We start from the raw sequence: 87,500 nt of genomic DNA on the forward strand, positions 1-87,500 counted from the left end.
TAGCGCGGTGGTCCCACCTGACCCCATGCCGAACTCAGAAGTGAAACGCCGTAGCGCCGATGGTAGTGTGGGGTCTCCCCATGTGAGAGTAGGGAACTGCCAGGCATCAAATTGCAGTAAGCCGGGGTGACAACCGGTGGTAATAAAGCGAAGAAATTCGGTGGAGCGGTAGTTCAGTCGGTTAGAATACCTGCCTGTCACGCAGGGGGTCGCGGGTTCGAGTCCCGTCCGTTCCGCCACTTATTAAAATTAAGCCTGCTATATTAGCGGGCTTAATAGCGAGAAAGATTTAGGGGCGTAGCTCAGTTGGTAGAGCACCGGTCTCCAAAACCGGGTGTCGCGAGTTCGAGTCTCTCCGCCCCTGCCATATATAATCCTTTGCTTAGGCAAAGGATTTTTTTTGCTTGTAATTTTTCCATTCCTCTCTCTTCCTTGCTTTCTGAGCACTCCATCCATGGAGTCAGATCTTTATTCCAGTATGCTGCTTTTCAGGATCTCGCGAATATGCGCTTGTTTATCACTATTTTGTAGCCAAATGGCATACAGAGGACGTGAGAGCGTTACGCTATCGGTCACCGTATGCAGACCACTTTTCTGCTGCGCCCAACTGACGGGTAACCAGGTACAGCCATTCAAGGTACTGAGTTGCTGATAAGCCAGTTCTGCGGAGCTCGTCGTTAACAGTGGCACATCATCGCTACCAATCAGCCCCACTTCGTTTTGCTGGAAATCCGGCCCCCATTCCAGACGCAGGTAGTTCAAATCATTCTTATTTTTCCCTGGGGCGGCACAATAGAGCGCCAGGGTGAAATTACCCAGCAACTGGCAGCTTAATTCATCCATCTTCGGTGATTCAGTTGTGATCAGGAGATCGAGCTGGCGTTCATGCAACTGTTTAACTAATGACTGACGTTGGGCGATCCGCGCCTCGAATTGCAGGTTATAGGGATCTTTGTAGAGAGTCCCCAGCCAGCCGTTCAGTAGACATTCCCACAGCGACGCGCTGGCCCCGATGGAGAATTCGTTATGTCGCGAAGAGTGAGCGACCTCCTTGCGCGCGGCCTGCCAGGTGTTCATCAACGTTTCGGCGTAGGGCAGTAGCTTTTCTCCGGCGGTCGTCAGACGAATGTTATTACGATGGCGGGTGAACAGGTTCACGCCAAGTTGATTCTCCAGCTGACGAATACGAAAGCTGACCGCTGACTGCGTCAGGTAAAGTGCCTCTGCTGCCCGCCCAAAGTGACGAGTTCTGCTCACTTCCAGGAAAGTCTTGAGCAATTCCGTATCCACACCGTTCTCCACAAAATTATTTGTCGTCATGATTTAAATGTTTTGTTTGACGCTCTGTCAAGCGTAACTAATACTCCGCGCCATAAATAGCTCGGCCAAAGAATCAGGAGCGTGTAGGATGGCGGAAAGCTTTACGACGACTAATCGTTTTTTCGACAATAAAAATTATCCACGCGGGTTCTCCCGTCATGGTGATTTCACCATCAAAGAGGCGCAACTGCTGGAACGTCATGGTTATGCCTTTAACGAACTGGAACTGGGTAAACGCGAACCTGTTACCGATGATGAAAAACAATTTGTCTCGGTGTGCCGTGGTGAACGTGAGCCGGTAACGGAAGCAGAACGCGTATGGATTAAGTATATGGCACGCATTAAGCGGCCGAAGCGTTTCCATACTCTTTCCGGCGGCAAACCGCAGATGGAAGGCGCTGACGATTACACCGAAAGCGATGACTAAGAAAAAAGGGCGTAAGCCCTTTTTTTACGCCATCATTTTCTGCAGATGGTTTAGCATCCGGTCTATTGCCCGATAGCTGAGCGCCTCCTGCAAATGGCGGCGTTCAATCTCTTCAGCTTCTGCCAGATCGGCAATGGTTCTTGCCACCTTTAACAGACGCTGCCAGGCCCGTATAGAAAGCCCCAGCTGCGTTAACGTCTGTTCCAGCCAAAGCGCATCCTCCTGGCGCAAGTGACAGCAGCTCTTCATTTCACGATTCTCAAGATGCGCATTCAGCTTATTTTGCCTGAGCATTTGACGTTCACGTGCCGCCAGCACACGCTGACGGACCATCGCACTCGATTCTTCGCCCTGCGTGCCCTGGCTCAGTATCCCCGGCGGCGGGAGCGGGATCTCTAAAGAAAGATCGAAGCGGTCGAGAAAAGGGCCGGACAGGCGCCCAAGGTAGCGCAATGTCTGCTCAGGCGACGCGCGATTATGTTTGCCCTGATAATGCCCGGTAGGGCTTGGGTTCATTGCCGCGATAAGCTGAAAACGCGCCGGATAGTCAATCTTGGCGCGCGATCGTGATATGTGGATCTTGCCTGACTCAATGGGTTCACGCAGCGCGTCCAGCACCCGTCGTTCAAACTCTGGCAGTTCATCAAGAAACAGCACGCCATTATGGGCCAGTGAAATCTCGCCGGGGACAGGTATTGAGCCTCCGCCTACCATCGCTGCCAGCGAGGCGCTATGGTGAGGGGCGCGAAACGGCCTCTGACGCCACCGGGTCTTCGCAGTCTGGAGGTTGACCAGACTTTGAATGGCCGTGCTCTCCAGCGCTTCCTGGTTGCTTAATGGCGGCAAAAGGCCGGGGAGCCGGCAGGCAAGCATTGTTTTGCCGGTACCGGGCGGGCCAATCAGCAGCAGGTTGTGGCCACCGGCCGCCACAATCTCCAGCGCTCGCTTGCCTTGTTGTTGGCCGATAACATCACGTAGATCTTCACAGCGTTCATCAACGGCGGGCACGTCGGCGAGAGGCGGCGAGAGCGATGCTTGCCCTGCGAGAAACGCGCACACCTGTTGCAGATGGTCGGCGACCAGGCAATCGCTGCCGCCGATCAGACCCACCTCAGCCGCATTGTCAGAGGAGACGACAATGCGCCGGCCGGCTTTGATGGCTTCCATTGCGCTGGGGATCGCCCCTGGAACGCCACGTAAGCCGCCTGTAAGGGCGAGTTCGCCCACAAACTCATATTGATTCAATCGGGTAGTGTTGAGCTGCTCTGAGGCGACGAGAAGCGCGAGAGCGATGGGAAGGTCATATCGCCCGCCCTCTTTGGGCAGATCCGCGGGTGCCAGGTTAATGGTTATTTTCTTCGCAGGGAAAGCGTAGCCGCTGTTGATCAAGGCGCTGCGTACCCGGTCGCGGGCCTCTTTCACGGTGGTCTCCGGTAGCCCGACCATGGTCAAGCCAGGCAGACCGCTGCTGAGATGAACCTCGATAGTAATCAATGGCGCTTCGATACCGAGCGCCGCGCGTGTGTAAACGATGGCGAGCGACATAAAACCTCCTGGACAGAGAAGGATTATGACGAGCCTGCCGTGAAACGGCAGCGGCAATAACACGAAGTTAGAAGCATAAATCCATTATTTTCACGCCATCTCGTTACATTTAGCCGAAAATGGAAGCGTGATCGAAAAACGTGGTGCATCCGAAACAGAGATGGGCGCTGAGCGTACAGCGTGAAAGAAAACTGAATTTTTTTCATTTCTGATTTTCTTCATATAAAACAATTATTTTTCCTGAAACTGTTAGGCTGCTCAGAAACCAGGATATAAAAAAATCTTGTGTTTTATGTGATGTCTGTGGTACCTCTTTAGGTATTCCTTCGAACAAGAAGCCAGAAAGTACAGAAAATGACAGCCCTTCTACGAGTGATTAGCCTGGTCGTGATTAGCGTGGTGGTGATTATTATCCCACCGTGCGGGGCTGCACTTGGACGAGGAAAGGCTTAAGAATCAAGCCTTAACGAACTAAGACCCCCGCACCGAACGGTCCGGGGGTTTTTTTATAACTGAAATAACCTAAGCGAGGAGCAGATGATGACTTTTAGCATAAAATTCTGTTTCTCCCGATTTATGACGGGGAACTAACTATGAATGGCGCGCAGTGGGTGGTACATGCTTTGCGGACACAGGGAGTCGACACAGTTTTTGGCTATCCGGGTGGCGCAATTATGCCGGTTTACGATGCACTGTATGACGGCGGCGTGGAGCACCTGCTGTGTCGGCATGAGCAAGGGGCAGCCATGGCGGCTATTGGCTATGCGCGAGCAACCGGGAAAACCGGGGTGTGCATAGCGACGTCCGGCCCGGGCGCGACCAACCTGATCACTGGCCTGGCGGACGCCCTGCTTGATTCCATTCCCATTGTCGCTATCACCGGCCAGGTGGCCGCTCCCTTCATCGGCACGGATGCGTTCCAGGAAGTAGACGTTCTTGGTTTGTCACTGGCCTGTACTAAGCACAGTTTCCTCGTGCAGTCTCTGGATGAGCTGCCGCGGGTTATCGCTGAAGCTTTCCAGGTGGCAAACTCAGGCCGTCCGGGCCCGGTGCTGGTTGATATCCCTAAGGATATTCAGATGGCCCAGGGCGAGCTTGATCCTCATTTCTCTACCGTCGACGATGAGATGGCGTTCCCGCAGGCGGAGGTTGCTCAGGCTCTGCAGATGCTGGCTCAGTCACAGAAGCCGATGCTGTATGTTGGCGGCGGGGTGGGTATGGCGCAGGCGGTACCAGCTTTGCGTGAATTCCTGGCGGTAACCCGAATACCGGCAACCTGCACGCTGAAAGGGCTGGGCGTGGTGGCCGCAGATTATCCGTATTATCTCGGTATGCTGGGCATGCACGGCACTAAGGCGGCCAACCTGGCGGTACAGGAGTGCGATCTGCTGATCGCTGTCGGCGCGCGCTTTGACGATCGTGTGACCGGTAAGCTCAATACCTTCGCTCCGCATGCCAAAGTGATCCACATGGACATCGATCCGGCGGAGCTGAACAAGCTGCGTCAGGCGCACATCGGTCTGACCGGCGATCTGAACCGCTTGCTGCCGGCGCTGCAGCAGCCGTTAGCTATCGATGCCTGGCGCGAGCATAATGCCGCACTGCGCACCGAGCACGCCTGGCGTTACGATCATCCCGGCGAGGCGATCTACGCGCCGCTGCTGCTGAAGCAGCTTTCCGACCGTAAGCCGGCGGATAGCGTCGTGACAACCGACGTTGGCCAGCACCAGATGTGGTCGGCTCAACATATGACCTATACCCGCCCGGAAAACTTTATCACCTCCAGCGGCTTAGGCACGATGGGCTTTGGCCTGCCAGCCGCCGTTGGTGCCCAGGTGGCGCGCCCGGACGATACGGTGATCTGTATCTCCGGTGACGGTTCCTTCATGATGAACGTGCAGGAGCTGGGCACCGTCAAGCGCAAACAATTACCGTTAAAGATCGTGTTACTCGACAACCAGCGGTTAGGGATGGTTCGACAATGGCAGCAGCTGTTTTTCCAGGAACGTTATAGCGAAACCACTCTGACTGATAACCCTGATTTCCTCACGCTGGCCAGCGCCTTCGGTATTCCTGGCCAACACATCACCCGTAAAGACCAGGTTGAAGCGGCACTCGACACCATGCTTTCGAGCCAGGGGCCATACCTGCTTCATGTCTCAATCGACGAACTTGAGAATGTCTGGCCGTTGGTGCCGCCCGGCGCCAGTAATGCAGAAATGCTGGAGAAATTATCATGAAGCAACATCAGGTCGCTTTGCAGGCGCGTTTCAATCCGGAAACCTTAGAGCGCGTGCTGCGCGTGGTCCGCCACCGTGGTTTTCAAATCTGCGCAATGAATATGGAAACCGCGTCGGATGCGCAAAATATAAATATCGAATTGACCGTTGCCAGCCCGCGGCCCGTCGAATTACTGTTTAGTCAATTAAGTAAACTGGTCGACGTCGCCTGCGTCGAGATCCAGCAACCCACATCACAACAAATCCGCGCCTGAGCGCAGAGGAATAAAAAAAATGACGACGAAGAAAGCTGATTACATTTGGTTCAATGGCGAGATGACCCCATGGGGCGAGGCGAAAGTGCACGTCATGTCCCATGCGTTGCACTACGGGACTTCGGTATTCGAAGGCATCCGCTGCTACGACTCGCACAAGGGCCCGGTGGTGTTCCGTCATCGCGAACATATGCAGCGTCTGCATGACTCAGCCAAAATTTATCGTTTCCCGGTCTCGCAGAGCGTTGATGAGCTGATGGAAGCCTGCCGCGAAGTTATCCGTACCAATAAACTGACCAGCGCTTATATTCGTCCGCTGGTGTTTGTTGGCGATGTTGGCATGGGCGTTAACCCGCCGGACGGTTACAAAACCGACGTTATCATCGCGGCGTTCCCGTGGGGCGCCTACCTCGGCGCAGAAGCGCTGGAGCAGGGGATCGATGCGATGGTTTCTTCCTGGAACCGCGCGGCGCCTAACACCATCCCAACCGCGGCGAAAGCGGGCGGCAACTATCTCTCCTCTCTGCTGGTCGGCAGCGAAGCGCGTCGTCACGGTTATCAGGAAGGTATCGCGCTGGATGTTAACGGTTATATCTCCGAAGGTGCAGGCGAAAACCTGTTTGAGGTAAAAGATGGCGTGCTGTTTACTCCGCCGTTCACCTCTTCCGCGCTGCCGGGCATTACCCGCGACGCGATCATCAAACTGGCGAAAGATCTTGGCATCGAAGTGCGCGAGCAGGTGCTGTCCCGTGAATCGCTGTACCTCGCGGATGAAGTGTTCATGTCCGGCACCGCGGCAGAAATCACCCCGGTACGCAGCGTTGACGGCATCCAGGTCGGCGCAGGTCGCCGCGGGCCGGTGACCAAACGCATTCAGGAAGCCTTCTTTGGCCTCTTCACCGGTGAAACAGAAGATAAATGGGGCTGGTTGGATCCGGTAAGTAAGTAATTAAAAATGGGACGGCACGCACCGTCCCATTTAATAAACAGAGATGGGAGTAAAAAGAGCATGCCTAAGTACCGTTCCGCCACCACCACACATGGCCGCAACATGGCGGGCGCCCGCGCGTTGTGGCGCGCAACCGGAATGACCGATGCCGATTTCGGCAAACCGATTATCGCCGTCGTCAACTCCTTTACCCAGTTTGTCCCCGGGCACGTGCACCTGCGCGATCTCGGTAAACTGGTTGCTGAGCAGATTGAAGCGGCAGGCGGTGTCGCCAAAGAATTTAACACCATCGCGGTGGATGATGGGATCGCCATGGGCCACGGGGGTATGCTCTATTCACTGCCATCCCGCGAGCTGATCGCTGACTCGGTCGAGTACATGGTTAACGCCCACTGTGCTGATGCCATGGTCTGTATCTCCAACTGCGACAAAATCACTCCGGGGATGCTGATGGCCTCTCTGCGCCTGAACATTCCGGTGATCTTTGTTTCCGGTGGCCCAATGGAAGCCGGGAAGACCAAGCTGTCAGATAAAATCATCAAGCTCGACCTGGTGGATGCGATGATCCAGGGGGCGGATCCGAAAGTGTCCGACGAACAGAGTAACCAGGTGGAACGTTCCGCTTGTCCGACCTGTGGTTCCTGTTCCGGGATGTTCACCGCGAACTCCATGAACTGCCTGACCGAAGCGCTGGGCCTGTCACAGCCGGGTAACGGCTCGCTGCTGGCGACCCACGCCGATCGTAAGGAGCTGTTCCTGAACGCCGGTAAACGTATCGTGGAGCTGACCAAACGCTACTACGAGCAGGATGACGCTTCCGCCCTGCCGCGCAATATCGCCAGCAAGGCGGCATTTGAAAACGCCATGACCCTCGATATCGCGATGGGCGGTTCAACCAATACCGTACTGCACCTGCTGGCGGCGGCGCAGGAAGCCGAAATCGACTTCACCATGAGCGATATCGACAAACTGTCCCGCAAGGTCCCGCAGCTGTGTAAAGTGGCGCCGAGTACGCAGAAATACCATATGGAAGACGTGCACCGGGCCGGTGGCGTTCTGGGCATTCTGGGCGAGCTGGACCGCGCTGGTTTACTCAACCGCGATGTGAAAAACGTCCTTGGCCTGACGCTGCCGCAGACCCTGGAACAGTACGATGTAATGGTGACCCAGGACGACGCGGTGAAAAAAATGTTCCGCGCCGGCCCGGCCGGGATCCGTACCACCCAGGCGTTCTCGCAGGATTGCCGCTGGGATACGCTGGATGACGATCGCGCCGAGGGATGTATCCGTTCTCTGGAACATGCCTACAGTAAAGACGGTGGCCTGGCGGTCCTGTACGGTAACTTTGCCGAAAACGGCTGTATCGTCAAAACCGCTGGTGTGGACGATAGCATCCTGAAATTTACCGGCCCGGCGAAAGTTTATGAAAGCCAGGACGAAGCGGTTGATGCCATCCTCGGCGGCAAAGTCGTGGAAGGCGACGTCGTGGTTATTCGCTATGAAGGGCCGAAAGGCGGGCCGGGGATGCAGGAGATGCTCTATCCGACCACCTTCCTGAAGTCCATGGGTCTTGGCAAAGCGTGCGCGCTGATCACCGATGGCCGTTTCTCCGGCGGCACCTCCGGGCTTTCCATCGGCCACGTATCGCCGGAAGCGGCGAGCGGCGGCAACATCGCGATCATCGAAGATGGCGACATGATTGCTATCGATATTCCGAACCGCGGTATTCAGCTGCAGCTCAGCGATGCCGAAATCGCCGCCCGTCGCGAAGTACAGGAAGCGCGTGGCGATAAGGCGTGGACGCCGAAAGACCGCGAGCGCCAGGTCTCCTTTGCACTGCGCGCTTATGCCAGCCTCGCGACCAGCGCCGACAAGGGCGCGGTGCGCGATAAATCAAAACTGGGTGGCTAATTATGGCGGACTCACAACCCCTGTCCGGTGCCCCTGAGGGCGCCGAATACCTGAGAGCAGTGCTGCGCGCGCCAGTTTATGAAGCGGTGCAGAAAACGCCGCTGCAAAAAATGGAGAAGCTCTCTTCGCGGCTGGATAACGTTATTCTGGTCAAACGCGAAGATCGCCAGCCGGTACACAGCTTTAAGCTGCGCGGCGCCTACGCGATGATGTCCAGCCTGACGGCGGAACAGAAATCGAATGGGGTGATCACGGCGTCGGCAGGCAACCATGCGCAGGGAGTGGCTTTCTCAGCCTCCCGGCTTGGGGTTAAGGCGCTGATCGTGATGCCGGTGGCGACCGCGGATATCAAAGTCGATGCCGTTCGCGGTTTTGGCGGCGAAGTGCTGCTGCATGGCGCCAACTTTGACGAAGCGAAGGCGAGAGCGATTGAGCTGGCGCAGCAGCAGGGCTTTACCTGGGTGCCGCCGTTTGATCACCCGATGGTGATCGCGGGTCAGGGAACGCTGGCGCTGGAGCTGCTGCAGCAGGATGCCCACATCGACCGTGTATTCGTCCCGGTGGGCGGTGGCGGTCTGGCGGCGGGCGTGGCGGTGCTGATCAAGCAGCTGATGCCGCAGATTAAAGTGATAGCGGTAGAAGCGGAAGACTCGGCATGTCTGAAAGCGGCGCTGGATGCCGGCCATCCGGTGGATCTGCCGCGCGTCGGTTTGTTTGCTGAAGGCGTGGCGGTCAAACGCATCGGCGATGAAACCTTCCGTTTGTGCCAGGAGTATCTGGACGACATCATCACTGTCGACAGCGACGCTATTTGCGCGGCGATGAAAGATCTGTTCGAAGATGTGCGGGCGGTGGCGGAGCCTTCCGGCGCGCTGGCGTTGGCGGGGATGAAGAAATATGTCGCCCAGCACAATATTCGCGGCGAGCGACTGGCTCATATTCTGTCCGGGGCCAACGTTAACTTCCACGGCCTGCGCTACGTGTCTGAGCGCTGCGAGCTCGGGGAACAGCGCGAAGCGCTGCTGGCGGTGACGATCCCGGAAGAGAAGGGCAGCTTTCTGAAGTTTTGCCAACTGCTGGGCGGGCGCTCGGTGACGGAGTTCAACTACCGCTTTGCTGATGCTAAAGATGCCTGCATTTTTGTCGGGGTACGCCTGAGTCGCGGGCTGGAGGAGCGGAAAGAGATCCTCCAGTTACTGAACGATGGCGGCTACAGCGTCGTTGACCTTTCCGATGACGAAATGGCCAAGCTCCATGTGCGCTATATGGTCGGCGGCCGGCCGTCCAAAGCGCTGCAGGAGCGGCTGTTCAGCTTCGAGTTCCCTGAATCGCCGGGGGCGCTGCTGAAGTTCCTGCACACCCTTGGCACCCACTGGAATATTTCGCTGTTCCACTACCGTAGCCACGGCACCGACTATGGTCGGGTGTTAGCGGCCTTTGAGCTGGGCGAGCACGAGCCGGACTTTGAAACCCGCCTTAATGAACTGGGCTATGAGTGCCACGACGAAACCCATAACCCGGCGTTCCGCTTTTTCCTCGCGGGCTAGTGGTTAGGCAGGATTTTCCAGAAAGCATCAATAAGCGGCTCATGCAGCCGCTTTTTTTGTGCGCAAACGCCCAGCTCAAACGGGGTTTGCTCATCACTGCGCTCCAGAATCATCACCCGGTTGCGTACTGGTTCCGGGCTGTTTTCCAGTACCACCTCCGGTAGCAGCGCCACGCCGCAGCCGAGGGCGACCATCGACACCATCGCTTCGTGTCCCCCGACGGTGGCATAGATCGACGGGTTGCTGATTTTATGGCGTCGAAACCACAGCTCGATGCGCCGACGTACCGGCCCCTGGTCAGCCATGATAAACGGCACTGTCGACCAGTCCGGACGCTCGACGGTCACCTGGTTACGCACCGGGCAGGGAAGCGCCGGGGCAATTAACACCACGGCGAGGTTCTCCAGCATCGAAAACGCCACCGATCCCGGCAGGGTCTCTGGTTTACCGGCAATCGCCAGGTCGGCTTCGCCGGTGACGACCTTCTCCATGGCGTCAGCGGCATCGCCGGTCGATAATTTTATCTCAACCGAAGGATGCGCGGCGCGAAAGCGGTCGAGGATCGGCGGCAGATGGCTATAAGCGGCGGTGACAGAGCAGAAGATATGCAGCTCGCCGGAGAGCGACGGTCCCTGCTGATCGATGGCGTGGCGAAGCTGCTGATACTGCAGTAAGGTCTGCTGGGCAAAGGTGCGTAACTCTTCCCCGGCTTCGGTGAGCGTCACCGTGCGATTATCACGCACGAACAGCGGCTGGCCGAGGTCCTCTTCCAGGCGTTGGATCTGCCGCGAAAGGGTCGAAGGACTGACGTGCATGGCCCGCGCGCTGCGGCCAAAATGGCGGCTTTCCGCCAGATGCAGAAAGGTTTTCAGATCGCGTAAATCCACGGCGCGTACTCCCCGATTTTGTATTTCATAAATTGCAACGTGACGTTGTGAATATATCAATTTCCGCAATAAAATTCCTGTCATATAGTAAGTTCATTCTCGCAAAAGCGAACCGAACAATAAGCACGACAACACAACATCACGAGGTATCACCATGGCTAACTACTTCAACACACTGAATCTGCGCCAGCAGCTGGCACAGCTGGGCAAATGCCGCTTTATGGGGCGCGATGAATTTGCCGATGGCGCAAGCTATCTTCAGGGTAAAAAAGTAGTCATCGTCGGCTGTGGCGCGCAGGGCCTGAACCAGGGTCTGAACATGCGTGATTCCGGCCTGGATATCTCCTATGCGTTGCGTAAAGAAGCGATTGCCGAGAAGCGCGCTTCCTGGCGTAAAGCGACCGAAAACGGCTTCAAAGTCGGTACCTATGAAGAGCTGATCCCGCAGGCCGACCTGGTGGTTAACCTGACGCCGGACAAACAGCACTCTGACGTTGTGCGTTCCGTACAGCCGCTGATGAAAGACGGCGCGGCGCTGGGTTACTCCCACGGCTTCAACATCGTTGAAGTGGGCGAGCAGATCCGCAAAGACATCACCGTGGTGATGGTGGCGCCGAAGTGCCCGGGTACCGAAGTTCGTGAAGAGTACAAACGCGGTTTCGGCGTGCCGACGCTTATCGCCGTCCACCCGGAAAACGATCCGAAAGGCGAAGGCATGGCTATTGCCAAAGCCTGGGCAGCGGCGACCGGCGGCCATCGTGCGGGCGTTCTGGAATCCTCCTTCGTGGCGGAAGTGAAATCTGACCTGATGGGCGAGCAGACCATCCTCTGCGGCATGCTGCAGGCGGGTTCTCTGCTGTGCTTCGACAAGCTGGTGGCGGAAGGTACCGATCCGGCGTATGCGGAAAAACTGATTCAGTTCGGCTGGGAAACCATCACCGAAGCGCTGAAGCAGGGCGGTATTACCCTGATGATGGATCGCCTCTCTAACCCGGCGAAACTGCGCGCTTATGCGCTGTCCGAACAGCTGAAAGAGATCATGGCGCCGCTGTTCCAGAAACACATGGACGACATCATCTCCGGCGAATTCTCCTCCGGTATGATGGCAGACTGGGCGAACGATGATAAGAAACTGCTGACCTGGCGCGAAGAGACCGGCAAAACCGCGTTCGAAACCGCCCCGCAGTATGAAGGCAAAATCGGCGAGCAGGAGTACTTCGATAAAGGCGTGCTGATGATCGCGATGGTGAAAGCGGGCGTTGAGCTGGCGTTCGAAACCATGGTTGATTCCGGCATCATCGAAGAGTCCGCTTACTATGAATCACTGCACGAGCTGCCGCTGATCGCGAACACTATCGCCCGTAAGCGTCTGTATGAAATGAACGTGGTTATCTCTGATACCGCAGAGTACGGTAACTACCTGTTCTCTTACGCTTGCGTACCGCTGCTGAAAGAGTTTATGACTACCCTGCAGACCGGCGACCTGGGCAAAGCGATTGCTGAAGGCGCGGTAGATAACGCTCAGCTGCGCGATGTGAACGAAGCAATTCGCAGCCACGCTATCGAGCAGGTAGGTAAGAAACTGCGCGGTTATATGACTGATATGAAACGTATCGCGGTAGCCGGCTAATTCCTCGTCGTCTTTCGACTTGCCGATGCGTTGGCTACGGTACGTACACCCCAGTCACATAGTAATCTATGTTCCTGGGGATGTACTTCCTTGCCGCCTTCCGGCAAGCCGAAATCCATAGAGGAATGGATTTGTTTAGTCGGTCTGATAAGCGAAGCGCCATCAGGCAGAAACCCGGAGATTAAGATCCCCGGGTTTTTTATTATTTCCGGTATAGCACTTTGATGATGTGGTAGCCGAACTGGGTATGCAGCGGGCCGGTTGGCTCCAGTTCCGGGCAGGAGAAGACCACTTTATCGAAGGCCGGTACCATCTGGCCCTGGCGGAACTCACCCAGATCGCCGCCGCGTTTGCCTGACGGACAAATGGAGTGTTTCTTTGCCAGCTTGCCGAAATCGGCGCCGTTTTTGAGCTGCTCGAGCAGATCGAGCGCCAGTTTCTCTTCTTTTACCAGGATGTGCAGTGCTGCCGCGGTTTTAGCCATGATTGCGCCTTGATTGAGTTGGGATAAATCAGGGCGCCATAGTAGCACGCGTTACCGGCGATACAGCACCTTGATGATATGGTAGCCAAATTTGGTTTTCACCGGGCCATAGGGTTTGAGCAGCGGACAGCTGAAGACAGCTTGATCAAACGGGCCGACCATCGTCCCCTGCGGGAATTCGCCTAAATCACCGCCATGACGTCCGGACGGACACTTTGAGTAACGCTTCGCCAGATGATCGAAGCTGATGCCCCGTTCCAGTTTGGCGAGGATCTCGTGCGCCAGTTTCTCTTCTTTAACCAGAATATGCAGGGCCGCTGCGCTTTTTGCCATTACCAGATCCTCAGGATGAATTGCGTGGCTGACACTTTACCATCAGCCGGTAAATCTCGGCCTCGCTTTCTGCTACAATCCACACCCCGTTCGAAGATTGAGCAATATTCCCATGCGTTTAAACCCTGGCCAACAACAAGCCGTCGAATTCGTTACCGGACCGTGCCTGGTGCTGGCGGGCGCCGGTTCCGGTAAGACCCGCGTTATTACGAATAAAATCGCCCACCTGATCCGCGGCTGCGGCTATCAGGCGCGCCATATCGCGGCCGTCACCTTCACCAACAAGGCCGCGCGCGAAATGAAAGAGCGCGTCGGGCAAACGCTGGGGCGCAAAGAGGCGCGCGGGCTGATGATCTCCACCTTCCACACCCTGGGGCTGGATATCATCAAACGTGAATACGCCGCGCTGGGAATGAAGTCTAACTTTTCCTTGTTCGATGATACTGACCAGGTCGCGCTGCTGAAAGAGCTCACCGAAGGGTTGATCGAAGATGACAAAGTGGTGTTGCAGCAGCTGATCTCGACGATCTCCAACTGGAAAAACGATCTGAAAACCCCGGCGCAGGCGGCGGCTGGCGCGAAAGGCGAACGGGACCGCATTTTCGCCCACTGCTATGGGCTGTACGATGCGCACATGAAGGCCTGCAACGTCCTCGATTTTGACGATCTGATCCTGTTGCCGACGCTGCTGCTGCAGCGTAATGAAGAGGTGCGCGAACGCTGGCAGAACAAAATCCGTTACCTGCTGGTGGATGAGTATCAGGATACCAACACCAGCCAGTATGAACTGGTGAAATTACTGGTGGGGCAGCGCGCGCGTTTTACCGTGGTGGGGGACGATGACCAGTCGATCTACTCGTGGCGTGGCGCGCGGCCGCAGAACCTGGTGCTGCTCAGCCAGGACTTCCCGGCGCTGCAGGTGATCAAGCTTGAACAGAACTACCGCTCCTCCGGGCGTATTCTGAAAGCTGCTAACATTTTGATCGCTAATAACCCGCACGTCTTTGAAAAGCGGCTGTTCTCAGAACTTGGCTACGGTACCGAGCTGAAAGTACTCTCCGCCAACAATGAAGATCATGAAGCGGAGCGCGTGGCCGGGGAACTGATCGCCCACCACTTTATTAATAAAACCAACTACAAAGACTACGCGATCCTTTACCGCGGCAACCACCAGTCGCGGGTCTTTGAAAAGATGCTGATGCAGAACCGCATCCCGTACAAAATCTCCGGCGGCACGTCGTTCTTCTCGCGTCCGGAAATTAAAGACCTGCTGGCCTATCTGCGCGTGCTGACCAACCCGGATGACGATAGCGCCTTCCTGCGTATCGTCAACACGCCGAAACGCGAGATCGGCCCGGCGACGCTGCAAAAGCTGGGTGAGTGGGCGATGAGCCGCAATAAAGGCTTATTCACCGCCAGCTTTGACATGGGGTTAAGCCAGACGCTGACCGGGCGCGGCTACGAATCCCTCACGCGCTTTACCCACTGGCTACGGGAAATTCAGCAGCTGACCGAACGCGAGCCCGTTGCCGCCGTGCGCGATTTGATTCGCGGGATCGACTACGAATCCTGGCTGTATGAAACCTCGCCCAGCCCGAAAGCCGCGGAAATGCGAATGAAAAACGTCAACCAGCTGTTTACCTGGATGACCGAGATGCTGGAAGGCAGCGAAATCGATGAGCCGATGACCCTAACGCAGGTGGTCACCCGCTTTACCCTGCGGGACATGATGGAGCGCGGCGAATCGGATGAAGAGCTCGATCAGGTGCAGCTGATGACCCTCCATGCCTCAAAAGGGCTGGAGTTCCCGTATGTTTACCTGGTGGGAATGGAAGAGGGATTGCTGCCGCACCAGAGCAGCATCGATGAAGATAACGTCGATGAAGAGCGCCGGTTAGCCTACGTCGGCATCACCCGTGCGCAAAAAGAGCTGACCTTTACGCTCTGTAAGGAACGCCGACAGTATGGTGAGCTGGTGCGCCCGGAGCCAAGCCGTTTCCTGCTCGAGCTCCCGCAGGACGATCTGATATGGGAGCAGGAGCGAAAAGTTATCTCTGCGGAAGAACGTATGCATAAAGGCCAGGCCAACGTCGCGAATATTAAAGCGATGCTGGCGAAGGCGAAAAAAGGCTAACGCCCTCAGGCGACAAACTGCTGCCAGGCGGCGGAGAAGGGCATTACCAGCAGCAGTGAGGGCAGCATATTGGCGGTGGGGAAGGCGCGGATCCCGCACAGACGAAAACCTGTCGCCAGCATAATGATGCCGCCGCAGGCAGTGAAATCAGCAATCATCGATGGGTTTATCAACGTCATAATAAACGTGGCGGCGAAGAACAGAATCACGAAGATGATCAGCTGAGGAATAAAAATCGTAGTGATGATGTAGCCCAGCGTGGACGCGAAAATCGCGGCAGTGAAAAAGTCGAGTATCGACTTGGTCAGCAGAATGGTTGGGTCGCCGGTCATCCCTTCGGTTAAAGCACCGAAGATGCCGGTGCCGCTGGCGCAGAAGAGGATCAGCACGGCGATAAACTGATTCATAAAATCTTCCGCACTCACGCTGGCGCTGGCCTGCGCCGGGAAAATGCGCTCAATGGGCGTGCGTAGCGTTGTCCCGGCCCGCTCAATCCATTTTTCAATATTCAGCAGACCGCCGATAATCGTGCCGACAATAATGGCCAGGGCAATGGGTGGCAGATTATGCAATTTATTGACAAAGTGGATGCCCATGCTGATGGAGATCAGACCGGCAATTAGCGGCAAGGTTTTCTTGAAGTGTTCCGGAATAAAGCGATTCAGCGAGGCGCCGGCCAGCGCACCGACGAGAAGCGAGCCGCTACAGACAAATATACCTATTGCCATCATTTATTCTCCCTAATAAAAACAGGGCCTGAATATTCAGGCCCTGAAGTCTGTCTTTAATATTATTGAATGTTAAAGACGCGGCTGGCATTGCCCCAGGCAATTTTATCTTTCAGGCCCGCTTCAAGTTCTAACGGATCAAACCAGTCACAAGCCTGATGAATATCTTCATACGGATAATCGACAGAGAACATCACACGATCGGCGCCCATGACTTCAATGGCATTATTCAGCGAATGGGTATTAAAATGGCCGCTGGTGGTAACAATGAAGTTATTCTGCAGGTAGTGCATTAACGGTTTTTCCGCTTTACCCAGACCGCAGCCGAAACGCTGACGATAGAGGCGGTGCTGAGTGCGCGGCAGCATATGAACCAGCCCTTCGCCGAGGTGGCCCAGTACCAGATTGAGGTTAGGATAACGATCGAACAAACCACTCATCATCAGACGGATAGCATGCACTGCCGTTTCCTGCGCAAAGCCCCACGCGGAGCCGATCAGGCTTTCGTAACCGGTGTAGATGCCGCGCGCAGGACCTTCCAGCGGTTCGCGAGGATGCAGGTACACCGGTACGTTCAGCTCGTTGACCTTATCCCAGAAAACCAGCATCGATTCGTCATCAAGATACAGGCCATGCTCGCTATCTTTAACGTTGGTATAGCCGTTGATCAGCGCGCCTTTCATGCCTAGTTTCTTCACGGCGCGCTCCAGCTCTTCCGCCGCGGCTTCCGGGTTTTGCAAGGCCAGGGTGGCGAAAGCGCTAAATTTATCCGGATTTGGCTTCACATAATTCTCGACGATAAAATCGTTAGTATCATGAGCAAAAGAGACCGCTTTGGCTTTATCTAAAATAGATTGCGCGCCAGGTGAAGTTAGAGAAAGAATGACGTGGTCAATATGACGCTGCGCCATTTCTTCCAGCTGAATACTGCGATCCAGCAGGCGACGTTCAACGTCTTTCATATATTCTGTACCGTTACGGCCGGCTTCACCGGTTGAATCCCACAGACGGTTATTTTCAGGAGTGGAGACGTGTTCTTCTAAAGCGATTTTTCCGCGCATGATATATTCCTTGCGATATTTGTCAGTATGGCTCGATGCAATGAGAATAAAAGCTTTCTCGTATTGCCAGCAATAAACCAAACGTAATAGGGATTATCAGTAAAACTAATACAGCGGTATATTTCGCGGTTTAGATCGTAATAGATCCGCTCTGCTGAGCGGGATCGGCAAGTGCGGCGATCAGCGAACGTAGCCAGATATGCCCGGGATCGCGGTGCAGCCGCTGATGCCAGACCTGACGGATGGCGATCCTGGCGAGAGGAAAAGGTAGCGGCCAGCTGCGGCAGGGATAGCGGCGGGTGATATGCCGCGCCACCTGTTCCGGGACGACGGCAATCATATCGCTTTCGGCCACCAGCTCGCCGGTACCTAAAAAGCTCGGTAATGTCAGCGCGATCCGCCGGGGCATACTGTGCTCATCAAGCCGCTTATCCATATCGCCGTGGGCAGTCCCCTCCACGCGGATCGCCAGATGCTTTTCCTGCCGCCAGTCTTCGGCACGAAGCTGGGTTCGAATACGTGGGTGATTTTCCGCCGCCAGGCAGACATACGATTGATCGAAGAGATGCTGCTGGTAGACGCTATCCGGAAGCTGCGTCAGGTAGCCGATCGCGAGATCACATTTCCCGGATTCGAGGGCGTTGAGGGTCTGCTCATCCAGATTCTGTATCGTAAAGGTGATCCCGTCCGCCGCCTGCTGCTGGAGCGCAATTTGCAGCAAAGGCAACAGCGTCATTTGACTGATATCGGTCATTCCGATCGTGAAGTTACGCTGGCTCTGCTGGGGAAGAAATTCAGGTTTGACGGCTAAATCGTTATCGGCAAGCTGGAGAAGGGTAAATACAGTCGGGGCGATCGCGTCCGCTCGCGGCGTCGGCATCATCCGCTGTCCCACCCGGACAAACAACGGGTCAGCAAAATGATCCCGTAGTTTTTTCAGCAAAAGGCTGCCGGTGGGTTGGCTGATATTCAGCGCGTCAGCCGCCGGGGAGACATTGCCTAGCCGGTAGAGCGCGGAGAAAAAGCGTAGCGATTTGAAATCCAGTTCTTCCCGCATCCGCCCTCCTGGCTGGATATTATCTTGGCGTATCGCCGCTGGTGACCCGTAGCGTCCAGTGGACGTAGCTTTGCCATTGACACTCCTGATCGACCATTTCCCGGCCAAGCGGATGTTCAGCCAGCCAGTTCTCCGGCAGCGTCAGCGTTAACTGGTCGTCGTGAGCGGCCAACTGAATGGCCGGCAACAAATCGTCGCGCCGCCGGCTGGCAAACAGGATCGCCAGTCGCAGCAGGCGACACAGATGTTCGGCCACTCGCGGCGGGACCGCATTCTGCTGATGAAGCGAAGACAGGTCGATGGCGTTGGTCTGATTCAGGAGCAGCGTGGCAATCAACTTCTTCTGCGCCGGGGTAAAGCCGGGCAGGTCGAGGTTATTGACCAGATAAGCCGCGTGCTGCGGCGCGCGCTTGAAATCCACACTCAGCCCAATTTCATGCAGCGAGCAGGCGCTGAGGAGTAAATCGCGGCTCAGCGGGTCCAGCTCCCAGCTGCCATCCAGCTGACTGAGCAGATGGCTGGCCAGACTGGCGACGCGCTGGGCCTGCTCGGTGTCGATCATAAAACGGCGCTGAATATTGCGCAGGGTGCGGCTGCGGATGTCCTGTTCGACAGAGAGATGCAGCATGCCGTACACCAGACCTTCGCGTAACGCGCCGCCTGCCAGGGTCATACACTGAATATTCAGTTCGCTGAAGATAGCGATCAGGATCGCCAGCCCGCTCGGGAACACCAGCGCCCGCTCAAGGGTTAAGCCTTCGATCTCCAGCTCTTCCAGACGTCCGCACTGGATGGCGCGCTGTTTAAGCTGCTGGAGTTTGGCGAGGGTGATGCGTTCATCCATCCCCTGCGCCATCATAATTTCCTGCAGCGCCTGAACGGTGCCGGAAGCGCCGACGCACACTTTCCATCCGTGATAGCGCAGCACATCGGCGATGGGTAATAACACCTCGCGCGCGGCCGCTTCGGCGAGATCGAAATTCTCTTTCGTCAGGCTACGGTCGGCAAAATAGCGTTCAAGCCAGGTCACACAGCCCATCGACAGACTGAACAGCGAGGTCGTTTGCGCGCCGGTGCCGGTCACCAGCTCGGTGCTGGCGCCGCCGATATCGACCACCAGACGCTGATCGGCGCCGCCGGTGGTGTGGGCGACACCCTGGTAAATCAGGCGCGCTTCTTCTTCGCCGCTGATCACCTGCACTGGCGTGCCGAGGATCTCTTGCGCTTTCGCCAGAAACTCCTCTGCATTGACGGCAAGACGTAGCGTGGCGGTGGCCACGACGCGAATTTGCGTCGGCGGAATATCCTGCAGGCGTTCGGCAAACAGGCGTAAGCACTGCCAGCCGCGCTCCATCGCTTCCGCGGAGAGCGTGTTGTCGCTATTCAGACCGGCGGCCAGACGAACCTTACGCTTAATACGGCTCAGCGTCTGGATGCTGCCCGCCACCTCGCGCACTACCAACATATGGAAACTGTTGGAACCCAAATCAATGGCGGCATACAGCGAGGTGGAGCTCATACTCTTCATCGTTCAGAAGGCTCCCTGGTTGGCGGAGCATTTAGGCCCGGTCCACATCACTGAGCGGGTTGCCAGAGGAAGGTCGCCCTGGCTGATTCTGAATGATTGAGCGTATGGCATAGATTTCTTAACCTGAACGACGACGATTGCGCGGTGGACCGTTGCGGCGCGGGCCGTTGCCTGGGCGCGCACGGGTCAGACGCAGCGGCTTAGGCAGGTCGGTCATCAGCGCGTCCGGGTTGTACTTACTGACCGGGATCGAGTGACCAATATAGGTTTCGATTGCCGGCAGGTTCAGCGCGTACTCTTCGCAGGCGAGGCTGATAGAGTTGCCGCTGGCGCCAGCGCGGCCGGTGCGGCCGATGCGGTGAACGTAATCTTCGCAGTCGTCCGGCAGATCGTAGTTAAAGACGTGGGTCACGGCCGGAATATGTAAGCCGCGCGCAGCAACGTCAGTTGCGACCAGAATATCGAGATCGCCACGAGTAAATTCGTCGAGAATACGCAGACGCTTTTTCTGCGCCACGTCGCCGGTCAGCAGACCTACACGATGGCCGTCAGCGGCGAGATGACCCCAGATATCTTCACAACGGTGCTTGGTGTTGGCGAAGATGATGGCGCGATCGGGCCACTCTTCTTCCAGCAGCGTCTGCAGCAGGCGCATTTTTTCTTCGTTGGAAGGGTAGAACAGCTCTTCTTTAATACGGTGGCCCGTTTTCTGTTCCGGTTCCACTTCGACATATTCGGCGTTGTTCATCTGCTCGAACGCCAGTTCGCGAACGCGATAAGAAAGAGTCGCGGAGAACAGCATGTTCAGGCGCTGCGTCGCCGGCGGCATGCGGCGGAACAGCCAGCGGATATCTTTAATAAAGCCGAGATCGTACATGCGATCGGCTTCGTCCAGTACGACGACCTGAATGGCGCCGAGGTTAATGTGGTTCTGTTTCGCGTAATCGATCAGACGACCAGTGGTACCGATCAGAATATCGACACCGCTTTCCAGCACTTTCAGCTGCTTGTCGTAGCCGTCGCCGCCGTAAGCCAGACCCAGCTTCAGACCGGTGGCCTGCGCCAGCGGTTCAGCATCCGCGTGGATCTGTACCGCCAGTTCACGCGTTGGTGCCATAATTAGCGCGCGCGGTTGGTTAACCTGGCGATCGGCGATAGCCGGGTGAGAGAGAAGATAATGAAACGTTGACGTCAGGAACGCCATCGTTTTACCGGTACCGGTTTGCGCCTGCCCGGCGACATCGCGGCCTTCCAGCGTCAGCGGAAGGGCGAGGGCCTGAATGGGTGTGCAATTATGAAACCCTTTCTTTTCAAGGGCTTCAATGACTGCCGGGTGCAGGGCGAAGTCGGAAAACTTCTGTTCTGTTAAATGTGTTTTGCTCATAGTGTGGTAGAATATCAGCTAACTATTGCATTAAGAAAGCGTATCCGGTGAAATAACGTCAACCTTTCGTTGGCGGTGTACGAAATTATTCAAGGTACGTCTACGGTAACTGAACGAATCCAGGATAGCTTAGACTACTAAGCGAGTCGGGAGCGATAAATCTGCAGCATGCAGTTCGCGTTCGGGCACCCTGGCGTCAACAGGCGAGTCCATGATGGATTGCGCCAGTTGGCAGCCCAGAGAATTGAGGTATCCTGAAGAATAGCGTGCATAACGTAGCCGCAGCACGTCGTTGATGGCTACGACACCAACACACCAGGCTTATTCCTGTGGAGTTAAATATGAGCGATAAAATTATTCACCTGACTGACGACAGTTTTGACACGGACGTACTCAAGGCTGACGGGCTGACCCTCGTCGATTTCTGGGCAGAGTGGTGTGGTCCGTGCAAAATGATCGCCCCGATTCTGGATGAGATCGCTGAAGAGTATCAGGGCAAACTGACCGTAGCTAAGCTGAACATCGACCAGAACCCGGGCACCGCGCCGAAATACGGCATTCGCGGTATCCCAACCCTGCTGCTGTTCAAAAACGGCGAAGTGGCGGCCACTAAAGTTGGCGCACTGTCCAAGGGTCAGCTGAAAGAGTTCCTCGACGCCAACCTGGCGTAAGCGAATTGCTGGTCCGGCGTCCAGATTCCTATTTTTTGCGGAACTCTGGACGCCCGGCAGGAGTCGTGCTAAGTTAATCCACAGACTTCGTTTTAAACATACCTATTGTTTGAATCTTGTTTTACCCAAAGCGTCCCGCAGACGATGCGCGTGAGGCTAATAATTCCGGGCTTATCACTCATTCCGTCTTGTCGTTTCAGTTCTGCGTTCTTTCCTGTGACCAGGCAACGTACAGACACGAGATGAAGCCGCTAACAGGCATGGATGTTCCTGCCATACCATTCACAACATTAAGTTCGAGATTTACCCCGAGTTTAAGAACCCACACCACTATGAATCTTACCGAATTAAAGAATACGCCGGTTTCTGAGCTGATTACTCTCGGCGAAAATATGGGGCTGGAAAACCTGGCTCGTATGCGTAAGCAGGATATTATTTTTGCCATCCTCAAGCAGCATTCGAAGAGTGGCGAAGATATCTTTGGCGACGGCGTACTGGAGATACTGCAGGATGGATTTGGATTCCTCCGCTCCGCAGACAGCTCCTACCTCGCCGGCCCTGACGACATCTACGTATCCCCCAGCCAAATCCGCCGTTTCAACCTTCGCACTGGTGACACCATTTCCGGTAAGATTCGTCCTCCGAAAGAGGGTGAGCGTTACTTTGCACTGTTGAAAGTTAACGAAGTTAACTACGACAAGCCGGAAAACGCGCGTAACAAGATCCTCTTCGAGAACTTAACGCCGCTGCACGCGAATTCTCGCCTGCGTATGGAACGTGGTAACGGTTCTACCGAAGACTTAACCGCTCGCGTACTGGATCTGGCCTCCCCGATTGGCCGCGGCCAGCGTGGTCTGATTGTCGCGCCGCCGAAAGCCGGTAAAACGATGCTGCTGCAGAACATCGCGCAGAGCATCGCTTACAACCACCCGGACTGCGTGCTGATGGTGCTGCTGATCGACGAACGTCCGGAAGAAGTGACCGAGATGCAGCGTCTGGTGAAAGGTGAAGTGGTTGCTTCCACCTTTGACGAGCCGGCATCCCGCCACGTGCAGGTTGCCGAGATGGTTATCGAGAAAGCAAAACGTCTGGTTGAACACAAGAAAGACGTTATCATCCTGCTCGACTCCATTACTCGTCTGGCGCGAGCCTACAACACCGTGGTACCGGCTTCTGGTAAAGTCCTGACCGGTGGTGTGGACGCCAACGCCCTGCACCGTCCGAAGCGTTTCTTCGGTGCGGCACGTAACGTCGAAGAGGGCGGCAGCCTGACCATCATCGCCACGGCGCTGATTGACACCGGCTCCAAAATGGACGAAGTGATCTACGAAGAGTTTAAAGGCACCGGTAACATGGAGCTGCACCTCTCTCGTAAGATTGCCGAAAAACGCGTCTTCCCGGCTATCGATTACAACCGTTCCGGTACCCGTAAAGAAGAACTGCTCACCACTCAGGAAGAGCTGCAGAAAATGTGGATCCTGCGCAAAATTATTCATCCGATGGGTGAGATCGATGCAATGGAATTCCTCATTAACAAGCTGGCGATGACCAAGACGAATGATGACTTCTTCGATATGATGAAGCGCTCGTAAGGTAAAAAAAGCCAAAAACGCCACGCCTTTGCGTGGCGTTTTCATTTTTGGGTTTGTATGATCCAGAGACAGAGAAAGCGGGACGAAAGTTGTCGTATAATGGCGCCGGATAGCAGGCGGAGACAGCTTTAACAGACTAAAATCTATACAATAAATTTGTAATGTTCTGCTTTTCCCCTTCTGGAGTTGGGGCATCATCGCTATACTTCCCGGATTAACTATGCTGAGAGCACATGCGTTGTGAATTTACTCACTGCTATTACTGAATTAATCAGTATTTTCTTATTCACGACCCTCTTTATTTTTGTCGCGCGGAAAGTGGCAAAAAAGATCGGGTTGGTGGATAAACCAAACTATCGCAAACGGCATCAGGGGTTGATTCCGTTGGTCGGTGGTATCTCAGTTTATGCAGGCATCTGTTTTACTTTCGCCATCGCCGATTATTATATTCCTCACGCCTCGCTGTATCTGGCCTGCGCGGGGGTATTGGTGCTGGTTGGCGCGCTTGACGATCGCTTCGATATCAGCGTGAAAATTCGCGCAGTCATACAGGCTGCGATCGCCGTGATTATGATGATGGCAGGGAATCTGCATCTGAGTAGTCTCGGCTTTATTTTTGGCTCGTGGGAGCTGGTGCTGGGGCCTTTCGGCTTCTTCCTGACGCTGTTTGCCGTGTGGGCTGCCATCAATGCGTTTAACATGGTCGACGGGATCGACGGCCTGCTCGGCGGTCTGTCATCGGTCTCCTTTGCGGCGACTGGGATCATCCTCTGGTTTGATGGTCAGTACAGCCTGGCGATGTGGTGTTTCGCGATGATCGCCGCCATTCTGCCCTATATTCTTCTCAATCTTGGCGCCCTCGGCCGCCGCTATAAAGTCTTTATGGGTGACGCCGGCAGCACGATGATTGGCTTCACCATTATCTGGATCCTGCTGGAAACCACGCAAGGTAAAACACATCCCATTAGCCCGGTGACCGCGCTGTGGATTATCGCTATCCCGTTGATGGACATGGTGGCGATTATGTATCGCCGCCTGCGCAAAGGCATGAGTCCTTTCTCTCCGGACCGTCAGCATATTCATCATTTGATCATGCGCGCCGGCTTTACTTCCCGTCAGGCGTTCGTCCTGATTACCCTGGCCGCCGCCCTGCTGGCGCTGGTTGGCGTCGCGGCGGAATACACCCGCATTGTGCCGGAATGGGTGATGTTAATTCTCTTTTTGGTAGCCTTCTTCCTTTATGGCTACTGTATTAAGCGCGCCTGGAAAGTGGCGCGCCTGGTTAAGCGCATCAGACGCAGAATTCGGCGACACAGCGGCAATAATCCGAAACTAACCAAGTAAAGCTGGGGATGTGATGACTCAACCATTACCGGGAGCACAAGCAGTGAACGTTGAGAACGAGCTGGATATTCGCGGGCTGTTTCGCGCTTTATGGGCAGGAAAAGGCTGGATAGTCGGCGGCGCCGTACTCTTCGCCGCCATCGTGCTGGTATATACCTTTTTTGCTCGCCAGGAGTGGAGCGCCACGGCGATCACCGATCGGCCTACTGTCAATATGTTGGGGGGGTACTATTCCCAGCAGCAGTTCTTACGCAATCTGGACATTAAAGCCGACCTTGCCTCGGTCGATCAGCCTTCCGCCATGGATGAAGCGTATAAAGAGTTCATCATGCAGCTGGCCTCCTGGGATACCCGGCGCGATTTCTGGCTACAAACGGACTACTACAAGCAGCGTCAGTCGGGTAATGCCCGCGCGGATGCGGCGATGCTGGATGACCTGATTAACAATATCCAGTTTATGCCAGGCGATGCGGCCAAGAGCATTAACGACAGCGTCAAACTGACCGCCGAGACCGGGCAGGATGCCAATAATCTGTTGCGCCAGTATGTGGCTTTCGCCAGCCAGCGGGCGGCAGGCCATCTTAATGACGAACTCAAAGGCGCCTGGGCGGCGCGGACCGTGCAAATGAAAGCGCAGGTGAAGCGCCAGGAAGAGGTGGCCGAGGCCATCTTCAACCGTCGGACGCACAGCGTGGAGCAGGCGCTGAAGGTGGCCCAGCAGCACAATATTTCACGCAGCGAAACGGATGTTCCTGCCGATCAGTTGCCGGATTCAGAGCTATTTTTATTGGGCAGGCCGATGCTGCAGGCCAGGCTGGAAAACCTGCAGGCCGTCGGGCCGGAATATGACCTCGATTACGACCAGAACCGCGCCATGCTGAGCACGTTGAACGTCGGTCCAACGTTAGATCCGCGTTTTCAGACTTACCGGTATTTGCGGACGCCGGAAGAACCTGTAAAACGCGATAGCCCGCGCCGTGTATTTCTGATGGTGATGTGGGGGATTGTGGGTGCGCTCATCGGCGCAGGCGTGGCGTTATCACGTCGTCGTGTCCTGTGATTGCGGCCTGTGGTGAAGGGCAGATGACCTTCATCGCCTAATCGAAGAGAATCGATGTGAAAGTACTAACTGTATTTGGCACGAGGCCGGAAGCCATCAAGATGGCGCCTCTGGTCCATGCGCTGGCAAAGGATCCTCATTTTGAGGCGAAAGTATGCGTGACCGCGCAGCATCGGGAGATGCTCGATCAGGTGTTGAAACTTTTCTCTATTGTCCCGGACTACGATCTCAACATCATGAAGCCGGGGCAGGGGCTGACCGAGATCACCTGTCGCATCCTTGAGGGGCTGAAGCCGGTTCTGGAGTCGTTTAAACCCGACGTGGTGCTGGTGCATGGCGATACCACGACCACCATGGCGGCGAGCCTGGCGGCGTTTTATCAGCGGATACCGGTGGGCCACGTAGAGGCCGGCCTGCGCACTGGCGATTTAAGTTCGCCGTGGCCGGAAGAAGGCAACCGTACGTTGACCGGCCATCTGGCGACATACCATTTCGCCCCCACGGAAACCTCGCGGCAGAACCTGCTACGGGAAAATATTGCCGACAGTCGCATCACGGTCACCGGGAATACGGTCATTGACGCCCTGTTCTGGGTGCGGGATCGGGTTCTGGGTGATGAAGCGCTACGGGAGACCCTGCTGCAGCGCTATCCTTTCATTAGCCACGGTAAAAAGATGATTCTGGTTACCGGCCACCGGCGGGAAAGCTTTGGGCTCGGCTTTGAACAGATCTGCCAGGCGCTGGCGGAGATAGCCCATACCCACCCTGAGGTGCAGATTGTCTATCCGGTTCACCTGAATCCTAACGTCAGCGAGCCGGTGAATCGTATTCTCGGTCATATTGACAATGTGATGTTGATTGAACCGCAGGACTACCTGCCGTTCGTCTGGCTGATGGATCGGGCCTGGCTGATCCTGACCGATTCCGGCGGCATTCAGGAAGAGGCCCCTTCTCTCGGGAAACCGGTACTGGTCATGCGCGATATGACCGAACGTCCGGAAGCGGTGGCCGCTGGCACCGTGTGCCTGGTCGGCACCGACAGCCAGCGCATCGTGGCGGAAGTCACGCGACTGCTGCAGGATGATGCCGCATACCAGGCGATGAGCCGCGCGCATAATCCCTATGGCGATGGTGAAGCATGTCGTCGAATTTTGTCTGCACTTAAAAATAATCAGGTAACGTTATGAGTTTTTCTACCATTTCAGTGATTGGCCTTGGCTATATCGGGCTGCCAACCGCTGCCGCGTTCGCCTCCCGGCAGAAGCGGGTGGTCGGCGTTGATGTTAATCAACATGCCGTGGAGACCATTAACCGTGGAGAGATTCATATCGTGGAGCCGGATCTGGCGAGCGTGGTGAAGACCGCGGTCGAACAGGGTTATTTAAGCGCCACCACCACCCCGGTGGAGGCGGATGCCTACCTGATTGCCGTGCCGACGCCGTTTAAAGATCGCCACGAGCCGGATATGGTGTTTGTCGAGTCGGCCGCTAAATCCATTGCGCCGACGTTAAAGAAAGGGTCACTGGTGATCCTGGAGTCCACCTCGCCGGTGGGTTCGACTGAGCAGATGGCCGGCTGGTTGGCGGAGATGCGCCCGGATCTCAGCTTCCCTCAGCAGGCGGGCGACGCCGCTGACGTGAATATCGCCTACTGCCCGGAGCGGGTATTGCCCGGTCAGGTGATGGTCGAGCTGATTAAAAACGATCGCGTTATCGGCGGCATGTCGCCGGTCTGCTCGGCGCGCGCCAGCGAGCTGTATAAAATCTTCCTCGAAGGCGAATGCGTGGTGACCAACTCGCGCACCGCCGAGATGTGTAAGCTGACGGAAAACAGCTTCCGCGACGTCAACATCGCCTTTGCCAACGAACTGTCGCTGATTTGCGCCGACCAGGGCATTAACGTCTGGGAGCTGATCCGCCTGGCAAACCGCCATCCGCGCGTCAATATCCTGCAGCCGGGCCCGGGCGTCGGCGGCCACTGCATCGCCGTCGACCCGTGGTTTATCGTGGCGCAAAACCCGCAGCAGGCGCGTCTGATCCGCACCGCTCGCGAGGTCAACGACCATAAGCCGGAATGGGTTATCGAACAGGTGAAAGCGCAGGTCGCGGACTGCCTGAATGCCACCAACAAACGGGCCAGCGAACTGACGATCGCCTGTTTTGGCCTCGCTTTTAAACCGAATATTGACGACCTGCGCGAAAGCCCGGCGATGGAAATTGCCGCGCAGATTGCCCGCTGGCACAGCGGCACGACGCAGGTGGTTGAGCCCAACATTCACGCGCTGCCGAAGAAACTCGATGGACTGTGTACGCTGGCGACCCTCGATGCGGCGCTGGCCAGCGCCGATGTGCTGGTGATGCTGGTCGATCATAATGAATTCAAAGCCGTTAGCGGCGATAGCGTCACCCAGGCGTATATCATCGACACCAAAGGAGTGTGGCGGTGAGAACCATTCTGGTCACCGGCGGCGCGGGCTTTATTGGTTCGGCGGTGGTGCGGGAGATTATCCAGCACACCGCCGATCGCGTAGTGGTGGTGGATAAACTGACCTATGCCGGCAATTTAATGTCGCTGGCGCCAGTGGCGCAGGATGCGCGTTTCGCCTTTGAACAGGTGGATATCTGCGACCGCGGCGAGCTGGACCGTATTTTCCGTCAGCATCAACCCGATACGGTGATGCACCTGGCGGCGGAAAGCCACGTCGATCGTTCGATTGACGGCCCGGCGGCGTTTATCGAAACCAATATCGTAGGCACCTATACGCTACTGGAGGCGGCCCGCAGCTGGTGGAATACCCTGGCCACGGAGAAAAAATCGGCGTTCCGTTTTCACCATATCTCGACCGACGAAGTGTATGGCGATCTGCACGGCAGCGAGGATTTCTTTACCGAGACCACGCCCTATGCGCCAAGCAGCCCCTATTCGGCCTCGAAAGCCAGCAGCGACCACCTGGTGCGCGCCTGGCTGCGGACCTATGGCCTGCCGACGCTTATCACCAATTGCTCCAATAACTACGGCCCGTATCACTTCCCCGAGAAGCTGATCCCGCTGACGATCCTCAATGCGCTGGCGGGCAAGCCGCTGCCGGTGTATGGCAATGGGCAGCAGATCCGCGACTGGCTGTACGTGGAAGATCACGCCAGAGCGCTGTATCTGGTGGCGACCCGCGGCGAACCGGGCGAAACTTACAATATCGGCGGTCATAACGAACGTAAAAATATCGAGGTGGTGGAAACCATTTGTCAGCTGCTGGAAGAGCTGGCGCCGCATAAACCGCAAAGCGTGGCGCACTATCACGATCTGATCACCTTCGTAGCCGATCGTCCGGGCCACGATCTGCGCTATGCCATTGATGCCTCGAAGATTGCCCGCGAGCTGGGCTGGACGCCGGCAGAGACCTTTACTTCCGGTATGCGTAAGACCGTGGCGTGGTATCTGGCGAACGAGAGCTGGTGGCGCCAGGTTCAGGATGGAAGCTATCAGGGCGAGCGTCTTGGGCTGCAAGGCTAATCATCTCTGGGGGGAATGATGAAAGGTATTATTCTGGCGGGCGGTTCCGGAACGCGACTGCATCCCATCACCCGCGGCGTATCGAAGCAGTTGTTGCCGATCTACGACAAGCCGATGATCTACTACCCGCTGTCGGTATTAATGCTGGCCGGGATACGTGAGATCCTGATCATCACCACGCCGGACGACCTACGTGATTTCCAGCGCCTGCTCGGCGATGGCTCAGAGTTTGGCATTGCGCTGCACTATGCCGTACAGCCGACGCCGGATGGTTTAGCCCAGGCGTTTATCATCGGCGAAGCCTTTCTTAACGGCGAACCGGCATGTCTGGTGCTAGGCGACAATATTTTCTTCGGCCAGAGCTTTAGCCCGAAGCTGCGCAGCGTGGCTGCTCGCACGGAAGGGGCGACGATTTTTGGCTATCAGGTGATGGATCCTGAGCGCTTTGGCGTGGTGGAGTTTGATGACAACTTCCGCGCGCTGTCACTGGAAGAGAAGCCGAAGCAGCCGAAGTCGAACTGGGCGGTCACCGGTCTCTATTTCTACGATGGCAAGGTGACGGAGTATGCCAAACGGGTCAAGCCGTCCGAGCGCGGCGAGCTGGAAATCACCTCCATCAACCAGATGTACCTTGAGGATGGCGCATTGACCGTCGAGCTCCTCGGGCGCGGTTTTGCCTGGCTGGACACCGGCACGCACGATAGCCTGATCGAGGCCAGCATGTTCGTGCAGACCGTCGAGAAGCGCCAGGGCTTTAAAATCGCCTGTCTGGAAGAGATCGGCTGGCGTAACGGCTGGCTGGACGATGATGGCGTCAAACGCGCCGCGAAGCGGCTGGAAAAAACCGGCTACGGCCAATACCTGCTGGATCTGCTCCGTGCCCGTCCGCGCCAGTATTGATCCCCTGGAGTGGGAGAACCGCTTCTTTGCCGTTAACAGCGCCATCGTTCACTTTGATGAACGTGCGCCGCGGCTGACGCCTGAGGCGCTGGCGGGGTGGTCGCGGGTGCAGGCGAAGGTGGCCGCCAGCGACACCGTCCGGCTGGACGCGCTACAGCAGCTGGGTTTTCAGCTGGTGGAAGGCGAAGTTGATCTGGCGCTACCGGTGGGCAACCCTGCTGATGCGGGCGCCGACGTCGCCGTGGAAGCGGATATTGCGCCGCTGCGCGAGCTGGCGGCACAGGCCTTTGCCATGAGCCGCTTTCGCGCGCCCTGGTACGCCGCCGATGCCAGCGGCCGCTTCTATGCCCAGTGGATTGAAAATGCGGTGCGCGGCACCTTCGATCATCAGTGCCTGATTTACCGCCATCCTGAGGGCGATATTCGCGCCTTTGTCTCTCTGCGCCAGCTCAACGCGACCGAGGCGCGTATCGGCCTGCTGGCCGGGCGCGGCGCCGGGGCGCAACTGATGCAGGCGGCGCAGCACTGGGCTGCCTCGCGCGGACTTTCTACACTGCGGGTGGCGACCCAGATGGGCAACACCGCCGCGCTTAAACGTTATATTCTCAGCGGTGCTAACGTGGAAAGCACCGCCTACTGGCTATACAGGTGACCCCATGATCCCATTTAACGCGCCGCCGGTGGTTGGAACCGAGCTTGATTACATGCAGTCTGCGATGAACAGCGGCAAGCTGTGCGGCGACGGCGGTTTTACGCGCCGCTGCCAGCAGTGGATGGAGCAGCGATTTGGCACGGCAAAAGCGCTGCTGACGCCTTCCTGCACGGCTTCGCTGGAGATGGCCGCGCTGCTGCTGGATATCCAGCCGGGCGACGAAGTGATTATGCCCAGCTATACCTTTGTCTCTACCGCCAACGCCTTTGTGCTGCGTGGGGCGAAAATCGTCTTCGTTGATATCCGCCGCGATACGATGAATATCGATGAAACGCTTATCGAAGCCGCCATCACCGATAAAACCCGGGCGATTGTCCCGGTGCACTATGCCGGCGTAGCCTGCGAGATGGACACCATCATGGCCATTGCCGACAAATACAACCTGTTTGTGGTGGAAGACGCCGCGCAGGGGGTGATGTCTACCTATAAGGGGCGTGCGCTGGGCACCATCGGCCATATCGGCTGCTTCAGCTTCCATGAAACCAAAAACTACACCGCCGGCGGTGAGGGCGGGGCGACGCTTATCAACGATCGCACACTGGTGGAACGCGCGGAGATCATTCGTGAAAAAGGTACCAACCGCAGCCAGTTCTTTCGCGGTCTGGTGGATAAATATACCTGGCGCGATATTGGCTCCAGCTATCTGATGTCCGACCTGCAGGCCGCCTATCTGTGGGCGCAGCTGGAAGCGGCGGAGCGGATCAACCAGCAGCGCCTGGCGCTGTGGCAGAACTATCACGATGCGCTGCTGCCGCTGGCGCGTGCGGGGCGTATCGAACTGCCGACGGTTCCGGCCGACTGTGGGCAAAATGCGCACATGTTCTACATTAAGCTGCGTGATATCGAGGATCGCAGCAGGCTGATCGCCTGGCTGAAAGAGGCGGAGATCCTCGCGGTATTCCATTATATTCCGTTGCACAGCTGCCCGGCCGGAGAACACTTCGGCGAGTTCCACGGTGAAGACCGCTACACCACCCAGGAGAGCGAGCGCCTGGTGCGCCTGCCGCTGTTTTACAATCTCTCTCTGGTGAACCAGCGGACGGTGATTAACTCGCTGCTGAGCTATTTCTCCTGATATGTCGTTAGCAAAAGCCTCACTGTGGACGGCGGCATCGACGCTGGTCAAAATCGGCGCCGGTCTGCTGGTCGTCAAGCTGCTGGCCGTCTCGTTTGGGCCGGCGGGCGTTGGCCAGGCCGGTAACTTCCGGCAGCTGGTCACCGTGCTCGGCGTGCTGGCGGGTGCCGGGATATTTAACGGCGTCACGAAGCTGGTGGCTCAGCATCACGACGATCCCCCACGTCTGAAACAGGTGGTGGGTACCTCGTCGGCTATGGTGCTAGGCTTTTCCACGCTGCTGGCGCTGGTGTTTTTACTGGCGGCGGCGCCGATAAGCCAGGGGCTGTTCGGCCATACGCACTATCAGGGGCTGGTACGCCTGGTGGCGCTGGTGCAGATGGGGATCGCCTGGGCGAACTTCCTGCTGGCGCTGATGAAAGGCTTTCGCGATGCGGCGGGTAACGCTTTCTCGCTGATTGCCGGGAGCCTGATTGGCGTCGCGGCCTATTATGCCTGTTACTACTTCGGGGGTTACCAGGGGGCGCTGTTGGGGTTGGCGTTAGTGCCGGCGCTGGTGGTGATCCCGGCGGGCATCATGCTCTGGCGGCGGGGTAATATACCGCTGAGCGCCCTGCGCCCGCGCTGGGATAACAGTCTGGCGGGACAGCTATCGAAATTTACCCTGATGGCGCTCATAACCTCGGTGACGCTGCCGGTGGCCTATGTGATGATGCGTAATCTGCTGGCGGCGCATTACGGCTGGGAGGCGGTCGGGATTTGGCAGGGGGTGAGCAGCATTTCCGATGCTTACCTGCAGTTTATTACCGCCTCGTTTAGCGTCTATCTGCTGCCGACGCTGTCGCGGCTGAGCGCCAAAACGGATATCACCCGCGAGATTGCCAAATCGCTGAAATTCGTTCTGCCGGCGGTGGCGGCGGCAAGCCTGACGGTCTGGCTACTGCGCGATTTTGCCATCTGGCTGCTGTTTTCCGATCGCTTTACCGCGATGCGTGACCTGTTCGCCTGGCAGCTGGTGGGCGACGTCTTAAAAGTCGGCGCCTATGTCTACGGCTATCTGGTGATCGCCAAAGCGTCGCTACGTTTTTATATTCTGACGGAAATCAGCCAGTTCACGCTGCTGACCGCATTCTCACACTGGCTTATTCCGGCGCACGGCGCAATTGGCGCGGCGCAGGCGTATATGGCCACGTATATTGTTTATTTCGCCCTCTGTAGTGGCGTGTTTTTACTCTGGCGTAAACGGGCATGACAGCACTGATACATGTACTGGGATCGGATATCCCGCACCATAACCAGACCGTACTGCGGTTCTTTAACGACGAACTGGCCGCCGACCCGAAGGCCCGGAAGTTTTTGGTCGTCGATGATGAGGCCAGCGTGCGTGATGGATATCCGGCACTGGACATCACCTGCTATCCAGGAAAGAAAGCGCTGGCGCAGGCAGTGATTGCCACCGCGAAAGCCAACCGCCAGCAGCGCTTTTTCTTCCACGGCCAGTTTAATACCGGGCTGTGGCTGGCGCTGTTGAGCGGCGGCATCCGCCCGTCACAGTTTAACTGGCATATCTGGGGGGCAGATCTGTATGAAAACTCTGCCAGCCTGAAGTTTCGCCTGTTCTATCCGCTACGCCGCATGGCGCAGGGGCGAGTAGGGCGCGTTTTCGCCACCCGCGGCGATCTCAGCTGGTTCGCTAACCGCCATCCGCGTGTGCCGGGCGAGCTGCTCTACTTCCCGACCCGAATGGATCCGGCGCTGAATACCCTGGCCGATAACGCCCCGCGCGGTGATACCCTGACTATTCTGGTCGGCAACTCCGGGGATCGCAGCAATGAACATATTGCCGCGCTGAAGGCTATCCATCAGCAGTTTGGCGATACGGTGAATGTCATCGTGCCGATGGGTTATCCGGCGAATAACGACGCCTATATCAACGAGGTGCGCGAGGCGGGGGCGGCGCTGTTTAGCCATGCGCATCTGCAGATCCTCAGCGAGAAGCTTGAATTTAATGATTATCTGGCGCTGCTGCGCCGCTGCGATCTGGGCTATTTTCTGTTTGCCCGCCAGCAGGGGATCGGCACCCTGTGCCTGCTGATTCAGGCGGGTATTCCCTGCGTGCTCAATCGGGAAAACCCGTTCTGGCAGGATATGACCGAGCAGCATGTGCCGGTGCTGTTCACCAGCGACGCGCTGGACGTCAGCGTGGTGCGTGAAGCGCAGCGTCAGCTGGCGAGCGTGGATAAATCTACTATCGCCTTCTTCCGGCCGAACTATCTGACGGGCTGGCAGCGGGCGCTACGGTTAGCGGCGGAGGGGCAGGCATGACGTTAATGCAATTTAGCGGGCTGCTGGTGGTCTGGCTGCTGTCGACCCTGTTTATCGCCACCGCCACCTGGTTTGAGTTCCGCCGGGTACGCTTCAACTTCAACGTCTTTTTCTCGTTGTTGTTTCTGCTGACCTTTTTCTTCGGCTTCCCGCTGACCAGTATTCTGGTGTTCCGCTTTGACGTCAGCGTAGCGCCGCCGGAGATTTTGCTGCAGACGCTGCTGATCGCGGTATGCTTCTACGCGATCTACTACGTGACCTATAAAACGCGGTTGCGCCCGGCCTCGCGCGAGGTTGCGCATCGCCCGCTGTTTACCATGAACCGGGTGGAAACCCATCTGGCGTGGGGCATACTGATGGGGCTGGCGCTGCTGTGCGTCGGCATCTTCTTCGCTCACAACGGCTTTCTGCTGTTTAAGCTCAACTCCTACAGCCAGATTTTTTCTGCTGAAGTGTCCGGCGTGGCGTTGAAGCGCTTCTTTTACTTCTTTATTCCGGCGATGCTGGTGGTCTATTTTCTGCGCCAGGATTATAAGGCGTGGATCTTCTTCCTCGTCAGCACCGTGGCCTTTGGTTTGCTGACCTACGCCATCGTCGGCGGGACCCGCGCCAATATCATCATCGCCTTCGCCATCTTTCTGTTCATCGGTATTATTCGCGGCTGGATCAGCCTGTGGATGCTGGCGGCGGCGGGCGTGCTGGGTATTGTCGGCATGTTCTGGCTGGCGCTGAAGCGCTACGGGATGAACGTCAGCGGCGATGAAGCGTTTTATACCTTCCTGTATCTCACGCGCGACACCTTCTCACCGTGGGAAAACCTGGCGCTGCTGCTGCAGAACTACGACAAGATCGATTTCCAGGGGCTGGCGCCGATGATCCGCGATTTCTACGTCTTCATCCCCAGCTGGATGTGGCACGGTCGTCCGACGATGGTGCTCAATACCGCCAACTACTTCACCTGGGAGGTGTTAAACAACCATTCGGGGCTGGCGATTTCGCCGACGCTGATTGGCTCGCTGGTGGTGATGGGCGGCGTCTGGTTTGTGCCGCTGGGCGCTGTGGCGGTAGGGTTGATTATTAAATGGTTCGACTGGCTGTATGAGCTGGGCAACCGGGAGAGCAATCGTTACAAAGCGGCTATCCTGCACAGTTTCTGTTTCGGCGCTATCTTCAACATGATAGTGCTGGCGCGCGAGGGTCTGGATTCGTTCGGCTCCCGCGTGGTGTTTTTCCTCGTGATCTTTGGTATCTGCTTGCTGGCGGCGAAATTGCTGTACTGGTTCCTGGATAGCGTGGGACTGATTCATAAGCGCGTAAAACCGCTTTCGCAACCGCAAGTCTGAGAAGGATAGACATGACTGGGACCATTTCCGCGCCGTTGTACCTGTTAAGAGGGCTGCAGCTCATAGGCTGGCGCGATATGCAGCACGCTCTGGATTATTTGTATGCCGACGGCGCGCTCCGGGAGGGGACGCTGGTGGCCATTAATGCTGAGAAAATGCTGGCCGTAGAAGATAACCCGGAGGTACGGGCGCTGATTGAGGCGGCAGAGTTTAAATATGCGGATGGCATCAGCGTGGTGCGTTCGCTGCGCAAAAAATACCCGCAGGCCCAGGTATCCCGCGTCGCCGGGGCCGATCTCTGGGAAGCGTTAATGCAGCGCGCTGGCGCTGAAGGGACACCGGTGTTTTTGGTTGGTGGTAAACCTGAGGTCCTGACGCAAACGGAGTCCAGGCTGCGTCAGCGCTGGCAGGTGAACATCGTCGGCAGCCAGGACGGTTATTTTACCCCTGAGCAGCGCCAGGCATTGTTCGAACGCATTCGCGACAGCGGGGCGAAAATCGTCACCGTCGCGATGGGGTCGCCGCGCCAGGAGATCTTCATGCGCGACTGCCGGCGCCTGTATCCGCACGCGCTGTATATGGGCGTCGGCGGCACTTACGATGTCTTCACTGGGCACGTCCATCGGGCGCCGAAGTTCTGGCAGGATCTGGGGCTGGAGTGGTTCTATCGCCTGCTTTTGCAGCCGAGCCGCATCAAGAGACAGTTCCGTCTGCTGCGCTATTTACGTTGGCATTATACCGGCAAGCTCTGATATTCCACTGCAACCAGGCGAGTTTGCATACATATTCTGTGTAATCTCTTCACTCGCCTGATACTTTATTTGCCATTTCCGCAAAATTAATTAACCATTCGCAGGCTTCATACGCGCGGGGGAGACCTGCGCGTCGGCAAGGCTATGGTTTCAGTTAATAACAATAACCGGGAGTACCCGGAATACGGCAAACACAAGAGGATATATGACTGAGAAAAAAGCGGAACTCCAGCGTGGACTGGAGGCCCGGCATATTGAACTGATCGCCCTTGGCGGGACGATTGGCGTGGGGTTGTTTATGGGGGCGGCCAGTACGTTGAAATGGGCCGGGCCTTCCGTGCTGCTGGCGTACATTATCGCTGGCCTGTTCGTCTTTTTCATTATGCGCTCAATGGGCGAAATGCTGTTCCTTGAGCCTGTCACTGGCTCCTTCGCGGTGTATGCGCATCGCTATATGAGCCCCTTCTTCGGCTACCTGACCGCGTGGTCCTACTGGTTTATGTGGATGGCGGTGGGGATCTCGGAGATTACCGCCATCGGGGTCTATGTGCAGTTCTGGTTCCCGGAGGTGGCGCAGTGGATCCCGGCGTTAATTGCCGTGGGGCTGGTGGCGCTGGCGAACCTGGCGGCGGTCCGGCTTTACGGTGAAATCGAGTTCTGGTTCGCCATGATTAAAGTGACCACCATTATCGTGATGATCGTCGTCGGGCTGGGCGTCATTTTCTTCGGCTTTGGCAACGGCGGGCACTCCATTGGTTTTGGTAATCTCACCGAACATGGCGGTTTCTTCGCCGGCGGCTGGAAGGGCTTCCTGACGGCGCTGTGTATCGTGGTCGCATCCTATCAGGGCGTAGAGCTTATCGGTATTACCGCGGGTGAAGCGAAAAATCCGCAGGTGACGCTGCGCAGCGCGGTGGGCAAAGTGCTGTGGCGGATCCTGATTTTCTACGTGGGCGCGATTTTCGTTATTGTCACTATCTTCCCGTGGGATCAAATTGGCTCCAACGGCAGCCCGTTCGTACTGACGTTTGCCAAAATCGGGATTACCGCGGCGGCGGGAATTATCAACTTCGTGGTGCTGACGGCGGCGCTTTCCGGCTGCAACAGCGGAATGTACAGCTGTGGACGTATGCTGTACGCCCTGGCGAAGAACCGCCAACTGCCGGCGGCGATCGGTAAGGTATCGCGCAACGGCGTTCCGGCCGTCGGCGTGGCGATGTCGATTCTGATCCTGCTGGTGGGCTCCTGCCTGAATTACATCATTCCTAATCCGCAGCGGGTGTTTGTCTATGTCTACAGCGCCAGCGTGTTGCCAGGGATGGTGCCATGGTTTGTGATCCTGATCAGCCAGCTGCGTTTCCGTCGCGTGCATCGGGCGGCAATCGCCAGCCATCCGTTCCGTTCGCTGCTGTTTCCGTGGGCCAACTATTTCACCATGGCCTTCCTGATCTGTGTGCTGGTAGGGATGGGTCTGAATGATGAAACCCGGATGTCGCTGTTTGTCGGCATTATTTTCCTGGCCGCCGTCACCCTGATTTATAAGGTGTTTGGCCTCGGAAGACAGGGGCAAGTCAATAATACGGCTGAATAACCGTCAAAACGAACAAAGCATGAGCAAACGATAATTTTCTTTTAAAAGGCACTAGACAGCGGGGTAGGAAGTCCGTATTATCCGACCCCGCAACGGCGCTAAGCGCCCGTAGCTCAGCTGGATAGAGCGCTGCCCTCCGGAGGCAGAGGTCTCAGGTTCGAATCCTGTCGGGCGCACCATTAACCCGGTGCTGGAGCTGCGGTGGTTTTAATACCGCGTAAAAGGTTTGCAGTGGTGGCTATAGCTCAGTTGGTAGAGCCCTGGATTGTGATTCCAGTTGTCGTGGGTTCGAATCCCATTAGCCACCCCATTATTTGATAGAGTTGTGAATTTGCGAAGGTGGCGGAATTGGTAGACGCGCTAGCTTCAGGTGTTAGTGTTCTTACGGACGTGGGGGTTCAAGTCCCCCCCCTCGCACCATAATCCACAAAGATATTGCTCGCACTGGGCGAAGGTGGCGGAATTGGTAGACGCGCTAGCTTCAGGTGTTAGTGTTCTTACGGACGTGGGGGTTCAAGTCCCCCCCCTCGCACCACGACTTTAACGAATTGAACTAAAAATTCAAAAAGCAGTATTTCGGCGAGTAGCGCAGCTTGGTAGCGCAACTGGTTTGGGACCAGTGGGTCGGAGGTTCGAATCCTCTCTCGCCGACCAATTTTGAACCCCGCTTCGGCGGGGTTTTTTGTTTTCTGCTGCCGTCCGCCATCTCTTATTTCTCTGATCTTGCTGATAAAAAATCTTCTCTTTGCTTAAGAATACGCGTCAGGAAAACTCTCAATTCATCACTGTGGTAGATGCAATTTCCCCGGATCCTGTGCGATAATAACCGGGTAGATGCTCATTCCATCTCTTATGTTCGCCTTCGTGCCTCATAAACTCCGGAATGATGCAGAGCCGTTCTTACGGTGCTTATCGTCCACTGACAGATGTCGCATTTATGCCTCATCAAACACCATGGACATTACGTTGAGTGAAGCACCCAATTTGTTGTCAAACAGACCTGTTTTAACGCCTGCCCTGATTTCAGCGCAGGCGTTTTTTTCTTTCAGGGATCCGTCAACGCGAAGGCGGGGGAGAAGGGCTATCGCCCCGCAGGAGGCGATAGCCATGGCAGGTTACGGCTGAGGATTATTCTGCAGCGTCAGCAGCAGCCCATCGCGGCGCATAGCGGCGGCTTCTTCCGGCTGATGCAGGCGATCCAGGGCATCCGCCAGCCAGGCGTAATCAAAGGCATCCGGACGCTGCTTAAGCGCGGCGCGGAAGGCGATGCTGGCCTCCTGCCATTCGCCGTGCCGCATCAGCGACTGGCCCAGGGTACTCCACAGCAGCGGACGGTCGCCAACGACTTTGATCTGCTGGCGCAGCACTTTCTCCAGCTGTTCCGGGTTATTGGTCTTCAGACGCGGGATCGGCATCACCAGACGGTCATCATACTGTTTCTTCAGACCATCAATGATAATTTGCTGCGCGGTATCGTGATCGTCGCTCTCGATGAGGCGCTCGGCCATTGCCACCTGCAGCGGCACCAGCGCCCGTGTTTTACGGCTCTGGTTGCGCCACCATTCGCGCAACCCTTCGCTGCCGCCGTCGGCCAGCGCTTTATCCATCAGGCCAACCCAGGCCAGCTGTTCCAGCGCAGCGCGGTGCTCTTCATCGCCGACGTTAGCTTTCGCCATCGACGGAATGATGTCCAGCAGCGACTGCCAGGCGCCGGTACGGGTGTATGCCTGTTCGGCGAGGCGCAGCACTTCAGGATGACGTGGAGTAATTTCCAGCAGCTTATCGATGCCATGGCGCGCGGCGTGATTTTCATTACGCGCCAGCTGCAGGCGAACGCGGGTGATTTCCACCGGGATCAGGTCATCGCCCGCCAGCTCGGTGGCGCGCTCCAGATGCTGGTTGGCCCGCGCTTCATCGCCGCGCTGCTGGGCCGCTTCCGCCGCCAGCAGATAGTTCACCACCGGTTGTTCGGCGTGATCGGCATTTTTCGCCATCAGCTTCTCAACCTGCTGGTAATCACCTTCCGCCAGCTTGAGTAGCGCCTGCTCGGTTTGCTTACGCGCGCGACGGCGTTTACGGCCGACAAACCAGCCGCGCGTATGCGCTCCGGTGCGGAAAATGCGGCGCAGCAGCCATTCGATGGCGAACAGCACCACCATGGCGAGGATCAGAATGATCACCAGCCCGGTGACGCTGGTCTCGATATTGTAATTATCGGTCTGGATCAGGACGTAGCCCTGATGCCCGGCGATCATCGGGCCAAGCACGATCCCGGCGATCAACAGCGCGAAGAGTAGAAGAATTTTCAGCATGCGTTACTCTCCTTGCGGCGCAGCAGGGGCGGCCGGTGCAGCAGGGGCTGGTGAGGGCGCGCCGCCCGCGGTAACGGCAGGCTGCGCCATCAGGTTGCGCACCCGGGTCTGCATCAGTTTTTCCAGCAACGCCTGGCTCTGCAGCGTTTCCGGCACCGTCATGGTAATGCTTTGCTGACTGAGCTTATCCACCTCGTCGAGGAAGGCTTTGGTGGTGGCGTCATCAGTATCGTAATAGGCGCGTACCCAGGTCGAGACGTTATCCAGCGACTGTTTCCAGGTCTCTTCCTGATGGCGCGGCACTGCCTGCGCGGCGACCAGCAGGCGAGAGCGAATATTTTCCCGCAGATAGATATCCTGATTCGGCTCCAGCAGCGGGACCGCGGTTTCATCGCGGCGGCGCACGGTGATAAAGCTGTCCATAAAGTTCTGCCAGCTTTTCTGCAGATTGACGCGCCATTCGCTGATAGAGCTGGAAAGCTCGTCGCTATCAGAGTCCATCGGCGAATCGTCATCGTTATTATCGGCCAGCCGCAGGTTGTCGATTTGGTTCGCCAGCTGATTCACCTTGAGGATCATGCCGTCGTAGTCCACCTGGCTTACCGCGGAGAGGGTGGCGATGTCGTCGGTGATCGCCCGGCGGGCGCCGATCAGGCTGGGGTCATTCATGTCGGCGAGGCTGGCGTCGGCGCTTTTTAGCAGCGCGGCGGCGGTAGTGACATCCTGATCGCTCCACAGCTTACGTCCCGCCAGCTTGACGAGGAAATCGGCCTGGGCCAGCAGCCAGGTTTTGGCATCGCTGCCCGAAATCACGGCGACTTTCTGCTGCAACTCATCAAGCTGTTTGGTCAGGGTTTCCTGCTCGTGTTTGGCCTGACTCAACTGGTCGGCCTGCTGTTTGATAATGCCTTCCAGTTCGCTCTTTTGGCTCTCCTGCGCTTTTTGCAGTGCCGCAAGCTGGCCTGATAATTCAGCGGTGGTTGCGTTTTGCCGCGTGGCCTGCTGTTTGTTCAGGCCATACAGGCCGATGCCAGCGGCTATCGCAATGGCGATAGCGATCGCGCTGAGCGCCAGGCTGGTTTTGTTACCCGCCTTCTTCTTATCGTTGTTCTCTGGCTGTGGTGTGGTTTCCACGGCCTCCCTGGTCTCTTCAACCACGGCGGATTGATTTTGTTGTTCCGTCATTATGGCTTCCAATGTTGAGAGTTATTGTAATGCGCGTAGCAGCGCATCGTTGTCAGCGTTATCGGCAACCTGAATCTCCTGCCAGCCCAGTTCCCGGGCCTGAAGGGCCAGACGTTCGCTGACAACGACAAGGCGGCAGTGCAGGAGCCACTGTTCGCGATACCATTGCGGTATGAGCGACCACAGCTGCTGCAGCATCTCACCGCTGGTGACCACCAGCGTGGTGACCCCGCGAGACTGCCAGCGCATCGCTTCTTCTGCGCCATCGTAATGTTTTGCACTACGTTGATAACATTCACAAAATGTGACCCTGGCGCCGCGTTCAGCCAGCGTGGCGCCTAAGAGTTCCCGCCCACCATTGCCGCGTAGGATTAGCGCATTTTTCCCGGCAATGTTTTGTAATTCAGGTAATTGTAGCAAGACTTCGCTAATTTCCCGATCTAACGGGTAACGGATGTGCTGCCCGCTGACCGTATGCAGGGCCAGCGCCGTCGTTCGACCAATGGCAAAATAGTGCGGAGAAGTGGGCCAGGGCAGGCCTTGCTGCTGCAGACGGGCATGGGCGAATTCCACCGCATGCTGGGATAGCGCAAACAGCAGGTCGTCGGACCCCAGATGGGCAAGATGGTCGCCCAGCACGGGAAGCTCCCGGCCAGGCATAAATTCTATCAGCGGAAAGCTCCAGGCCACGCGTCCCATGGCCCGCAGACGGCTGACCAGCGCTTCCCCTTGCGGGAGTGGACGAGTGACCAGGATGCTCATCGTGGGGCTTCTCCATCATAAACTGCCGCGAGAATGTCGCGGGCGCCGTTATCCAGGAGCTCTTCCGCCAGCGAGATGCCGAGCGCTTCGGCCTGCTCTGCTGGCCCGCGCCGTTCGCCGCGTACCATCTGCGAACCATCCGGGGCGCCAACCAGCGCCCGCAACCACAGTTCGCCGTTGACGAGTTCCGCATAGCTGCCAATTGGCACCTGACAACCGCCTTCGAGGCGGGTGTTCATCGCCCGTTCGGCGCGCACGCGTACTGCGGTTTCCGCATGGTTGAGGGGCGCTAACAGCGCCTGGGTCCATGCATCGTCAAGACGGCATTCGATACCCACCGCGCCCTGGCCGACGGCCGGCAGGGATTGCTCCGGCGACAGCGGCTGGCGAATACGCGCTTCCAGTTTCAGGCGCTTCAACCCGGCGGCGGCAAGGATAATGGCGTCATACTCACCGTTATCCAGTTTACTCAGCCGGGTACCGACGTTACCGCGCAGAGAGCGGATCACCAGGTCTGGACGGGTGGCGGCCAGCTGGCACTGACGGCGTAAACTTGACGTGCCAACGACGCTGCCGGCCGGCAGTTCGTCAATTGAGGCATAGTGATTGGAAACAAACGCGTCGCGCGGATCGTCGCGCTCGCAGATGGTGACCAACCCCAGGCCCTCCGGGAATTCCACCGGGACATCTTTCATCGAATGGACGGCGATATCGGCCCGCCCTTCGAGCATGGCGAGCTCTAACTCTTTCACAAATAAGCCCTTGCCGCCCACCTTTGCCAGGGGCGTATCAAGGATGACATCACCGCGCGTAACCATCGGCACCAGCTCGACGTTCAGTCCTGGATGCGCTTGTTCCAGGCGCGCTTTAACATACTGCGCCTGCCATAGCGCAAGCGGGCTTTGCCGTGTGGCAATTTTCAAAACTTTGTCTAACATGCTTGTTACCGTCATTGTCGACCACTATCCATCCTAACATTGTTGTCTTACGGATGTTAGTTTTCACGGTTTATGTGGGAGATGGCTCCGGCCTTCTCTTTTTTAACCTTTCATGCGCGTGGCGGTTGCCGGAGGCGTAGTGAGGAATTTACAGGTAATAAACGGTGCTACACTTGTATGTAGCGCATCTTTCTTTACGGTCAATGAGCAAGGTGTTAAATTGATCACGTTTTAAACCATTTGTCCGTCCGCTGCTCATCACAACCACACCGACGACGAATGGTGACGGTTTTTGTTGAAATACTGAAATCCTCCGTACTATTGTACTTCGGGTTTTTGAACATCAGGCGATATGTCTTGTACCTCTATATTGAGACACTGAAACAGAGACTGGATGCCATCAACCAATTGCGCGTGGATCGCGCGCTTGCTGCCATGGGACCCGCTTTCCAGCAGGTTTACAGTCTACTGCCAACGTTACTACATTATCATCACCCGCTGATGCCGGGTTACCTTGACGGTAACGTTCCCCGTGGCATTTGCCTCTACACGCCTGATGAAACCCAACGCCACTATCTTGAAGAACTGGAGCTGCATCGCGGCATGCAGACCCAGGAGCCGCCGAAAGGCGAGCTGCCGATCACCGGCGTCTACTCGATGGGCAGTACTTCCTCCGTTGGTCAAAGCTGTTCTTCCGATCTGGATATCTGGGTATGTCACCAGGCCTGGCTGGATAGCGAAGAGCGCCAGCTGCTGCAGCGAAAATGCAGCCTGCTTGAGAGCTGGGCGGCCTCGCTCGGCGTGGAAGTCAGCTTCTTCCTGATCGACGAAAACCGCTTCCGTCATAATGAAAGCGGCAGTCTCGGCGGCGAAGACTGCGGTTCGACTCAGCATATCCTGTTGCTCGATGAGTTCTATCGCACCGCGGTGCGCCTCGCCGGCAAGCGTATTCTGTGGAATATGGTGCCGTGCGATGAAGAAGAGCATTACGATGATTACGTCATGGGGCTGTATGCCCAGGGTGTGCTGACGCCTAACGAATGGCTCGATCTCGGCGGCCTCAGTTCGCTGTCGGCGGAAGAGTACTTCGGCGCCAGCCTGTGGCAGTTGTATAAAAGTATCGACTCCCCCTATAAAGCGGTGCTGAAAACGCTGTTGCTGGAAGCCTACTCCTGGGAATACCCCAATAACCGCCTGCTGGCGAAAGATATCAAACAGCGTCTGCACGACGGCGAGATTGTCTCCTTCGGCCTCGACCCGTACTGCATGATGCTGGAGCGCGTGACCACCTATCTGCAGGCCATCGAAGATGAAACCCGCCTCGACCTGGTGCGCCGCTGCTTCTACCTGAAAGTTTGTGAAAAACTCAGCCGCGAACGCGCCTGCGTCGGCTGGCGTCGCGAAGTCGTCAGCCAGTTGGTGAATGCCTGGGGCTGGGACGAAAAGCGTCTGATGATGCTCGACAACCGCGCCAACTGGAAAATTGATGAAGTGCGCAAGGCGCACAACGAACTGCTCGACGCCATGATGCAGAGCTATCGTAATCTGATCCGCTTCGCGCGGCGCAATAACCTTAGCGTCTCCGCCAGCCCTCAGGATATTGGCGTGCTGACCCGTAAGCTGTATGCGGCCTTTGAAGCGCTGCCGGGGAAAGTGACGCTGGTGAACCCGCAAATTTCGCCGGATCTGTCGGAACCGAACCTGACCTTTATCCACGTGCCGCCGGGCCGTGCCAACCGTACCGGTTGGTATCTGTATAACCGCGCGCCGGATATGGAATCGATCATCAGCCATCAGCCGCTGGAATATAACCGTTATCTTAATAAGCTGGTGGCCTGGGCCTGGTTTAACGGCCTGCTGACCTCACGCACCCGCCTGTTTATTAAGGGCAACGGCATCGTCGATCTGGCGAAGCTGCAGGAGATGGTGGCCGACGTGTCGCACCACTTCCCGCTGCGCCTGCCGGCGCCGACGCCAAAAGCGCTGTACAGCCCGTGCGAAATCCGCCATCTGGCGATTATCGTCAACCTCGAATATGACCCGACCGCGGCCTTCCGCAATCAGGTGGTGCACTTCGACTTCCGTAAACTGGATGTTTTCAGCTTCGGCGAAGAGCAAAAATGCCTGATCGGCAGCGTCGACCTGCTGTATCGCAACTCGTGGAACGAAGTACGTACGCTGCACTTTAACGGCGAGCAGGCGATGATCGAAGCGCTGAAAACGATCCTCGGCAAAATGCATCAGGACGCCGCGCCGCCGGACAGCGTGGAGGTGTTCTGCTATAGCCAGCACCTGCGCGGCCTGATCCGCACCCGCGTGCAGCAGATGATCTCCGAATGCATCGAACTGCGTCTCTCCAGTACCCGCCAGGATACCGGGCGCTTCAAAGCGCTGCGCGTCTCCGGCCAGACGTGGGGGCTGTTCTTCGAGCGTCTTAACGTTTCGGTGCAGAAGCTGGAAAACGCCATTGAGTTCTACGGCGCTATCTCGCACAACAAGCTTCACGGGTTGTCGGTGCAGGTGGAAACCAATCACGTTAAGCTGCCGGCGGTGGTGGATGGTTTCGCCAGCGAAGGGATTATTCAGTTCTTCTTTGAAGATGCGGATAACAACGACAGCGGCTTTAACATCTATATTCTTGATGAGAGCAACCGCGCCGAGGTCTATCATCACTGCGAGGGCAGTAAAGAGGAACTGGTGCGCGACGTCAGCCGCTTCTATTCGTCATCGCACGATCGTTTCACCTACGGCTCCAGCTTTATCAACTTCAACCTGCCGCAGTTCTATCAGATTGTCGAGGTAGACGGGCGCACCCAGGTGATCCCCTTCCGCACCCAGGCGATTGCCGCCGCGATACCCACCAGCCAGGACGTTACCGCTTCGCCGGTGCTGCAGCAGCGCTACTCGTAGATTTGGCCCGGATAAGGCGTGAGCCGCTATCCGGAGATCTTCCCTGCTGGCGCTGCGCTTAGCAGGGCTACGGTTCTAAGTCGTCGGGTAGCCCGGATAAGGCGCGATGCGCCGCCATCCGGGAAACACGTCATTAACGGAATTTCACCGTCTCACCGGCCTGCTGGCTCGCCGCCTGCTCCAGCAAATCCCAGAAGGTCTCGCCGCTGCGATCGCAGATCCACTCGTCGCCTTTGAGATCAAAATGGTAGCCGCCCTGTTTGGTGGCCAGCCACACCTGGTGCAGCGGCTCCTGACGGTTAATAATGATTTTGCTGCCGTTTTCAAAGCTGATGGTCAGCACGCCGCCGTTGATTTCACAGTCGATGTCGCTATCGCCGTCCCAGTCGTCCAGGCGTTCTTCGATGGTCATCCACAGGCTATCCGCCAGGCGATGGAATTCACTGTCGTTCATGGTTCTATCCTGCTTTTTTGAAGATGGCGGCAGTATAGCGCGAAACAAAAGCGCGCGCAGTCGGATGCTAAACGCTTGCTTTTACGTCTTCTCCTGCGATGATAGAAAGCAGAAAGAATGAATCACGGGCAACTATCAATGAAAAACGTTTTTCCTACGCTTGCCGTTTTGTTTGCGATCTTCAGCCTGACCGGCTGCGGTCTGAAAGGGCCTCTTTATTTCCCGCCGGCGGACAAAACCGCGCCGCCGCCGACCAAACCGGTTAACCCGGGCATTCAGAGCTCAACGCCGGATCGTAACGATCGTGGCGATACCGGTGGTCCGAGCCAGGTCAATTACTAACGATAACGTTCTGTTCCGCGCAACTGGAGTAGATGATGCAGTTCTCTAAAATGCATGGCCTTGGCAACGATTTTATGGTCGTTGACGCGGTAACGCAGAATGTTTTTTTCTCGCCGGAGTTGATTCGCCGCCTGGCAGATCGCCATCTTGGCGTCGGGTTCGATCAGCTGTTGGTCGTCGAGCCGCCCTACGATCCCGATCTGGATTTTCATTACCGGATCTTTAACGCCGACGGCAGCGAAGTGTCGCAGTGCGGCAACGGCGCGCGCTGTTTTGCCCGCTTTGTCCGGCTGAAAGGCCTGACCAATAAACGTGATATTCGCGTGAGTACGGCCAACGGGCGTATGGTATTAAGCGTAACGGAAGACGATCTGGTGCGGGTGAATATGGGCGAGCCTAACTTTGAGCCGTCCCAGGTGCCGTTCCGCGCCAACAAAGCGGAAAAGACCTATATCATGCGTGCCGCCGAGCAGACAATATTGTGCGGCGTGGTGTCCATGGGGAATCCGCACTGCGTCATCCAGGTGGATGACGTGGATACAGCGGCCGTAGAAACCCTCGGCCCGGTGATGGAAAGCCACGAGCGTTTTCCGGAGCGCGCCAATATCGGCTTTATGCAGGTGGTCGGCCGGTCCCACATCCGTCTGCGCGTCTACGAACGCGGCGCGGGGGAAACCCAGGCCTGCGGCAGCGGCGCCTGCGCCGCGGTGGCGGTGGGGATCCAACAGGGGCTGCTCGCTGAAACGGTACGCGTGGAATTGCCCGGCGGTCGTCTTGATATCGCCTGGAAAGGCCCGGGCCAGCCGCTGTTTATGACCGGCCCGGCGGCCCATGTCTATGATGGATTTATTCATTTATGAAACCAATCGGGGAAGAACAGCAGGAGGTTACCAGCGCGTTGAACGATCGGGCGGTGGTGGACTATCTGTTGCAACATCCTGAATTTTTTATTCGTAATGCCGCCCAGGTTGAACATATCCGTGTCCCGCATCCGGTCCGCGGTTCGATTTCGCTGGTGGAGTGGCACATGATGCGGGCGCGTAACCATATTCATGTGCTGGAAGAGAATATGTCGCTGCTGATGGAGCAGGCGGTCGCTAATGAAAGCCTGTTCCAGCGCCTGCTACAGCTGCAAACGCGGCTGGCGGCCGCGGAGAGCCTCGACGATATGCTCAACCGCCTTCATCGCTGGGCTCGCGAGCTGGGGTTAGCTGGCGCCACGGTGCGCCTGTTCCCTGACTGCTGGCGCCTCGGCGCGCCCTCGAAGTTTACCCATTTGGCGTTAAGCCGGCAGGCGTTTGAGCCGATCCGTATTCAACGTCTGGGCCAGGCGCGCCACTATCTTGGGCCGCTGAACGGTCCGGAGCTGCTGGTGGTGCTACCGGAAGCGAAGGCCATTGGATCCGTGGCGATGTCGATGCTGGGCGGCGATAACGCTCCGGGCGTGATGCTCTTTAGCAGCCGCGATGCGCAGCATTATCAGTCAGGGCAAGGGACGCAGTTGCTGCAGGAAATTGCGCAGATGCTCCCTGGCCTGCTGGAGCGCTGGATTGAACGCGCATGACCGACTCTCCGCTTTTCGCCTGCGTCGACCGCTTCCTGCGCTATCTCGGCGTTGAGCGTCAGCTTAGCCCGATTACGCTGACTAACTACCAGCGTCAGCTGGACGCGTTGATCGCCCTGGCGGATGAGGCTGGGCTGAAAAGCTGGCAGCAGTGCGATGCCGCTCAGGTGCGTAGCTTTGCGGTACGCAGCCGCCGTGCGGGTTTAGGCCCGGCGAGCCTGGCGCTGCGGCTTTCCGCGCTACGCAGCTTCTTTGACTGGATGGTCAGTCAGGGCGAACTGGCCGCTAACCCGGCGAAGGGGATTGCGGCTCCGAAAATTCCCCGCCACTTGCCGAAAAATATCGATGTCGATGATGTAAATCGGCTGCTGGATATCGACCTCAACGATCCGCTCGCGGTGCGCGACCGGGCGATGCTGGAAGTGATGTACGGCGCGGGATTGCGTCTGTCTGAGCTGGTCAACCTTGATATTAAGCACCTCGACCTCGAAAGCGGTGAGGTTTGGGTGATGGGCAAAGGCAGCAAAGAACGCCGTTTGCCGATCGGTCGTAACGCGGTGGCGTGGATTGAGCACTGGCTGGATTTGCGCGGCCTGTTCGGTACTGACGACGACGCGCTGTTTTTGTCGAAGCTGGGTAAACGCATTTCGGCGCGCAACGTGCAGAAGCGATTTGCCGAGTGGGGGATTAAGCAGGGGCTGAACAGCCATGTGCACCCGCACAAGCTGCGCCACTCCTTTGCCACCCATATGCTGGAGTCCAGCGGCGATCTGCGCGGCGTGCAGGAGCTGTTGGGCCATGCTAACCTCTCCACCACTCAAATCTATACCCATCTTGACTTTCAACACCTTGCCTCGGTGTACGATGCCGCGCATCCGCGCGCTAAACGGGGGAAATAATGCGTTTTTACCGACCTCTGGGCCAGATTTCCGCACTGACGTTTGACCTGGACGACACCCTATATGATAACCGCCCGGTGATTGACCGGACGATGCACGAATCGCTGGCCTTTGTGCGCAATTACCATCCGTCGCTCAGCCAGTTCGATGCCCATGAGCTTAATCAACTGCGTCAGACGCTGCTGGCATCTGAGGCGGAGATCTACCACGACGTGACCGTCTGGCGCCATCGTGCGCTGGAGCTCGGCATGCGTAACGCTGGACTCTCCGCCGAAGCGGCAAAAGCCGGCGCCGATGCGGCGATGGAAAACTTCGCCCACTGGCGCAGCCGGGTCGATGTTCCGCAGGAGACCCACGATACGCTGGCGAAGCTGGCACAGAAGTGGCCGCTGGTGGCCATTACCAATGGCAACGCCCGCCCCGAGCTGTTCGGCCTGAGCGACTATTTCCGCTTCGTGCTGCGCGCGGGTCCGGATGGTCGTTCCAAGCCGTTTGCCGATATGTATCACCTGGCGGCGGCGCGTCTGAATTTACCGCTCGGGCACATTCTGCACGTCGGCGATGATCTGACGACCGACGTCGCCGGTTCGCTGCGCTGTGGGATGCAGGCCTGCTGGATCAAACCGCAAGGCGCGGACCTGATGCACACCGCGGACAGCCGCCTGCTGCCGCATATTGAAATTTCACGGTTGGCATCTCTGACCTCGCTGATATAATCACCAGTCACTCTGTATATATTAACAGGGGTTCATGGAACCCCTTCTCTTCCGGCGGTGCCAATGGACGTTTCTTACCTGCTCGACAGCCTTAATGACAAACAGCGTGAAGCCGTAGCGGCCTCGCGCACCAATATGCTGGTTCTGGCAGGGGCGGGCAGTGGTAAGACGCGCGTTCTGGTGCACCGTATCGCCTGGCTGCTGAGCGTGGAGAACTGCTCGCCGTACTCGATTATGGCGGTGACCTTTACCAACAAAGCGGCGGCGGAGATGCGCCACCGTATCGGCCAGCTGATGGGCACTACCCAGGGCGGCATGTGGGTAGGCACCTTCCACGGCCTCGCGCACCGCCTGCTGCGTGCGCATCATCTGGACGCCAACCTGCCGCAGGATTTCCAAATCCTCGACAGCGAAGACCAGCTCCGTCTGCTGAAGCGTCTGATTAAGGCGATGAACCTCGATGAGAAGCAATGGCCGCCGCGTCAGGCGATGTGGTACATCAACAGCCAGAAAGATGAAGGGCTGCGCCCGCATCACATTCAGAGCTACGGCAACCCGGTCGAGCAGACCTGGCAGAAGGTCTATCAGGCCTACCAGGAGGCCTGCGACCGCGCCGGGCTGGTGGATTTCGCCGAGCTGCTGCTGCGCGCGCACGAGCTGTGGCTGAACAAGCCGTATATCCTGCAGCACTATCGTGAGCGTTTCACCAATATCCTCGTCGATGAATTCCAGGACACCAACAACATCCAGTACGCCTGGATCCGCCTGCTGGCGGGTGATACCGGCAAAGTGATGATCGTTGGCGATGATGACCAGTCGATTTATGGCTGGCGCGGCGCGCAGGTCGAGAACATTCAGCGCTTCCTCAACGACTTCCCCGGCGCGGAAACTATTCGCCTGGAGCAGAACTATCGTTCAACCAGCAATATTCTTAGCGCTGCCAACGCCCTGATTGAAAACAACAACGGGCGCCTGGGCAAAAAGCTGTGGACCGACGGTGCCGACGGCGAGCCGATTTCGCTGTACTGCGCCTTCAACGATCTCGACGAAGCGCGCTTCGTGGTGAACCGCATTAAAACCTGGCAGGAGAACGGCGGCGCGCTGGAGCAATGTGCCATTCTCTATCGCAGTAACGCCCAGTCGCGCGTGCTGGAAGAGGCGCTCCTGCAGGCCAGCATGCCGTACCGTATCTACGGCGGTATGCGCTTCTTCGAACGTCAGGAAATCAAAGATGCGCTCTCTTACCTGCGCCTGATTGCCAACCGTAACGACGATGCCGCCTTTGAGCGGGTGGTCAATACGCCGACTCGCGGCATCGGCGATCGTACGCTGGACGTGGTACGCCAGACCTCGCGCGATCGTCAGCTGACGCTGTGGCAGGCCTGCCGCGAGCTACTGAAAGAGAAAGTGCTGGCTGGCCGTGCCGCCAGCGCTCTGCAGCGCTTTATGGAGTTGATTGACGCGCTGGCGCAGGAAACCGCCGATATGCCGCTACATGTTCAGACCGATCGGGTGATTAAAGACTCCGGGCTGCGCGCGATGTACGAGCAGGAGAAAGGCGAGAAGGGCCAGACCCGTATTGAAAACTTAGAGGAACTGGTGACGGCGACGCGCCAGTTCAGCTACAACGAAGAAGATGAAGACCTGATGCCGCTGCAGGCGTTCCTCTCCCACGCCGCGCTGGAAGCGGGCGAGGGGCAGGCGGACACCTGGCAGGACGCGGTTCAACTGATGACCCTGCACTCGGCGAAAGGGCTGGAATTCCCGCAGGTGTTTATCGTCGGCGTCGAAGAAGGGATGTTCCCGAGCCAGATGGCGCTTGATGAAGGCGGCCGCCTGGAAGAAGAGCGTCGCCTGGCCTACGTTGGCGTGACGCGCGCCATGCAGAAGCTGACGCTGACCTACGCCGAAACCCGCCGTCTGTACGGCAAAGAGGTTTACCATCGCCCGTCGCGCTTTATTGGAGAACTGCCGCAGGAGTGCGTAGAAGAAGTGCGTCTGCGGGCCACGGTGAGCCGTCCGGTAAACCACCAGCGACTGGGGGCGCCGATTGCCGAGAGCGATACCGGCTACAAGTTAGGTCAGCGGGTGCGTCATCCGAAGTTTGGCGAAGGCACTATCGTCAACCTCGAAGGCAGCGGCGAGCACAGCCGGCTGCAGGTAGCTTTTCAGGGCCAGGGAATCAAATGGCTGGTGGCGGCTTACGCGCGGCTTGAGACGGTGTAACTTTAAGAAAAATATCATTATTTTGTAATATTCTGCTACCTTTATACGTTAAGGCGCCTGATTTGCGCTTTCGCGTTCCGTTGCGTGTTGACGCCGATTTTGCGCTGGCGTAACATGCGCGCACGATTACGCTAAGAGGACATTCGCCTTGGACACACCCAGTAGATGCTGGCTCAACTTCCTGTCATTCAGGAACAACTCCTAAGGCTATCCTCTTATGCTGATAGCCTTAGCGGTTGTCAGCGACCTGCCCTATTCCCGTCGCGCTGAGTCAGGCTTAATGGTCTGAAACCCAATTTGTTTCTGTGTGCCCACCGAACTGTCCGATAATTTTTTTGCATTGGGAGTCCCGGTCATGCTGAGCGCATTTCAACTGGAAAACAATCGTTTAACGCGCCTGGAAGCCGATGAGATCAAGCACCTCGCCAGCTCGGTGTGGGTCGATCTGGTCGAGCCTGACGACGATGAGCGAAGCCGCGTGCAGACGGAACTGGGTCAGAACCTGGCGACGCGCCCGGAACTGGAAGATATCGAAGCCTCCGCGCGTTTCTTTGAAGATGAAGACGGGTTACACATCCACTCGTTCTTCTTTTTTGAAGATGCGGAAGATCACGCCGGCAACTCTACCGTGGCGTTTACCATCCGCGAAGGTCGCCTGTTCACGCTGCGCGAGCGCGAACTGCCCGCTTTCCGCTTGTACCGTATGCGCGTGCGCAACCAGACGCTGGTCGACGGTAACGCCTATGAACTGCTGCTCGACCTGTTCGAAACCAAAATCGAGCAGCTGGCGGATGAAATTGAAAATATCTACAGCGACCTGGAAAAGCTGAGCCGCGTGATTATGGAAGGCCATCAGGGCGACGAGTACGATGAAGCGCTGTCGACGCTGGCGGAACTGGAAGATATCGGCTGGAAGGTCCGCCTCTGTCTGATGGATACCCAGCGCGCGCTGAACTTCCTGGTGCGTAAGGCGCGCCTGCCGGCGGGCCAGCTGGAACAGGCGCGGGAGATCCTGCGCGATATCGAATCCCTGCTGCCGCACAACGAATCGCTGTTCCAGAAGGTGAACTTCCTGATGCAGGCGGCGATGGGCTTCATCAACATCGAGCAGAACCGCATCATCAAGATCTTCTCGGTGGTGTCGGTGGTATTCCTGCCGCCAACCCTGGTGGCGTCCAGCTACGGGATGAACTTTGAATTTATGCCGGAGCTGCACTGGAGCTTCGGCTACCCGGGGGCGATCGTCTTTATGATGCTGGCCGGCCTGGCGCCATATCTCTACTTCAAGCGTAAAAACTGGCTGTAAAAAAAGGGAGCGGCGGCTCCCTTTTTTACTGGCTGAGGCCGGCTTAGCCTCTGCGCAGCCGGCGCTGGGTATACAGCGCATCGACGATAAATACCGCCAGCGCGACCCAGATAAAGCCGAAGGTCACCATTTTATCCTTGCCCGGCACTTCGCCGTAGAACGTCACCGCCAGCAGGAACATCAGCGTTGGGCCGATGTACTGGAAAAAGCCCAGCGTGGAGAGCCGCAGGCGCGTTGCCGCGCCAGTGAAGCACAGCAGGGGAATGGTCGTGACCACGCCCGCGGCCATCAGCAGCAGATTGAGCGACCAGGGGTTCTCCCCCATATGGCTGGTCGGGCTATCAGTGATGCCAAACAGCCAGATTGCCGCCACCGGCAGTAGCCACAGCGTTTCCACCAGCATGCCGGTCTGCGCGTCGACAGCGATTTTCTTCCGCACCAGGCCGTAAAAGGCAAAACTGAAGGCCAGCCCAAGGCCGATTATCGGCAGCGAACCAAAGGTCCACAGCTGGACCAACACGCCGCAAAAGGCGAGGATCACCGCCAGCCACTGCAGGCGACGGAAGCGTTCGCCGAGGAAAATCATCCCCAACAGAATATTTACCAGCGGGTTGATAAAGTAGCCGAGGCTGGCTTCCAGCATATGGTGGTTATTCACCGCCCAGATGAACAACAGCCAGTTACCGCCGACCAGCACTGCCGAGAGCGCCAGCAGGAAGATCTTGCGCGGCGTCTTCAGCAGCTTTTTCACCTGCGGCCACTGGCGGCTGACGCTGATGAGCGCCACCATGAAGAAGAAGGACCAGATCACGCGATGGGTCAGAATTTCATCGGCGGGAACATAGTAGATAAGTTTGAAGTACGCTGGCGCGATACCCCAGATAAAGTAGGCGGCGAGGGCCAGAATGATCCCCAACCGCGTCTGTTTCGCATCCATCGGTAAAATCCATTGCCAAAGAGAGTGATGTTACTCGATTTTGGCCAATCAACCCACCATATAGGTGGCCGTTGCGCTGGCAATATAGACCTGAGCTTCGTTATGCAGTTCCACGCGGGCTACCGCCACTTTATTGCCGGCGCGCAGCAGGCTGCTGGTGGCGGTAAACCGTTCACCGCGGCCCGGACGCAGGTAGTCTACGCGCAGGTCGATGGTTCCCATGCGGGAGAGGCGTTGGCGCAGCTCTTCTTCGTTGATGGTGTCATGGCGGGTGAGGGTGCTGCCGACGCAGACCAGGCCAGCGGCGACGTCCAGCGCGGAGGCGATCACTCCGCCATGCAAAATACTCTGCGCCCAGTTGCCGACCATCATCGGCTGATTATTAAAGCTGAGCTGGGCAAACGCCTTTTCATAGCGCTCCAGTTCGAGACCGAGGGCGCGGTTAAACGGCATGTGATAGACGAAAATCTCCCCCACCAGTTTCAGCGCTGCTTCGGCAGTAAGTTCAGACATAACACCGGTTCCATTCGTTAACAAAATGTTGATTTTATGCTTCTAAAATATTGATTTCCACTTTCGGAGCGGATTAGGGGGCAGGTGATTAATAAACAGGTAGAATGGCTTCAGGTTAAACAAAAATAAAAACTATTTATCAGGAGACCAGCATGCGTATCTCTTTGGCCTGCCTGGTGGCGCTGTGCGCGCTACCGGCCGGTGTTATGGCGCAGGATGCGTCGGTTCACGACAAACCGGCAGTGCGCGGCAGCATTATCGCCAACCTGCTCCAGGACCATGATAATCCTTTCCTGCTCTACCCTTATGAGAGCAACTATTTGCTCTACACATGGACCAGCGACCTCAATAAAGAGGCGATCCGCAGCTATGACTGGGCCGAAAATGCCCGTAAAGATGAAGTGAAATTTCAGCTGAGTCTGGCGTTTCCGCTGTGGCGCGGCATCCTGGGTGATAATTCGCTGCTCGGCGCATCGTACACCCAGAAATCCTGGTGGCAGCTCTCCAACAGCAAAGAGTCGGCGCCGTTTCGCGAAACCAATTACGAACCCCAGCTGTTTTTGGGCTTTGCGACCGACTACCAGTTTGCCGGCTGGACGCTGCGCGACATCGAGATGGGGTATAACCACGACTCGAATGGTCGTTCCGACCCCACCTCGCGCAGCTGGAACCGGCTTTACGCCCGCCTGATGGCGCAAAACGGCAACTGGCTGGTGGAAGTGAAGCCCTGGTATGTGGTGGGCAACACCGATGATAACCCGGATATCACCAAATATATGGGCTATTACCGGCTGAAGGTGGGCTACCAGCTGGGAGAGGCGATCCTCAGCGCGCAGGGGCAATATAACTGGAACACCGGCTATGGCGGGGCGGAGCTCGGCGTGAGCTATCCCATTACCAAACATGTTCGCGCCTATACGCAGATCTACAGCGGTTACGGCGAATCGCTTATCGACTACAACTTCAATCAAACGCGCGTCGGCGTCGGGCTAATGCTCAACGATCTGTTTTAATCGTTGCACTCTGGCTCACAGGCGCTGAAAATAGCGCCTGTTTTCTTTTCAGGCAAATGGGGTCAACGTGGCACAGGCGGAAGTATTAAATCAGGAATCGCTGGCGAAGCAGGTTTTACAAGAGACCTTCGGCTACCAGCAGTTCCGTCCTGGCCAGGAAACGATTATCGAGACGGTGCTTGAGGGCCGGGACTGCCTGGTGGTCATGCCGACCGGTGGCGGTAAATCGCTGTGCTATCAAGTGCCGGCGCTGGTCATGGGCGGTTTGACGGTGGTGGTCTCGCCGCTGATCTCGCTGATGAAAGACCAGGTCGATCAACTGCTGGCCAACGGCGTGGCGGCGGCTTGTCTGAACTCGACGCAAAGCCGCGAGCAGCAGCAGGAGGTGATGGCCGGCTGTCGCAGCGGGCAGGTTCGTCTGCTGTATATCGCGCCGGAACGGTTGATGCTGGATAACTTTCTTGAGCATCTGGCGAACTGGAACCTGGCGATGCTGGCGGTAGACGAAGCGCACTGTATCTCCCAGTGGGGCCATGACTTCCGTCCGGAATATGCCGCGCTGGGCCAGCTGCGCCAGCGGATGCCGCAGATCCCGTTTATGGCGTTGACCGCCACCGCCGATGACACCACCCGCCGTGATATCGTCCGTCTGCTCGGGCTTAACGATCCGCTGATTCAGGTCAGCAGCTTCGATCGGCCGAACATCCGCTATATGCTGATGGAGAAATTCAAACCGCTCGACCAGCTGATGCGCTACGTTCAGGATCAGCGCGGCAAATCGGGCATCATCTACTGCAACAGCCGCTCGAAAGTGGAAGATACCGCCGCGCGTCTGCAGAGCCGCGGCATCAGCGCGGCGGCTTACCATGCTGGTCTGGAAAACGCCGTTCGCGCCGACGTGCAGGAGAAATTCCAGCGCGACGATCTGCAGATCGTGGTGGCGACGGTGGCCTTCGGGATGGGTATCAACAAGCCGAACGTCCGCTTTGTGGTGCACTTCGATATCCCGCGCAATATTGAATCCTACTACCAGGAAACCGGCCGCGCCGGGCGTGATGGCCTGCCGGCGGAAGCGATGCTGTTTTACGATCCGGCGGATATGGCGTGGCTGCGCCGCTGTCTGGAGGAAAAACCCGCCGGACCGCTACAGGATATCGAGCGGCATAAGCTGAATGCGATGGGGGCGTTTGCCGAAGCGCAAACCTGTCGTCGTCTGGTGCTGCTGAACTACTTTGGCGAAGGGCGCCAGGAGCCGTGCGGCAACTGCGATATCTGTCTTGACCCACCAAAGCAGTACGATGGCTTAATGGATGCGCGCAAGGCGCTGTCAACGATTTACCGGGTGAATCAACGTTTCGGGATGGGTTACGTGGTGGAGGTCCTGCGCGGGGCCAACAACCAGCGCATCCGTGACATGGGCCACGATAAGCTGCCGGTTTACGGTATCGGCCGGGAGCAGAGTCACGAGCACTGGGTGAGCGTGATCCGCCAACTGATTCACCTTGGGCTGGTGACGCAGAATATCGCCCAGCACTCCGCACTGCAGCTGACCGAAGCCGCACGACCGGTGCTGCGCGGCGAGGTGCCGCTGCAGCTTGCCGTACCGCGTATCGTGGCGCTGAAGCCGAAGGCGATGCAGAAATCCTTTGGCGGCAATTATGACCGCAAGCTGTTTGCCAAGCTGCGCAAATTGCGTAAAGCGATCGCCGACGAAGAGAATATCCCGCCATACGTGGTCTTCAACGACGCGACGCTGATCGAGATGGCGGAACAGTCGCCACTCACCGCCGGCGAGATGCTCAGCGTCAACGGCGTGGGGACGCGTAAACTTGAGCGCTTCGGTAAAGAATTCATGGCATTGATACGCGCTCATGTCGATGGTGATGATGAGTAGTCAGCCGCGGGAAAAGGTGCCAGAATAGTTTCCCTCTTCACTATTTTCCTGCGAGTTAACTATGCTGATGCTTTTCCTCACCGTGGCGCTGGTGCATATCATTGCGCTGATGAGCCCGGGGCCGGACTTTTTCTTTGTCTCACAAACGGCCATCAGCCGCTCGCGCAGAGAGGCGATGATGGGTGTGCTGGGGATCACCTGCGGCGTCATGATCTGGGCGGGGGTTGCCCTGCTCGGCCTGAACCTGATCCTCGCGCAGATGGCGTGGCTGCATAACATCATCATGGTCGGTGGCGGCCTGTATCTGTGCTGGATGGGCTACCAGATGCTGCGCGGCGCGCTGAAAAAAGAGGCGGTGGCCTCGGCGGAGCCGCAGGTGGAGCTGGCCCGCAGCGGACGCAGCTTCGTGAAGGGACTGCTGACCAATCTGGCGAATCCGAAAGCGATCATCTACTTCGGCTCGGTGTTCTCGCTGTTCGTGGGTGACAGCGTCGGCGCTGGTGCGCGCTGGGGTATTTTCCTGCTGATTATCGTCGAGACGCTGGCCTGGTTTATGGTGGTTGCCAGCCTGTTCGCCCTGCCGGGGATGCGCCGCGGCTATCAGCGGATGGCGAAGTGGATCGATGGTATCGCCGGTACGCTGTTTGCGGGATTCGGCATCCACCTGATTATCTCGCGTTAACCGGTATGCTGTTTCCCACCCGGCTGTTTCCGGGTGGGAAAGTGTCAGTGGCGAAGCCGCTGCAGCTCATCCTCAGCCAGACCGGTCATTTCCATAATAGCTGCGTCATCAATACCGCGTTTGCGCATTGCTTCGGCAACCTGCAGCAAGGCCTGGTGTTTACCTTCTTTTATGCCCTGCTGTACGCCTTTCTCCATACCTTCTGCAAGCCATGTTTCCGCCAGCGTCATCAGTAATCCTCCATGCTGCGGCACGCGCTGTGCCAGTCCGTACAAGAGTGTCCGTGTATCCTCGGCATCTCCTGCCTGAGCCATATAGTTTACCAATACGGTGATTTGTTGTCCGCTCATCTGCTCCAGCAGTAAGAGATGGGTCAACTTATCCAGCAATTGCGCCATATCGCGCTGGCGGATGTGCTTTTGCACCAGCGTCAGGGCTGCCATGCTGCGGTGCTGCATGATGTCGTCGTCGGGGATCACCGTGATATCGACCAGCGGAAACGCCCCGCTATAGAGCTGGCGGGCGGTCTCAGGATCGGCAAAATTATCCAGCCAGCGCATCGACCAGGGATAGGGGCTGCGTCGTCCCTGATAAAAGAGAATAGGGATAACCAGAGGCAGCGTTTTATGGCCGCTCTCCAGGTGCCGCTGCATGGCGGCGACAGCATAGCGCATTAAGCGAAAGGCCATCAGCTTATCAGGTGCGCTCTGGTGCTCGATCAGAACATGGACATAGCCCGCACCGCGGGTGGTTTCCAGCGAATAAAGGATATCACTGTAGTAAGGCCTGAGATCGTCTTCGAGAAAGCTGCCGGATTCCAGACGCAGGGTATCCAGTTTGCAGATCTGTGTTAACGACGAAGGCAGGTGGAGCTCGATAAAATCGCGCGCCGTCTCTACCCGCGAGAGAAAGGTTTTAAATACCGCATCATGAGGAGTCGCCGTTTCCGCCATCGCCGTTCATCCGTGAATCACGTATCTGGCGGCATCCTGACACGGTGGGTTCAACGCCGACAGCGGGTAAAAAAATTAATTACCCGCTTTGCGTGTCGGCTCGTGCAGAGAGTGCGCGTTTTTCGCCCGGCAAACCTCTCTTTGCGAGCGAGATTCCATGATTCAGGCGTGACGGGCGGAGGCGAGCAGCGCCCCGACCAGCATAAACAGCGAACCAAAGACTTTGTTCAGCGCCTTCATCTGCTTTGGCCCTTTGATCCATGCGGAAATGCGCTGCGCCAGGGTCGCATAGCCAATCATCACAATGATATCGACGACAATGGTGGTGACGCCCAGAACAAGATACTGCATCACCTGTGGCTGGTGCGGCAGGATAAACTGCGGAAACAGGGCGGCCAGAAACACAATGCTTTTGGGGTTGGTGAGATTCACGAACACCGCGCGCTGGAACAGTTTGCCGCGCGTCTGCGCCTTCGCCAGCGTATTCAGGTCGATCGCCCCCGCCGCCCGCCATTGCTGGATCCCCAGCCAGATAAGATAAGCCGCGCCGGCCCATTTCAGCACTTCAAAGGCCAGCACCGAGCGGGAGAAAAGGGTGCCGAGACCAACACCAACCAGCACGATATGAATAACCAGCCCGGTCTGCAAACCGGCAATCGACGCCGCCGCGCCGCGGTAACCGTGGTTAATGGAGGTGGTCATGGTATTAATCGCTCCGGAACCTGGTGACAGGCTGAGAATGATTGATGTCAGCAGGTAGGCGAACCACCACTCAATGGTCATGAGAAACTCCCTGATTGTCTGTTTTTATGCCACAATACGCTATTGTGTCAGCATTGTGTGATACAGGGCAAAAAAACGATTTTCAGCGGTTAACAGGGGTGTAAACCCGATGTTTGGGCAGAAAAAGGACTGGGAAACACGAGAAAACGCGTTTGCGGCCTTTAGTATGGGGCCGCTGACGGATTTCTGGCGACAGCGCGAAGAGGCTGAATTTAAAGGCGTCGATGATGTACCGGTACGCTTTGTTCGCTTCTGCGCGCAAAATAACGATCGTCTGGTGCTGATTTGCCCCGGGCGCATTGAAAGCTACGTGAAGTATGCCGAAGTCGCCTACGATCTCTTTCACAGCGGCTTTGACGTGATGATCATCGATCATCGTGGCCAGGGACGCTCGGGCCGCCTGCTCTCTGATACCCACCGCGGACACGTCGTCAACTTCAGCGACTATGTCGATGACCTGGCGGCGCTCTGGCAGCAGCAGGTGGTCCCCGGACACTGGCGAAAACGGTTTATCCTCGCTCACTCTATGGGCGGGGCGATTGCCACGCTTTTTCTGCAACGTTACCAGGCGCATTGCGATGCGATTGCGCTCTGCGCGCCGATGTTCGGGATTATCATTCGATTGCCGGACTGGATGGTGCGCCATATTCTCGACTGGGCTGAGGGCCATCAGCGCATTCGCGAAGAGTATGCCATCGGCACCGGGCGCTGGCGGGCGCTGCCTTTTGCCGTTAACGTGCTGACGCACAGTCGACAACGCTATCGTCGCAACTTGCGCTTCTATGCCGATGAACCGCGACTGCAGGTTGGCGGCCCGACCTGGCACTGGGTGCGGGAGGGCATGCTGGCCGGCGACGAAGTGCTGGCGAATGTGGAAAAAGATACCGCCCCGACGCTGCTTTTACAGGCGCAAGAGGAGCGGGTGGTCGATAATCTGATGCACGACCGCTATTGTGAATTACGGGCCGCTGCCGGCCATCCCTGTGAGGGCGGTAAACCGCTCGTCATTGAAGGGGCATATCATGAGATCCTTTTTGAAAAGGACGCTATGCGCTCAGTCGCGCTCAATGCCATCGTCGAGTTTTTCAATCGACATACTTAATCCGACGATAACGCTCGTCGCCCTGCTTAGAGGTTAACTTTTTTATGTACCAGGTTGTTGCGTCTGATTTAGACGGCACGCTGCTTTCCCCCGATCATTTCCTGACCCCGTATGCCAAAGAGACGCTGAAATTGCTCACCGCCCGTGGGATCAATTTCGTCTTCGCCACCGGCCGTCACTACATCGACGTCGGGCAGATCCGCGATAATCTCGGCATCCGGTCGTACATGATCACCTCTAACGGCGCCCGGGTTCACGATAGCGATGGCCAGCAGATCTTCGCCCATAACCTCGACCGCGATATTGCCGCCGACCTGTTTGAGATCGTGCGTAACGACCCGAAAATCGTCACTAACGTCTATCGGGAAGACGAGTGGTATATGAACCGCCATCGTCCGGAAGAGATGCGCTTCTTCAAGGAGGCGGTGTTTAACTACAAGCTGTATGAGCCGGGCGAACTGGATCCGCAGGGGATCAGCAAAGTATTCTTTACCTGCGAGGATCACGAGCATCTGCTGCCGCTGGAGCAGGCGATGAACGCCCGCTGGGGCGATCGCGTGAACGTCAGCTTCTCCACCTTAACCTGCCTGGAAGTCATGGCGGGTGGGGTATCGAAGGGGCATGCGCTGGAGGCGGTAGCGAAAATGCTCGGTTACACTCTTGCCGATTGCATCGCCTTCGGCGACGGTATGAATGATGCTGAGATGCTGTCGATGGCCGGCAAGGGCTGCATCATGGCCAACGCCCATCAACGGCTGAAGGATCTGCATCCGGAACTGGAAGTGATCGGCAGCAACGCCGACGATGCGGTCCCGCACTACCTGCGTAAGCTATACCTCGACTGAAAAAGATTGACGACTGGCGAATAACTGTCCAGTCGTCAACCTGACTCTTCGCTACAATGCCTGTTCTTTATCCAACGAGACGACCATTGTGGCGCTGTTAATTATCACCACTATCCTGTGGGCCTTTTCTTTTAGCCTGATTGGCGAATACCTGGCCGGTAGCGTCGACAGCTATTTTTCGGTGCTGATGCGTGTGGGCCTGGCGGCGCTGGTGTTCCTGCCTTTCCTGCGCACGCGCGGCCAGTCTCCGCGCACGATCGTGCTCTATATGCTGGTGGGCGCGATGCAGCTTGGCATCATGTATCTGCTGGCTTTCCGCGCCTATCTCTATCTGACGGTTTCGGAATTTCTGCTGTTTACCGTATTTACCCCGCTGTATATCACGCTGATCTACGACCTGCTCAGCGGACGTAAGCTGCGCTGGGGCTATCTGCTGAGTGCTGCGCTGGCGGTGCTGGGGGCGGCGATTATCCGCTATGACAAAGTCAGCGATCATTTCTGGACCGGGCTGTTACTGGTGCAGTTGTCAAACCTCTGCTTCGCTATCGGCATGGTGGGTTACAAGCGCCTGATGGAGGTACGTCCGATGCCGCAGCACAATGCCTTTGCCTGGTTTTATGTCGGGGCCTTTATCGTGGCGGTGGCAGCGTGGTTTATGCTGGGCAACCCCCAGAAGCTGCCGACCACCACGCTGCAGTGGAGCGTGCTGGTGTGGCTTGGCGTGGTGGCTTCCGGGCTGGGTTACTTTATGTGGAACTATGGCGCCACGCAGGTGGATGCCGGCACGCTGGGGATCATGAACAACGTCCATGTCCCCGCTGGTCTACTGGTTAACCTTGCCATCTGGCAGGAGCAGCCGCACTGGCCGAGCTTTATTAGCGGAGCGTTGGTGATCCTGGCCTCGCTGTGGGTCCATCGCCGCTGGGTCGCTCCGCACTCCGGACAAACGGCAGCTGATCGCAGGCGTGGTTCCGCGCAGAGCGAATAAACGCTTCGGTGACCGGTTGACGCTGTTCGCCATCGCGGACGGCCGCGTACAACCGGCTCCATAATCCCTCACCCAGGGTTTTGGTGACCACCAGGCCCTGGCGCTCAAAGCTTTCCACCACCCAGTGCGGCAGCGCGGCGATGCCCATCCTTGCGGCCACCATCTGGATCAGCAACAGCGTGTTATCGACGCTTTTCAGCTGGGGACTGATGCCGGCCGGCTGCAGGAAATGGCGCCAGATATCGAGGCGCCCGCGCTGCACGGGATAAATCAGCAGCGTTTCCGCGGCCAGGTCCTCTGGCGTAATCAGGGTCTTCATGGCTAACGGGTGCTCGGGCGCCAGCACCAGACGCACCTCATAATCAAACATCGGCGAGTAGTGCAGACCGCTGCGCGGCAGGATATCGGAGGTCATCACCAGATCCAGTTCGCCCTGCTGCAGCGCAGGCTGCGGGTCGAAGGTCACTCCGGAATGGAAGTCGACCTCCACGTGCGGCCAGCGGGCGCGGAAATTCTCCAGCGCCGGCGTCAGCCACTGAATACAGCTGTGACATTCGATAGCCAGGCGCAGCCGGGTCTGCTGCGGTTCGTTACAGTCCTGCAGGGCGCGAGCGATCTGCGGCAGCACCTGATTGGCCAGCTGTAAGAGGATTTCCCCCTGAGGAGTAAAACGCAGCGGCTGGCTCTTACGCACAAAGAGACGAAAGCCAAGGCGCTGTTCCAGATCGCTGAACTGGTGAGACAAGGCGGACTGGGTCTGGTGCAGGGCCGCTGCCGCACCCGCCAGTGAACCGCTGTTCCGCAACGCTTGCAGCGTTTTCAGATGTTTAATTTCGATCATGAAAGTCCTTCACTTCGCCATGAGCAATTTGCGCTTGAGGAATATACAGTAACTGTCAATTATGGATGTGTAAACATCTGGACGTCTAAAACTCGTCATATTTCGACTTGCAGATGCGTTGGCTGCCTCGCTTACCCCAGTCACTTACTTCAGTAAGCTCCTGGGGATGCGCATCGTTGCCGCCTTCCTGCAAGCCGAACTATTTAGAGTTTTTCTTCAGATTCAATGAAATAAGAGAGGAACAAAAATGACAATTATTAACCACACCCTCGGTTTTCCTCGCGTTGGCCTGCGCCGCGAGCTGAAAAAAGCGCAAGAGAGCTACTGGGCGGGCAACGCCACTCGCGAGGAACTGCTGACAGTAGGCCGTGAGCTGCGTGCCCGCCACTGGGAGCAGCAGAAACAGGCGGGCGTTGATCTGCTGCCGGTGGGGGATTTCGCCTGGTACGACCATGTTCTGACTACCAGCCTGCTGCTGGGCAACGTGCCGGCTCGTCATCAGAACAAAGACGGATCCATCGATATCGATACCCTGTTCCGCATTGGCCGCGGCCGTGCGCCGACTGGCGAACCGGCCGCCGCTGCGGAAATGACCAAATGGTTTAACACCAACTATCACTACATGGTGCCGGAGTTCGTGAAGGGCCAGCAGTTCAAACTGACCTGGACCCAACTGCTGGATGAAGTAGACGAAGCGCTGGCGCTGGGCCACAAGATCAAGCCCGTGCTGCTGGGGCCGGTAACGTACCTGTGGCTGGGTAAAGTGAAAGGTGAACCGTTTGACCGTCTGAGCCTGCTGAATGACATCCTGCCGGTTTACCAGCAGGTGCTGGCCGAACTGGCGAAGCGCGGCATCGAGTGGGTGCAGATTGATGAACCGGCGCTGGTGCTGGAGCTGCCGCCAGCGTGGCTGGAGGCCTTTAAACCGGCTTATGACGCCCTGCAGGGCCAGGTGAAACTGCTGCTGACCACCTATTTTGAAGGCATTAGTGACAATCTCGCGACCATTGCTGCGCTACCGGTCCAGGGGCTGCACGTCGATCTGGTGCACGGCAAAGATGATGTTGCCGAGCTGCACAACCGCCTGCCGGCCGACTGGCTGCTGTCTGCGGGTCTGATCAATGGGCGCAACGTCTGGCGCGCCGATCTCACCGAAAAGTATGCGCAAATTAAAGACCTCGTCGGTAAACGCGACCTCTGGGTCGCGTCATCCTGTTCTCTGCTGCATAGCCCGATCGATCTGAGCGTGGAGACGCGCCTTGATGCGGAAGTGAAGAGCTGGTTTGCCTTCGCGCTGCAGAAATGCGGCGAGCTGGCGCTGCTGCGCGATGCGCTGAACAGTGGCGATACGGCGGCGATTACCGAGTGGAGCGCGCCAATCCAGGCCCGTCGCCATTCGACCCGCGTGCACAACGCGGAAGTGGAAAAACGGCTGGCGGCGATCACCGCTCAGGACAGCCAGCGTGCCAGCCCCTATGAGGTTCGCGCGCAGGCACAGCGCCAGCGCTTTAACCTGCCGAAATGGCCGACCACCACCATCGGGTCATTCCCGCAAACGACGGAGATCCGCGGTCTGCGCCTGGACTTCAAAAAGGGCAACCTTGACGCCAGTCATTATCGGACGGGGATTGCGGAACATATTAAGCAGGCGATCGTCGAGCAGGAGCGGTTAGGTTTAGACGTACTGGTGCACGGAGAAGCCGAGCGGAACGACATGGTGGAATACTTCGGTGAACATCTGGACGGTTTTATCTTCACGCAAAACGGCTGGGTGCAGAGCTATGGTTCCCGTTGCGTGAAGCCGCCGGTGGTGATCGGCGACGTCAGCCGTCCGCAGGCGATCACCGTCGACTGGGCGAAGTACGCGCAGTCGCTGACCGACAAGCCAGTGAAAGGGATGCTCACTGGACCGGTGACCATTCTGTGCTGGTCCTTCCCGCGGGAAGATGTCAGCCGTGAAACCATCGCGAAACAGATTGCGCTGGCCCTGCGTGATGAAGTGGCGGATCTGGAAGCGGCGGGGATCGGCATCATCCAGATTGATGAGCCGGCGCTGCGCGAAGGGTTACCGCTGAAGCGCAGCGACTGGGATGCCTATCTGCAGTGGGGTGTGGAAGCCTTCCGCCTTAATGCTGCGGTCGCCAAAGACGACACTCAGATCCACACCCACATGTGCTATTGCGAGTTCAACGACATCATGGACTCCATTGCCGCGCTGGATGCCGACGTGATCACCATTGAAACCTCGCGGTCCGATATGGAGCTGCTGGAGTCGTTCGAAGCGTTCGAGTATCCCAATGAGATCGGGCCGGGGGTATATGATATTCACTCGCCGAACGTGCCGAGCGTGGAGTGGATTGAAGCGTTGCTGGCAAAAGCCGCGCAGCGTATCCCGGCGGAGCGGCTGTGGGTTAACCCGGACTGCGGCCTGAAAACTCGCGGCTGGCCGGAAACCCGCGCCGCGCTGGCGAATATGGTGCAAGCGGCGCAGAACCTGCGCCAGTCCGCCTGATCGTTACGCGAAAAATCAAAAAAGGAGGCATTTGCCTCCTTTTTTCATGCATTGGGTGATTATGCTTTTTTGCCGCCATACTGAGCAAACCACGCGAGCATTCGCTGCCAGCCGTCTTTGGCTGACTCTTCATGATAGCTGGCGCGATAGTCGGCGTTAAAGGCATGATCGGCTTCGGGATAGACCACGATTTCCGCTGTGGCGTTGGCCGCCCGCAGCGCCTGACGCATGGTCTCGATGGTGTCCTGTGGAATACTGGCGTCTTTAGCGCCGTACAGACCAAGCACCGGGGCGTTGAGATCGACCGCGATATCTACCGGATGCTTCGGTGAATTCAGCGATTTTTCTCCCACCAGCTTGCCGTACCAGGCCACGCCTGCCTTCAGCTGCGGGTTATGCGCGGCATACAGCCAGGTAATGCGTCCGCCCCAGCAGAAGCCGGTGATTAGCAGACGATGGGCATCGCCGCCGTGGCGCGCCGCCCAGCTGGCGACATGGTCGAGATCCGCCAGCACCTGCGCGTCCGGCACCTTGGTAACCAGCTCTTTGAACAGGGTCGGGATATCGTGGTACTCATTCGGATCGCCCTGACGGAAGTACAATTCAGGCGCAATAGCCAGATAGCCTTCCTGCGCCAGGCGGCGACAAAGATCGCGAATATGTTCATGCACGCCGAAAATTTCCTGTACCACGATAACGATCGGCAGCGGACCGTCGGCATTTTTCGGGCGGGCGTGGTAGGCCGGCATGTTTTCACCCTGAGAGGGAATAGACGTCTCTCCGGCGATAATATGCTCTTCCGGCGTATGAACGGCGGTGGCGGCGTGTGGTGAAGCTGCAGGTGCGAATCCAGGTTGCTTGGTGGTGGTCATGGTATTCTCCGTACCCTTATTTATTAGCGCATCAATAACTATAGACCCTTTACCTTTAGTTCGGGCGGTAATAAAGCACAGTGCCTGAAAGCGGCTATCTTTTGTTCTGTGACGATGAATATAACTTGTTAATGTGATGTGTATCACTATTTACTGAAAAACAAATGCAATCATTATTGGTCTTGGTGACTATCATCACAAAATGTTGCCAGGGGCTTCTGTACAGTACCGTTTTGCTTCTGCTGATAATTCGACCCACAGAGGAGTTTTTTATGTCCAAGTCTGATGTTTTTCATCTCGGCCTCACCAAGAACGATTTACAAGGGGCTACGCTGGCTATCGTCCCTGGCGATCCGGAGCGTGTGGAAAAGATCGCCGCGCTGATGGATAAGCCGGTCAAGCTGGCATCCCACCGCGAATTTACCTCCTGGCGCGCGGAGCTGGACGGCAAGCCGGTGATCGTCTGCTCTACCGGCATCGGCGGCCCGTCGACTTCTATCGCCGTGGAAGAGCTGGCGCAGCTGGGCGTGCGTACCTTCCTGCGTATCGGCACCACCGGCGCGATTCAACCGCACATTAACGTTGGCGATGTGCTGGTTACGACCGCTTCCGTTCGCCTGGACGGCGCCAGCCTGCACTTCGCGCCGATGGAGTTCCCGGCCGTCGCAGACTTCGCCTGCACCACCGCGCTGGTGGAAGCGGCGAAATCTATTGGTGCCACCACCCATATTGGCGTGACCGCCTCTTCGGATACCTTCTACCCAGGCCAGGAGCGTTACGACACCTTCTCCGGCCGCGTGGTGAGCCGCTTCAAGGGCTCAATGGAAGAGTGGCAGGCAATGGGCGTGATGAACTATGAAATGGAATCCGCCACGCTGCTGACCATGTGCGCCAGCCAGGGCCTGCGTGCCGGGATGGTCGCCGGGGTTATTGTGAACCGTACCCAGCAAGAGATCCCTAACGCCGAAACCATGAAGCAAACCGAAAGCCACGCGGTCAAAATCGTCGTGGAAGCGGCGCGTCGTCTGCTGTAATTCAACCCCTTCTCTGTCAGGCCGGATCCTCCGGCCTTTCTTTTTTGCGTTGCTCCTCGCAGGAAATCCCTTTTAAACTGGACGTTTGTACAGCACAATTCTATTTTGTGCCATCAGGTTATCGCAGGGGGCGTCGTGGATCTCTCAATCATTATCAGCGCGGTTATCGCACTGGCTGCCGGGTTAATGGTCGGCTGGCTGGCAACCAAAGCGCGCGCCGACCAAATCCGGGCCGATCTCATTGAGGAGCGGCGAGAGCTGGATATTGAGCTGAGCGCCGCCCGTCAGCAGCTGGTGCAGGAGGCCCACTGGCGTGAGGAGTGCGAGCTGCTGAACAATGAGCTGCGCAGTCTGCGGGATATCAATACCTCGCTGGAGGCCGATCTGCGTGAGGTCACCACCCGGCTCGAATCCACCCAGCTGCATGCGGAAGATAAGATCCGTCAGATGGTTAACAGCGAGCAGCGCCTGAGCGAGCAGTTTGAAAACCTCGCCAACCGCATTTTCGAACACAGCAACCGGCGCGTCGATGAGCAAAACCGCCTGAGTCTGCATGGTCTGCTGACCCCGCTGCGCGAACAGCTCGACGGGTTCCGCCGCCAGGTGCAGGAGAGCTTTGGCCAGGAGGCGCGGGAAAGGCACACCCTGGCGCATGAGATCCGCAATCTTCAGCAGCTGAACGCGCAGATGGCGCAGGAGGCACTGAACCTGACGAAAGCGCTGAAAGGTGATAACAAAACCCAGGGCAACTGGGGGGAAGTGGTCTTAACCCGCGTGCTGGAGGCCTCCGGCCTGCGCGAAGGCTATGAGTACCAGACCCAGGTCAGTATCGAGACCGATAACCGCTCGCGGATGCAGCCGGACGTCATTGTCCGCCTGCCGCAGGGCAAGGACGTGGTGATAGACGCCAAAATGACCCTGGTCGCCTATGAGCGCTATTTCAACGCCGAAGACGACTACACCCGCGAAGTCGCGCTGCAGGAACATCTTGCCTCGGTGCGAAACCATATTCGCCTGCTGGGACGCAAGGATTATCAACAACTGCCGGGGCTGCGCTCTCTCGACTACGTGCTGATGTTTATTCCCGTCGAGCCGGCGTTCCTGGTGGCCATCGACCGTCAGCCCGAGCTCATCAGCGAGGCGTTGCAAAATAATATCATGCTGGTCAGCCCGACGACGCTGCTGGTAGCCCTGCGTACTATCGCCAATCTGTGGCGCTATGAGCATCAGAGCCGCAACGCGCAGAAGATCGCCGAGCGGGCGGGGCGCCTTTACGACAAAATGCGCCTGTTTGTGGATGATATGTCCGCCATCGGCCAGAGTCTGGATAAGGCGCAAGAGAACTATCGCCAGGCGATGAAAAAGCTCGCTTCCGGGCGCGGGAATCTGCTGGCCCAGGCGGAAGCCTTTCGCGGCCTGGGGGTGGAGGTGAAGCGCGGGATAAATCCTGATTTAGTCGAACAAGCCACTGCCCAGGACGATGAATATCGTCTCGAAGACGAGGATAACCTCCCGGAAAATGACGCATTTTCAGCCGACTCTGCCGAGGCGTTACATAATCGGGAGGCGGCTCCGCCACGTTGAAACGTATGGGAAATGCGCTGAATCTGATACACTCAGTGAACATTTTCTTGAAAAGCAAGCAGGCATAGAGATGGTTGAGGATTCACAAGAAACGACGCACTTTGGCTTTCAGACGGTCGCTAAAGAGCAGAAACAGGACATGGTGGCGCATGTATTCCATTCTGTCGCGGCAAAGTATGATGTGATGAACGACTTGATGTCGTTTGGTATCCATCGTTTGTGGAAGCGTTTCACCATCGACTGCAGCGGCGTACGTCGCGGGCAGACCGTGCTGGATCTGGCAGGGGGGACCGGCGATTTGACAGCCAAGTTCTCCCGTCTGGTAGGAGAAACCGGCCGCGTCATGCTTGCTGATATCAATGATTCCATGCTCAAAATGGGCCGCGAAAAGCTGCGTAATATCGGCATCGTGGGCAACGTTGAGTATGTTCAGGCCAACGCGGAAGCCCTGCCGTTTGCTGATAATACCTTTGACTGCATCACCATCTCTTTCGGTCTGCGTAACGTTACCGATAAAGAAAAAGCGCTGCGTTCGATGTACCGCGTGCTGAAGCCGGGCGGACGTCTGCTGGTGCTGGAGTTTTCTAAACCGATTATCGAACCGCTCAGCAAAGCCTACGACGCTTACTCCTTCCATATCCTGCCGAAGGTGGGGGAACTGGTGGCAAAAGACGGCGACAGCTATCGCTACCTGGCAGAATCTATCCGTATGCACCCGGATCAGGAAACCCTGAAAGGGATGATGCAGGATGCAGGTTTTGAAAGTGTCGACTACCACAACCTGACGGCGGGTATCGTTGCCTTGCATCGCGGTTACAAGTTCTGACAGGAGGGACGCTATGCCTTTCACACCCCTGGTGACCGCTAGCATTGAGACGGCGCTGAATACTTTTCTCTGGCGTGACAAGGCGCTAAAACCCGCTCGTCAGCGCCTGCTGGGTAAGGTATTGCGAGTTCAACTGCAGGACTTCTCCACCCCGATCGTACTGGCGTTCAGCGAACGCCAGGTTGATGTCCTGAGCGCCTGGGAGGGAGAGGCCGACTGCACTGTGATTACCCGGCTCAGCGTGCTGCCCAAACTGCGTAATCGTCAGCAGCTCACGGCGCTTATCCGTAGCGGAGATCTGGAAGTGCAGGGCGATCTGCAGGTGGTGCAGAATATGGTCTCCCTGTGCGATCTGGCGGAGTTCGATCCCGCTGAACTGCTGGCGCCTTATACTGGCGATATCGTGGCTGAAGGCGTTGGCAAAGTCCTCCGCGGCGGCGCTCAGTTTTTACTGAAAGGCGCGCAGCGCCAGCAGCGCTATGTCGCAGAAGCGATCACTGAAGAGTGGCGACTGGCACCGGGGCCGCTGGAGCTGGCATGGTTTGCGGAAGAAACGACGGCTATTGAACGCGCGCTGGCCGCACTGGAAAAACGGCTGGAAACGCTGGAGGGCAAATGACGCCAGGAGAATTACGGCGCCTGTATTTCATCATCCACACCTTTTTGAGCTACGGGCTCGATGAGCTCATCCCCAAAATTCGTCTCACGCTGCCGCTGCGTATCTGGCGGCGGATGCTGTTCTGGATGCCAAATCGTCATCAAGACCAACCCCTTGGCACTCGTCTGCGCCTGGCGCTTCAGGAGCTGGGGCCGGTGTGGATTAAATTTGGCCAGATGCTTTCCACCCGCCGGGATCTCTTCCCGCCGCATATTGCCGATCAGCTGGCGCTGTTGCAGGACCGCGTAGCGCCCTTTGAAGGAAAGCTCGCGCAGCAGCAGATAGAGAAAGCGATGGGGGGCCTGCCGGTGGAAGCCTGGTTTGATGATTTCTCCGTAGAGCCGTTAGCCTCGGCGTCCATCGCCCAGGTGCATACCGCACGTCTGAAAGAGAATGGCAAAGAGGTGGTGATCAAGGTTATCCGCCCGGATATTTTGCCGATCATTAAAGCGGACATGAAGCTCATCTACCGCCTGGCGCGCTGGGTACCGCGTCTGCTGCCTGACGGCCGCCGTCTGCGCCCGCAGGAGGTGGTTCGCGAATATGAAAAAACGCTGCTGGACGAGCTGAACCTGTTGCGGGAATCCGCCAACGCCATTCAGCTGCGGCGTAATTTCGAAGATAGTCCGATGCTGTACGTGCCGGAGGTGTACCCCGACTACTGCAGCGAAAGCATGATGGTGATGGAGCGCATCTACGGTATCCCGGTGTCCGACGTGGAGGCGCTGGAGGCCCAGGGGACCAACATGCAGCTGCTGGCGGAGCGGGGCGTACAGGTCTTCTTTACCCAGGTGTTCCGCGACAGCTTCTTTCATGCCGATATGCACCCTGGCAACATATTCGTCAGCTACGAGCACCCGGAAGATCCGCAGTATATCGGCATCGACTGCGGTATTGTCGGCTCGCTGAACAAAGAAGATAAGCGCTATCTGGCGGAAAACTTTATCGCCTTCTTTAACCGCGATTATCGTAAGGTGGCTGAGCTGCACGTCGATTCCGGTTGGGTACCGCCCGATACGAATGTCGAAGAGTTTGAGTTCGCGATCCGCACGGTCTGCGAGCCGATCTTTGAGAAGCCGCTGGCGGAGATCTCCTTCGGCCACGTGCTGCTTAATCTGTTCAATACCGCGCGGCGTTTCAATATGGAAGTCCAGCCGCAGCTCGTTTTACTACAGAAGACATTACTTTACGTAGAAGGGGTAGGCCGGCAGCTCTATCCTCAGTTAGACTTGTGGAAAACGGCGAAGCCTTTCCTCGAGTCGTGGATCAAAGATCAGGTCGGCATTCCGGCGCTGGTGCGCGCGTTTAAAGACAAAGCGCCGTTCTGGATCGAAAGAATGCCTGAAATACCTGAGCTGGTGTATCAGAGCCTGCAGCAGAGCAAACAGCTGCAGACCAGCGTCGATACCATCGTGCGGGATATGCATGTGCGTCATGTGCGCCAGGGCCAATCCCGTTATCTGTTTGGTATAGGCGCGGTTTTATTGCTCAGTGGTACGCTGCTCTTTATCCATCGCCCTGAGTGGGGAATGATGCCCGGCTGGTTGATGGCCGGCGGTGTGGTGACCTGGCTGATTGGCTGGCGGAAAACCCACTGATCGGTTCGCCTCTTCATGACGCAGGCTTATTTGCGCAAAATCATGCCGGCGGCCTGACGAAGAGGCGGCTCGCAGGATGGCGTGTATAATGCGTCCACATAATTCATCATCTGTCATAGGGGAACGTGTATGGGTGGTATCAGTATTTGGCAGTTATTAATTGTTGTCGTCATCGTAGTTCTGCTTTTTGGGACGAAGAAGCTGAGCTCACTGGGGTCAGACTTAGGGGCATCTATCAAAGGCTTTAAAAAAGCCATGAGTGATGATGATAAACCCGAAAAGTCGGCGCCAGACGCAGATTTCACGGCGAAAACCATCGCCGATAAACAGGATGATGCAAAAAAAGACGAGACAAAACGCCACGACAAAGAGCAGGTGTAACTCGTGTTCGATATTGGTTTTAGTGAACTACTGCTGGTGTTTGTGATTGGCCTCATTGTTCTGGGGCCACAGCGGCTTCCCGTCGCGGTTAAAACGGTGGTTGGCTGGATCCGTACGCTACGCTCGCTGGCGACCACGGTACAAAATGAGCTGGCCCAGGAGCTAAAACTGCAGGAGTTCCAGGAGAGCCTCAAGAAGGTGGAAAAGGCTAGCCTGAATAACCTGACGCCGGAGCTGAAAGCCTCCATGGATGAACTGCGCGAGGCCGCGGAGTCGATGAAGCGCTCCTATAGCGCCCACGATCCTGAAAAGGCCAGCGACGAAGCCAATACCATCCTTAATCCGGTGGTGAAAGGCAGTGAAGCGCAGCGCCAGGACGTCACGCCGGCGACGGCAGAACATCAGGCCAGCGCTCCGGCTCATGCGCCGGGTCCCGTCGCCGATGAGCAACCCGCTTCACCGGCTGAACTTCCGGCAGAGAAAACATCCGCTACGGCGGCAGCCCCTCATTCTTCCCCCGCATCGAGTGATAAACCGTAAACATGGGCGTAGACGATACACAACCGCTAATTTCGCATCTGATTGAGCTGCGCAAGCGTCTGCTCAACAGCATCATTGCTATCCTGGTGATCTTCCTGGCGCTGGTCTATTTCGCCAATGATATCTACCAGCTGGTCTCGGCCCCGCTTATCAGCAAGATGCCGGTGGGCGCGACGATGATCGCCACTGATGTCGCTTCACCTTTCTTTACGCCGATAAAGCTGACCTTCATGGTGTCGGTGATCCTGTCAGTGCCGATTATTCTTTACCAGGTATGGGCCTTCGTCGCGCCGGCGCTGTATAAGCACGAGCGCCGGCTGGTGGTGCCTTTACTGGTATCCAGTACGCTGCTGTTCTATATCGGCATGGCTTTCGCTTATTTTGTCGTGTTTCCGCTGGCGTTCGGCTTCCTGACCCATGCTGCCCCGGAGGGGGTGCTGGTCTCGACTGATATCCGCAGCTATCTCGACTTCGTGATGGCGCTGTTTATGGCTTTCGGGGTCTCTTTTGAGGTACCGGTCGCCATTGTGCTGCTCTGCTGGATGGGCGTTACCACGCCGGAAGAGCTGCGCAAAAAACGGCCGTATGTGCTGGTGGGCGCCTTCGTGGTGGGTATGCTGCTGACGCCGCCGGACGTATTCTCGCAGACGCTGCTGGCCATTCCGATGTACTGTCTGTTTGAAGTCGGGGTGTTCTTCGCCCGCTTCTACACCGGGAAGCGCCTGACGCGTGATGACGACGCTGCGGCCGAAGCTGAAGCCGCGGAGCACAGAGAAGAGTAATACCGCCAACCGCCCGTCAGGGCGGTTGTCATATGGGAGCGATCATGTTTGATATCGGCGTTAATCTCACCAGTTCGCAGTTTTCCCGCGACCATGATGAGGTGGTGGCGCGCGCCCGGGCGGCGGGGGTTCACGGCATGCTGCTGACCGGCACAAGTTTGCCGGAGAGCCAGCAGGCCCAGAGAATGGCGAGCCATTATTCTGGTTGCTGGTCCACGGCAGGGGTTCATCCCCATGACGGCAGCAGCTGGTCGCCAGCGGTCGCCGAGGCGATTTATACCCTCGCCCGTGAGCCACAGGTGGTGGCGATAGGTGAGTGCGGTCTGGATTTCAACCGTAATTTCTCCACGCCGCAGGAGCAGGAGGCAGCGTTCAGCGCCCAGCTGGCGCTGGCCGCTGAGCTGTCGATGCCGGTGTTTTTACACTGCCGCGACGCCCACGACCGGTTTCTGGCGTTGCTTAAACCCTGGCTTGAGAAGATCCCGGGCGCGGTGCTGCACTGCTTTACCGGCAGCCGCAGCGAGGTGCAGGAGTGCCTGGATCTGGGCCTGTTTATCGGTATTACCGGTTGGGTATGCGATGAGCGGCGGGGACTGGAGCTGCGCGAGCTGCTGCCGGCGATCCCGGCGGAACGTCTGCTGCTGGAGACCGATGCGCCTTATCTGCTGCCTCGCGACCTCAAGCCGAGACCGGCCTCGCGGCGTAACGAGCCCGCGTATTTGCCGCATATCCTGGCCAGCGTCGCGAGCTGGCGGGGCGAAGAGACGCAATGGCTGGAGGCGCAAACGGACGCAAACGTCAGGACGCTGTTTGGCATCGACGTTAACGGCGTTTAGATTTTCTGGAAGTCGGTATTTTTAACGCTCTGCAGGACTTGCTTATTCAGCAGGTTTAACAGCAACATAGAACGAGCTTCGCCGTCCGGCTCGGTGAAGATAGCCTGTAAGCCTTCGAACGCGCCGTCGGTGATTAGCACGCTATCGCCCTCATGCGGCGTTTCCGGGTCGGTAATGCCTTCTGGTTTGTAGATAGAGAGCTGATGAATCACCGCCGAGGGAACGACAGCGGGCAGGGCGCCAAAGCGCACGAAGTTGTTAACCCCGCGGGTGGCGCTGATGGTAGTGGTATGAATCACCTCTGGATCGAACTCAATAAACAGGTAGTTCGGGAACAGCGGTTCGCTGACCATGGTGCGTTTACCGCGAATGATTTTTTCCAGCGCAATCGTCGGCATCAGGCAGTTAACTGACTGACGTTCCAGATGTTCCTGGGCTCGTTGTAGCTGCCCACGTTTGCAATACAGTAAGTACCAGGCTTGCATAATGACTCATTCCACTTCTAATAACGGCAAGCATAACAAATGGCTGGTGTAATCGCGAAAGCCATTATAATTGAAATCCAAATTTCAGCGTTCTTTCACGCTAATTTAACAAAATTACAGCATCGCGCCGTCGAACACCGTATAATTAGCCGCCTGTAGAGAGGTCAATAACACTTTCATGAAATACCACGATCTTCGCGACTTTCTGACACTCCTGGAACAACAGGGCGAACTAAAACGTATCACTCTGCCGGTCGATCCTCACCTGGAAATCACCGAAATTGCCGACCGGACCCTGCGTGCCGGTGGCCCGGCGCTGCTGTTTGAAAACCCGAAAGGCTACTCGATGCCGGTGCTGTGCAATCTGTTTGGCACGCCGCGTCGTGTGGCGCTAGGGATGGGCCAGGAAGACGTCAGTTCGCTACGGGAAGTCGGGAAGCTATTGGCCTTTCTGAAAGAGCCGGAGCCGCCAAAAGGCTTCCGCGATCTGTTTGATAAGCTGCCGCAGTTCAAGCAAGTGCTGAATATGCCGACCAAACGCCTGCGCGGTGCGCCCTGCCAACAAAAAATCATCCAGGGCGATGACGTCGACCTGAATAAAATCCCGATTATGACCTGCTGGCCGGAAGATGCCGCGCCGCTGATCACCTGGGGGCTGACGGTGACCCGCGGGCCGCACAAAGAGCGGCAGAACCTGGGAATTTATCGCCAGCAGCTGATCGGTAAAAATAAACTCATCATGCGTTGGTTATCCCACCGCGGCGGCGCGCTCGATTTCCAGGAGTGGTGCGCGGCGCATCCCGGCGAGCGCTTCCCGGTTTCCGTGGCGCTTGGCGCCGATCCGGCGACCATACTTGGCGCGGTGACGCCGGTGCCCGATACCCTGTCGGAATATGCTTTCGCAGGCTTGCTGCGCGGCACCAAGACCGAAGTGGTGAAGTGCGTTTCCAATGACCTTGAAGTGCCGGCCAGCGCGGAAATTGTGCTCGAAGGTTACATTGAGGCCGGGGAGATGGCGCCGGAAGGCCCGTATGGCGATCATACTGGTTACTACAATGAAGTGGACAGCTTCCCGGTATTTACGGTGACCCATATTACCCAGCGCGAAGACGCGATTTATCATTCGACCTATACCGGCCGACCGCCCGATGAGCCCGCGGTGCTGGGCGTGGCGCTGAACGAAGTCTTTGTGCCGATTCTGCAAAAGCAGTTCCCGGAAATCGTCGACTTTTATCTGCCGCCGGAAGGGTGTTCCTATCGCCTGGCGGTGGTGACCATGAAAAAACAGTACGCGGGCCATGCCAAGCGCGTGATGATGGGCGTCTGGTCATTCCTGCGCCAGTTCATGTATACCAAATTCGTGATCGTATGCGATGACGACGTCAACGCACGCGACTGGAATGACGTGATTTGGGCGATTACTACCCGTATGGACCCGGCTCGTGATACGGTACTGGTAGAAAATACGCCAATAGATTATCTGGATTTTGCCTCGCCGGTTTCCGGCCTGGGTTCAAAAATGGGGCTGGATGCCACAAATAAATGGCCTGGCGAAACCCAGCGTGAATGGGGTCGTCCAATCAAAAAAGATCCTCAGGTGACGGCGCGCATCGACGCCATCTGGGATGAACTGGCCATCTTTAAATAACAGTAAGCGGGGCTAACGCCGCTGTTTTGCTCTATAGACCCGACAGAGGGGACGCATGACAACCTTAAGCTGTAAAGTGACCTCGGTGGAGGCGATTACCGATACCGTGTATCGCGTTCGATTAGTACCGGAAGCGGCATTCTCTTTCCGCGCCGGCCAGTATCTGATGGTAGTGATGGATGAGCGCGACAAGCGTCCGTTCTCTATGGCTTCCACGCCGTCAGAGCACGAGTTTATCGAGCTGCATATCGGTGCTTCTGAACTCAATCTGTATGCGATGGCGGTGATGGATCGCATTCTGAAAGAGCGTGAAATTGAGGTTGATATTCCGCATGGCGAAGCGTGGCTGCGCGATGACGAAGATCGCCCGCTGATTCTGATCGCCGGCGGCACCGGTTTCTCTTATGTGCGTTCTATTCTGTTAACCGCGCTGGCGCGTAACCCGGATCGCGATATCGCCATTTATTGGGGCGGCCGCGAGGCTAAGCATCTGTACGATCTGGCCGAGCTGGAAGCGTTAAGCATCAAGCATCCGAATCTGCGCATCGAGCCGGTGGTAGAGCAACCGGAAGAAGGGTGGCGTGGTCGCTCCGGTACGGTACTCACCGCCGTGCTGCAGGATTACGGTACGCTGGCCGAGCATGATATTTACATTGCCGGTCGTTTTGAGATGGCCAAGATTGCCCGCGACCTGTTCTGCAACGAACGCGGCGCGCGCGAAGATCGCCTGTTTGGCGATGCGTTTGCCTTTATCTGAAAAGAAAAAACCCGCCCCTGACAGGCGGGAAGAACGGCAACTAAACCTGCTCTCTTCGCCATTGCAGCCTGTTTCTGGTCGCAATGGCGTTGAGATAACCCTTCGATTAAATCCGCTCAAACACAGTGGCAATACCCTGACCTAAACCGATACACATGGTCGCCAGACCGAACTGCGCGTCTTTGCGTTCCATCTGATTGATCAACGTGGTGCTAATGCGCGCCCCGGAGCAGCCCAGCGGATGTCCGAGCGCGATCGCGCCGCCGTTGAGGTTGATCTTCTCGTCAATCTGCTCCATCAAGCCCAGATCTTTAATACACGGAAGGATCTGCGCGGCAAACGCTTCATTCATTTCAAAGACGTCAATATCGCTGGTGGATAAGCCCGCTTTTTTCAGCGCCAGCTTTGAGGCCGGAACCGGGCCATAACCCATAATTGACGGGTCGCAGCCGACCACCGCCATCGAACGGACGCGGGCGCGTGGCTTCAGCCCCAGCTCGCGGGCGCGGCTTTCGCTCATCAGCAGCATCGCCGCCGCGCCGTCGGAAAGGGCGGAAGAGGTACCCGCCGTTACCGTACCGGTCACCGGATCAAATGCCGGTCTCAGCGCCGCCAGCGCTTCGACGGTGGTTTCCGGGCGGATCACTTCGTCATAGTTAAAAGACTTCAGTACGCCATCGGCATCGTGGCCACCGGTCGGGATAATCTCGGCTTTGAAGGCGCCTGATTGCGTCGCCGCCCAGGCGCGAGCGTGAGAGCGTGCGGCGAACTGATCCTGCATTTCGCGGCTGATGCCGTGTAGACGCGCCAGCATTTCCGCGGTCAGCCCCATCATGCCGGCGGCTTTCGCCACATTACGGCTGAGGCCCGGATGGAAATCAACACCGTGGCTCATTGGCACATGACCCATGTGCTCGACGCCGCCAATCAGGCAGACGCTGGCATCGCCGGTCATGATCATACGGGCCGCATCGTGCAGCGCCTGCATGGAGGAACCGCAAAGGCGGTTAACCGTCGTCGCCGGTACCGAGTGCGGGATTTCTGCCAGCAGCGCGGCGTTACGCGCAATGTTGAAACCCTGCTCCAGCGTTTGTTGCACGCAGCCCCAGTAAATATCGTCAATCGCGCTCGCCTCAAGCGATGGGTTACGCGAAAGCAGGCTACGCATCAGGTGCGCCGAGAGATCTTCCGCACGCACGTTGCGAAAGGCGCCGCCCTTTGAACGGCCCATCGGGGTGCGAATTGCATCGACAATGACAACCTGTTCCATTGTGACTCCTTAAGCCGTTTTCAGAGCGCCAACCGGACGGGCTGGCTCTACCTGGGGATAATACGCTTCGTTATGGCGCGCTTTGTCACGCAGACCGGCTGGCACGTCATACAGCGGGCCAAGGTGCTGGTATTGCTGTGCCATATCGAGATACTTCGCGCTGCCAATGGTGTCCAGCCAGCGGAATGCGCCGCCGTGGAACGGAGGGAAGCCCAGGCCGTATACCAGCGCCATATCCGCTTCCGCCGGGCTGGCGATAATGCCTTCTTCCAGGCAGCGGACGACTTCGTTAACCATCGGGATCATCATGCGAGCGATAATCTCTTCATCGCTGAAATCGCGCTTCGGCTGGCTGACGTCGGCCAGCAGGCTGTCGACTGCGGCATCTTCTTCTTTCTTCGGCTTGCCTTTACTGTCTTCTTTATAACGCCAGAAGCCGAGGCCATTCTTCTGGCCGAAACGGCTGGCGTCAAACAGGGCGTCGATTGCGTCGCGATAATCTTTCTGCATCCGCTGCGGGAAGCCCGCCGCCATGACGGCCTGGGCATGGTGGGCGGTATCGATGCCGACCACGTCCAGCAGATAAGCCGGGCCCATCGGCCAGCCAAACTGTTTTTCCATCACTTTGTCGACTTTGCGGAAATCCGCCCCGTCACGCAGCAGCTGGCTAAAGCCGGCGAAGTAGGGGAACAGCACGCGGTTGACGAAGAAGCCGGGACAATCATTCACCACGATTGGCGTCTTGCCCATTTTGCTGGCCCAGGCCACAACTGTGGCGATGGTCTTATCCGAGGTTTTTTCGCCGCGGATCACTTCAACCAGCGGCATGCGATGCACCGGGTTAAAGAAGTGCATACCGCAGAAGTTTTCCGGGCGCTGCAGCACGCTTGCCAGTTCGCTGATGGGGATTGTAGAGGTGTTAGACGCCAGCACGGTATCTGGGCGTACTTTTGCCTCGGTTTCGGCCAGCACCGCTTTCTTCACTTTCGGGTTTTCCACCACCGCTTCAACAACCACGTCGACGCGATCAAAACCGCTGTATTCCAGGGTTGGCTGAATGGTGCTAATCACCCCGGCCAGTTTCAGACCGTCGATTTTTCCGCGTTCCAGTTGCTTGTTCAGCAGCTTCGCCGCTTCGGTCATGCCAAGGGTCAGCGATTTGTCGCTAATGTCTTTCATCACCACTGGCACGCCTTTCCAGGCCGACTGATATGCGATACCGCCGCCCATAATGCCAGCGCCCAGGACAGCAGCATGCTTCGGCGTCTCGACATCTTTGGTCAACTTTTTCGCTTTCGCTTTGACGTACTGGTCGTTCAGGAAGATACCAACCAGCGCGCGGGCCTCATTGGTATGGGCCAGCGGGACAAAGCTTTTATTTTCCAGCACCAGGGCTTCTTCACGACCAAGACGCGCGGCGGCTTCAATGGTTTTCACCGCGGTGATCGGCGCCGGGTAATGTTTCCCGGCAGTTTGCGCGACCATGCCTTTGGCAATCGTGAAGCTCATGGTGGCTTCAATTTTGCTGAGCTTCAGCGGTTCCAGTTTCGGCTGACGTTTAGCTTTCCAGTCCAGGTCGCCATTAATGGCCTGACGCAGGATCGCCAGCGCGCCATCGCGCAGTTTTTCCGCTGCGACCACGCCATCCACCAGGCCGATTTTCAGCGCTTGATCGGCGCCGACGTCTTTTCCGGCGGCAATAATTTCCAGCGCGCTATCGGCGCCGAGCAGGCGCGGCAGACGCACGGAACCGCCGAAGCCTGGCATAATGCCAAGCTTGGTTTCCGGCAGACCGATACGTAGATCCGGCGTCGCCAGGCGGTAATCGGTCGCCAGGACGCATTCACAACCGCCGCCCAGCGCGTAACCATTGACGGCAGAGATAGTCGGGACGGGAAGATCTTCCAGACGATTGAAAACGCTGTTAGCAAAATGCAACCACTGGCTTAACTGCTCCTCAGGGACCAGGAACAGCGAGAGAAATTCGGTGATATCCGCGCCGACGATAAAAGCCGCTTTTTCAGAGCGCAGCAGCAGGCCTTTGAGATCGTTTTGTTTTTCCAGTACGTCCAGCGCGTGACCGAGGCTGGCTACGGTTGCGGTATCAAGCTTGTTGACCGAACCTGGGGCATCGAACACCAGTTCGGCGATGCCATCTTCCAGCCAGTCGAGGTACAGGGTGTCGCCTTTGTAGAGCATGTCAGTCTCCTGAATCCAGCAATATGATCTGGTCATACCAGATGAAACGGAGTGTGGAATTTATGTTAAAGAATTGCAAATTACTCTTTAAATAATTGCTGGTCGGATCACATCCGGCGGAAATCACCCGCACGCAGGGTGATGTGCTAAGATGCGGAGTATCACGATCCCATAAAAGCAAAGGATGAAAGATGGAATCCCTGTCCGCGCTCTATAAAAATCATATTGTTACCCTACAAGAACGTACCCGTGACGTGCTGACCCGTTTTCAAATGGATGCGTTGCTGATTCACTCCGGTGAATTGGTTAACGTCTTCCTTGACGACCATCCGTATCCGTTCAAGGTCAACCCGCAGTTCAAAGCCTGGGTGCCAGTGACCCAGGTGCCTAACTGCTGGCTGCTGGTGGATGGCGTCAACAAACCGAAGCTGTGGTTCTATCTGCCGGTCGATTACTGGCACAACGTCGAGCCGCTGCCAACCTCATTCTGGACCGAAGAGGTTGACGTTATTGCTCTGCCGAAGGCCGATGGTATCGGCAGCCAGCTGCCTGCCGCTCGCGGTAATATCGGCTATATTGGGCCGGTACCGGAGCGCGCGCTGGGGCTGGGTATCGCTGCGGATAAGATCAACCCGAAAGGGGTTATCGATTACCTGCACTACTATCGGGCTTACAAAACGGATTACGAACTGGCCTGCATGCGTGAAGCGCAGAAATCGGCGGTCAATGGCCATCGCGCGGCCTATGAAGCGTTCCAGTCCGGAATGAGCGAATTCGATATCAACCAGGCCTATCTCACCGCCACCGGCCATCGTGATACCGACGTGCCTTACAGCAACATCGTGGCGCTGAATGAGCATGCTTCTGTCCTGCACTACACCAAACTGGATCATCGCGCCCCGGCGGAGATGCGCAGCTTCCTGCTCGACGCCGGTGCAGAATATAACGGCTATGCCGCAGATCTGACGCGAACCTGGGCGGCACACGGCGACAACGACTTTGCCCATCTGATTAAAGACGTTAATGACGAGCAGCTGGCGCTGATTAGCACCATGAAGGCCGGGACCCGTTATGTTGATTACCATATCCAGTTCCATCAGCGCATCGCAAAGCTGCTGCGTAAACATCAGTTAGTCTCCGATATGAGCGAAGAGGCGATGGTGGAGAATGACCTGACCGGGCCGTTTATGCCGCACGGGATTGGCCATCCGCTGGGTCTGCAGGTACATGATGTTGCTGGCTTTATGCAGGATGACACCGGTACGCATCTGGCGGCGCCGTCGAAATACCCGTATCTGCGCTGCACCCGTATTATCGAGCCGCGCATGGTGCTGACCATTGAACCCGGCATCTACTTCATCGAGTCGTTACTGGCGCCGTGGCGTGAAGGCCCGTTCAGCAAGCACTTCAACTGGCAGAAAATTGACGCCATGAAACCGTTTGGCGGGATCCGTATCGAAGATAACGTGGTGGTTCACGAAAACAGCATTGAAAATATGACGCGCGATCTGAAGCTGGCGTAATGGAAAGCTGGTTAATCCCGGCGGCGCCGGTTACCGTCGTTGAGGAGATTAAAAAAAGCCGTTTTATCACGTTGTTGGCGCATACCGACGGCGTGGCGGCGGCTAAAGCCTTTGTCGAGTCCGTCAGAGCGGATCACCCTGATGCCCGTCACCACTGCGTGGCGTGGGTCGCCGGGCCGCCTGATGATTCGCAACAGCTGGGATTTTCTGACGATGGCGAACCGGCGGGGACGGCGGGCAAACCGATGCTGGCGCAGTTGATGGGGTGCGGTGTGGGTGAGATAACCGCTGTCGTCGTGCGTTACTACGGTGGTATCCTGCTGGGCACCGGCGGCCTGGTCAAAGCCTATGGCGGCGGTGTTCATCAGGCGCTGGCGCAGTTGACAACGCAGCGCAAGACGCCGTTAACGGCATATACTTTGCAATGTGAGTATGGGCAACTGGCCGGTGTCGAAGCGCTGCTCGCCCAATTTTCCGGGCGCGTAGTCGAAAGCGAATATCTGGCGTCGGTTCGGCTTCGCGTGGCGCTTCCCCGGGCCGAAGTGGCGGCTTTTTCAGCAAAACTGGCTGATTTTAGTCGCGGTTCATTGCAATTACTGAAGATTGACGAATAATCCCCTCTGTTTTTTTGCCTATCAAAGGAAGCGCCAGAGATGCATTTTCGCGCCATAACCCGAATCGTTGGACTGTTGGTCATCTTATTTTCGGGGACGATGATCGTTCCGGGATTAGTGGCCCTGATATATCGCGATGGCGCGGGGCGGGCCTTCACTCAAACCTTTTTTGTTGCGCTGGCGATTGGCTCCATGCTGTGGTGGCCGAATCGTAAACAAAAAGGCGAACTGAAATCCCGCGAAGGGTTTCTGATTGTGGTGCTGTTCTGGACCGTGCTGGGGAGCGTGGGGGCCTTGCCCTTTATTTTCGCCGAGCAGCCGAACCTGACGGTGACCGATGCCTTCTTCGAGTCATTTTCCGGCCTGACGACGACCGGAGCGACCACCCTGGTGGGTTTGGACTCATTACCTCATGCAATCCTCTTTTACCGGCAGATGCTGCAATGGTTCGGCGGCATGGGGATCATTGTGCTGGCGGTGGCGATTCTGCCTATCCTCGGCGTAGGGGGGATGCAGCTCTACCGCGCGGAAATGCCCGGTCCGTTGAAAGACAACAAGATGCGCCCGCGTATCGCCGAGACGGCGAAGACGCTGTGGCTTATCTATGTGTTATTGACGATAGCCTGCGCATTGGCGCTCTGGTTTGCCGGTATGCCGGCGTTCGATGCGATTGGGCACAGCTTTGCCACTATCGCCATCGGCGGTTTCTCGACTCACGATGCCAGCGTCGGCTATTTCAATAGCCCGATGATTAACTCTATCATCGCGATCTTTTTGCTGATCTCTGGCTGTAACTACGGTCTGCATTTTTCGTTATTGAGCGGACGCAGCCTGAAGGTGTACTGGCGCGACCCAGAATTTCGCATGTTCATTGGCGTCCAGTTGACGCTGGTCATCATCTGTACGCTGGTGCTATGGCTCCATAACGTGTATGGGTCGGTGCTGACGACGCTGAATCAGGCATTTTTCCAGGTGGTGTCGATGGCGACCACCGCGGGATTCACTACCGATAGCATTGCGCGCTGGCCGCTATTCCTGCCGGTGTTGCTGCTCTGCTCCGCATTTATCGGCGGCTGTGCCGGTTCCACGGGCGGTGGCTTAAAGGTGATCCGTATCCTGTTGCTGTTTAAGCAGGGCAACCGTGAGCTTAAGCGTCTGGTACACCCGAATGCGGTTTATAGCATCAAGTTAGGTAACCGCGCCTTGCCGGAACGTATTCTTGAAGCCGTGTGGGGGTTCTTCTCCGCCTATGCGCTGGTCTTTATCATTAGTATGTTGGCTATTATCGCCACCGGGGTGGATGATTTCTCTGCCTTCGCCTCCGTGGTGGCGACGTTGAACAACCTCGGGCCTGGGCTTGGCGTTGTCGCGGACAACTTTGCCACTATGAACCCGGTCGCGAAATGGATCCTGATTGCTAATATGCTGTTTGGTCGTCTGGAAGTGTTCACCTTACTGGTGCTCTTTACTCCCACTTTCTGGCGCGAATAACAGGAGTGCTCGTGAAAACTTTAATACTCTTCTCCACCCGCGACGGGCAGACCCGTGAAATCGCTTCGTTTCTGGCCTCCGAGCTGAAAGAGCTGGGCATCGACGCGGACACCTTGAACCTGAACCGTACCGATGTCGTCGAATGGCATCACTACGATCGGGTGGTCATCGGCGCGTCGATTCGCTACGGGCACTTTCATCCGGCGGTGGACCGCTTTGTGAAAAAGCATCTGGCATCATTGCAGGCGCTGCCGGGAGCATTCTTCTCTGTTAACCTGGTGGCGCGTAAACCCGAGAAGCGCACGCCGCAGACCAACAGCTATACGCGTAAGTTTCTGCTGAACTCGCCGTGGCAGCCGCAGAGCTGCGCGGTATTTGCCGGCGCGCTGCGCTACCCGCGCTACAGCTGGTACGATCGGTTTATGATCCGCCTGATTATGAAAATGACCGGGGGGGAAACGGATACCCGCAAAGAAGTGGTCTATACCGACTGGCAACAGGTATCCCGGTTTGCTCGGGAAATCGCACAAATGGCGCGCAAATAGCGCGTAAAACTCGCGTTGTGATGGAAAATCGAGCGAACGAAAAGTTTTTTTGAATTTCCCCTTGTCACCTCAGAATTACTCCCTATAATGCGCCTCCACTGACACGGAACAACGGCAAGCAAGCCGCCGGGTCAGCGGGGTTCCGGTGAGAACCTCGCAGAGAAAAGCAAAAATAAATGCTTGACTCTGCAGCGGGAAAGCGTAATATGCACACCCCGCGCCGCAGCGAAAAACGAAGCGGCACTGCTCTTTAACAATTTATCAGACAATCTGTGTGGGCACTCAAAGTGACATGGATTCTTAATGTCTTCGGACGATAAATGAATACCAAGTCTCTGAGTGAACATACGTAATTCATTACGAAGTTTAATTCACGAGCATCAAACTTAAATTGAAGAGTTTGATCATGGCTCAGATTGAACGCTGGCGGCAGGCCTAACACATGCAAGTCGAGCGGTAGCACAGAGAGCTTGCTCTCGGGTGACGAGCGGCGGACGGGTGAGTAATGTCTGGGAAACTGCCTGATGGAGGGGGATAACTACTGGAAACGGTAGCTAATACCGCATAACGTCGCAAGACCAAAGTGGGGGACCTTCGGGCCTCATGCCATCAGATGTGCCCAGATGGGATTAGCTGGTAGGTGGGGTAACGGCTCACCTAGGCGACGATCCCTAGCTGGTCTGAGAGGATGACCAGCCACACTGGAACTGAGACACGGTCCAGACTCCTACGGGAGGCAGCAGTGGGGAATATTGCACAATGGGCGCAAGCCTGATGCAGCCATGCCGCGTGTGTGAAGAAGGCCTTCGGGTTGTAAAGCACTTTCAGCGGGGAGGAAGGCGGTGAGGTTAATAACCTTGTCGATTGACGTTACCCGCAGAAGAAG

Annotated in this window: 81 protein-coding genes, 7 tRNA genes and 2 rRNA genes (1 of these 90 running past the window's edge); 66 read left to right on the plus strand and 24 right to left on the minus strand. The window is 57.0% G+C overall.

All coding sequences use genetic code 11. From position 1 onward, the window contains the following. The 3 genes from rrf to A1WC_RS24840 all read left to right on the plus strand — a co-directional run. A 5S ribosomal RNA gene (gene rrf, locus A1WC_RS24850) occupies positions 1–105 on the plus strand; the annotation flags it as partial. A gap of 57 nt (positions 106–162) precedes the next feature. Next, a tRNA-Asp gene (locus A1WC_RS24845) sits at positions 163–239 on the plus strand. A 52-nt stretch (positions 240–291) separates the two neighbouring features. Beyond that, positions 292–367, plus strand: a tRNA-Trp gene (locus A1WC_RS24840). 101 nt (positions 368–468) lie between these two features. Here the strand turns inward: A1WC_RS24840 and hdfR are convergent. Beyond that, positions 469–1,290: an HTH-type transcriptional regulator HdfR gene (gene hdfR / locus A1WC_RS24835; RefSeq protein ID WP_012543255.1), complete on the minus strand. Its 822-nt coding sequence runs from the start codon at positions 1,288–1,290 to the stop codon at positions 469–471. 118 nt (positions 1,291–1,408) lie between these two features. Here hdfR and A1WC_RS24830 point away from each other — a divergent pair, with 118 nt between their 5' ends. After that, a complete protein-coding gene (locus tag A1WC_RS24830) occupies positions 1,409–1,747 on the plus strand; it encodes a DUF413 domain-containing protein (protein WP_004886877.1) in 339 nt (112 codons plus the stop codon). A 24-nt stretch (positions 1,748–1,771) separates the two neighbouring features. Here A1WC_RS24830 and A1WC_RS24825 read toward each other — a convergent pair whose 3' ends face one another. Next, a complete protein-coding gene (locus A1WC_RS24825) occupies positions 1,772–3,292 on the minus strand; it encodes a YifB family Mg chelatase-like AAA ATPase (RefSeq protein ID WP_012543254.1) in 1,521 nt (506 codons plus the stop codon). A 354-nt stretch (positions 3,293–3,646) separates the two neighbouring features. Here A1WC_RS24825 and ilvL point away from each other — a divergent pair, with 354 nt between their 5' ends. From ilvL to ilvA, 7 genes are all read left to right on the plus strand, one after another. Then, a complete protein-coding gene (gene ilvL, locus A1WC_RS25520; protein WP_001311244.1) occupies positions 3,647–3,745 on the plus strand; it encodes an ilv operon leader peptide in 99 nt (32 codons plus the stop codon). An 87-nt stretch (positions 3,746–3,832) separates the two neighbouring features. Further along, complete coding sequence (gene ilvX / locus A1WC_RS28465; RefSeq protein WP_175426296.1) at positions 3,833–3,883, plus strand: peptide IlvX; 51 nt, start codon at positions 3,833–3,835, stop codon at positions 3,881–3,883. Positions 3,884–3,885: 2 nt separating this feature from the next. Further along, a complete protein-coding gene (gene ilvG / locus A1WC_RS24820; protein ID WP_016160062.1) occupies positions 3,886–5,532 on the plus strand; it encodes an acetolactate synthase 2 catalytic subunit in 1,647 nt (548 codons plus the stop codon). Next, on the plus strand, positions 5,529–5,786 hold the full coding sequence (gene ilvM / locus A1WC_RS24815) for an acetolactate synthase 2 small subunit (RefSeq protein WP_008807981.1): 258 nt from the start codon (positions 5,529–5,531) through the stop codon (positions 5,784–5,786). The genes ilvG and ilvM overlap by 4 nt, the downstream gene beginning before the upstream one ends. A 19-nt stretch (positions 5,787–5,805) precedes the next feature. After that, positions 5,806–6,735: a branched-chain amino acid transaminase gene (locus A1WC_RS24810; RefSeq protein WP_008807980.1), complete on the plus strand. Its 930-nt coding sequence runs from the start codon at positions 5,806–5,808 to the stop codon at positions 6,733–6,735. Positions 6,736–6,795: 60 nt separating this feature from the next. Next, on the plus strand, positions 6,796–8,646 hold the full coding sequence (ilvD, locus tag A1WC_RS24805) for a dihydroxy-acid dehydratase (protein ID WP_016160063.1): 1,851 nt from the start codon (positions 6,796–6,798) through the stop codon (positions 8,644–8,646). 2 nt (positions 8,647–8,648) lie between these two features. Further along, a complete protein-coding gene (gene ilvA, locus A1WC_RS24800; protein ID WP_008807978.1) occupies positions 8,649–10,193 on the plus strand; it encodes a threonine ammonia-lyase, biosynthetic in 1,545 nt (514 codons plus the stop codon). On the opposite strand, the gene ilvY is transcribed toward ilvA, so the two are convergent. Beyond that, positions 10,190–11,080: an HTH-type transcriptional activator IlvY gene (ilvY, locus tag A1WC_RS24795; protein ID WP_012543253.1), complete on the minus strand. Its 891-nt coding sequence runs from the start codon at positions 11,078–11,080 to the stop codon at positions 10,190–10,192. The two genes, ilvA and ilvY, sit on opposite strands and share 4 nt — an antisense overlap. 154 nt (positions 11,081–11,234) lie before the next feature. Here ilvY and ilvC point away from each other — a divergent pair, with 154 nt between their 5' ends. Beyond that, positions 11,235–12,710, plus strand: a complete 1,476-nt coding sequence (ilvC, locus tag A1WC_RS24790) for a ketol-acid reductoisomerase (RefSeq protein ID WP_008807976.1) — start codon at positions 11,235–11,237, stop codon at positions 12,708–12,710. 202 nt (positions 12,711–12,912) lie between these two features. Here ilvC and ppiC (A1WC_RS24785) read toward each other — a convergent pair whose 3' ends face one another. After that, positions 12,913–13,194 (minus strand): peptidylprolyl isomerase PpiC, encoded by a 282-nt coding sequence (gene ppiC / locus A1WC_RS24785; protein ID WP_002883180.1) that lies wholly within the window; start codon positions 13,192–13,194, stop codon positions 12,913–12,915. A gap of 51 nt (positions 13,195–13,245) precedes the next feature. Further along, positions 13,246–13,527: a peptidylprolyl isomerase PpiC gene (gene ppiC / locus A1WC_RS24780; protein WP_008807974.1), complete on the minus strand. Its 282-nt coding sequence runs from the start codon at positions 13,525–13,527 to the stop codon at positions 13,246–13,248. 112 nt (positions 13,528–13,639) lie between these two features. Between ppiC (A1WC_RS24780) and rep the strand changes: the two genes are divergently transcribed. Continuing rightward, positions 13,640–15,661 (plus strand): DNA helicase Rep, encoded by a 2,022-nt coding sequence (gene rep / locus A1WC_RS24775; protein ID WP_012543251.1) that lies wholly within the window; start codon positions 13,640–13,642, stop codon positions 15,659–15,661. A gap of 5 nt (positions 15,662–15,666) precedes the next feature. Here the strand turns inward: rep and A1WC_RS24770 are convergent, their stop codons facing one another. The 5 genes from A1WC_RS24770 to rhlB form a co-directional block, all read right to left on the minus strand. After that, positions 15,667–16,389: a DUF554 domain-containing protein gene (locus A1WC_RS24770; RefSeq protein ID WP_016160064.1), complete on the minus strand. Its 723-nt coding sequence runs from the start codon at positions 16,387–16,389 to the stop codon at positions 15,667–15,669. A gap of 62 nt (positions 16,390–16,451) precedes the next feature. After that, positions 16,452–17,450: an amidohydrolase family protein gene (locus tag A1WC_RS24765; protein WP_016160065.1), complete on the minus strand. Its 999-nt coding sequence runs from the start codon at positions 17,448–17,450 to the stop codon at positions 16,452–16,454. Between the two features lie 130 nt (positions 17,451–17,580). Beyond that, positions 17,581–18,507, minus strand: a complete 927-nt coding sequence (locus A1WC_RS24760; RefSeq protein WP_012543248.1) for a LysR family transcriptional regulator — start codon at positions 18,505–18,507, stop codon at positions 17,581–17,583. A 19-nt stretch (positions 18,508–18,526) separates the two neighbouring features. Next, positions 18,527–20,035: a guanosine-5'-triphosphate,3'-diphosphate diphosphatase gene (gene gppA, locus A1WC_RS24755; protein ID WP_012969202.1), complete on the minus strand. Its 1,509-nt coding sequence runs from the start codon at positions 20,033–20,035 to the stop codon at positions 18,527–18,529. 118 nt (positions 20,036–20,153) lie between these two features. Beyond that, a complete protein-coding gene (gene rhlB, locus A1WC_RS24750; protein WP_008807968.1) occupies positions 20,154–21,419 on the minus strand; it encodes an ATP-dependent RNA helicase RhlB in 1,266 nt (421 codons plus the stop codon). Positions 21,420–21,760: 341 nt separating this feature from the next. Here rhlB and trxA point away from each other — a divergent pair, with 341 nt between their 5' ends. The 21 genes from trxA (at position 21,761) to A1WC_RS24650 (ending at position 38,948) form a co-directional block, all read left to right on the plus strand. Beyond that, complete coding sequence (gene trxA, locus A1WC_RS24745) at positions 21,761–22,090, plus strand: thioredoxin TrxA (RefSeq protein ID WP_002883224.1); 330 nt, start codon at positions 21,761–21,763, stop codon at positions 22,088–22,090. A 144-nt stretch (positions 22,091–22,234) separates the two neighbouring features. Continuing rightward, complete coding sequence (locus tag A1WC_RS28470; protein ID WP_049245627.1) at positions 22,235–22,336, plus strand: rho operon leader peptide; 102 nt, start codon at positions 22,235–22,237, stop codon at positions 22,334–22,336. Positions 22,337–22,422: 86 nt separating this feature from the next. Then, on the plus strand, positions 22,423–23,682 hold the full coding sequence (rho, locus tag A1WC_RS24740) for a transcription termination factor Rho (protein WP_002883293.1): 1,260 nt from the start codon (positions 22,423–22,425) through the stop codon (positions 23,680–23,682). A gap of 240 nt (positions 23,683–23,922) precedes the next feature. Beyond that, on the plus strand, positions 23,923–25,026 hold the full coding sequence (wecA, locus tag A1WC_RS24735; RefSeq protein ID WP_004886849.1) for a UDP-N-acetylglucosamine--undecaprenyl-phosphate N-acetylglucosaminephosphotransferase: 1,104 nt from the start codon (positions 23,923–23,925) through the stop codon (positions 25,024–25,026). A 13-nt stretch (positions 25,027–25,039) separates the two neighbouring features. Further along, positions 25,040–26,086: an ECA polysaccharide chain length modulation protein gene (gene wzzE / locus A1WC_RS24730; RefSeq protein WP_002883296.1), complete on the plus strand. Its 1,047-nt coding sequence runs from the start codon at positions 25,040–25,042 to the stop codon at positions 26,084–26,086. A 56-nt stretch (positions 26,087–26,142) separates the two neighbouring features. Next, positions 26,143–27,273 (plus strand): non-hydrolyzing UDP-N-acetylglucosamine 2-epimerase, encoded by a 1,131-nt coding sequence (gene wecB, locus A1WC_RS24725; protein ID WP_008807966.1) that lies wholly within the window; start codon positions 26,143–26,145, stop codon positions 27,271–27,273. Next, positions 27,270–28,532 (plus strand): UDP-N-acetyl-D-mannosamine dehydrogenase, encoded by a 1,263-nt coding sequence (gene wecC, locus A1WC_RS24720; RefSeq protein WP_008807965.1) that lies wholly within the window; start codon positions 27,270–27,272, stop codon positions 28,530–28,532. The genes wecB and wecC overlap by 4 nt, the downstream gene beginning before the upstream one ends. After that, on the plus strand, positions 28,529–29,596 hold the full coding sequence (gene rffG, locus A1WC_RS24715; protein ID WP_016160066.1) for a dTDP-glucose 4,6-dehydratase: 1,068 nt from the start codon (positions 28,529–28,531) through the stop codon (positions 29,594–29,596). The genes wecC and rffG overlap by 4 nt, the downstream gene beginning before the upstream one ends. 18 nt (positions 29,597–29,614) lie before the next feature. Then, positions 29,615–30,496: a glucose-1-phosphate thymidylyltransferase RfbA gene (rfbA, locus tag A1WC_RS24710; protein ID WP_002883307.1), complete on the plus strand. Its 882-nt coding sequence runs from the start codon at positions 29,615–29,617 to the stop codon at positions 30,494–30,496. Beyond that, positions 30,474–31,148, plus strand: a complete 675-nt coding sequence (gene rffC / locus A1WC_RS24705; RefSeq protein ID WP_008807963.1) for a dTDP-4-amino-4,6-dideoxy-D-galactose acyltransferase — start codon at positions 30,474–30,476, stop codon at positions 31,146–31,148. The genes rfbA and rffC overlap by 23 nt, the downstream gene beginning before the upstream one ends. 4 nt (positions 31,149–31,152) lie before the next feature. Then, on the plus strand, positions 31,153–32,283 hold the full coding sequence (rffA, locus tag A1WC_RS24700; RefSeq protein WP_012543244.1) for a dTDP-4-amino-4,6-dideoxygalactose transaminase: 1,131 nt from the start codon (positions 31,153–31,155) through the stop codon (positions 32,281–32,283). 1 nt (position 32,284) lies between these two features. Then, positions 32,285–33,535: a lipid III flippase WzxE gene (gene wzxE, locus A1WC_RS24695; protein WP_008807961.1), complete on the plus strand. Its 1,251-nt coding sequence runs from the start codon at positions 32,285–32,287 to the stop codon at positions 33,533–33,535. Beyond that, positions 33,532–34,608, plus strand: a complete 1,077-nt coding sequence (locus tag A1WC_RS24690) for a TDP-N-acetylfucosamine:lipid II N-acetylfucosaminyltransferase (RefSeq protein ID WP_016160067.1) — start codon at positions 33,532–33,534, stop codon at positions 34,606–34,608. The genes wzxE and A1WC_RS24690 overlap by 4 nt, the downstream gene beginning before the upstream one ends. Continuing rightward, positions 34,605–35,951, plus strand: a complete 1,347-nt coding sequence (gene wzyE, locus A1WC_RS24685) for an ECA oligosaccharide polymerase (RefSeq protein WP_004886822.1) — start codon at positions 34,605–34,607, stop codon at positions 35,949–35,951. The genes A1WC_RS24690 and wzyE overlap by 4 nt, the downstream gene beginning before the upstream one ends. Positions 35,952–35,962: 11 nt before the next feature. Further along, the gene (gene wecG, locus A1WC_RS24680) at positions 35,963–36,703 is read left to right on the plus strand and encodes a lipopolysaccharide N-acetylmannosaminouronosyltransferase (protein ID WP_012969197.1); all 741 of its coding nucleotides are present in this window, start codon (positions 35,963–35,965) and stop codon (positions 36,701–36,703) included. Between the two features lie 205 nt (positions 36,704–36,908). After that, a complete protein-coding gene (thrP, locus tag A1WC_RS24675) occupies positions 36,909–38,294 on the plus strand; it encodes a bifunctional threonine/serine APC transporter ThrP (RefSeq protein WP_016160068.1) in 1,386 nt (461 codons plus the stop codon). A 102-nt stretch (positions 38,295–38,396) separates the two neighbouring features. Then, positions 38,397–38,473 (plus strand) — tRNA-Arg (locus A1WC_RS24670). 55 nt (positions 38,474–38,528) lie between these two features. Then, a tRNA-His gene (locus A1WC_RS24665) sits at positions 38,529–38,604 on the plus strand. Between the two features lie 23 nt (positions 38,605–38,627). Continuing rightward, positions 38,628–38,714 (plus strand) — tRNA-Leu (locus A1WC_RS24660). Between the two features lie 28 nt (positions 38,715–38,742). Further along, positions 38,743–38,829, plus strand: a tRNA-Leu gene (locus tag A1WC_RS24655). Positions 38,830–38,871: 42 nt separating this feature from the next. Beyond that, positions 38,872–38,948, plus strand: a tRNA-Pro gene (locus A1WC_RS24650). A 461-nt stretch (positions 38,949–39,409) separates the two neighbouring features. On the opposite strand, the gene hemY is transcribed toward A1WC_RS24650, so the two are convergent. The 4 genes from hemY to hemC are packed head-to-tail and all read right to left on the minus strand — an operon-like array spanning position 39,410 to position 43,491. After that, a complete protein-coding gene (gene hemY, locus A1WC_RS24645; protein ID WP_016160069.1) occupies positions 39,410–40,606 on the minus strand; it encodes a protoheme IX biogenesis protein HemY in 1,197 nt (398 codons plus the stop codon). A 3-nt stretch (positions 40,607–40,609) separates the two neighbouring features. Beyond that, positions 40,610–41,791, minus strand: coding sequence for a uroporphyrinogen-III C-methyltransferase (gene hemX, locus A1WC_RS24640; protein ID WP_016160070.1), 1,182 nt, complete (start codon positions 41,789–41,791; stop codon positions 40,610–40,612). A 21-nt stretch (positions 41,792–41,812) separates the two neighbouring features. Next, entirely contained in the window at positions 41,813–42,553 is a 741-nt protein-coding gene (gene hemD, locus A1WC_RS24635) for a uroporphyrinogen-III synthase (protein ID WP_016160071.1), read from the minus strand. Further along, complete coding sequence (hemC, locus tag A1WC_RS24630) at positions 42,550–43,491, minus strand: hydroxymethylbilane synthase (RefSeq protein WP_008807953.1); 942 nt, start codon at positions 43,489–43,491, stop codon at positions 42,550–42,552. The genes hemD and hemC overlap by 4 nt, the downstream gene beginning before the upstream one ends. 357 nt (positions 43,492–43,848) lie before the next feature. On the opposite strand from hemC, the gene cyaA reads away from it, so the two are divergent. Further along, complete coding sequence (gene cyaA / locus A1WC_RS24625) at positions 43,849–46,401, plus strand: class I adenylate cyclase (RefSeq protein WP_002883383.1); 2,553 nt, start codon at positions 43,849–43,851, stop codon at positions 46,399–46,401. A 133-nt stretch (positions 46,402–46,534) separates the two neighbouring features. Here the strand turns inward: cyaA and cyaY are convergent, their stop codons facing one another. Further along, positions 46,535–46,855, minus strand: coding sequence for an iron donor protein CyaY (gene cyaY, locus A1WC_RS24620; protein ID WP_002883389.1), 321 nt, complete (start codon positions 46,853–46,855; stop codon positions 46,535–46,537). A gap of 138 nt (positions 46,856–46,993) precedes the next feature. Between cyaY and lptM the strand changes: the two genes are divergently transcribed. From lptM to corA, 8 genes are all read left to right on the plus strand, one after another. Next, positions 46,994–47,197, plus strand: coding sequence for an LPS translocon maturation chaperone LptM (lptM, locus tag A1WC_RS24615; RefSeq protein ID WP_004886794.1), 204 nt, complete (start codon positions 46,994–46,996; stop codon positions 47,195–47,197). 35 nt (positions 47,198–47,232) lie between these two features. Further along, positions 47,233–48,057: a diaminopimelate epimerase gene (dapF, locus tag A1WC_RS24610; protein ID WP_016160074.1), complete on the plus strand. Its 825-nt coding sequence runs from the start codon at positions 47,233–47,235 to the stop codon at positions 48,055–48,057. Next, positions 48,054–48,761, plus strand: coding sequence for a DUF484 domain-containing protein (locus tag A1WC_RS24605; protein WP_008807952.1), 708 nt, complete (start codon positions 48,054–48,056; stop codon positions 48,759–48,761). Before dapF ends, A1WC_RS24605 begins: the two co-directional genes overlap by 4 nt. Continuing rightward, positions 48,758–49,660, plus strand: coding sequence for a tyrosine recombinase XerC (gene xerC / locus A1WC_RS24600; RefSeq protein WP_012543237.1), 903 nt, complete (start codon positions 48,758–48,760; stop codon positions 49,658–49,660). Before A1WC_RS24605 ends, xerC begins: the two co-directional genes overlap by 4 nt. Beyond that, positions 49,660–50,376, plus strand: coding sequence for a 5-amino-6-(5-phospho-D-ribitylamino)uracil phosphatase YigB (gene yigB / locus A1WC_RS24595; RefSeq protein ID WP_016160075.1), 717 nt, complete (start codon positions 49,660–49,662; stop codon positions 50,374–50,376). The genes xerC and yigB overlap by 1 nt, the downstream gene beginning before the upstream one ends. A 63-nt stretch (positions 50,377–50,439) precedes the next feature. Beyond that, positions 50,440–52,602, plus strand: coding sequence for a DNA helicase II (uvrD, locus tag A1WC_RS24590; protein ID WP_016160076.1), 2,163 nt, complete (start codon positions 50,440–50,442; stop codon positions 52,600–52,602). A 148-nt stretch (positions 52,603–52,750) separates the two neighbouring features. Further along, positions 52,751–52,807 carry a YsgD/CorL family protein gene (gene ysgD / locus A1WC_RS28475; protein ID WP_349815745.1) on the plus strand — a complete coding sequence of 19 codons (57 nt, stop codon included), beginning with the start codon at positions 52,751–52,753 and terminating at the stop codon, positions 52,805–52,807. Between the two features lie 150 nt (positions 52,808–52,957). Continuing rightward, positions 52,958–53,908 carry a magnesium/cobalt transporter CorA gene (corA, locus tag A1WC_RS24585; RefSeq protein ID WP_012543234.1) on the plus strand — a complete coding sequence of 317 codons (951 nt, stop codon included), beginning with the start codon at positions 52,958–52,960 and terminating at the stop codon, positions 53,906–53,908. A 43-nt stretch (positions 53,909–53,951) separates the two neighbouring features. Here corA and rarD read toward each other — a convergent pair whose 3' ends face one another. Then, positions 53,952–54,845, minus strand: coding sequence for an EamA family transporter RarD (rarD, locus tag A1WC_RS24580; protein WP_002883402.1), 894 nt, complete (start codon positions 54,843–54,845; stop codon positions 53,952–53,954). Positions 54,846–54,893: 48 nt separating this feature from the next. Then, a complete protein-coding gene (gene yigI / locus A1WC_RS24575; RefSeq protein ID WP_008807947.1) occupies positions 54,894–55,358 on the minus strand; it encodes an acyl-CoA thioesterase YigI in 465 nt (154 codons plus the stop codon). Positions 55,359–55,510: 152 nt separating this feature from the next. Between yigI and pldA the strand changes: the two genes are divergently transcribed. From pldA to rhtC, 3 genes are all read left to right on the plus strand, one after another. Beyond that, on the plus strand, positions 55,511–56,371 hold the full coding sequence (gene pldA / locus A1WC_RS24570) for a phospholipase A (protein WP_002883408.1): 861 nt from the start codon (positions 55,511–55,513) through the stop codon (positions 56,369–56,371). Between the two features lie 67 nt (positions 56,372–56,438). Further along, entirely contained in the window at positions 56,439–58,265 is a 1,827-nt protein-coding gene (recQ, locus tag A1WC_RS24565; protein WP_012543233.1) for an ATP-dependent DNA helicase RecQ, read from the plus strand. 61 nt (positions 58,266–58,326) lie between these two features. Next, on the plus strand, positions 58,327–58,947 hold the full coding sequence (gene rhtC / locus A1WC_RS24560) for a threonine export protein RhtC (RefSeq protein WP_008807945.1): 621 nt from the start codon (positions 58,327–58,329) through the stop codon (positions 58,945–58,947). Between the two features lie 44 nt (positions 58,948–58,991). Here the strand turns inward: rhtC and A1WC_RS24555 are convergent, their stop codons facing one another. Both A1WC_RS24555 and rhtB read right to left on the minus strand, forming a co-directional pair. Next, positions 58,992–59,900, minus strand: a complete 909-nt coding sequence (locus tag A1WC_RS24555; RefSeq protein ID WP_012543232.1) for an Rpn family recombination-promoting nuclease/putative transposase — start codon at positions 59,898–59,900, stop codon at positions 58,992–58,994. 162 nt (positions 59,901–60,062) lie between these two features. Continuing rightward, on the minus strand, positions 60,063–60,683 hold the full coding sequence (gene rhtB, locus A1WC_RS24550; protein WP_008807943.1) for a homoserine/homoserine lactone efflux protein: 621 nt from the start codon (positions 60,681–60,683) through the stop codon (positions 60,063–60,065). 109 nt (positions 60,684–60,792) lie between these two features. Here rhtB and pldB point away from each other — a divergent pair, with 109 nt between their 5' ends. The 3 genes from pldB to A1WC_RS24535 all read left to right on the plus strand — a co-directional run bounded on the left by pldB (position 60,793) and on the right by A1WC_RS24535 (position 63,618). Beyond that, a complete protein-coding gene (gene pldB / locus A1WC_RS24545) occupies positions 60,793–61,785 on the plus strand; it encodes a lysophospholipase L2 (RefSeq protein WP_012543231.1) in 993 nt (330 codons plus the stop codon). 44 nt (positions 61,786–61,829) lie between these two features. Further along, positions 61,830–62,630 carry a sugar/pyridoxal phosphate phosphatase YigL gene (gene yigL, locus A1WC_RS24540; protein WP_008807941.1) on the plus strand — a complete coding sequence of 267 codons (801 nt, stop codon included), beginning with the start codon at positions 61,830–61,832 and terminating at the stop codon, positions 62,628–62,630. An 88-nt stretch (positions 62,631–62,718) separates the two neighbouring features. Continuing rightward, the gene (locus A1WC_RS24535; protein WP_016160077.1) at positions 62,719–63,618 is read left to right on the plus strand and encodes a carboxylate/amino acid/amine transporter; all 900 of its coding nucleotides are present in this window, start codon (positions 62,719–62,721) and stop codon (positions 63,616–63,618) included. Here the strand turns inward: A1WC_RS24535 and metR are convergent. Continuing rightward, positions 63,506–64,459, minus strand: a complete 954-nt coding sequence (metR, locus tag A1WC_RS24530; RefSeq protein ID WP_016160078.1) for an HTH-type transcriptional regulator MetR — start codon at positions 64,457–64,459, stop codon at positions 63,506–63,508. The genes A1WC_RS24535 and metR overlap by 113 nt on opposite strands. 247 nt (positions 64,460–64,706) lie before the next feature. Here metR and metE point away from each other — a divergent pair, with 247 nt between their 5' ends. Beyond that, positions 64,707–66,971 carry a 5-methyltetrahydropteroyltriglutamate--homocysteine S-methyltransferase gene (gene metE, locus A1WC_RS24525; protein ID WP_016160079.1) on the plus strand — a complete coding sequence of 755 codons (2,265 nt, stop codon included), beginning with the start codon at positions 64,707–64,709 and terminating at the stop codon, positions 66,969–66,971. Positions 66,972–67,030: 59 nt separating this feature from the next. On the opposite strand, the gene A1WC_RS24520 is transcribed toward metE, so the two are convergent. Then, the gene (locus tag A1WC_RS24520) at positions 67,031–67,843 is read right to left on the minus strand and encodes a dienelactone hydrolase family protein (RefSeq protein WP_008807937.1); all 813 of its coding nucleotides are present in this window, start codon (positions 67,841–67,843) and stop codon (positions 67,031–67,033) included. 272 nt (positions 67,844–68,115) lie between these two features. On the opposite strand from A1WC_RS24520, the gene udp reads away from it, so the two are divergent. The 9 genes from udp to tatD all read left to right on the plus strand — a co-directional run bounded on the left by udp (position 68,116) and on the right by tatD (position 76,082). Beyond that, positions 68,116–68,877: a uridine phosphorylase gene (udp, locus tag A1WC_RS24515; protein WP_002883419.1), complete on the plus strand. Its 762-nt coding sequence runs from the start codon at positions 68,116–68,118 to the stop codon at positions 68,875–68,877. Positions 68,878–69,012: 135 nt separating this feature from the next. Beyond that, positions 69,013–70,461, plus strand: coding sequence for a DNA recombination protein RmuC (gene rmuC / locus A1WC_RS24510; RefSeq protein WP_008807936.1), 1,449 nt, complete (start codon positions 69,013–69,015; stop codon positions 70,459–70,461). 70 nt (positions 70,462–70,531) lie between these two features. Then, a complete protein-coding gene (gene ubiE, locus A1WC_RS24505; RefSeq protein WP_008807935.1) occupies positions 70,532–71,287 on the plus strand; it encodes a bifunctional demethylmenaquinone methyltransferase/2-methoxy-6-polyprenyl-1,4-benzoquinol methylase UbiE in 756 nt (251 codons plus the stop codon). 13 nt (positions 71,288–71,300) lie between these two features. Then, a complete protein-coding gene (gene ubiJ / locus A1WC_RS24500; protein ID WP_008807934.1) occupies positions 71,301–71,906 on the plus strand; it encodes a ubiquinone biosynthesis protein UbiJ in 606 nt (201 codons plus the stop codon). Further along, the gene (ubiB, locus tag A1WC_RS24495) at positions 71,903–73,543 is read left to right on the plus strand and encodes a ubiquinone biosynthesis regulatory protein kinase UbiB (RefSeq protein WP_008807933.1); all 1,641 of its coding nucleotides are present in this window, start codon (positions 71,903–71,905) and stop codon (positions 73,541–73,543) included. The genes ubiJ and ubiB overlap by 4 nt, the downstream gene beginning before the upstream one ends. Positions 73,544–73,672: 129 nt before the next feature. Further along, entirely contained in the window at positions 73,673–73,924 is a 252-nt protein-coding gene (gene tatA, locus A1WC_RS24490; protein ID WP_002883425.1) for a Sec-independent protein translocase subunit TatA, read from the plus strand. Between the two features lie 3 nt (positions 73,925–73,927). Then, positions 73,928–74,464 carry a Sec-independent protein translocase protein TatB gene (tatB, locus tag A1WC_RS24485; protein WP_016160080.1) on the plus strand — a complete coding sequence of 179 codons (537 nt, stop codon included), beginning with the start codon at positions 73,928–73,930 and terminating at the stop codon, positions 74,462–74,464. A 2-nt stretch (positions 74,465–74,466) separates the two neighbouring features. Then, entirely contained in the window at positions 74,467–75,246 is a 780-nt protein-coding gene (tatC, locus tag A1WC_RS24480; RefSeq protein ID WP_004886745.1) for a Sec-independent protein translocase subunit TatC, read from the plus strand. Between the two features lie 32 nt (positions 75,247–75,278). Further along, entirely contained in the window at positions 75,279–76,082 is an 804-nt protein-coding gene (tatD, locus tag A1WC_RS24475; protein WP_165454077.1) for a 3'-5' ssDNA/RNA exonuclease TatD, read from the plus strand. Here tatD and rfaH read toward each other — a convergent pair. Then, complete coding sequence (gene rfaH / locus A1WC_RS24470) at positions 76,079–76,567, minus strand: transcription/translation regulatory transformer protein RfaH (protein ID WP_008807930.1); 489 nt, start codon at positions 76,565–76,567, stop codon at positions 76,079–76,081. The genes tatD and rfaH overlap by 4 nt on opposite strands. Before the next feature lie 178 nt (positions 76,568–76,745). Here rfaH and ubiD point away from each other — a divergent pair, with 178 nt between their 5' ends. Together ubiD and fre are read left to right on the plus strand one after the other, a co-directional pair. Next, positions 76,746–78,215 carry a 4-hydroxy-3-polyprenylbenzoate decarboxylase gene (gene ubiD, locus A1WC_RS24465; RefSeq protein ID WP_008807929.1) on the plus strand — a complete coding sequence of 490 codons (1,470 nt, stop codon included), beginning with the start codon at positions 76,746–76,748 and terminating at the stop codon, positions 78,213–78,215. A 55-nt stretch (positions 78,216–78,270) separates the two neighbouring features. Beyond that, a complete protein-coding gene (gene fre, locus A1WC_RS24460; RefSeq protein WP_008807928.1) occupies positions 78,271–78,972 on the plus strand; it encodes an NAD(P)H-flavin reductase in 702 nt (233 codons plus the stop codon). A gap of 106 nt (positions 78,973–79,078) precedes the next feature. Here fre and fadA read toward each other — a convergent pair whose 3' ends face one another. Continuing rightward, a complete protein-coding gene (gene fadA, locus A1WC_RS24455; protein WP_008807927.1) occupies positions 79,079–80,242 on the minus strand; it encodes an acetyl-CoA C-acyltransferase FadA in 1,164 nt (387 codons plus the stop codon). A 9-nt stretch (positions 80,243–80,251) separates the two neighbouring features. Then, positions 80,252–82,441 (minus strand): fatty acid oxidation complex subunit alpha FadB, encoded by a 2,190-nt coding sequence (gene fadB / locus A1WC_RS24450; RefSeq protein ID WP_016160082.1) that lies wholly within the window; start codon positions 82,439–82,441, stop codon positions 80,252–80,254. 191 nt (positions 82,442–82,632) lie between these two features. Between fadB and pepQ the strand changes: the two genes are divergently transcribed. The 5 genes from pepQ to A1WC_RS24425 form a co-directional block, all read left to right on the plus strand. Then, entirely contained in the window at positions 82,633–83,964 is a 1,332-nt protein-coding gene (pepQ, locus tag A1WC_RS24445; protein WP_016160083.1) for a Xaa-Pro dipeptidase, read from the plus strand. Continuing rightward, positions 83,964–84,578: an IMPACT family protein gene (locus tag A1WC_RS24440; protein ID WP_016160084.1), complete on the plus strand. Its 615-nt coding sequence runs from the start codon at positions 83,964–83,966 to the stop codon at positions 84,576–84,578. Before pepQ ends, A1WC_RS24440 begins: the two co-directional genes overlap by 1 nt. A 39-nt stretch (positions 84,579–84,617) precedes the next feature. Beyond that, positions 84,618–86,069 carry a Trk system potassium transporter TrkH gene (gene trkH / locus A1WC_RS24435; RefSeq protein WP_008807923.1) on the plus strand — a complete coding sequence of 484 codons (1,452 nt, stop codon included), beginning with the start codon at positions 84,618–84,620 and terminating at the stop codon, positions 86,067–86,069. A gap of 11 nt (positions 86,070–86,080) precedes the next feature. Continuing rightward, positions 86,081–86,614 (plus strand): menaquinone-dependent protoporphyrinogen IX dehydrogenase, encoded by a 534-nt coding sequence (gene hemG / locus A1WC_RS24430; RefSeq protein ID WP_012543216.1) that lies wholly within the window; start codon positions 86,081–86,083, stop codon positions 86,612–86,614. Between the two features lie 388 nt (positions 86,615–87,002). Next, a 16S ribosomal RNA gene (locus tag A1WC_RS24425) occupies positions 87,003–87,500 on the plus strand; it runs 1,042 nt beyond the window's last position.

The organism is Klebsiella sp. KTE92 (genome assembly GCF_000398905.1).
Lineage (GTDB): Bacteria > Pseudomonadota > Gammaproteobacteria > Enterobacterales > Enterobacteriaceae > Klebsiella > Klebsiella variicola.

Bases quoted from the DNA above. Each gene is read 5' to 3' on its own strand.
- A1WC_RS24830 (WP_004886877.1), top strand. From the start codon at position 1,409: ATGGCGGAAAGCTTTACGACGACTAATCGTTTTTTCGACAATAAAAAT.
- A1WC_RS24825 (WP_012543254.1), bottom strand. From the start codon at position 3,292: ATGTCGCTCGCCATCGTTTACACACGCGCGGCGCTCGGTATCGAAGCG.
- ilvL (WP_001311244.1), top strand. From the start codon at position 3,647: ATGACAGCCCTTCTACGAGTGATTAGCCTGGTCGTGATTAGCGTGGTG.
- ilvG (WP_016160062.1), top strand. From the start codon at position 3,886: ATGAATGGCGCGCAGTGGGTGGTACATGCTTTGCGGACACAGGGAGTC.
- ilvM (WP_008807981.1), top strand. From the start codon at position 5,529: ATGAAGCAACATCAGGTCGCTTTGCAGGCGCGTTTCAATCCGGAAACC.
- A1WC_RS24810 (WP_008807980.1), top strand. From the start codon at position 5,806: ATGACGACGAAGAAAGCTGATTACATTTGGTTCAATGGCGAGATGACC.
- ilvD (WP_016160063.1), top strand. From the start codon at position 6,796: ATGCCTAAGTACCGTTCCGCCACCACCACACATGGCCGCAACATGGCG.
- ilvA (WP_008807978.1), top strand. From the start codon at position 8,649: ATGGCGGACTCACAACCCCTGTCCGGTGCCCCTGAGGGCGCCGAATAC.
- ilvC (WP_008807976.1), top strand. From the start codon at position 11,235: ATGGCTAACTACTTCAACACACTGAATCTGCGCCAGCAGCTGGCACAG.
- ppiC (WP_002883180.1), bottom strand. From the start codon at position 13,194: ATGGCTAAAACCGCGGCAGCACTGCACATCCTGGTAAAAGAAGAGAAA.
- ppiC (WP_008807974.1), bottom strand. From the start codon at position 13,527: ATGGCAAAAAGCGCAGCGGCCCTGCATATTCTGGTTAAAGAAGAGAAA.
- rep (WP_012543251.1), top strand. From the start codon at position 13,640: ATGCGTTTAAACCCTGGCCAACAACAAGCCGTCGAATTCGTTACCGGA.
- A1WC_RS24770 (WP_016160064.1), bottom strand. From the start codon at position 16,389: ATGGCAATAGGTATATTTGTCTGTAGCGGCTCGCTTCTCGTCGGTGCG.
- A1WC_RS24765 (WP_016160065.1), bottom strand. From the start codon at position 17,450: ATGCGCGGAAAAATCGCTTTAGAAGAACACGTCTCCACTCCTGAAAAT.
- A1WC_RS24760 (WP_012543248.1), bottom strand. From the start codon at position 18,507: ATGCGGGAAGAACTGGATTTCAAATCGCTACGCTTTTTCTCCGCGCTC.
- gppA (WP_012969202.1), bottom strand. From the start codon at position 20,035: ATGAAGAGTATGAGCTCCACCTCGCTGTATGCCGCCATTGATTTGGGT.
- rhlB (WP_008807968.1), bottom strand. From the start codon at position 21,419: ATGAGCAAAACACATTTAACAGAACAGAAGTTTTCCGACTTCGCCCTG.
- trxA (WP_002883224.1), top strand. From the start codon at position 21,761: ATGAGCGATAAAATTATTCACCTGACTGACGACAGTTTTGACACGGAC.
- A1WC_RS28470 (WP_049245627.1), top strand. From the start codon at position 22,235: ATGCGCGTGAGGCTAATAATTCCGGGCTTATCACTCATTCCGTCTTGT.
- rho (WP_002883293.1), top strand. From the start codon at position 22,423: ATGAATCTTACCGAATTAAAGAATACGCCGGTTTCTGAGCTGATTACT.
- wzzE (WP_002883296.1), top strand. From the start codon at position 25,040: ATGACTCAACCATTACCGGGAGCACAAGCAGTGAACGTTGAGAACGAG.
- wecC (WP_008807965.1), top strand. From the start codon at position 27,270: ATGAGTTTTTCTACCATTTCAGTGATTGGCCTTGGCTATATCGGGCTG.
- rfbA (WP_002883307.1), top strand. From the start codon at position 29,615: ATGAAAGGTATTATTCTGGCGGGCGGTTCCGGAACGCGACTGCATCCC.
- rffA (WP_012543244.1), top strand. From the start codon at position 31,153: ATGATCCCATTTAACGCGCCGCCGGTGGTTGGAACCGAGCTTGATTAC.
- wzxE (WP_008807961.1), top strand. From the start codon at position 32,285: ATGTCGTTAGCAAAAGCCTCACTGTGGACGGCGGCATCGACGCTGGTC.
- A1WC_RS24690 (WP_016160067.1), top strand. From the start codon at position 33,532: ATGACAGCACTGATACATGTACTGGGATCGGATATCCCGCACCATAAC.
- wzyE (WP_004886822.1), top strand. From the start codon at position 34,605: ATGACGTTAATGCAATTTAGCGGGCTGCTGGTGGTCTGGCTGCTGTCG.
- wecG (WP_012969197.1), top strand. From the start codon at position 35,963: ATGACTGGGACCATTTCCGCGCCGTTGTACCTGTTAAGAGGGCTGCAG.
- thrP (WP_016160068.1), top strand. From the start codon at position 36,909: ATGACTGAGAAAAAAGCGGAACTCCAGCGTGGACTGGAGGCCCGGCAT.
- hemY (WP_016160069.1), bottom strand. From the start codon at position 40,606: ATGCTGAAAATTCTTCTACTCTTCGCGCTGTTGATCGCCGGGATCGTG.
- hemX (WP_016160070.1), bottom strand. From the start codon at position 41,791: ATGACGGAACAACAAAATCAATCCGCCGTGGTTGAAGAGACCAGGGAG.
- hemD (WP_016160071.1), bottom strand. From the start codon at position 42,553: ATGAGCATCCTGGTCACTCGTCCACTCCCGCAAGGGGAAGCGCTGGTC.
- hemC (WP_008807953.1), bottom strand. From the start codon at position 43,491: ATGTTAGACAAAGTTTTGAAAATTGCCACACGGCAAAGCCCGCTTGCG.
- cyaY (WP_002883389.1), bottom strand. From the start codon at position 46,855: ATGAACGACAGTGAATTCCATCGCCTGGCGGATAGCCTGTGGATGACC.
- lptM (WP_004886794.1), top strand. From the start codon at position 46,994: ATGAAAAACGTTTTTCCTACGCTTGCCGTTTTGTTTGCGATCTTCAGC.
- dapF (WP_016160074.1), top strand. From the start codon at position 47,233: ATGCAGTTCTCTAAAATGCATGGCCTTGGCAACGATTTTATGGTCGTT.
- A1WC_RS24605 (WP_008807952.1), top strand. From the start codon at position 48,054: ATGAAACCAATCGGGGAAGAACAGCAGGAGGTTACCAGCGCGTTGAAC.
- xerC (WP_012543237.1), top strand. From the start codon at position 48,758: ATGACCGACTCTCCGCTTTTCGCCTGCGTCGACCGCTTCCTGCGCTAT.
- yigB (WP_016160075.1), top strand. From the start codon at position 49,660: ATGCGTTTTTACCGACCTCTGGGCCAGATTTCCGCACTGACGTTTGAC.
- uvrD (WP_016160076.1), top strand. From the start codon at position 50,440: ATGGACGTTTCTTACCTGCTCGACAGCCTTAATGACAAACAGCGTGAA.
- corA (WP_012543234.1), top strand. From the start codon at position 52,958: ATGCTGAGCGCATTTCAACTGGAAAACAATCGTTTAACGCGCCTGGAA.
- rarD (WP_002883402.1), bottom strand. From the start codon at position 54,845: ATGGATGCGAAACAGACGCGGTTGGGGATCATTCTGGCCCTCGCCGCC.
- yigI (WP_008807947.1), bottom strand. From the start codon at position 55,358: ATGTCTGAACTTACTGCCGAAGCAGCGCTGAAACTGGTGGGGGAGATT.
- pldA (WP_002883408.1), top strand. From the start codon at position 55,511: ATGCGTATCTCTTTGGCCTGCCTGGTGGCGCTGTGCGCGCTACCGGCC.
- rhtC (WP_008807945.1), top strand. From the start codon at position 58,327: ATGCTGATGCTTTTCCTCACCGTGGCGCTGGTGCATATCATTGCGCTG.
- A1WC_RS24555 (WP_012543232.1), bottom strand. From the start codon at position 59,900: ATGGCGGAAACGGCGACTCCTCATGATGCGGTATTTAAAACCTTTCTC.
- rhtB (WP_008807943.1), bottom strand. From the start codon at position 60,683: ATGACCATTGAGTGGTGGTTCGCCTACCTGCTGACATCAATCATTCTC.
- pldB (WP_012543231.1), top strand. From the start codon at position 60,793: ATGTTTGGGCAGAAAAAGGACTGGGAAACACGAGAAAACGCGTTTGCG.
- yigL (WP_008807941.1), top strand. From the start codon at position 61,830: ATGTACCAGGTTGTTGCGTCTGATTTAGACGGCACGCTGCTTTCCCCC.
- metR (WP_016160078.1), bottom strand. From the start codon at position 64,459: ATGATCGAAATTAAACATCTGAAAACGCTGCAAGCGTTGCGGAACAGC.
- metE (WP_016160079.1), top strand. From the start codon at position 64,707: ATGACAATTATTAACCACACCCTCGGTTTTCCTCGCGTTGGCCTGCGC.
- A1WC_RS24520 (WP_008807937.1), bottom strand. From the start codon at position 67,843: ATGACCACCACCAAGCAACCTGGATTCGCACCTGCAGCTTCACCACAC.
- udp (WP_002883419.1), top strand. From the start codon at position 68,116: ATGTCCAAGTCTGATGTTTTTCATCTCGGCCTCACCAAGAACGATTTA.
- ubiE (WP_008807935.1), top strand. From the start codon at position 70,532: ATGGTTGAGGATTCACAAGAAACGACGCACTTTGGCTTTCAGACGGTC.
- ubiJ (WP_008807934.1), top strand. From the start codon at position 71,301: ATGCCTTTCACACCCCTGGTGACCGCTAGCATTGAGACGGCGCTGAAT.
- ubiB (WP_008807933.1), top strand. From the start codon at position 71,903: ATGACGCCAGGAGAATTACGGCGCCTGTATTTCATCATCCACACCTTT.
- tatA (WP_002883425.1), top strand. From the start codon at position 73,673: ATGGGTGGTATCAGTATTTGGCAGTTATTAATTGTTGTCGTCATCGTA.
- tatC (WP_004886745.1), top strand. From the start codon at position 74,467: ATGGGCGTAGACGATACACAACCGCTAATTTCGCATCTGATTGAGCTG.
- tatD (WP_165454077.1), top strand. From the start codon at position 75,279: ATGGGAGCGATCATGTTTGATATCGGCGTTAATCTCACCAGTTCGCAG.
- rfaH (WP_008807930.1), bottom strand. From the start codon at position 76,567: ATGCAAGCCTGGTACTTACTGTATTGCAAACGTGGGCAGCTACAACGA.
- ubiD (WP_008807929.1), top strand. From the start codon at position 76,746: ATGAAATACCACGATCTTCGCGACTTTCTGACACTCCTGGAACAACAG.
- fre (WP_008807928.1), top strand. From the start codon at position 78,271: ATGACAACCTTAAGCTGTAAAGTGACCTCGGTGGAGGCGATTACCGAT.
- fadA (WP_008807927.1), bottom strand. From the start codon at position 80,242: ATGGAACAGGTTGTCATTGTCGATGCAATTCGCACCCCGATGGGCCGT.
- fadB (WP_016160082.1), bottom strand. From the start codon at position 82,441: ATGCTCTACAAAGGCGACACCCTGTACCTCGACTGGCTGGAAGATGGC.
- pepQ (WP_016160083.1), top strand. From the start codon at position 82,633: ATGGAATCCCTGTCCGCGCTCTATAAAAATCATATTGTTACCCTACAA.
- A1WC_RS24440 (WP_016160084.1), top strand. From the start codon at position 83,964: ATGGAAAGCTGGTTAATCCCGGCGGCGCCGGTTACCGTCGTTGAGGAG.
- trkH (WP_008807923.1), top strand. From the start codon at position 84,618: ATGCATTTTCGCGCCATAACCCGAATCGTTGGACTGTTGGTCATCTTA.